This is a genomic window from Streptomyces canus, assembly GCF_030816965.1.
Classification (GTDB): domain Bacteria; phylum Actinomycetota; class Actinomycetes; order Streptomycetales; family Streptomycetaceae; genus Streptomyces; species Streptomyces canus_E.
This window is the reverse complement of the sequence record NZ_JAUSYQ010000002.1, coordinates 5777694-5877500: the sequence shown is the minus strand read 5'-3', so window position 1 is coordinate 5877500 and position 99807 is coordinate 5777694. Positions and strand designations below refer to the sequence as shown.

Annotated in this window: 100 protein-coding genes and 1 pseudogene (2 of these 101 running past the window's edge); 37 read left to right on the top strand and 64 right to left on the bottom strand. The window is 70.8% G+C overall.

Features of this window, described 5'->3' with window-relative positions; genetic code table 11:
• Positions 1-931, top strand: partial view of a tryptophan--tRNA ligase gene (gene trpS, locus QF027_RS28050; RefSeq protein ID WP_306977964.1) — the 3' portion only. It extends 131 nt beyond the left edge of the window; only the last 931 of its 1062 coding nucleotides appear in the window; the start codon falls outside the window, past its left edge; the stop codon is at positions 929-931.
• Here trpS and QF027_RS28045 read toward each other — a convergent pair.
• Positions 835-1884 carry a GlxA family transcriptional regulator gene (locus tag QF027_RS28045; protein WP_307077835.1) on the bottom strand — a complete coding sequence of 350 codons (1050 nt, stop codon included), beginning with the start codon at positions 1882-1884 and terminating at the stop codon, positions 835-837. The genes trpS and QF027_RS28045 overlap by 97 nt on opposite strands.
• A 75-nt stretch (positions 1885-1959) precedes the next feature.
• On the opposite strand from QF027_RS28045, the gene QF027_RS28040 reads away from it, so the two are divergent.
• Entirely contained in the window at positions 1960-2547 is a 588-nt protein-coding gene (locus QF027_RS28040; protein ID WP_307077833.1) for a cysteine hydrolase family protein, read from the top strand.
• Between the two features lie 16 nt (positions 2548-2563).
• Here the strand turns inward: QF027_RS28040 and proC are convergent, their stop codons facing one another.
• From proC to QF027_RS28005, 7 genes are all read right to left on the bottom strand, one after another.
• On the bottom strand, positions 2564-3376 hold the full coding sequence (proC, locus tag QF027_RS28035) for a pyrroline-5-carboxylate reductase (protein ID WP_306977970.1): 813 nt from the start codon (positions 3374-3376) through the stop codon (positions 2564-2566).
• A 106-nt stretch (positions 3377-3482) separates the two neighbouring features.
• Complete coding sequence (locus tag QF027_RS28030) at positions 3483-4268, bottom strand: ABC transporter permease (RefSeq protein WP_307077831.1); 786 nt, start codon at positions 4266-4268, stop codon at positions 3483-3485.
• Positions 4265-5080 carry an ABC transporter ATP-binding protein gene (locus tag QF027_RS28025; protein ID WP_307077829.1) on the bottom strand — a complete coding sequence of 272 codons (816 nt, stop codon included), beginning with the start codon at positions 5078-5080 and terminating at the stop codon, positions 4265-4267. Before QF027_RS28025 ends, QF027_RS28030 begins: the two co-directional genes overlap by 4 nt.
• Positions 5081-5168: 88 nt before the next feature.
• On the bottom strand, positions 5169-5948 hold the full coding sequence (locus QF027_RS28020; protein ID WP_307077827.1) for a class I SAM-dependent methyltransferase: 780 nt from the start codon (positions 5946-5948) through the stop codon (positions 5169-5171).
• 149 nt (positions 5949-6097) lie between these two features.
• Complete coding sequence (locus QF027_RS28015; protein ID WP_307077824.1) at positions 6098-6610, bottom strand: EamA/RhaT family transporter; 513 nt, start codon at positions 6608-6610, stop codon at positions 6098-6100.
• Between the two features lie 44 nt (positions 6611-6654).
• A complete protein-coding gene (locus QF027_RS28010) occupies positions 6655-6990 on the bottom strand; it encodes an SH3 domain-containing protein (protein WP_373432435.1) in 336 nt (111 codons plus the stop codon).
• Between the two features lie 19 nt (positions 6991-7009).
• The gene (locus tag QF027_RS28005) at positions 7010-7327 is read right to left on the bottom strand and encodes an SH3 domain-containing protein (RefSeq protein WP_307077822.1); all 318 of its coding nucleotides are present in this window, start codon (positions 7325-7327) and stop codon (positions 7010-7012) included.
• Between the two features lie 182 nt (positions 7328-7509).
• On the opposite strand from QF027_RS28005, the pseudogene QF027_RS28000 reads away from it, so the two are divergent.
• Positions 7510-9610 (top strand): annotated as a pseudogene (locus QF027_RS28000) (serine/threonine-protein kinase).
• A 91-nt stretch (positions 9611-9701) separates the two neighbouring features.
• On the opposite strand, the gene ilvD reads toward QF027_RS28000, so the two are convergent.
• The 4 genes from ilvD to QF027_RS27980 all read right to left on the bottom strand — a co-directional run bounded on the left by ilvD (position 9702) and on the right by QF027_RS27980 (position 14244).
• A complete protein-coding gene (gene ilvD / locus QF027_RS27995; RefSeq protein WP_307077820.1) occupies positions 9702-11555 on the bottom strand; it encodes a dihydroxy-acid dehydratase in 1854 nt (617 codons plus the stop codon).
• A 136-nt stretch (positions 11556-11691) separates the two neighbouring features.
• Complete coding sequence (locus tag QF027_RS27990) at positions 11692-12330, bottom strand: TetR/AcrR family transcriptional regulator (RefSeq protein ID WP_306986589.1); 639 nt, start codon at positions 12328-12330, stop codon at positions 11692-11694.
• Between the two features lie 31 nt (positions 12331-12361).
• Positions 12362-13186, bottom strand: a complete 825-nt coding sequence (locus QF027_RS27985; RefSeq protein ID WP_307077817.1) for a sugar phosphate isomerase/epimerase family protein — start codon at positions 13184-13186, stop codon at positions 12362-12364.
• 116 nt (positions 13187-13302) lie between these two features.
• Positions 13303-14244 carry a Ppx/GppA phosphatase family protein gene (locus tag QF027_RS27980; protein ID WP_306977987.1) on the bottom strand — a complete coding sequence of 314 codons (942 nt, stop codon included), beginning with the start codon at positions 14242-14244 and terminating at the stop codon, positions 13303-13305.
• A gap of 71 nt (positions 14245-14315) precedes the next feature.
• Here QF027_RS27980 and QF027_RS27975 point away from each other — a divergent pair, with 71 nt between their 5' ends.
• Complete coding sequence (locus tag QF027_RS27975; RefSeq protein ID WP_306977989.1) at positions 14316-15173, top strand: hypothetical protein; 858 nt, start codon at positions 14316-14318, stop codon at positions 15171-15173.
• 91 nt (positions 15174-15264) lie between these two features.
• Here QF027_RS27975 and QF027_RS27970 read toward each other — a convergent pair whose 3' ends face one another.
• On the bottom strand, positions 15265-16935 hold the full coding sequence (locus tag QF027_RS27970) for a BACON domain-containing protein (protein ID WP_306977991.1): 1671 nt from the start codon (positions 16933-16935) through the stop codon (positions 15265-15267).
• 251 nt (positions 16936-17186) lie between these two features.
• Between QF027_RS27970 and radA the strand changes: the two genes are divergently transcribed.
• Together radA and disA are read left to right on the top strand one after the other, a co-directional pair.
• Positions 17187-18596, top strand: a complete 1410-nt coding sequence (gene radA, locus QF027_RS27965; RefSeq protein WP_306977993.1) for a DNA repair protein RadA — start codon at positions 17187-17189, stop codon at positions 18594-18596.
• An 80-nt stretch (positions 18597-18676) separates the two neighbouring features.
• Entirely contained in the window at positions 18677-19801 is a 1125-nt protein-coding gene (disA, locus tag QF027_RS27960; protein ID WP_306977995.1) for a DNA integrity scanning diadenylate cyclase DisA, read from the top strand.
• Between the two features lie 45 nt (positions 19802-19846).
• On the opposite strand, the gene QF027_RS27955 is transcribed toward disA, so the two are convergent.
• Positions 19847-20698, bottom strand: coding sequence for a hypothetical protein (locus QF027_RS27955; protein WP_306977997.1), 852 nt, complete (start codon positions 20696-20698; stop codon positions 19847-19849).
• Between the two features lie 345 nt (positions 20699-21043).
• On the opposite strand from QF027_RS27955, the gene QF027_RS27950 reads away from it, so the two are divergent.
• The 5 genes from QF027_RS27950 (at position 21044) to cseC (ending at position 25547) form a co-directional block, all read left to right on the top strand.
• Complete coding sequence (locus QF027_RS27950) at positions 21044-21985, top strand: A/G-specific adenine glycosylase (RefSeq protein WP_307077815.1); 942 nt, start codon at positions 21044-21046, stop codon at positions 21983-21985.
• 235 nt (positions 21986-22220) lie between these two features.
• Positions 22221-22763, top strand: a complete 543-nt coding sequence (locus tag QF027_RS27945) for a SigE family RNA polymerase sigma factor (RefSeq protein ID WP_020122536.1) — start codon at positions 22221-22223, stop codon at positions 22761-22763.
• Positions 22748-23425: a hypothetical protein gene (locus QF027_RS27940; protein ID WP_307077814.1), complete on the top strand. Its 678-nt coding sequence runs from the start codon at positions 22748-22750 to the stop codon at positions 23423-23425. The genes QF027_RS27945 and QF027_RS27940 overlap by 16 nt, the downstream gene beginning before the upstream one ends.
• A 66-nt stretch (positions 23426-23491) precedes the next feature.
• Complete coding sequence (gene cseB, locus QF027_RS27935) at positions 23492-24196, top strand: two-component system response regulator CseB (RefSeq protein WP_307077812.1); 705 nt, start codon at positions 23492-23494, stop codon at positions 24194-24196.
• Positions 24197-24212: 16 nt separating this feature from the next.
• Positions 24213-25547, top strand: a complete 1335-nt coding sequence (gene cseC, locus QF027_RS27930) for a two-component system sensor histidine kinase CseC (protein ID WP_306978006.1) — start codon at positions 24213-24215, stop codon at positions 25545-25547.
• Between the two features lie 119 nt (positions 25548-25666).
• Here the strand turns inward: cseC and QF027_RS27925 are convergent, their stop codons facing one another.
• The 4 genes from QF027_RS27925 to QF027_RS27910 form a co-directional block, all read right to left on the bottom strand.
• Positions 25667-26557: a class I SAM-dependent methyltransferase gene (locus QF027_RS27925; RefSeq protein ID WP_307082514.1), complete on the bottom strand. Its 891-nt coding sequence runs from the start codon at positions 26555-26557 to the stop codon at positions 25667-25669.
• Positions 26548-26982: a VOC family protein gene (locus QF027_RS27920; protein ID WP_306978008.1), complete on the bottom strand. Its 435-nt coding sequence runs from the start codon at positions 26980-26982 to the stop codon at positions 26548-26550. The genes QF027_RS27925 and QF027_RS27920 overlap by 10 nt, the downstream gene beginning before the upstream one ends.
• On the bottom strand, positions 26979-27470 hold the full coding sequence (locus QF027_RS27915; RefSeq protein WP_307077810.1) for a helix-turn-helix transcriptional regulator: 492 nt from the start codon (positions 27468-27470) through the stop codon (positions 26979-26981). Before QF027_RS27915 ends, QF027_RS27920 begins: the two co-directional genes overlap by 4 nt.
• 105 nt (positions 27471-27575) lie before the next feature.
• Positions 27576-29141, bottom strand: a complete 1566-nt coding sequence (locus tag QF027_RS27910; RefSeq protein ID WP_306978011.1) for an MDR family MFS transporter — start codon at positions 29139-29141, stop codon at positions 27576-27578.
• Positions 29142-29285: 144 nt separating this feature from the next.
• Between QF027_RS27910 and QF027_RS27905 the strand changes: the two genes are divergently transcribed.
• A complete protein-coding gene (locus QF027_RS27905) occupies positions 29286-29882 on the top strand; it encodes a TetR/AcrR family transcriptional regulator (RefSeq protein WP_306978013.1) in 597 nt (198 codons plus the stop codon).
• 12 nt (positions 29883-29894) lie between these two features.
• On the opposite strand, the gene QF027_RS27900 is transcribed toward QF027_RS27905, so the two are convergent.
• Complete coding sequence (locus QF027_RS27900) at positions 29895-30443, bottom strand: M23 family metallopeptidase (protein ID WP_306978014.1); 549 nt, start codon at positions 30441-30443, stop codon at positions 29895-29897.
• A 373-nt stretch (positions 30444-30816) separates the two neighbouring features.
• Between QF027_RS27900 and QF027_RS27895 the strand changes: the two genes are divergently transcribed.
• Entirely contained in the window at positions 30817-31449 is a 633-nt protein-coding gene (locus tag QF027_RS27895) for an HAD family acid phosphatase (protein ID WP_306978016.1), read from the top strand.
• A 993-nt stretch (positions 31450-32442) separates the two neighbouring features.
• Here QF027_RS27895 and QF027_RS27890 read toward each other — a convergent pair.
• Positions 32443-34968 (bottom strand): ATP-dependent Clp protease ATP-binding subunit, encoded by a 2526-nt coding sequence (locus QF027_RS27890; protein WP_306978018.1) that lies wholly within the window; start codon positions 34966-34968, stop codon positions 32443-32445.
• 430 nt (positions 34969-35398) lie between these two features.
• Between QF027_RS27890 and QF027_RS27885 the strand changes: the two genes are divergently transcribed.
• Positions 35399-36160 carry an SCO3374 family protein gene (locus QF027_RS27885; RefSeq protein ID WP_307077808.1) on the top strand — a complete coding sequence of 254 codons (762 nt, stop codon included), beginning with the start codon at positions 35399-35401 and terminating at the stop codon, positions 36158-36160.
• A gap of 35 nt (positions 36161-36195) precedes the next feature.
• Here the strand turns inward: QF027_RS27885 and QF027_RS27880 are convergent, their stop codons facing one another.
• The 10 genes from QF027_RS27880 to QF027_RS27835 form a co-directional block, all read right to left on the bottom strand.
• Positions 36196-36531, bottom strand: coding sequence for a histone-like nucleoid-structuring protein Lsr2 (locus QF027_RS27880; RefSeq protein WP_306978022.1), 336 nt, complete (start codon positions 36529-36531; stop codon positions 36196-36198).
• 221 nt (positions 36532-36752) lie between these two features.
• A complete protein-coding gene (locus QF027_RS27875; RefSeq protein WP_057612446.1) occupies positions 36753-37301 on the bottom strand; it encodes an amino-acid N-acetyltransferase in 549 nt (182 codons plus the stop codon).
• A gap of 9 nt (positions 37302-37310) precedes the next feature.
• Entirely contained in the window at positions 37311-37703 is a 393-nt protein-coding gene (locus QF027_RS27870) for a BlaI/MecI/CopY family transcriptional regulator (RefSeq protein WP_373430967.1), read from the bottom strand.
• Positions 37704-37855: 152 nt separating this feature from the next.
• On the bottom strand, positions 37856-38038 hold the full coding sequence (locus QF027_RS27865) for a hypothetical protein (protein WP_306978028.1): 183 nt from the start codon (positions 38036-38038) through the stop codon (positions 37856-37858).
• 56 nt (positions 38039-38094) lie between these two features.
• The gene (locus QF027_RS27860; RefSeq protein ID WP_307082512.1) at positions 38095-38775 is read right to left on the bottom strand and encodes a hypothetical protein; all 681 of its coding nucleotides are present in this window, start codon (positions 38773-38775) and stop codon (positions 38095-38097) included.
• A gap of 145 nt (positions 38776-38920) precedes the next feature.
• A complete protein-coding gene (locus tag QF027_RS27855) occupies positions 38921-39718 on the bottom strand; it encodes a type III pantothenate kinase (protein WP_307077806.1) in 798 nt (265 codons plus the stop codon).
• A gap of 5 nt (positions 39719-39723) precedes the next feature.
• Positions 39724-40710: a carboxylating nicotinate-nucleotide diphosphorylase gene (gene nadC, locus QF027_RS27850; RefSeq protein WP_307077804.1), complete on the bottom strand. Its 987-nt coding sequence runs from the start codon at positions 40708-40710 to the stop codon at positions 39724-39726.
• A gap of 5 nt (positions 40711-40715) precedes the next feature.
• Positions 40716-42425, bottom strand: a complete 1710-nt coding sequence (locus tag QF027_RS27845) for an L-aspartate oxidase (RefSeq protein WP_306978034.1) — start codon at positions 42423-42425, stop codon at positions 40716-40718.
• The gene (gene panC / locus QF027_RS27840; protein WP_306978036.1) at positions 42422-43414 is read right to left on the bottom strand and encodes a pantoate--beta-alanine ligase; all 993 of its coding nucleotides are present in this window, start codon (positions 43412-43414) and stop codon (positions 42422-42424) included. The genes QF027_RS27845 and panC overlap by 4 nt, the downstream gene beginning before the upstream one ends.
• Positions 43411-44340 (bottom strand): Rossmann-like and DUF2520 domain-containing protein, encoded by a 930-nt coding sequence (locus QF027_RS27835; RefSeq protein ID WP_306978038.1) that lies wholly within the window; start codon positions 44338-44340, stop codon positions 43411-43413. Before QF027_RS27835 ends, panC begins: the two co-directional genes overlap by 4 nt.
• A 173-nt stretch (positions 44341-44513) precedes the next feature.
• Here QF027_RS27835 and QF027_RS27830 point away from each other — a divergent pair, with 173 nt between their 5' ends.
• Together QF027_RS27830 and QF027_RS27825 are read left to right on the top strand one after the other, a co-directional pair.
• Positions 44514-45752, top strand: coding sequence for a threonine aldolase family protein (locus tag QF027_RS27830; RefSeq protein ID WP_306978040.1), 1239 nt, complete (start codon positions 44514-44516; stop codon positions 45750-45752).
• 165 nt (positions 45753-45917) lie between these two features.
• Positions 45918-47024, top strand: coding sequence for a DUF5937 family protein (locus tag QF027_RS27825; protein WP_307077802.1), 1107 nt, complete (start codon positions 45918-45920; stop codon positions 47022-47024).
• Positions 47025-47042: 18 nt separating this feature from the next.
• Here QF027_RS27825 and QF027_RS27820 read toward each other — a convergent pair whose 3' ends face one another.
• Together QF027_RS27820 and QF027_RS27815 are read right to left on the bottom strand one after the other, a co-directional pair.
• Positions 47043-47714, bottom strand: a complete 672-nt coding sequence (locus tag QF027_RS27820; RefSeq protein ID WP_057612434.1) for a response regulator transcription factor — start codon at positions 47712-47714, stop codon at positions 47043-47045.
• 81 nt (positions 47715-47795) lie between these two features.
• Positions 47796-48998: a sensor histidine kinase gene (locus QF027_RS27815; RefSeq protein WP_306978045.1), complete on the bottom strand. Its 1203-nt coding sequence runs from the start codon at positions 48996-48998 to the stop codon at positions 47796-47798.
• 118 nt (positions 48999-49116) lie between these two features.
• On the opposite strand from QF027_RS27815, the gene QF027_RS27810 reads away from it, so the two are divergent.
• Complete coding sequence (locus QF027_RS27810) at positions 49117-50181, top strand: SAM-dependent methyltransferase (protein WP_307077801.1); 1065 nt, start codon at positions 49117-49119, stop codon at positions 50179-50181.
• Here QF027_RS27810 and QF027_RS27805 read toward each other — a convergent pair.
• A complete protein-coding gene (locus tag QF027_RS27805) occupies positions 50146-51297 on the bottom strand; it encodes an NADH-quinone oxidoreductase subunit D (RefSeq protein WP_307077800.1) in 1152 nt (383 codons plus the stop codon). The two genes, QF027_RS27810 and QF027_RS27805, sit on opposite strands and share 36 nt — an antisense overlap.
• Before the next feature lie 31 nt (positions 51298-51328).
• Between QF027_RS27805 and QF027_RS27800 the strand changes: the two genes are divergently transcribed.
• Both QF027_RS27800 and QF027_RS27795 read left to right on the top strand, forming a co-directional pair.
• A complete protein-coding gene (locus tag QF027_RS27800; protein ID WP_307077798.1) occupies positions 51329-51832 on the top strand; it encodes a PH domain-containing protein in 504 nt (167 codons plus the stop codon).
• Complete coding sequence (locus QF027_RS27795; RefSeq protein ID WP_307077796.1) at positions 51829-53163, top strand: PH domain-containing protein; 1335 nt, start codon at positions 51829-51831, stop codon at positions 53161-53163. Before QF027_RS27800 ends, QF027_RS27795 begins: the two co-directional genes overlap by 4 nt.
• Positions 53164-53193: 30 nt before the next feature.
• Here QF027_RS27795 and QF027_RS27790 read toward each other — a convergent pair whose 3' ends face one another.
• Entirely contained in the window at positions 53194-54483 is a 1290-nt protein-coding gene (locus tag QF027_RS27790; protein WP_307077793.1) for a hypothetical protein, read from the bottom strand.
• Between the two features lie 122 nt (positions 54484-54605).
• Entirely contained in the window at positions 54606-55754 is a 1149-nt protein-coding gene (locus QF027_RS27785; RefSeq protein WP_307077791.1) for an alpha/beta hydrolase, read from the bottom strand.
• A gap of 174 nt (positions 55755-55928) precedes the next feature.
• Here QF027_RS27785 and QF027_RS27780 point away from each other — a divergent pair, with 174 nt between their 5' ends.
• The 6 genes from QF027_RS27780 to QF027_RS27755 all read left to right on the top strand — a co-directional run bounded on the left by QF027_RS27780 (position 55929) and on the right by QF027_RS27755 (position 60909).
• Entirely contained in the window at positions 55929-57740 is a 1812-nt protein-coding gene (locus tag QF027_RS27780) for a phosphatidylglycerol lysyltransferase domain-containing protein (protein WP_306978061.1), read from the top strand.
• A gap of 50 nt (positions 57741-57790) precedes the next feature.
• Positions 57791-58651 (top strand): dihydropteroate synthase, encoded by an 861-nt coding sequence (folP, locus tag QF027_RS27775; protein WP_306978063.1) that lies wholly within the window; start codon positions 57791-57793, stop codon positions 58649-58651.
• Positions 58648-59151: a nuclear transport factor 2 family protein gene (locus QF027_RS27770; protein ID WP_280863326.1), complete on the top strand. Its 504-nt coding sequence runs from the start codon at positions 58648-58650 to the stop codon at positions 59149-59151. The genes folP and QF027_RS27770 overlap by 4 nt, the downstream gene beginning before the upstream one ends.
• 236 nt (positions 59152-59387) lie before the next feature.
• Positions 59388-59747, top strand: coding sequence for a dihydroneopterin aldolase (folB, locus tag QF027_RS27765; RefSeq protein ID WP_057612423.1), 360 nt, complete (start codon positions 59388-59390; stop codon positions 59745-59747).
• A complete protein-coding gene (gene folK, locus QF027_RS27760; RefSeq protein ID WP_266561212.1) occupies positions 59744-60355 on the top strand; it encodes a 2-amino-4-hydroxy-6-hydroxymethyldihydropteridine diphosphokinase in 612 nt (203 codons plus the stop codon). The genes folB and folK overlap by 4 nt, the downstream gene beginning before the upstream one ends.
• A gap of 68 nt (positions 60356-60423) precedes the next feature.
• Positions 60424-60909, top strand: a complete 486-nt coding sequence (locus QF027_RS27755; protein ID WP_266561214.1) for a DUF3180 domain-containing protein — start codon at positions 60424-60426, stop codon at positions 60907-60909.
• Positions 60910-60959: 50 nt separating this feature from the next.
• Here the strand turns inward: QF027_RS27755 and folE are convergent, their stop codons facing one another.
• From folE to dacB, 6 genes are all read right to left on the bottom strand, one after another.
• Complete coding sequence (gene folE, locus QF027_RS27750; protein ID WP_306978068.1) at positions 60960-61565, bottom strand: GTP cyclohydrolase I FolE; 606 nt, start codon at positions 61563-61565, stop codon at positions 60960-60962.
• A 120-nt stretch (positions 61566-61685) separates the two neighbouring features.
• The gene (ftsH, locus tag QF027_RS27745) at positions 61686-63719 is read right to left on the bottom strand and encodes an ATP-dependent zinc metalloprotease FtsH (RefSeq protein WP_306986592.1); all 2034 of its coding nucleotides are present in this window, start codon (positions 63717-63719) and stop codon (positions 61686-61688) included.
• Positions 63720-63904: 185 nt separating this feature from the next.
• Positions 63905-64444, bottom strand: coding sequence for a hypoxanthine phosphoribosyltransferase (gene hpt, locus QF027_RS27740; RefSeq protein ID WP_266518604.1), 540 nt, complete (start codon positions 64442-64444; stop codon positions 63905-63907).
• Between the two features lie 72 nt (positions 64445-64516).
• On the bottom strand, positions 64517-65560 hold the full coding sequence (tilS, locus tag QF027_RS27735; protein ID WP_306978070.1) for a tRNA lysidine(34) synthetase TilS: 1044 nt from the start codon (positions 65558-65560) through the stop codon (positions 64517-64519).
• Positions 65561-65753: 193 nt separating this feature from the next.
• Positions 65754-66881, bottom strand: a complete 1128-nt coding sequence (locus QF027_RS27730; RefSeq protein ID WP_266387166.1) for a zinc-dependent metalloprotease — start codon at positions 66879-66881, stop codon at positions 65754-65756.
• Between the two features lie 66 nt (positions 66882-66947).
• On the bottom strand, positions 66948-68585 hold the full coding sequence (gene dacB, locus QF027_RS27725) for a D-alanyl-D-alanine carboxypeptidase/D-alanyl-D-alanine endopeptidase (RefSeq protein WP_306978074.1): 1638 nt from the start codon (positions 68583-68585) through the stop codon (positions 66948-66950).
• Between the two features lie 79 nt (positions 68586-68664).
• Here dacB and QF027_RS27720 point away from each other — a divergent pair, with 79 nt between their 5' ends.
• Together QF027_RS27720 and QF027_RS27715 are read left to right on the top strand one after the other, a co-directional pair.
• Positions 68665-69156 carry an inorganic diphosphatase gene (locus tag QF027_RS27720; protein WP_007383738.1) on the top strand — a complete coding sequence of 164 codons (492 nt, stop codon included), beginning with the start codon at positions 68665-68667 and terminating at the stop codon, positions 69154-69156.
• A gap of 101 nt (positions 69157-69257) precedes the next feature.
• Positions 69258-70925: a threonine/serine exporter family protein gene (locus QF027_RS27715; RefSeq protein ID WP_306978080.1), complete on the top strand. Its 1668-nt coding sequence runs from the start codon at positions 69258-69260 to the stop codon at positions 70923-70925.
• 19 nt (positions 70926-70944) lie between these two features.
• Here QF027_RS27715 and QF027_RS27710 read toward each other — a convergent pair whose 3' ends face one another.
• Complete coding sequence (locus QF027_RS27710) at positions 70945-71823, bottom strand: DedA family protein (protein ID WP_307077789.1); 879 nt, start codon at positions 71821-71823, stop codon at positions 70945-70947.
• A gap of 131 nt (positions 71824-71954) precedes the next feature.
• On the opposite strand from QF027_RS27710, the gene QF027_RS27705 reads away from it, so the two are divergent.
• Positions 71955-72320 (top strand): YbjQ family protein, encoded by a 366-nt coding sequence (locus QF027_RS27705; RefSeq protein ID WP_069764631.1) that lies wholly within the window; start codon positions 71955-71957, stop codon positions 72318-72320.
• A 31-nt stretch (positions 72321-72351) separates the two neighbouring features.
• Here QF027_RS27705 and QF027_RS27700 read toward each other — a convergent pair whose 3' ends face one another.
• Positions 72352-73113, bottom strand: coding sequence for a MerR family transcriptional regulator (locus QF027_RS27700; protein ID WP_307077787.1), 762 nt, complete (start codon positions 73111-73113; stop codon positions 72352-72354).
• A 117-nt stretch (positions 73114-73230) separates the two neighbouring features.
• On the opposite strand from QF027_RS27700, the gene QF027_RS27695 reads away from it, so the two are divergent.
• A complete protein-coding gene (locus tag QF027_RS27695; protein ID WP_307077785.1) occupies positions 73231-74514 on the top strand; it encodes an ion channel protein in 1284 nt (427 codons plus the stop codon).
• Positions 74515-74533: 19 nt separating this feature from the next.
• On the opposite strand, the gene QF027_RS27690 is transcribed toward QF027_RS27695, so the two are convergent.
• The 6 genes from QF027_RS27690 to QF027_RS27665 form a co-directional block, all read right to left on the bottom strand.
• Positions 74534-75295, bottom strand: coding sequence for an ABC transporter permease (locus QF027_RS27690; protein ID WP_306978088.1), 762 nt, complete (start codon positions 75293-75295; stop codon positions 74534-74536).
• Complete coding sequence (locus tag QF027_RS27685; protein WP_307082510.1) at positions 75292-76245, bottom strand: ATP-binding cassette domain-containing protein; 954 nt, start codon at positions 76243-76245, stop codon at positions 75292-75294. The genes QF027_RS27690 and QF027_RS27685 overlap by 4 nt, the downstream gene beginning before the upstream one ends.
• Positions 76246-76328: 83 nt before the next feature.
• Entirely contained in the window at positions 76329-76970 is a 642-nt protein-coding gene (locus QF027_RS27680; protein ID WP_306978090.1) for a PadR family transcriptional regulator, read from the bottom strand.
• 18 nt (positions 76971-76988) lie between these two features.
• Positions 76989-77525 (bottom strand): DinB family protein, encoded by a 537-nt coding sequence (locus tag QF027_RS27675; protein ID WP_307077782.1) that lies wholly within the window; start codon positions 77523-77525, stop codon positions 76989-76991.
• Positions 77526-77642: 117 nt separating this feature from the next.
• A complete protein-coding gene (locus tag QF027_RS27670; protein WP_307077780.1) occupies positions 77643-79103 on the bottom strand; it encodes an aldehyde dehydrogenase family protein in 1461 nt (486 codons plus the stop codon).
• Between the two features lie 141 nt (positions 79104-79244).
• A complete protein-coding gene (locus tag QF027_RS27665; protein WP_306986595.1) occupies positions 79245-80069 on the bottom strand; it encodes a helix-turn-helix domain-containing protein in 825 nt (274 codons plus the stop codon).
• Positions 80070-80413: 344 nt separating this feature from the next.
• Between QF027_RS27665 and QF027_RS27660 the strand changes: the two genes are divergently transcribed.
• Positions 80414-80935, top strand: a complete 522-nt coding sequence (locus tag QF027_RS27660; RefSeq protein WP_306978097.1) for an ATP-binding protein — start codon at positions 80414-80416, stop codon at positions 80933-80935.
• Between the two features lie 91 nt (positions 80936-81026).
• Here QF027_RS27660 and QF027_RS27655 read toward each other — a convergent pair whose 3' ends face one another.
• The 8 genes from QF027_RS27655 to rpmG form a co-directional block, all read right to left on the bottom strand.
• Entirely contained in the window at positions 81027-81269 is a 243-nt protein-coding gene (locus tag QF027_RS27655) for a DUF397 domain-containing protein (protein WP_176742548.1), read from the bottom strand.
• Between the two features lie 148 nt (positions 81270-81417).
• A complete protein-coding gene (locus tag QF027_RS27650; RefSeq protein ID WP_307077778.1) occupies positions 81418-81879 on the bottom strand; it encodes an SRPBCC family protein in 462 nt (153 codons plus the stop codon).
• Positions 81876-82244 (bottom strand): ArsR/SmtB family transcription factor, encoded by a 369-nt coding sequence (locus QF027_RS27645; protein ID WP_307077775.1) that lies wholly within the window; start codon positions 82242-82244, stop codon positions 81876-81878. Before QF027_RS27645 ends, QF027_RS27650 begins: the two co-directional genes overlap by 4 nt.
• Before the next feature lie 10 nt (positions 82245-82254).
• A complete protein-coding gene (locus QF027_RS27640) occupies positions 82255-82626 on the bottom strand; it encodes a VOC family protein (protein ID WP_306978104.1) in 372 nt (123 codons plus the stop codon).
• A gap of 65 nt (positions 82627-82691) precedes the next feature.
• Positions 82692-82925, bottom strand: coding sequence for a 30S ribosomal protein S18 (gene rpsR, locus QF027_RS27635; protein WP_307077774.1), 234 nt, complete (start codon positions 82923-82925; stop codon positions 82692-82694).
• A complete protein-coding gene (locus QF027_RS27630) occupies positions 82925-84106 on the bottom strand; it encodes a CobW family GTP-binding protein (RefSeq protein ID WP_306978107.1) in 1182 nt (393 codons plus the stop codon). The genes rpsR and QF027_RS27630 overlap by 1 nt, the downstream gene beginning before the upstream one ends.
• Positions 84106-84354, bottom strand: coding sequence for a type B 50S ribosomal protein L31 (locus QF027_RS27625; protein ID WP_306978109.1), 249 nt, complete (start codon positions 84352-84354; stop codon positions 84106-84108). The genes QF027_RS27630 and QF027_RS27625 overlap by 1 nt, the downstream gene beginning before the upstream one ends.
• Positions 84355-84359: 5 nt before the next feature.
• Complete coding sequence (rpmG, locus tag QF027_RS27620) at positions 84360-84524, bottom strand: 50S ribosomal protein L33 (RefSeq protein ID WP_307077772.1); 165 nt, start codon at positions 84522-84524, stop codon at positions 84360-84362.
• Between the two features lie 62 nt (positions 84525-84586).
• On the opposite strand from rpmG, the gene rpmB reads away from it, so the two are divergent.
• From rpmB to QF027_RS27600, 4 genes are all read left to right on the top strand, one after another.
• Positions 84587-84823: a 50S ribosomal protein L28 gene (rpmB, locus tag QF027_RS27615; RefSeq protein WP_306978113.1), complete on the top strand. Its 237-nt coding sequence runs from the start codon at positions 84587-84589 to the stop codon at positions 84821-84823.
• A gap of 11 nt (positions 84824-84834) precedes the next feature.
• The gene (gene rpsN / locus QF027_RS27610) at positions 84835-85140 is read left to right on the top strand and encodes a 30S ribosomal protein S14 (RefSeq protein ID WP_306978115.1); all 306 of its coding nucleotides are present in this window, start codon (positions 84835-84837) and stop codon (positions 85138-85140) included.
• A 67-nt stretch (positions 85141-85207) separates the two neighbouring features.
• Positions 85208-85723, top strand: coding sequence for a hypothetical protein (locus tag QF027_RS27605; RefSeq protein WP_306978116.1), 516 nt, complete (start codon positions 85208-85210; stop codon positions 85721-85723).
• 88 nt (positions 85724-85811) lie between these two features.
• Positions 85812-86357 (top strand): DUF4232 domain-containing protein, encoded by a 546-nt coding sequence (locus QF027_RS27600; RefSeq protein WP_307077770.1) that lies wholly within the window; start codon positions 85812-85814, stop codon positions 86355-86357.
• On the opposite strand, the gene QF027_RS27595 is transcribed toward QF027_RS27600, so the two are convergent.
• Entirely contained in the window at positions 86329-87486 is a 1158-nt protein-coding gene (locus QF027_RS27595) for a DUF2786 domain-containing protein (protein ID WP_306978120.1), read from the bottom strand. The genes QF027_RS27600 and QF027_RS27595 overlap by 29 nt on opposite strands.
• Positions 87487-87552: 66 nt before the next feature.
• On the opposite strand from QF027_RS27595, the gene QF027_RS27590 reads away from it, so the two are divergent.
• The 3 genes from QF027_RS27590 to QF027_RS27580 all read left to right on the top strand — a co-directional run bounded on the left by QF027_RS27590 (position 87553) and on the right by QF027_RS27580 (position 90774).
• Positions 87553-88182 carry a LysE family translocator gene (locus tag QF027_RS27590; RefSeq protein ID WP_059209145.1) on the top strand — a complete coding sequence of 210 codons (630 nt, stop codon included), beginning with the start codon at positions 87553-87555 and terminating at the stop codon, positions 88180-88182.
• 81 nt (positions 88183-88263) lie between these two features.
• A complete protein-coding gene (locus tag QF027_RS27585) occupies positions 88264-88998 on the top strand; it encodes a Clp protease N-terminal domain-containing protein (protein WP_306978123.1) in 735 nt (244 codons plus the stop codon).
• 90 nt (positions 88999-89088) lie between these two features.
• The gene (locus tag QF027_RS27580) at positions 89089-90774 is read left to right on the top strand and encodes a bifunctional 3'-5' exonuclease/DNA polymerase (RefSeq protein ID WP_307077768.1); all 1686 of its coding nucleotides are present in this window, start codon (positions 89089-89091) and stop codon (positions 90772-90774) included.
• Here QF027_RS27580 and QF027_RS27575 read toward each other — a convergent pair whose 3' ends face one another.
• The 6 genes from QF027_RS27575 to QF027_RS27550 form a co-directional block, all read right to left on the bottom strand.
• Positions 90775-94068, bottom strand: coding sequence for an AfsR/SARP family transcriptional regulator (locus QF027_RS27575; protein WP_307077767.1), 3294 nt, complete (start codon positions 94066-94068; stop codon positions 90775-90777).
• A 363-nt stretch (positions 94069-94431) separates the two neighbouring features.
• On the bottom strand, positions 94432-95325 hold the full coding sequence (locus tag QF027_RS27570; RefSeq protein ID WP_307077764.1) for a glycosyltransferase family 2 protein: 894 nt from the start codon (positions 95323-95325) through the stop codon (positions 94432-94434).
• A gap of 91 nt (positions 95326-95416) precedes the next feature.
• Positions 95417-95839 (bottom strand): DUF3052 domain-containing protein, encoded by a 423-nt coding sequence (locus QF027_RS27565; RefSeq protein WP_266561270.1) that lies wholly within the window; start codon positions 95837-95839, stop codon positions 95417-95419.
• 112 nt (positions 95840-95951) lie between these two features.
• Positions 95952-96146, bottom strand: coding sequence for a hypothetical protein (locus tag QF027_RS27560; RefSeq protein WP_307077762.1), 195 nt, complete (start codon positions 96144-96146; stop codon positions 95952-95954).
• A gap of 394 nt (positions 96147-96540) precedes the next feature.
• Positions 96541-97710 (bottom strand): glycosyltransferase family 4 protein, encoded by a 1170-nt coding sequence (locus QF027_RS27555; RefSeq protein ID WP_306978133.1) that lies wholly within the window; start codon positions 97708-97710, stop codon positions 96541-96543.
• A 76-nt stretch (positions 97711-97786) separates the two neighbouring features.
• Positions 97787-99807, bottom strand: the 3' portion of a protein-coding gene (locus QF027_RS27550) for a glycogen debranching N-terminal domain-containing protein (RefSeq protein ID WP_307077759.1). Its footprint extends 157 nt past the window's final position; only the last 2021 of its 2178 coding nucleotides appear in the window; its start codon lies beyond the right edge, outside the window; its stop codon occupies positions 97787-97789.

Below are 99807 nucleotides of genomic sequence, written 5' to 3'. Positions count from 1 at the left end.
CGCCCTGACCGTCGACCATGATCCGGCGCGGGTGCGCCGGCTGAGTCGGCAGGCGGCGACGCTGCTGCTCGCGGCGGGGCTGGATCCCGAGCTGTGCACCGTGTTCGTACAGAGTCATGTGGACGAGCATGCGCGGCTGTCGTACGTGCTGGAGTGCGTGGCCACGGACGGCGAGATGCGGCGGATGATCCAGTACAAGGAGAAGGCCGCTCGGGAGCGGGCGCGGGGCGGGAGTGTGCGGCTGTCGTTGCTGACGTATCCCGTGCTGATGGCGGCGGACATCCTGGCGTACGGGGCCGGCGAGGTGCCGGTCGGGGACGACCAGGCTCAACACGTGGAGCTGACGCGGGATCTGGCGGCGCGGTTCAACCAGCGGTACGGCTACACCTTCGTGGTGCCCCGGGCCACTCTGCCCAAGGTGGGCGCGCGGGTCATGAACCTCCAGGACCCCCTGTCGAAGATGGGGAAGTCCGACGACTCCGGGCCGGGGATCGTCTATCTGCTCGACGAGCCGGATGTCGTGCGGAAGAAGGTGATGCGGGCCGTGACCGACAGCGGGCAGGAGGTCGTGTACGACCGGGAGGCACGGCCCGGGCTGGCGAATCTGCTGGAGATCCTCGCGTCCTGCACGGGTGGGAACCCATCGGAGCTGAGCGGTGTATATGAGTCGTACGGCGCCTTGAAGAGGGACACCGCCGAGGCCGTGGTCGAGGTCTTGAGGCCCGTGCAGGAGAGGCACAAGGAGTTGTGCGCGGATCCTGGCTATGTGGAGGAGGTGCTGCGGGATGGCGCGGAGAGAGCGCGGGCGATGGCGCGGCCGACCGTGGATGCCGCTTATCGCGCGATCGGGCTGCTTCCGGCCGCTTCCGATCCGGTCGCGGTGGATACCGGCGCGGTCGACAGCGGGATCGTGCTGAACGCTGCCCGGTAGGCACGTGGGCTGGTGGCGAGGCGGGATGCGAAGTGCTGGCGCATCGTGACCTCGCTGCCGAAGCCGGCGCGGCGGGCGACCTCGGGCATCGGTAGGTCGGTGCGCTCGAGGAGTTTCTGGGCTGCGGCGATGCGCTGGTCGAGGAGCCAGCGGAGCGGGGTCGTGCCGGTCTCCGCGGTGAAGTGACGGGCGAAGCTGCGGGCGGACATACCTGCGCGGGCGGCCAGGTCGGCGACGGTGAGCGGTTCGTGGAGGTGGCGCAGGGCGTGCTCGCGCACGGCGGCGAGGGAATCGGAGTCGCGGTCGGCGCGCGGGGTGGGGTGCTCGATGAACTGTGCCTGGGTTCCGGTGCGGAAGGGCGCGGTGACCATCGAGCGGGCGATGGTGGCCGCGACTTCGGCACCGTGGGTCTGGCGGACGAGGTGGAGACAGAGGTCGATGCCTGCCGCGGTGCCGGCCGCGGTCCAGATGTTGTCGTCCTCGATGAAAAGGGCGTCGGGGACCTCGGTGACCTGGGGGTGGTGTGCGCGCAGGAGGTCGATCAGGTTCCAGTGGGTGATGGCACGGCGGCCGTCGAGGAGGCCGGCCCGAGCGAGGGTGAAGGCGCCGCCACACAGGGCCGCGATGGTGGTGCCGCGGGTGTGCGCGCGGCGAAGGGCTTCGAGGACGGGGGTGGGTGCGGAGGTGAGGTGGTCGTCGAGGCCGGGGATCACGATCAGATCGGCGCGGGACAGCCAGTCGAGGGTGCGGTCGGGAAGGAGGGTGAGGCTGCCGCGCATGGGGACCGGTGTGGTGTCGGGGGCGACTCGGCGCAGGTCGAAGGCGGGGGCTCCGCGATCGGTGCGGTCCGTGCCCCAGACCTCGGTGATGACGGAGACGTCGAAGGCGCGGATCCCGGGGAAGGCGACCAGCGCGACGCGGTACGGATGCTCCGTCTCCCCGGTGTTCTCCATGGCTGGCAGTAAACCATCGACCGCTGTCTTTTCACCCCCTGGGTGGGGTGAGCTCACGGCGGCAGGATCGTCGGCATGGAGATCGCAGAGAACGCGGCGCTGGTGGTCGTGGACGTCCAGAGGGGCTTCGACGAGGCCGACTTCTGGGGAGAGCGGAACAACCCGGAGGCCGATGACAACATCGCTTCGCTCATCGACGTGTGGCAGGTGACGGGGCGGCCGGTCGTCTTCGTACGGCATGACTCGCGGAAGCCCGGGTCGCCGCTGCGGACGGGATATGAGGGGAACGGCTTCAAGGAGTACGTGGAGCGGCGGCGCGGGAAGGGGGTCGGAGGGGCCGAGTTGTTGGTCACGAAGACCGTGAACTCGGCGTTCTACGGGACGCCGGATCTGGGCGCCTGGCTGAAGGGCGAGGGGATCTCGCAGTTCGTGGTGGCCGGGATCCAGACCAACATGTGCGTGGAGACGACGGCTCGGATGGGCGGGAACCTGGGGTACGACGTAGTGGTCGCGTATGACGCGACGTACACGTTCGATCTGGAGGGCCCGTTCGGCTGGCGGCGGAGCGCGGACGAGGTGGCGCGGGCGTCGGCGGTGTCGCTGCACGGGGGCGGCTTCGCTCGTGTGGTGGGCACGAAGGACGTGGTGGCCGCGGCGGGGTGACCGCCCCCGGTGGGCCTCAGTCCTTCTGCCCGGAGGCCAGTGCGCGGCTGCGGTCGCGGGCGGCTTCGAGGGCGGCGATGAGGGCGGCGCGTACGCCGTGGTTCTCGAGTTCGCGGATGGCGTTGATGGTGGTGCCCGCGGGGGAGGTGACGTTCTCGCGGAGCTTCACCGGGTGCTCGCCGCTGTCGCGGAGCATCGTCGCGGCGCCGATCGCGGACTGGACGATCAGGTCGTGGGCCTTGTCGCGGGGTAGGCCGAGCAGGATGCCGGCGTCCGTCATGGCTTCGACCAGGTAGAAGAAGTACGCCGGTCCGGAGCCGGAGAGGGCGGTGCAGGCGTCCTGCTGGGACTCGGGGACGCGGAGCGTCTTGCCGACGGCGCCGAAGATCTCCTCGGTGTGGGCGAGGTGGTCGGCGGTGGCATGGGTGCCGGCCGAGATGACCGACATGGCCTCGTCGACCAGGGCGGGCGTGTTGGTCATGACGCGGACGACGGGAGTGCCGGTGGCGAGGCGCTCCTCGAAGAAGGAGGTGGGGATGCCGGCGGCGCCGCTGATGACCAGGCGGTCGGCCGGGACGTGTGGGGCGAGTTCGTCGAGGAGGGTGCCCATGTCCTGCGGTTTGACCGTGAGGATCAGGGTGTCGGCGGTCTTCGCGGCTTCCGGGTTGGTGACCGGGGTGACTCCGTAACGGCTGCGGAGTTCTTCGGCTCGCTCGGCGCGGCGGGCGGTGACCAGGAGGTCGGCCGGGGCCCAGCCGGCGCGGATCATTCCGCTGAGCAGGGCTTCGCCGATCTTGCCGGTGCCGAGGACTGCGACTTTCTGACTCATGCGGTTCAGTCTGGCACCGGGCCGGTGCGTGCAGGGTGGGTGTCCGGTGGGCGGAACAGGTGGGGTGGCCGGCCTTGCGCAGCGCTATGGCGTCCCTTGTACGCCGCTATGCCGTCCTGCGCCTGAGGGTTGCCGCTCCCAGTCCCAGGACCAGCAGTGCGCAGCCCGCCACGATCAACGCGTCGCGTACGAAGGTCGCTGTCATGTCCGTGTGCCTGAGGACCTCGTTCATGCCGTCGACGGCGTAGGACGTGGGGAGGACGTCGGAGATGGCCTCCAGGACGGGGTGCATGTTGTCGCGAGGGGTGAAGAGCCCGCAGAGGAGGAGTTGGGGGAAGATCACGGCCGGCATGAACTGGACGGCCTGGAACTCGGAGGCCGCGAAGGCCGAGACGAACAGGCCGAGGGCGGTGCCGAGCAGGGCGTCGAGCAGGGCGACCAGCAGCAGGAGCCAGGGGCTGCCGGTGACGTCGAGGCCGAGGAACCAGATGGCGAGGCCGGTCGCGAGGGCGGACTGGATGATCGCGAGGACGCCGAAGGCGAGGGCGTAGCCGGCGATGAGGTCGCCTTTGCCCAGCGGCATGGCGAGGAGGCGTTCGAGGGTGCCTGAGGTGCGTTCGCGCAGGGTGGCGATGGAGGTGACCAGGAACATCGTGATCAGCGGGAAGATCCCGAGGAGGGAGGCGCCGATGCTGTCGAAGGTGCGCGGGCTGCCGTCGAAGACGTAGCGCAGCAGGAAGAGCATCACGCAGGGGATCAGGATCATCATCGCGATGGTGCGCGGGTCGTGGCGGAGCTGGCGCAGGACCCTGGCCGCGGTGGCGGTGGTGCGGGGGAGGCTGAGGGCGCTGGTGGGAGCGGGTGCGAGGTTCGGCGTGGTGGTCGTGGTCATCGCGTGGGCTCCTTGGTGCGGCTTGCCTCGACGGCCTGGTCGACCAGGTGGAGGAAGGCCTCCTCGACGGTGTCGGAGTGTGTGCGGGTGCGGAGGGCCTCGGGGGTGTCGTCGGCGAGGATCTCGCCCTCGCGCATCAGGAGGAGGCGGTGGCAGCGCTCGGCCTCGTCCATGACGTGGGAGGAGATGAGGAGGGTGGCGCCGCGGCGGGCGGCGATGTCGTGGAAGAGGTTCCAGAGGTCGCGGCGCAGGACGGGGTCGAGGCCGACGGTGGGTTCGTCGAGGACGAGGAGTTCGGGGGTGCCGAGGAGGGCCACGGCGAGGGAGACGCGGCTGCGCTGGCCGCCGGAGAGGTTGCCGGCGAGGGAGTCGGCGTGGGTGGTGAGGTCGACGTCGGTGATGGTCTGGGTGACGTCGGAGTGGCGGCGGTCGGCGGCGGCGCGGCCGGGGGCGAGGATCGCGGCGAAGTAGTCGAGGTTCTGGCGGACGGTCAGGTCGTCGTAGACGGAGGGGGCCTGGGTGACGTAGCCGATGCGGGTGCGCAGAGTGGGGTGGCCCGCGGGCCGGCCGAGGACGTCGAGGGTGCCGGTGACCTTGGCCTGGGTGCCGACGATCGAACGCATCAGCGTGGACTTGCCGCAGCCCGAAGGGCCGAGGAGGCCGGTGATCTGGCCCCGCGGGACGTCGAAGGCGAGGCTGCGCAGGACGGTGCGGGGGCCTCGGACGACGGTGAGGCCGTCGGCGTGGACGGCGGGGGTGGCGGGCCCTTGGTCCGTGCTGTCGGCGGGTGGCCCGGACTCTTTATTCACCATGCGATGAATAATGCTCTCGCGGCCCCTGCCCGGTCAAGCGAGTCGCGCCCGTCGGCGGACCGGGAGGCGAGGCCGGGGCTCGACGGAGTCAGGCGTTGACGGCGACCAGCAGTTCGACGTCGTAGGTCTCCTCGACGGTTTCGTCCGGGAAGAGTTCCAGCAGGATCCGCCGCTCCTCGGTGAGGAAGGCGCCCGCGTGCTCCTCGCCCGCGACCAGGAACAACGAGTGGCTGCCGATGTTGGCGAGATGGGTGTCGACGGGGACGCGGCGGCTCCAGCGGACCACTCGGTGGGCGAAGTCCAGGCGGCCGGTGGGGTCGGCCAGGGCCGACCGGGCTCCGTTGCCGTTCACCTCGACGGCCGGCTGGGCGCCGTAGGCCTTGAAGTGCTGCCCGATGCGGTCCAGTTGACCGGTGATCCACGGCACGTCGAGGGCGTGGGTGTTCCACCACAGGGCGAGCGCGCCGCCGGGGCGCAGGACGCGGACGGCTTCGGGGACCGCGCGGGCGGGGTCGGTCCAGTGCCAGGACTGGGCATAGGTCACGAAGTCGACGGCGTCCGTGAGGAGGGGGAGGTCGTTGCCGTCGCCCCTGAGGATCGGGATACCGGGGTGCGTGCGGCGGAACTGCGCCGCCATGCCGTCCCCGGGTTCGACCGCGACGACCTCGGCGCCCCGGGCATGCAGCAGAGCGGTCGCGATACCGGTACCGGCCCCGATGTCGGCGACCCGCGCGCCCGTGAGGGGCCGGCCGGCGAGGTCTTCGACGGCGTCGAAGAGGGCGGGTGGGTAGGAGGGGCGGCTGGCGGCGTACTGGGCTGCGGCGGCGTTGAAGGAGTGGGCTCGGGTGGTGTGGAAGGAAGCGGCCATGAGGCCATGGTGGCCGGATGAGGATCAGGGCGCGGTGAACTTACGGTGAGAGAACCGGCCTGAGAACGCGCGGAGTTGTGGCGATGGGCGGCTCCGCCGCGTGGGCGTGCTGCACAGGGGGTCAAGGGCGCTGTGACTGCCGACGGCTCTCAGCGGCCGCGCTTCTTCTTCGAGGGGTTTCCCGTGCGACGAGCACCGCGCTTCTCGTGCTCCCTGCGCGCCGCCTCGTACTCCTGCCGGTGCAGCTTCTCGCCCGGCGCCTCCATGAGGGAGCGGAAGAAGTAGGCCAGGAGCGACCCGACGAACCCGATGGCCAGCAGACCGCGGAGGGAGGCCTGGCGGTCCGGGTCGGGGCGTCTGCCGAAGCCGTCCCACGTGTTGCGGAAGGCCAGCGCGCTGCAGATCGCGAACATCGCGATGACGAGGACGGTCACGAAGCTGCCGGTGTCGGCGATCTGGAGACCCTCGTAGGCGAAGCGGAGGATCAGACAGGAGGCGACGGCGACGGCGAGGGAGCCGGTGGCCGCGCCGACGCGGCGGAGGGCGTAGCCGTTGTCGTGGTGCACCCAGGCCGTGCCGAAGAAGCGGATCGGTTCGGGGCGGGGGCCGTGGCCCTCTGGGGAGCCCGCGGGGATGTCCTGGGTGCCGGATTCGTCGCTCACGGGACGATTATGGGTCCGGGGCGGGGGCGGGCTCCCTTCGGGGATCAGCCGCAGCGTGACGCCACGTAGCCGTCGCTGCCGGTCTTGACGTAGGTGTCCGAGACGAACTCGCCGTTGGCGATGTTGTCCCAGATGTTCGACGTGCCGTAGTAGCCCGACACCGTCTCGCCCGGCGTCTGGCAGTAGATCGCCACCTTCGCGCCCTCGGGCAGGACACGGACGATGCCGTACTGCGTTCCGGGACCACGGCGGACGTTCAGTCGGAGATCCGGGGCAACGTCGTAGTAGTGGATGGCCGCCTCGGCGTGCGCGGCGCCCACCATGAGGAAGGCGCCGGCGAGGGCCACGAGCATGACGGATCTGCGCTTCAGCGATGTCATGAGGATCCCCCAGGGAGATTCAGGAGCAGCGGTCGGCGACGTAGCCGTCGCTGCCGGTCTGTACGTAGGCGTCGGAGATGTACTGGCTGTTGCTGATGTTGTCCCAGATGTTGCTGGTGCCGTAGGGGCCGGTCACCGAGGTGCCGGGCGTCTGGCAGTAGATCGGCACCTTCGAACCCTCGGGCAGTACCCGCACGACGCTGTAACTCGTGCCGGGGCCGCTGCGGACGTTGACACGGAATCCGGGTGCGATCGAGTAGTAGCGGACCGACGCTGCCGTCGTCAGGGCTTCGGTCTCCTTGAGGCCCTCGGTCTCTTCCACGCGGTCAACAGACATGAAAATCCTCCCCCGTTGGTCCCCATGACTGCCATGGGGACCCGTTGATTCCCCTGAATCACGCCATGAAACACATGTACGCAACTCGCACGCGGAGACTAGCAAGCCGCCTCTGTCCCGTACGAGTCATCGACTAGGCTCCGTGCGTCGCGCGCGCGGACGATCAGCACGGGGGTGGTTCCATGGCGCCACAGGGCAACACCGGAGCGGGCGCGGAAGCGGAACTTCCCGAGTACGCCGGTCACTACCGGCTGGAGTCGTGCCTCGGCTCCGGTGGGATGGGCGTCGTGCATGTCGCGCGCAGCGCCTCGGGGATGAAGCTCGCGGTCAAGGTCGTCCATACCGAGTTCGCCAAGGACCCCGAGTTCAGGGGGCGTTTTCGGCAGGAGGTGGCCGCGGCCCGGAAGGTGAGCGGGGCGTTCACCGCGTCCGTCGTCGATGCCGACCCCGATGCCGAACGGCCCTGGATGGCCACGCTGTTCATTCCCGGCCCGACCCTCTCGGACGAGGTGAAGCGGAACGGGCCCATGCCGCCCTCTGAGTTGCGTCGGCTGATGGCCGGGCTCGCCGAGGCACTGCGCGACATCCATCGGGTCGGGGTGGTCCACCGGGATCTCAAGCCGAGCAATGTGCTGCTCGCCGAGGACGGGCCCAAGGTCATCGACTTCGGCATTTCTCGGCCAAAGGACAGCGAACTTCGCACCGAGACCGGGAAGTTGATCGGGACGCCGCCGTTCATGGCGCCGGAGCAGTTCCGGCGGCCCAGGGAGGTGGGACCCGCCGCCGACATCTTCGCCCTCGGATCGGTGATGGTGCACGCGGCCACCGGGCGCGGGCCGTTCGACTCCGACAGTCCGTATGTCGTCGCCTACCAGGTCGTGCACGACGACCCGGACCTGACGGGCGTACCGCAGAATCTCGCACCGCTCATCGTGCGGTGTCTCGCCAAGGAGCCCGAGGACCGGCCCACGCCGGACGAGTTGATGCGGGAGCTGCGATCGGTCGCGGCCTCGTACGACACCCAGGCGTTCATACCGGCGCAGCGCACGGGTGACGAACCGGAGCCGGGGCCCGGGCCCGGGAAGTCGGCGTCACGGCCCCGGAGGCGTCCGCCCAGAAAGGCCGCCATCGCCGCCGTCGCGACCGTGCTCGTCCTGGCCGGCGTCCTCGCCTGTGTCCAGGGGTTCGGCGACGGTGGCGGCACCGCGGCGAAGAGCGGCGACAAGCCCACGGCTGCGGCTTCCGGGTTCGCCGGCTGGCAGGCGGACCCGGTTCCGAAGGGTACGGGTGCGGTGCAATGTTCGTACGGAGCGCGTCAGTTGTTCTGTGCGCGGCCCGGTACGGTCTTCGCCCTGGATCCGTCGGACGGCACCCTGGTGTGGCAGCGCTCTGTCGCCGAGTCGAGCCCGAGCAAGGCACCGGCCGTCGGGGGCGGTCTCGTACAGCCCATGGTGGACGAGGGGCGACGCCTGGAGGCGCTCGATCCCGCCTCGGGCAGGGCGCGTTGGCGACGGACCCTGCCCGCACATCATTCCTTGCAGATCACGGGCGGAACGCTCCTGCTGACCCTCCTCGACGGGACGGTCACCGGGGTGGACGCCGCGACGGGTGCCACCCGGTGGAGCCGACGGATGCCGGGGCAGCCTCTGCCGACGTTCGTCTCGTTCGCCGGGGGACCCGCTGGCCTACACCATGAACCTTTCCGGCGACGCCTCGACCACCCGGGTCACCGCGGTGGACCCGGCCACCGGAGCAGTGCGCTGGGACGCGCGGCTGAGCGGAAACCTGACCGCCGTAGGCGTGCAGGACGGATCGGTCTTCTTCCTCGCCACGGACAACCTGTACGGCGACACGGACGCCGTCGTCCGTTACACGCCGGCGAGCAGGTCGTCGGACCAGGTGAAGCTCCCGGTGGCGCGCTCCGACGCCCAGGCCACTGTGCACGGGAACGTGGTCTACGTGCTGGCGACGAACGGTTCCCTTGACGCCGTGGACATGGACGCGGACAAGCGGCTCTGGACTCTTGAGACGTCTGTGAGCCGTGGCTCCGTACCGGTCGCCGACGCCCGCCATGTGTACTTCACCGCGGCCGACGGACGGCTGCTGGCCATCGACGCCGCCGGGGGGCACCTCGTCGGGCAGACCCCGGCGCGCCTCGGCTCGAACTCCGGCACCGTCGCCGGCGCGCTGCCCAAGCCCGTCCTCGCCGACGGTCACGTCTACGCCACCGCCCCCGACGGCACCGTCTTCGCCGTGGACGCCCGCGAGCCCTCGGGCTGGTAGCGCACAGAACGAAGGGGGCCGCCCCCGAAGGGACGGCCCCGGACTCTCGCGGAGCGAAGGAGAGAACCTCAGCCCAGCTTCGACACGAACCTCAGCCCAGCTTCGACACGTCCCGCACGGCGCCCTTGTCGGCGCTCGTGGCCATCGCCGCGTAGGCCCGCAGCGCCGCCGAGACCTTGCGCTCGCGGTTCTTCGGGGCGTACACCCCGCCCAGCGCGGCCTCGCGACGGGCCAGCTCCTCCTCGTCGACCAGGAGCTCGATCGACCGCCCGGGGATGTCGATCCGGATGCGGTCGCCGTCCTCGACGAGGGCGATGGTGCCGCCGGCCGCGGCCTCCGGGGAGGCGTGGCCGATGGACAGGCCGGACGTGCCGCCGGAGAAGCGGCCGTCGGTGATCAGGGCGCAGGCCTTGCCGAGACCGCGGCCCTTCAGGTACGAGGTCGGGTAGAGCATCTCCTGCATACCGGGTCCGCCCTTGGGACCCTCGTAGCGGATGACGACGACGTCGCCCTCCTTGACCTGCTGGGTGAGGATCTTCTGGACGGCGTCCTCCTGCGACTCGCAGACCACCGCCGGGCCCTCGAACCGCCAGATCGACTCGTCCACGCCGGCCGTCTTCACGACGCAGCCGTCGACCGCCAGGTTGCCCTTGAGGACCGCCAGGCCGCCGTCCTTGGAGTACGCGTGCTCGACGCTGCGGATGCAGCCCTCGGCGGCGTCCTCGTCCAGCGCCTCCCAGCGCTCCGACTGGGAGAAGGCCTCGGCGGAGCGGACACAGCCGGGGGCCGCGTGCCACAGCTCGAGCGCTTTCGCGGAAGGCGATCCTCCCCGCACGTCCCATGTCTTCAGCCAGTCCGCCAGCGACGGGCTGTGGACCGAGTGCACGTCCTCGTTGAGCAGGCCCGCGCGGTGCAGTTCGCCCAGCAGCGCCGGGATGCCGCCCGCGCGGTGCACGTCCTCCATGTAGTACGTGCGGTTCTTCGCGACGTTCGGGGCGACCTTCGCGAGGCAGGGGACGCGGCGGGAGACCGCGTCGATCTCACCCAGGCCGAAGGGGACGCCCGCCTCCTGGGCGGCCGCCAGCAGGTGCAGGATCGTGTTGGTGGAGCCGCCCATGGCGATGTCGAGGGCCATGGCGTTCTCGAAGGCCGCGAAGGTGGCGACGTTGCGCGGCAGAACCGTCTCGTCGTCCTGCTCGTAGTAGCGGCGGGTGATGTCCATGACCGTGTTGGCCGCGTCGACGTACAGCTGCTTACGGGCCGTGTGCGTCGCCAGGACCGAGCCGTTGCCGGGGAGCGAGAGGCCGATGGCCTCCGTGAGGCAGTTCATCGAGTTGGCCGTGAACATGCCGGAACAGCTGCCGCAGGTCGGGCAGGCGTTCTCCTCGATACGGAGCATGTCCTCGTCGGAGATCTTCTCGTTCACCGCGTCGGACATCGCGTCGACCAGGTCGAGGGTGCGGACAGTGCCGTCCACGAGGGTCGCGCGCCCGGACTCCATCGGGCCGCCCGAGACGAAGACCGTGGGGATGTTCAGCCGCAGCGCGGCGTTCAGCATGCCCGGGGTGATCTTGTCGCAGTTGGAGATGCAGATCAGGGCGTCGGCGCAGTGGGCCTCGACCATGTACTCCACCGAGTCCGCGATCAGGTCGCGGGAGGGAAGGCTGTAGAGCATTCCCCCGTGCCCCATCGCGATGCCGTCGTCGACGGCGATGGTGTTGAACTCGCGCGGGATGCCGCCGGCCTCGACGATCGCCTCGGAGACGATCCGGCCGACGGGCTGCAGGTGGGTGTGGCCCGGCACGAACTCCGTGAAGGAGTTGGCGACCGCGATGATCGGCTTGCGGCCGATGTCCGCACCGGGTACACCGGAGGCGCGCATAAGGGCGCGGGCGCCCGCCATGTTGCGGCCGTGGGTGACTGTGCGGGACCTCAGCTCGGGCATCGTCGCTCGCTCCTTCAGAGATGGTCGTCAGAGACTTCAGAGACGGTCGTATGAGACTTCTGACTGCTAACGAGCGTACGCCGGTCATCCAGGGGTCGGGACAAGGTGTCCGGAATGCGGGACGCCCGTCTCGGACTCAGGGTCCGGTCAGATGGCTCTGCACCACCGGGGCCACCCGCGCGATGATCTGCTCGATGTCCGTCGACGCCAGCGGCTCCACCTTGATGACATACCGCAGCATGGCCGTCCCGACGAGCTGCGCGGCCGCCAGCTCGGCCCGCAGCTCCGCGTCCGGCAGGTCCAGCTGGTCGGCGATGCGGCGCAGCAGCTGGGCGGCGACGAGGCGGCGGAAGACGGTGGCCGCGGTCTCGTTGGTCACGGCGGAGCGGACGATCGCCAGGATCGGCATGCGCGTCGCCGGGTTCTCCCAGACGCCGAAGATGAAGCGGGTGAGGCGCTCTCCGACGTCCTCCAGCGGACCCTCGGCGAGCGCGTCGGGCGCACTCAGCGCGGGCGCGGCGGCGACTTCCACGGCCGCCTCGAAGACCTGTTCCTTGGTGCCGAAGTAGTGGTGGACCAGGGCCGAGTCGACCCCGGCGGCCTTGGCGATCCCGCGCACGGACGTCTTCTCGTAGCCCCGCTCGGAGAACTCCTCGCGGGCCGCGAGGAGGATCCGGTCGCGGGTACCGGCCGCGTCCGATTCCGTACGGCGGGGCCGGCCGCGCTTGCGGGCGGTGACGTCGCCGGTCGCCGGGGCGCTTTCGAGGTCGCTCACGGGCGGGGCGTCTTCACGGTCGCTCGGTTCCTCATCGCCGGGGCACCTTCACCGCCGAGGCCAGATGGAGGCGGGTGAACGCCAGGGCCTCGGCGAGGTCGGCCTCACGTTCGGCGCCGGACATCGCGCGGCGGGTGTTGACCTCGATGACGACATGGCCGTCGAAGCCGCTCAGCGCGAGGCGCTCCAGGAGCTCGGCGCAGGGCTGGACGCCGCGGCCGGGCACGAGGTGCTCGTCCTTCGCGGAGCCCTTGCCGTCAGCGAGGTGCACATGGCCGAGACGGTCCCCCATCCGGTCGACCATCTGCATCGCGTCGGTCCTGGAGGTCGCCGCGTGGCTGAGGTCGATCGTGAAGTGCCGGTAGTCGTCCTTGGTGACGTCCCAGTCGGGGGCGTAGGCGAGCATCTCGCGGTCGCGGTAGCGCCAGGGGTACATGTTCTCGACGGCGAACCGTACGTCCGTCTCGTTCGCCATCCGCCAGATCCCGCTGACGAAGTCACGGGCGTACTGGCGCTGCCAGCGGAACGGCGGGTGTACGACGACGGTGCTCGCGCCCAGCTTCTCGGCTGCCGCCCGGGCGCGCTGGAGCTTGACCCAGGGGTCCGTCGACCACACGCGCTGCGTGATGAGCAGGCAGGGGGCGTGCACGGCGAGTATGGGGATGCCGTGGTAGTCGGAGAGGCGGCGCAGGGCCTCGATGTCCTGACTGACCGGGTCGGTCCACACCATGACCTCGACGCCGTCGTACCCGAGGCGTGCGGCGATCTCGAAGGCCGTCGCCGTCGACTCCGGGTAGACGGAGGCCGTCGACAGGGCGACCTTCGCATCCGGGATGCGTACGACTGGCTCTGCCATGGGGGACAGATTACGGGTTGCCGTGGGTGGGGTGCGGGGTGCCTATTCGCCGTTGTGGTGATTGCCACTGGGCGGGTGCGGGTGCGTCGGAGTTGCTCGCGTCGTTCCGCGCGCCCCTATACGCCCTGAACCGATCCCATATGGTCAAGTCTGCGCAGGATGACGCCCTCCCTCAGCGCCCAGGGGCAGATTTCCACCTTTTCCACACCGAACAGATCCATCGCACCCTCGGCCACCAAGGCGCCCGCCAGGAGCTGGTTCGCCCGCCCCTCCGACACGCCCGGGAGTTCCGCCCGCTGGTCCGTCGTCATGCCCGCCAGCTTCGGGACCCAGGCCTCCAGGGACTCGCGCTTCAGTTCGCGCTGGACGTAGAGGCCTTCTGTCGAGCGGGCCGCGCCTGCCAGTCGGGCCAGCTGCTTGAAGGTCTTGGAGGTGGCGACCACGTGGTCGGGGGCGCCGAAGCGGGCGAACTCGCCGACCGTGCGGGCTATCTGGGCGCGTACGTGGCGCCGCAGGGCCCTGATGGCGTCCGGATCCGGGGGGTCGCCGGGGAGCCAGCCTGCCGTGAGGCGGCCCGCACCCAGAGGCAGGGAGGCCACCGCGTCCGGTTCCTCGTCGATGCCGTAGGCGACCTCCAGGGAGCCGCCGCCGATGTCGAGGACCAGGAGCTTGCCCGCCGACCAGCCGAACCATCGGCGGGCGGCGAGGAAGGTGAGGCGGGCCTCTTCGGCGCCGGCGAGGACCTGGAGCTCGACGCCGGTCTCGGCCTGCACGCGCGCGAGGACGTCGTCGGCGTTGCTGGCCTCGCGGACGGCGGAGGTGGCGAACGGGAGCAGGTCCTCGACGCCCTTGTCCTCGGCGGCCTGGAGCGCGTCCTTGACGACCGAGACCAGCTTCTCGACGCCTTCGGCACCGATCGCCCCGGCCTCGTCGAGGAGTTGGGCAAGGCGCAGTTCCGCCTTGTGCGAGTGCGCGGGCAGGGGGCGGGCGCCGGGGTGCGCGTCCACCACCAGCAGGTGCACCGTGTTGGATCCCACGTCGAGGACACCGAGTCTCATGTAGGGAACGCTACTGCCAGCTGGGCGTTCGACTGTCTCCGGAGGGGCCTCGGGCGACTTACCCTGGACGCGTGCCAAAGACGAAAAAGGTGAAGGACGACAAAACGGCCGAATCTGCCGGCGGTCCTTCGCGGGTGAAGCCACCGAAGCAGTCGCGGAAGGCCATGAAGGCTCTGAAGGCCGACGAGAAGGGGCTCGACTTCGCACGCGCGTGGGTGGAGTTCCCGGATCCGGCGGACGACGAGCAGGTCTTCCGCTGCGATCTGACATGGCTGACCTCTCGGTGGAACTGCATCTTCGGCAGCGGCTGCCAGGGCATCCAGGCGGGCCGGGCGGACGACGGGTGCTGCACGCTGGGCGCCCACTTCTCCGACGAGGACGACGAGAAGCGGGTCGCCGAAAATGTGGCGCGACTCACTCCGGACATCTGGCAGCACCACGACGAGGGCACGGCGAACGGCTGGATCTCGCAGGACGAGGACGGCGACCGGCAGACCCGGCCCTTCCAGGGCTCCTGCATCTTCCAGAACCGGCCCGGCTTCGCGGGCGGCGCGGGCTGCTCGCTGCACATCCTGGCCCTGAAGGAGGGCCGTGAGCCGCTGGAGACCAAGCCGGACGTCTGCTGGCAGCTTCCGGTGCGGCGGACGTACGACTGGATCGACCGGCCCGACGACACCCGCGTGCTGCAGGTGTCGATCGGCGAGTACGACCGGCGCGGCTGGGGTCCGGGCGGTCACGACCTGCACTGGTGGTGCACGTCGGCGACCTCGGCACACGGCGCCGGTGACCCGGTGTACGTCTCCTACCGCCCCGAACTGATCGAGCTGATGGGCAAGGCGGGCTACGACCGCCTCGTCGAGCTCTGCGAGGAGCGACTGGCCTCCCAGCTGCCGCTGCTGGCACCGCATCCGGCGGACCCGACCGACTGAGCGCCCGGCGCCCCGACGCCACGCACTCCGGCCTCCGTCTCCCGACACGACGCCCCTGCCCCGCCGACGGGCGCCCCCTCTGCCGCATCCGCTATGACGCGGACGGGCTCGGGTCGCCGCTCTCCGTGGGTGGGGGCGTCGGGCTTGCCGGGTCGGACGAGGTGGGGTCGGGTGGGGTCGGGGAGGGGGACGGAGGGTCGCTGGGAGTGGGATCCGAGGGGGCCGAGGACGTGGGGCCGGGGCTGGGCGGGGGTGTCGTCGGCTCGCCGGGGTCGGAGGGTGCGGGCGCCGTGCCGTAGCCCTGGATGGTGACGACCGCGCCGGCCGGTGCGATCGCCACGCGCGCGCTCCAGGGACCGGAGGGCTCGCGCAGATGATCGACGTACACCTTGATCGTCAGCGACTCGCCGTGTCTCAGGGTTCCCGAGGACTGGCTGAGGTAGAGCCAGGAGGCTCCCGTCGTGGCCGACCAGCGGACCGGGGCGTCGCCGCTCGCGATGAGAGTGATCAGCGTGGTGTCGCCGTCGTTGTCGGCGCCGACCTCCAGGTGCCCGGCGCCCTTCCGGCCGGCGCCGGCGACGCTGACGACCTCCACGGAGACGTCGGGGCGGCCGTCCTTGGCGAAGCGGTTGCCGGTTTCGGTGCGGGCGTTGCCGGCGTTCTGGTAGCCGCCGCTCGCCGTCTCGCCGTCCAGGCTGCCGGGTCCGTGCGCCTCGCTGGCGCTCGCGGAGTGGCCGTCGACCCCCTCGCCGGGTCCGCCCCGGTAGGCGGCCCACAGGGCGAGCACGGGGGCGGCGACGACAGTGGCGACGACGGTCGTGGTGACGGCACGCGCACGCAGGCGGTCGCGGCGGGCGGCCCGGTCCTTGGGATCCATCGGGAAGCCGCGGCGATCGAAGCGGGGCACGGCGGCGCCACGCGCGCGTGACGGGTGCGCCGGCGCCATGGACAGCGCCGCGCGCGGCGCTTCGAGCACGGGCAGTTCGGCGGGAGTGGTCATGGTTCCGGGCCAGCGTCCGGGAATCGCGCGCTCGGCACTGCGGCGGCAGCGCGGGCAGTCGTCGACATGGCGCACGAGTTCGCGACGCAGGGCCGAGCTGAGCACGAACTGGCTGTCGCCGGTGAGCCGGGCCACGCTCGGGCAGTCGCCGGTCTCGACGACGGCGAGGGCCGCACGGGTGCGCTCGACCTCGCAGGCGGCGGAGGCGAGCAGTTCGCGGGCGCCGGCGAGCTCCATGCCGAGGACGGCGGCGACCTCGTGGGCGGCGAGGTGGTGACGTACGGCGAGTTCGAGCGCCTCGCGCTGCTCGGGGGTCGTACCGGCTGCCTCCGGCCAGGCCAGCAGGGCGAGTTCGCGGCGGCGCCCCTCCTGCAGGTCCTCGGCGAGCGGGGGTTCGGCGGACTTCTGGGACGCTCCGTGACGTCCCGCCGCATGGGTGGCCTGACGTTTCTGCTTGGCCTCGGCCAGCTTGCGCAGACAGGCCCAGCGGGCCAGCGCGTACAGCCAGGCCCTGCGGTCGCCTGCCGCCTCCGGGCCGCCGCGCCTCTCGGCGAGCGCGAGGACGTCGCCGAGGGCCGCGATCGCCGCGTCGTGGTCGCACAGCACGGACAGGCAGTAGGTGAACAGGCCGTCCAGGTACGGCTCGTAGCGCGTCGGCGGCCCCTGCGCCAGCGTGCGCGCGGCACCGCGGTCGCGCTCCTCCCGTTGCGCCCGGTGCGCGCCGGTGGTGCGGGTCGAGATCTCCGGACTGCTGCTCATCATCCGTGGACCGTAGGGGGCCGAAGATGGCCCCTACCGGCGCCTCGAGCACTTTTACTCCGTACGGGTGAAACGATCCCTCAATAGGGGACAGGAGCCCGTGATTCCGTGGCTCGTTCCCGTCGTGACGTGGCCGGTTCGCGCGCGGGCGCGAGCTGATTCGGATGCCGGGGCCGGGTCGGTCCGGATGCCGGGGCGCCCGCCGTGCGGCGGGCGGCGACCGGGTTGTCAGTGGCGGCGGTTACGGTTCGTGCATGGCTGCCCGTACGAAGTCCGCCAAGGAGCGTCCGTCCTACCGCTGCACCGAGTGCGGCTGGCAGACGGCCAAGTGGCTCGGCCGCTGCCCCGAGTGCCAGGCCTGGGGGACGATCGAGGAGTACGGCGCGCCCGCGGTGCGTACGACGACACCCGGCCGCGTCACCACCTCCGCCGTGCCCATCGGCCAGGTTGACGGCCGTCAGGCCACCGCCCGCTCCACCGGCGTGCCCGAGCTGGACCGGGTGCTCGGCGGCGGCCTCGTACCCGGCGCCGTGGTGCTCCTGGCGGGCGAACCCGGGGTCGGCAAGTCCACGCTGCTGCTGGACGTGGCGGCCAAGGCGGCGAGCGACGAGCACCGCACGCTCTATGTGACCGGTGAGGAGTCCGCGAGCCAGGTCCGGCTGCGCGCCGACCGTATCGGCGCGATCGACGACCACCTGTATCTCGCCGCCGAGACCGACCTGTCCGCGGTCCTCGGACACCTGGACGCGGTGAAGCCGTCCCTGCTGATCCTCGACTCGGTGCAGACGGTGGCCTCCCCCGAGATCGACGGCGCCCCCGGCGGCATGGCCCAGGTGCGCGAGGTGGCCGGGGCCCTGATCCGGGCGTCCAAGGAGCGCGGGATGTCCACCCTCCTGGTGGGCCATGTCACCAAGGACGGCGCGATCGCGGGCCCGCGCCTGCTCGAACACCTCGTGGACGTGGTCCTCAGCTTCGAGGGCGACCGGCACGCGCGCCTCAGGCTCGTACGAGGCGTCAAGAACCGCTACGGCGCCACCGACGAGGTCGGCTGCTTCGAACTGCACGACGAAGGCATCACGGGCCTCACCGACCCAAGCGGACTTTTCCTGACACGTCGTGCCGAACCGGTCCCCGGCACCTGTCTCACCGTCACCCTGGAGGGCCGCCGCCCTCTGGTGGCCGAGGTCCAGGCGCTCACCGTCGACTCGCAGATCCCCTCGCCCCGGCGCACCACTTCCGGTCTGGAGACCTCCCGCGTCTCGATGATGCTCGCCGTCCTGGAGCAGCGAGGCCGGATCAGCGCCCTCGGCAAGCGGGACATCTACTCCGCGACGGTCGGTGGTGTAAAGCTTTCGGAACCTGCCGCGGACCTGGCGGTCGCCCTCGCCCTGGCGTCGGCCGCCAGCGACACCCCGCTGCCCAAGAACCTCGTCGCGATCGGCGAAGTGGGCCTCGCGGGCGAGGTCAGACGGGTCACGGGCGTCCAGCGCAGGCTCTCCGAGGCACACCGTCTGGGCTTCACGCACGCCCTCGTACCGGGCGATCCCGGCAAGATCCCGTCCGGCATGAAGGTCCTGGAAGTCGCGGACATAGGGGACGCCCTGAGGGTCCTTCCGCGCTCGCGTCGTCGAGAGGCCCCACGGGACGACGAGGACCGCCGGTAGACTTTGCCCTGGTCTCGCCCGTCCGTACGAACCGAATGACGACACGGGAGCGTCCAAGACCCCGCGACCGGAGGAGAGCAGTGGCAGCCAACGACCGGGCGGCAGCTCCCGGAAAGTCCGGTGGGAGTGCCGGTTCCGATGGCCTGATGCGCGCCTCCCTGAGCGCCGTGGCCCCCGGCACCCCCCTGCGCGACGGCCTCGAGCGGGTGTTGCGCGGCAACACCGGCGGACTCATCGTGCTCGGCTTCGACAAGACGGTGGAGACGATGTGCACGGGCGGTTTCGTCCTGGACGTCGAGTTCGCGGCCACGCGTCTGCGTGAGCTGTGCAAGCTGGACGGCGGCATCGTGCTCTCGTCCGACCTGTCGAAGATCCTGCGGGCGGGCGTGCAGTTCGTGCCCGACGCGACGATCCCGACGGAGGAGACGGGCACCCGGCACCGCACCGCGGACCGCGTGAGCAAGCAGGTCGGCTTCCCGGTCGTGTCCGTGTCCCAGTCGATGCGCCTCATCGCCCTGTACGTCGACGGCCAGCGCCGTGTCCTGGAGGACTCGGCGGCGATCCTGTCCCGCGCGAACCAGGCCCTGGCGACCCTGGAGCGCTACAAGCTCCGCCTGGACGAGGTCGCGGGCACGCTCTCCGCGCTGGAGATCGAGGACCTCGTGACGGTCCGGGACGTCTCGGCCGTGGCTCAGCGCCTGGAGATGGTCCGCCGTATCGCCACGGAGATCGCCGAGTACGTCGTCGAACTCGGCACGGACGGCCGCCTCCTCGCCCTCCAGCTGGACGAGTTGATCGCGGGCGTGGAGCCGGAACGCGAACTGGTGGTCCGGGACTACGTCCCCGAACCCACCGCGAAGCGCTCCCGCACGGTCGACGAGGCGCTGTACGAACTGGACGCCCTGACCCACGCGGAGCTCCTCGAACTCCCCACGGTCGCCCGCGCCCTGGGCTACACCGGCTCCCCCGAGGCGATCGACTCGGGCGTCTCCCCCCGGGGCTTCCGCCTGCTGGCCAAGGTCCCCCGCCTGCCGGGCGCGATCATCGACCGCCTGGTGGAGCACTTCGGCAGCCTCCAGAAGCTCCTGGCGGCAAGCGTGGACGACCTGCAGACGGTGGACGGAGTGGGCGAGGCAAGGGCAAGGAGCGTCCGGGAGGGCCTGTCCCGCCTGGCGGAGAGCTCGATCCTGGAGCGGTACGTATAGGGGGCCGGCACCCTCTTGGCCGTTCTCCGGCCAGTCGTTCTCCGACTAGTCGTTCTCCAGCACGAACGAAGCCTGCGCAGTCGCATACCCCGGCGCCTTGACCTCCACCAGGTACGTCCCCGCCCCGGCCGACCCCGCCGCAGGCGTCGCACACTGCGGAGCACTCGGCTTACGGTCCCACTTCACGGTGTACGTGATGCTGCTGCCGGCCGGAGCCCGGTAGACGAGGTGGCCCCCGGTCACAGGACAGTCGGCGGACGACCAGTACGCGTCGTCCTCGCCGGCCTGAGTGATCGTCAACACCGCGTTCTTCGGCCCCAGATCGACCTTGCAGTCACTGCCGGAGGAGTTGGTCGCGGTCAGCAGCAACGTGGGCGTCTGGCCGGGGCCGTAGGCGTTGCGCAGGCTCCGCACGCTCAACTTCACCGCACCGGCGGTGCAGTTGGGCAGCGTGGAGCCGGCCGGAAGAGTGTCGTCCTGCCCCACTCCGGCACCCGTACCGGCACTCCCCGCGCCACCGGCTCCGGCTGCCCCGGCGGAGCCGCCCGTACCGGTCTCACCACCGACGCCCGAGCTGCCCCCCGTTCCGGCCCCGGAACCGGAGCCCGAGCCCGGTCCCGAACCGCCGCCGGTGCCTCCGCCGGTCGTCGACTCGTCGCGTCCGCCCGGCGCTTGACTGATCGCAGGGCCGGAACCGGACGGCCCCGGGGTGATCGTCGAGGGGGTGGGATGCTTGCCGTTGGAGCCGTCCGCGCCGTTCTTTCCGCCTCCGCCGCCGGAGCTGACGATCCATGCGATCAGCAGCGCCAGCACGGCGAGGACGGACAGCATGACGGCCCTCCGTCGCCAGTAGATGGAGGAGGGAAGCGGCCCGACCGGATTGCGCAGAGATCCCACGGCGCAAACTGTACGAGAGATCGGCGACTTCACCGCCCTCACCCGCCGCCGGGCGACACAACTTTTCAGGATCATCATTCCGGAAACGGCAGTCCCGCCCGGGACTTCCGCCAGGCCTGACACGTGCCGACAGCGGATCGTGACCGAACCGGCTCGCACCTCACGGTCCGTGACCAGGAAGGTCACCCCCTCGGGCCGGCGACCCACGGGCGGGACATGGACGTACGGCGTGTTCGCGATCGCAGCCTTGCACCTCTGGCCACGACTGTGGCGTACATCCGGTCCGAGCGACCCGTCCCTCAGAACACCCGCCCGCCACCCCCGGCATGGCAGGATCGGAAGGCCATGACTGCGCCCACGAAGCCCCAGCCCCAGCCCAGCAGCCCCGCCGACGCCATCATCGACGCTCCTCCCGGAGCGGGCCTGCACTCCCCCGTCATCGACTGGTTCGACGAGCACGCCCGGGATCTGCCGTGGCGGCGGCCCGAGGCCGGGCCGTGGGGGGTGATGGTCAGTGAGTTCATGCTCCAGCAGACGCCCGTGAACCGGGTGCTGCCGGTCTACCAGCAGTGGCTCGCGCGGTGGCCACGGCCCGCCGATCTGGCCGCGGAGGCGCCCGGCGAGGCCGTGCGCGCCTGGGGCCGGCTCGGCTATCCGCGCCGGGCGCTGCGGCTGCACGGCGCCGCGGTCGCCATAACGGGACGGCACGGCGGTGACGTACCGACGGACCATGCGCAGCTGCTCGCGCTGCCCGGGATCGGCGAGTACACGGCCGCCGCCGTCGCCTCCTTCGCGTACGGGCAGCGGCACGCGGTGCTGGACACCAATGTGCGGCGGGTGTTCGCGCGGGCGGTGACCGGCGTGCGGTACCCGCCGAACGCCACGACGGCCGCCGAGCGCAAGCTCGCCCGCGCGCTGCTGCCGGAGGACGAGAGCACCGCCGCACGCTGGGCCGCCGCCTCGATGGAGCTGGGCGCACTGGTGTGCACGGCCAAGAACGAGACCTGTGAGCGCTGCCCCATCGCCGCCCAGTGCGCCTGGCGGCTCGCGGGCAAGCCCGAGCACGACGGGCCGCCGCGGCGCGGGCAGACGTACGCCGGTACCGACCGCCAGGTCCGCGGCAAGCTGCTCGCCGTGCTGCGGGAGGCTCATGCGCCGGTGCCGCAGGCGGTTCTCGACCGGGTGTGGGACGAACCGGTACAGCGTGCGCGGGCGCTGGACGGTCTCGTCGCGGACGGGCTCGTGGAGCCCCTGTCGGGTGGTTTGTATCGACTGCCGTTGACGTAGCCCGACACGGAGCCAACCGGCAAATCCCCCTGAACCGGCGCGAATCACCGCGCCGGTTTACCCCTTTTCGGCTTCCGTTACACAACCGACGGACAGCCTATTGCCAGCCGCGCGCTGCTCCGCACAGCCCCGTGACAACAGCTCCGTAGCTTGATTGCCATGCCGCACACCAGGCGGCGCACACGCGATGAGAACCGGCAGGGACTGCCGGAACGGGGATCAGGAGGCGGTCTACATGGCGCAGGGCGAGGTGCTCGAGTTCGAGGAGTACGTCCGCACCCGGCAGGACGCGCTGCTGCGCAGCGCACGCCGTCTGGTCCCGGACCCGGTCGACGCGCAGGACCTGCTCCAGACGGCGCTCGTGCGGACGTACGGCCGCTGGGAGACCATCGAGGACAAGCGGCTCGCGGACGCCTATCTGCGCCGGGTGATGATCAACACCCGCACGGAGTGGTGGCGGGCGCGCAAGCTGGAGGAGGTGCCGACCGAGCAGCTCCCGGACGCCTCGGTCGACGACTCCACCGAGCAGCACGCGGACCGCGCCCTGCTGATGGACGTCATGAAGGTGCTCGCCCCCAAACAGCGCAGTGTCGTGGTGCTGCGACACTGGGAGCAGATGTCCACGGAGGAGACGGCCGCCGCCCTCGGCATGTCGGCCGGAACGGTCAAGAGCACGCTGCACCGGGCGCTCGCCCGGCTCCGCGAGGAGCTGGAGGCCCGCGACCTGGACGCACGCGCGCTGGAGCGTGAGGAGCGGGAGCGTTGCGCGGCGGCCTGACGGAGCCCGGGCCCACCCGGCCGGACCTCACTCCGGTCCGGGGGATCCTCCAGGCGGCGAGCACGGCGGTGGTCGTGCTGGCCGCCCTCGCCCTTTTCGTCTCCGCCTGCGCCACCGGCGGCACCGGCACCCGTGACGAGGGTCCGGCACACGCGGTCGCGGAAGGCGGCGCCTCACCCTCCGCCCTGCCGTCCGCCCTGACCTCCCCGCGTCTGGACCGGAAGGACGCGGTCGCTCTCCTCAGGTCGGACCCCAAGGTCTCCGAGGCGGTCAAGCGCGATCTGGAGCCCTGTGGCGCCCACCAGTACCCGGTCGACCTGTTCTACGGCGACCTCACCGGCGGCTCGGCCGACGACGTCGTCGTCAACGTCGTGACCTGCGCGGATCTGGTGGGTGTCGGTTCGTACGTGTATCGCGAGCAGGGCGGTTCGTACCAGAATGTCTTCCAGACCGAGGAGCCTCCGGTCTACGCCGAGATCGACCGCGGCGACCTGGTGGTGACCAAACAGGTGTACGAGAAGGGTGACGCGGTGTCGGACCCGTCCGGCGAGAATGTGATCACGTACCGCTGGGCCTCGGGGAAGTTCGCCGCTGTGTACCGGACGCACAGCGACTACAGCAATGCCGTCGACGCGGATCCGACGCCGGTGCCCGACAACTGAACCGATCGGGCCGCCCGGAACGATCCCCCAGTGACCGCATCGACACCGAAGAGTGAGAGCACCCGGATGGCAGACCAGACCCACGTGCTGTTCGTCGAGGACGACGACGTCATCCGCGAGGCCACCCAACTCGCCCTGGAGCGGGACGGCTTCGCGGTCACCGCCATGCCCGACGGCCTGTCGGGCCTGGAGGCGTTCCGGGCCGACCGCCCCGACATCGCCCTGCTGGACGTCATGGTGCCGGGCCTGGACGGGGTCAGCCTGTGCCGCCGTATCCGCGACGAGTCCACCGTGCCGGTGATCATGCTGTCGGCGCGCGCCGACTCGATCGACGTGGTACTCGGTCTGGAGGCCGGCGCCGACGACTACGTCACCAAGCCGTTCGACGGTGCCGTCCTGGTCGCCCGGATCCGTGCGGTGCTGCGCCGCTTCGGGCACGCGGGCGGGGCCGACCGGGGCGAGGAGAGCGCGGACGCGGCCGCCGGGGGCGTGCTGTCCTTCGGCGAGCTGGAGATCGACACCGAGGGCATGGAGGTGCGCAGGGCCGGGCAGCCGGTCGCGCTCACCCCGACCGAGATGCGGCTGCTCCTGGAGTTCTCCTCCGCGCCCGGCACGGTCCTGTCCCGTGACAAGCTCCTGGAGCGGGTGTGGGACTACGGCTGGGGCGGTGACACCCGGGTCGTCGACGTCCATGTGCAGCGGCTGCGGACGAAGATCGGCCAGGACCGGATCGAGACGGTCCGTGGCTTCGGCTACAAGTTGAAGGCCTGAGCGGGGGACCTGGGGTATGCGGGGGATCCTTCGGGGCCCGGTGGCGGATCGGCTGGCCGTGCGGACCGGGCTGAGATGGAAGCTGAGCGCGGCCATCGCGCTGGTCGGCGCGCTCGTGGCGGTCGCGCTCAGTCTGGTCGTGCACAACGCGGCGCGCGTCTCGATGCTGGACAACGCGCGTGACCTCGCGGACGAGCGGATCCAGATCGCCCAGCGCAACTACGAGCTGACCGGCAAGCCGAACTTCCCCAGCATCGCGGTCGACGACCGTCGTCTGCCGCCCGCCCTGCTCGAGAAGGTCGAGGAGGGCCGCCGGGCGACGTACGTCTCCGACCGGCCCGACCGGGGCCCGGACATCTGGGCGGCCGTCCCGGTCAAGGGCGGCCATGTGCTGTCCCTGCACACCGGGTTCACCGACCGCAGCACCGACATCCTCAACGACCTCGACCAGGCCCTGGTGATCGGCTCCATCGCGGTGGTCCTCGGCGGCAGCGCGCTCGGCGTGCTCATCGGCGGGCAGCTGTCACGGCGGCTGCGGAAGGCGGCGGCCGCGGCCAACCAGATGGCCAAGGGCGAGACGGACGTACGGGTGCGGGACGCGATCGGCGGGGTCGTACGGGACGAGACCGACGACCTCGCCAGCGCGGTGGACGCCATGGCGGACGCTCTCCAGCAGCGGCTGGAGGCCGAGCGCCGGGTCACCGCGGACATCGCGCACGAGCTGCGGACACCGGTGACGGGCCTGCTGACAGCGGCGGAACTGCTGCCTCCGGGCCGGCCCACGGAACTGGTCCTGGACCGGGCGAAAGCCATGCGCACCCTCGTCGAGGACGTCCTGGAGGTGGCCCGTCTCGACGGCGCCTCCGAGCGGGCGGAGCTCCAGGACATCCTGCTCGGCGAGTTCGTCGCCCGGCGGGTGGCGGCCAAGGACCCGGAGATCGAGGTGCGCGTGGTGCACGAGTCGGAGGTCACGACCGACCCGCGCCGCCTGGAGCGCGTCCTGTTCAACCTCCTGGCCAACGCCGCCCGACACGGCAAGCCGCCGGTCCAGGTCACCGTCGAGGGCCGGGTCATCCGCGTCCGCGACCACGGCCCCGGCTTCCCCGAGGACCTCCTCGCGGACGGCCCGAGCCGCTTCCGTACGGGCAGCGCGGACCGCGCGGGCCACGGCCACGGGCTCGGACTGACCATCGCGGCGGGGCAGGCACGGGTGCTGGGGGCCCGGCTGACGTTCCGCAACGTCCGCCCCGTCGGCCCGCCGGAGGGCGCACCGGCGGAGGGCGCGGTGGCCGTGCTGTGGCTGCCGGAACACGCGCCTACGGCCACGGGAAGCCACCCGATGCTGCCGTGACCTGCGCCAGCATCAGCTCCTCTCCCCTGGACGGTCGTACCCCGTCTCCATCCGCCCGCCCCCGAAGGGCGCCCCGGCGAAAGTCGCGGTGGCCGTGCTGTGACTGCCGGAACACGCGCCTACGGCCACGGGAAGCCACCCGATGCTGCCGTGACCTGCGCCAGCATCAGCTCCTCTCCCCTGGACGGTCGTACCCCGTCCGTCCGCCCCCCGAAGTAGCGCCGGTCCAGCTCCTCCGCCGGCACGTGCCGGGCCTCACGGAAGCCGGACTCGCGGGCCAGGGCCAGGATCTCGGACGGCCGGAAGAAGCTCAGGAACGGCGTCCCCGCGGCCCGCGCGCCCGCGACGGCGGCCTCGAGCTGTGGCCGCTGCTCCGGCTCGACGTCCTCCAACGGCCGCAGGAAGGTCGTGACCAGCGTGGAACCCGGAGCGAGCCCGGCGACCAGGCGGAACGTGGCCGCGACCGCCTCCCGGGTGAGGTACATGGTGACGCCCGTGGAGGCCACCACCGCGGGCCGCGCGGGGTCGAGCCCCGCCTTGAGGAGCCGCCCCCACCAGTCCCCCTCGAAGTCGACCGGCACGAGCCGCAGCCACTCGGGGACGCCGAGCCCGAGGTCCATGAGCCGCCGCCGTTTCCAGGCCTGCGGGCCGGGCCGGTCGACCTCGAAGACCCGCAGTCCGCTCGACTCGGTTACCTCGGGCCTGCGCTGGGCGAACGTGTCGAGACCGGCGCCGAGGACGACGTACTGGTCCACCCCTCGCCCGACCGCCTCGACGACCAGGTCCTCGACGAACCGGGCCCGGGCCACGATCGACGCGCGGGTGCGGCGCGTGGCGTCCACGTCCATGTCGGGGCGGTCGCGCCAGCCGTCGTCCGGGTCCGCGAGCCGCATCCCGATCTCGTCCTCCAGGACATGCGGCGGCGGATCCGCGCGGACGTGCAGGGCTCGCCAGAGGGCGACCCGTACGGCCGTGTGGTCGGCCTCGACCACGTCCTTTGTCACGCCCAGTCCTTGGAGAAGTCCAGCTCCTCGCTGCGCTGGGTCAGCGAGTACCAGTTGCCGCTGTCGTCGCGGAAGATCGCCTCGATGCCGTACGGCCGCTCCTGCGGCTCCTGGACGAACTCCACCCCGCGCGCCCGGAACGTCTCGTAGTCACCGCGGCAGTCATCCGTACGGAACGCTCCGGCGCCCATCACGCCCTTGCCGACGAGCTTCTTCAGCGCCTCGGCGGACTCGGGGTCCAGGCCCGGGCCGTCGAGGCTCATCAGCGCCAGCTCGACGCCCTGTTGCTCCTTGGCGCTGACGGTGACCCATGTCATCTCGCCCATCGAGACCTCGCTGCGCACCTCGAAGTCGAGCTTCTCGGTGAAGAAGGCTTTCGTGCGTTGCTGGTCGAAGGTCCATACGGTGGCGATGCCCAGTCCCTGGATCATGGCTCTGCCCTCCTGTCGTCCGGTTCCTCTCCGTCACCGTAGGCAGGGCCAGGGCCGGGCCGCTTCTTCAAAGTTGCGGTCCTCTTCGCGATTCTCGCGGTGGGGAACCCGCCGGCCCAGAGCATGGCGTAGCACCCGGGGATCAGGGAGGCGCCGCGGCCCACGTGCCGGGTGCGGTACTCGCTCGGGGTGAGCCCGGTCCGCGCCTTGAAGCGGGCGGAGAAGGTGCCGAGGCTGCTGAAACCGACCAGGTGGCAGATCTCGGTGACGCTCAGATCGGCCCCGCGCAGCATCTCCTCGGCCCGCTCGATCCGCCGGTGCGTGAGGTACTGCCCGGGCGTCTCGCCGTACGCCTCCTTGAAGGCCCGGAGGAAGTGATAGCGCGAGTACCCGGCATGCGCCGCGACGGCGTCCAGGTCCAGGTCCGGATCGGCCCAGTCGCGGTCCATGGCGTCCTTGGCGAGCCGGATCTGCCGCACCTTGTCCATGAGGCCGATGGTGGCACGCGGCACTGACATCGACCCCGCGAGCGCGCACGGAGAAGGCCCCCGGGGCGGACACCGTCCGGGGGCCTTCGGTTCAGCAGGGTCGGTTCAGACCTCGACCAGCGGAGCCGGCGCCGCGTCGTCCGCCGACTTCTGCGGTCCCGCGCCCTTCAGCGGCACCTCCTTGACGAACACCGCCGCCACCAGCGAGACCACGGCGACGATCGCGCCGAGCAGGAACGCCGAGTGCGTGCCGGCCGACACCGCGAACTGGTAGGCCTCGCGCACCGTGTCCGGCAACTTCTCCAGGCCCTTTGCGCTCACCGTCGCGGACTGCTCGGTCACCTTGGCGCCCTGCTCGCCGCCGCGCTCGGCCATGACGTCCTGGACCCGGTGGTTGAACAGCGCGCCCATGATGGCCACACCGAAGGAGGAGCCGAGCGTACGGAAGAGGGTGGTGGACGAGGACGCGACGCCCATGTCCTTCATGTCCACGCTGTTCTGCGCGACCAGCATGGTGATCTGCATCAGGCAGCCCATGCCGAGTCCGACGACGGCCATGAAGACACCGGAGGTGAATCGCGAGGTTCCGGTGTCCATGGTCGACAGCAGGTACAGGCCGATCACCATCAGGACACTGCCGACGACCGGGAAGACGTAGTACCGACCGCTGTCGGTGGTGATCCGGCCCGCGACCATCGAGGTCACCAGCATCGCGCCGAGCATCGGCAGGAGGAGGAGCCCGGAGTTGGTCGCGGAGGCACCCTGCACGGCCTGCTGGTACAGCGGCAGGAAGAGGGTGGCGCCGAACATCACGAAGCCCGTGATGAAGCCGATGATCGACATCAGCGTGAAGTTGCGGCTGCGGAAGATGTGCAGCGGTACGACCGGCTCGGCCGCCTTGGTCTGCCAGAACACGAATCCGACGAGCGCGGCGACACCGATGCCGATCAGCTCCATGATCCGCGCGGAGGTCCAGGCGTACTCCGTGCCGCCCCAGGTGGTCACCAGCACGATGGAGGTGATGCCGACGGTCAGCAGGGCGGCGCCCAGGTAGTCGATACGGGCCTGTGCGCGCTTCTTCGGCAGGTGCAGCACCGCGCTGATCAGGCCGAGCGACACGACACCGAGCGGCAGGTTGATGTAGAAGGACCAGCGCCAGCCCCAGTTGTCGGTGATGGTGCCGCCGACCAGCGGACCGCCGATCATCGCGAGCGCCATGACGCCGGCCATCATGCCCTGGTACTTTCCGCGCTCCCGGGGCGGGATCAGGTCACCGATGATCGCCATGACGCCGACCATCAGACCGCCGGCGCCGAGGCCCTGCACGGCCCGGAAGCCGATGAGCTGCCCCATGTCCTGGGCCATACCGCTGAGCGCGGAGCCGATCAGGAAGAGCACGATCGACGTCATGAAGACGCCCTTGCGGCCGTACATGTCGCCGAGCTTGCCCCAGAGCGGGGTGGCGGCCGCGGTGGCCAGCGTGTAGGCCGTCACGACCCACGAGAGGTGTTCGAGTCCGCCGAGCTCGCCCACGATCGTCGGCATCGCGGTGCCCACGATCATGTTGTCGAGCATGGCGAGCATCATGGTGATCATCAGCGCGAGCAGGACGACCCGCACGCTGCGCTGTTTCTTGTCCGGCTCCGTCTCGACCGTCTGTGTGTCCGCCATCGTTCCCACTCCCCTGAGGTCCTGCGGTACTGCCCCCGCCGGGGCACTTACTTGCCGCCCGGCTAGTTGTCTACACTGGGGAAGTTAGACGGGTAACTAGCCGGGCGTCAAGTAAGTTTTATGGAAAGCCGAGGAGGCACGAGGATGGGCGGCACCATGGACGTCACGAAGCAGCAGCGCCGCGGCAACACGCGCCAGCGCATCCAGGACGTGGCTCTCGGACTCTTCGCGGAGCAGGGGTACGAGAAGACGTCCCTGCGGGAGATCGCCGAGCACCTCGACGTCACCAAGGCTGCGCTCTACTACCACTTCAAGACCAAGGAAGAGATCCTCGTCAGCATCTTCGACGATCTGACGCAGCCGATCCTCGACCTGATCGAGTGGGGCAGGAAGCAGCCGCACACGCTGGAGACCAAGCAGGAGATCGTACGGCGCTACAGCGAGATCCTGGCCGGCGCGGCACCGCTGTTCCGCTTCATGCAGGAGAACCAGGCGGCGGTCCGCGAACTGCGCGTCGGCGAGACGTTCAAGGAGCGCATGCAGGGTCTGCGCGAGATCATCATCGATCCGGAAGCGGACCTGACCGACCAGGTCCGCTGCGTCAGCGCGATCTTCACGATGCACGCCGGGATGTTCTTCCTCCAGGACATCGCCGCCGACCCGGAGGCCAAGCGCAAGGCGGTCCTGGAGGTGGCGACGGACCTGGTCACCCAGGCCCACCGGGGCAGTGCGCACGCGTAGGCGGTCGGCCGCTCAGACCTTGACGCCCTTGGCCCGCAGGAAGGCGACCGGGTCTATCGCAGAGCCGTAGTTGGCGGTCGTGCGGATCTCGAAGTGCAGGTGCGGGCCGCTGGAGTTGCCGGTGTTGCCGGACAGGGCGATGCGCTGACCGGTCTTGACGACCTGGCCGACGTGAACCTTGATCCGGGAGAGGTGGGCGTACTGCGAGTACCTCCCCTTGCCGTGCTTGATCACTATGGCGTTGCCGTAGGCGGCACCGTCACCGGCACCCCCCGGACCCGCCTTGACGACGGTCCCGCCGTGCGCGGCGACGACGGTCGTACCGCTCGGCACGGCGAAGTCCTGCCCGCTGTGCTTGGAGTGCCACATGCTCCCGGACTGCGCGTAGCTCGCGCTGAGCGTGTACTTCTTCACCGGGTCGACCCAGGAGGCCGAGGAGGACGCGGCCGAAGCGACTCCGGCCCCCAGCGCGACCGTCGTCCCGACGGACGCGGCCACGACGGCCACACGGGTGCGGAGCAGGGACGTACGGGAAGAGCGGTTGAAGGCGCGCTGGAACATCAGAACCTCATCGAAGCCGGGGGCAGGAAAAACCATCCGGCGCACAGCGGCGCCCGGATGGGACAACCCTTGGTACCCCCGGGGTTCAAAAACCCCCAAACAGCACATCTACGACGAACCATAGTAATAGGTCTCGCCAGGCCGTGCGAGAAGTCCTGTTCCTCCCAGGATCTCGCCACTATTCCGCCTAGTAACGGACAAATCACCTGTGCGGCAAGTCACCGGCGGCCCGAAGGCAAAAGCCATGCCATGTGACGCACGCCTCTGGCTTCCTACCAACCAGTAACCCTACGGTTCCCCTCGCGCCACCCTCACCAACAAACATGCACGGGACAACTGCAGCGTTTCCGGACGTGAGAGGACCCCCACCACCGTGACAAGCCGACGCCCCTGGGCGCACCGCATCGCCGTAAGCACCGTCTCCGCAGCCGCACTCGTCGCCCTGGCCGTCCCCGCCGAGGCCGCGACGACGACCACCAGCGCTTCCCCGACCGCGACGGCCGCCGCCGAAGACGTCGACTACGCCACCTGGCAGACCGACTGCCAGGCCGTGATGGACCAGGCCCTCCCCTACCTGAAGACACGTATCGCCGCCACCAGGCCCGGCGAGAAGCAGGCGATCGTCTTCGACATCGACAACACCACCCTGGAGACGGACTTCGGCTTCAGCTACCCCGCACCGGCCAACAAGCCCGTCCTGGACGTCGCGAAGTACGCCCAGGAGCGCGGCGTGTCCCTGTTCTTCGTGACCGCCCGCCCCGACATCATCGCCTCGGTGACCAACTACAACCTCAGGCAGGTCGGTTACCAGGTCAGCGGCCTCTACGTGCGCAACTTCATCGACCTCTTCAAGGACGTCGCCGCCTACAAGACCGCCCAGCGCGTCGACATCGAGAACAAGGGCTACACGATCATCGCGAACATCGGCAACAGCGCCACCGACCTGTCGGGCGGCCACGCCGAGAAGACCTACAAACTCCCGGACTACGACGGCCAGTTGTCCTGACCTCCGGCTGGGCTCCATCCGTCGCGGCCCACACGGGGGTGGCGGATGGAGCCGGCGGTACTCGGCACCAAACCTGCGTCCGGCCTGGTGGACAAACCCGTTCGGTTCTCCGCCCGCGTCTCCTGCGGGGCGAGCAGCGCACTCTCGGCGGGAAGGAGGCCCGCGCCCTGGCCCGCACCAGGATCCGCGCGCCCGCCGAGTCCCCAGCAGAACCGCCCTCCCCGGCGTACGGCCCCGACCGGCACGCCCCACTGCCTGTCGCCGACCTCTTCTGCGAGGAGGCCACCACGACTCCCGCCGGAACGGCTCCCCCTGGACAGGCCGAGCCCCAACCGCACGCGCAGGCCGGAGCACTGGCCGCCGGCCCGCACCAGGATCCGCGCGCCCGCCGAGTCCCCAGCAGAAGCGCCCTTCGCGGCGTACGGCCCCGACCGGCACGCCCCGCTGCCTGTCGCCGACCTCTTCTGCGAGGAGGCCGCCACGACCCCCGCCGGAACGGCTCCCCCTGGACAGGCCGAGCCCCAACCGCACGCGCAGGCCGGAGCACTGGCCGCCGGCCCGCACCAGGATCCGCGCGCCCGCCGAGTCCCCAACAGAACCGCCCTCCCCGGCGTACGGCCCCGACCGGCACGCCCCACTGCCTGTCGCCGACCCCTTCTGCGAGGAGGCCACCACGACTCCCGCCGGAACGGCTCCCCCTGGACAGGCCGAGCCCCAACCGCACGCGCAGGCCGGAGCACTGGCCTGGTCTGCGGGAACTGGGTCTGCCGAAGGCGAGAGCGCACATCTCGGGGCTGGACGGCATCGAGGACTTCTCCGCGCCGGCGTGCCGGTTGCCGGCGCTGCGCTCGGTGACCCTGCTGGGTGTGCGGGGGTTATCCGTCTCGCTCGACCCCTTGGCGAAGCGCTCGCGATCGAGGTCCCCCTGGTCGAGCGCTGAGAAGGGGCCGGTGCTTCGAAAAGCACCGGCCCCTTCTGGCGTCGCCCTGAGGCTTACGCCTCCTTGCTCAGGTTCGGCCCGGCACCGCCGGCCGCCTGCTCGATCGGCGGGACGTCGGGCAGCGCCGCCTTCTCCTCACCGCGGAAGGTGAAGGTCTGGGTCTCGCCCTCGCCCTCCGTGTCGACGACCACGATGTGACCGGGACGCAGCTCGCCGAAGAGGATCTTCTCCGACAGCGTGTCCTCGATCTCGCGCTGGATCGTGCGACGCAGCGGCCGCGCACCCAACACCTGGTCGTAACCCTTGGTGGACAGCAGCTCCTTCGCGGACTGGGAGAGCTCGATGCCCATGTCCCGGTCCTTGAGGCGCTCGTCCACCTTGCCGATCATCAGGTCGACGATCTGGAGGATGTCGGCCTGGGTCAGCTGCGGGAAGACGACCACGTCGTCGACGCGGTTGAGGAACTCGGGCCGGAAGTGCTGCTTGAGCTCGTCCGAGACCTTGTTCTTCATGCGCTCGTAGTTGGTCTTCTTGTCACCCGAGGCCGCGAAGCCCAGGTTGAAGCCCTTGGAGATGTCCCGGGTACCGAGGTTGGTCGTCATGATGATGACCGTGTTCTTGAAGTCCACGACCCGGCCCTGGGAGTCGGTCAGGCGACCGTCCTCCAGGATCTGCAGCAGCGAGTTGAAGATGTCCGGGTGGGCCTTCTCGACCTCGTCGAAGAGGACCACCGAGAACGGCTTGCGCCGCACCTTCTCCGTCAGCTGGCCGCCCTCTTCGTAACCCACGTAGCCGGGGGGCGAACCGAAGAGCCGCGAGACCGTGTGCTTCTCGCTGAACTCCGACATGTCGAGGGAGATCAGCGCGTCCTCGTCACCGAAGAGGAACTCCGCAAGGGCCTTGGACAGCTCGGTCTTACCGACACCGGACGGGCCGGCGAAGATGAACGAACCACCGGGACGCTTCGGGTCCTTGAGGCCCGCACGCGTACGACGGATCGCCTTCGACAGCGCCTTGACGGCGTCGGTCTGGCCGATGACCCGCTTGTGGAGCTCGTCCTCCATGCGCAGCAGGCGCGAGGACTCCTCCTCGGTCAGCTTGAAGACCGGGATACCGGTGGCCGTGGCGAGGACCTCGGCGATCAGCTCGCCGTCGACCTCGGCGACGACGTCCATGTCGCCGGCCTTCCACTCCTTCTCCCGCTTGGCCTTGGCGGCCAGGAGCTGCTTCTCCTTGTCGCGGAGGGAGGCGGCCTTCTCGAAGTCCTGCGAGTCGATCGCGGACTCCTTGTCGCGGCGGACACCGGCGATCTTCTCGTCGAACTCGCGCAGGTCCGGCGGCGCGGTCATCCGGCGGATCCGCATCCGGGAACCGGCCTCGTCGATCAGGTCGATCGCCTTGTCCGGCAGGAAGCGGTCCGAGATGTACCGGTCGGCCAGCGTCGCGGCCTGGACGAGGGCCTCGTCCGTGATCGAGACACGGTGGTGGGCCTCGTACCGGTCGCGCAGACCCTTGAGGATCTCGATCGTGTGCGGCAGGGACGGCTCCGCGACCTGGATGGGCTGGAAGCGGCGCTCGAGGGCCGCGTCCTTCTCCAGGTGCTTGCGGTACTCGTCCAGGGTGGTCGCACCGATGGTCTGCAGCTCACCGCGGGCCAGCATCGGCTTCAGGATCGAAGCGGCGTCGATGGCGCCCTCGGCGGCACCCGCACCGACCAGCGTGTGGAGCTCGTCGATGAACAGGATGATGTCGCCGCGGGTGCGGATCTCCTTGAGGACCTTCTTCAGGCGCTCCTCGAAGTCACCGCGGTAGCGGGAGCCGGCGACCAGCGCGCCGAGGTCAAGCGTGTAGAGGTGCTTGTCCTTCAGCGTCTCGGGCACCTCGCCCTTGACGATGGCCTGGGCGAGTCCCTCGACGACGGCGGTCTTGCCGACGCCGGGCTCACCGATCAGGACCGGGTTGTTCTTGGTACGACGGGACAGCACCTGCATGACCCGCTCGATCTCCTTCTCGCGCCCGATGACCGGGTCGAGCTTGGACTCACGAGCGGCCTGGGTGAGGTTCCGGCCGAACTGGTCGAGGACCAGGGACGTCGAGGGGGTGCCCTCGGCAGGCCCGCCGGCGGTGGCGGTCTCCTTGCCCTGGTAACCGGAGAGCAGCTGGATGACCTGCTGCCGCACCCGGTTGAGATCAGCGCCCAGCTTGACCAGGACCTGGGCAGCGACGCCCTCGCCCTCACGGATCAGGCCGAGCAGGATGTGCTCCGTGCCGATGTAGTTGTGGCCCAGCTGAAGGGCCTCGCGGAGCGACAGCTCCAGGACCTTCTTGGCACGGGGGGTGAAGGGGATGTGCCCGGACGGGGCCTGCTGCCCCTGCCCGATGATCTCCTCCACCTGCTGGCGGACCGCCTCGAGCGAAATCCCGAGGCTCTCAAGGGCCTTGGCGGCGACACCCTCACCCTCGTGGATCAGGCCCAGGAGGATGTGCTCGGTGCCGATGTAGTTGTGGTTGAGCATCCGGGCTTCTTCCTGAGCCAGGACGACAACCCGCCGCGCGCGGTCGGTGAACCTCTCGAACATCGTTAATCGCTCCTCAGAGCGGTCAGGCAGTGGGGGGAACTTCCCCTCCCTGTCCTTCCGCAGCTTAGTCCCGCAAGCGGGGACCGCTCATTCCAACTGCCGACACCGTCCTTGGCCTCCTGACCCCGAACGCCGACATCTGCTCCAACCCGATGGTGCGAGACGATGTTCCCGCAGGCCAGGCAGTTACCCCAGTCGCCAGTACGCCGATGGCGAACGTGAGACGGCCTTTCCTGCGTGTCGCCCCCTCCCACTAGGGATGTCTTACCCGCGCGGACCGACACTCCATGCCGCACGCCCCCCGTCCCTCCGCTATGGGCGAACAACCTTGCACCACCCCGCACGCCCGCACGCCCCCTCTTCGGCCACTCTTCGCACCTGCCGGTACACCCAACGTAACTCTTGTGGTCTTTCGGCGGTTGCACTTGGCATGTCCGGCAGCCTCCCCTCTCTCGCCACGGATCTCACCACGGTCCCGCTCCCCCGCCGGCCGCTCGACCTGGCCACCTTCGGCGACGATCCGGTCCGCCGCTGGTACGAGAACGAACTGGGCTGGCCCACGGTGCCCGCGAGCACCGCGGAATCTCCCCTACGACTGCGTCTGGGGCTGCGCTTCGACGTCCTGGACGTTCCGGCCGAGGCCGGCCGCGCGGCCCTGCGCCATCTCGCCGGGTCCTCTCCGGTGGCGATGCGGGGCGACCGTATGGGGCTTCTGGTGGCCGCGGGCAGCACGGAGGAGCTGCCGGGCCTGCTGGAATGGCTGGAGTGGGGCACCCTGGCGCTCGACCTACGCGCGGTCGGCACGGGCGGCGTGATGCAGGCACCGCCTCCGCCGGAGCCCGCGGTGAGCGGAATCGGGGAGGTGCCGTCGGGGCCGTCTACCGAGCCCGTCGAAGACGAATCCCCTGCCCTGGCGGCGCGTCCGGAACCGGGCGGCCTCACGCCTCGGCGGTCGCCTACGGAGGCGAGCCGGGCCGTCGGGAGCCGGCGACCGTTCGTCCAGGGCCGACCGGGCGCCCTGCAGGGGGCCGCCGTGTGGCTGCGGCCCCCCGAGCCTGGGTGCGAGGTCGAGGCCTCGCTGCCGACGTTGTCGGCGCTGGGGGGCGATGGGGGCGCCCCCGATCTCGTACGCGTCGTGAACACGGTGGCGGCGCACTGCCACCGGCTGCGGCTGCGGCGCGCTCGGCCGTAAGCTTTCGCAGGCCCCGGCCGCCACGGACCTTTCGATCAGGCGTTGGCCTTCTCATAAGCCTCGCGAATGCTCGCCGGAACTCGGCCACGGTCATTGACCTCGTAACCGTTCTCCTTCGCCCAGGCACGGATCTGAGCGGTGTCCTGACTGCCACCGGAAGCGGCCCGCGCCTTTCCGCGCCCACCCGCGGCTCGGCCTCCGGTACGGCGACCGCCCTTCACGTAAGGGTCGAGAAGGTCACGAAGCTTGTCCGCATTGGCAGTCGTGAGATCGATCTCGTACGTCTTGCCGTCCAACGCGAACGTGACGGTCTCGTCCGCCTCGCCGCCGTCGATGTCATCGACAAGAAGGACCTGAACCTTCTGTGCCACCGGATTTCCTTTCATCCAATACTTGAGGGCCGGGGGTCTGCGGCGTCCGCCGTTTCGCCGTCCCCTGTTATATGCAGTACTGCAGTACGTCGGAAAGCAAACCGCTTTTGCTGGGAAAACACAAACCCCCGGGAGAGACCGACAGGGCTCTCCTCGTCCGGAAACATGCGCGTTTCGGACATAGGGAACCTGGGCAGGGCCGAGCGCCAGAATCCTGGCGATCACAGATGCAGAAGCATCCGGCTGTTGCCCAAGGTGTTCGGTTTCACTCGTTCGAGACCGAGGAACTCCGCCACGCCTTCGTCATAGGAACGCAGTAGCTCCGCGTAGACATCGGTGTCAACGGGCGTCTCACCGATCTCGACGAAGCCGTGCTTGCCGAAGAAGTCCACTTCGAAGGTGAGGCAGAAAACGCGACGAACACCGAGCCAGCGGGCCGTCTGCAACAACTTCTCCAGCAACTGATGGCCGACCCCGGCACCCTTCAGTCCGGGCTTCACGGCGAGAGTGCGCACTTCCGCGAGGTCTTCCCACATCACATGCAGGGCGCCGAAGCCGACCAGCTCGGCGTTGTCGTCGCGCTCGGCGACCCAGAACTCCTGGATGTCCTCGTAAAGCGTCACGGTCGCTTTGTCGAGCAGGATGCGGTCGTGGACGTAGGAGTCGAGGAGCCGACGGATGCCGGCGACATCGCTGGTGCGGGCCCGCCGGACGGTGATGGCTTTTGCGGTGACTTCGGGGTTCTCGGCGGAGGGACTCTTCGCGGACATGAGCGGACGCTATCGCCCGCCGCCCCGCGATGCCGAGTCGGGGTTCTCCGCGGTCGGCCCCTGGACCATCCGTACGGCGTCCTGGAGTGCCAGTCGCTGTTCCTCGCTCATCATGCCGAAGAAGGCGACGAGAGCGGCGGCGGGGTTGTCACTCTGGGACCAGGCGTCGTTCATCAGTGCGGCGGCGTAGGCGGCCCGTGTGGAGACCGCCTCATATCGATAGGCCCGGCCTTCCGCCTCACGGCGCACCCAGCCCTTCTGATGGAGATTGTCCAAAACGGTCATCACCGTGGTGTAGGCGATGGACCGTTCCTGCCGAAGGTCTTCCAGGACTTCCCGAACAGTGACCGGGCGGTTCCACTTCCACACCCGCGTCATGACCGCGTCTTCGAGTTCTCCCAATGGGCGAGGCACAGCTCAGCACAATAGTGTGAGATCCGGCTATCGGCGTGCCGAACGGCCCTTTCAACACCAAACAGCAACAAAAAGGGCGTACGACTCGGAAAGCACGGTGGCTCGGAGAGTCGTACGCCGACGAGGGCGCCGCGGATCGCTCAGGCGTCGCCCGCGGACCCGGAGGGCTGCTTGGCCCCCTTCGCGCGCGCGAGCGCCGCGTCGACGGCCGCGTCCTCCTTGGCCTTGTTGGCACCGCCCTGGGTCTTCACGATCACCCGGATCAGGCCGATGAAGAACACGGCCATGACGACCGGGGGTAGGAGCGCGGAGACGTAGTCCATGCGTCCAGAGTAGCCAGGCGCACGGGGACAACTCGGGTGGGGTGCGGTCTGTCGCGTCAGCCCGCGGCCAGGTGCTGTGGCGGGTTCGCCGGGGGCGGGGTCGGTTTGCGGCGGGGGAAGACCTCGCCCGGGGTGGGGATGGGCCGCCGGGAGGGCTGGGGGGCGGGGGCGGGTTTCTCCGCGGGTTTCGCCGGCGGCTGGGGCGGACGCTTCGCCGGCTCCTTGGCGTTCTGGTCCGTGGGACCGCCCCGGGCGGCCTCGGAAGGTCCCCCGGAAACACCTCCGGAAAGACCCCCGGGCAGCGCCAGGAGGCGGGTACGGGAGGCGGGGACCGCTGGGGCGGCCCAGGCGCGCCGGGTGGCCGTGGAGCCCGCCAGACGGGCCCGTACGTCCCGTTCGGCCAGCATCTGGCAGCGGCTCAGCAGCGCTGCCGCGACGGGGTTGCCGCGCAGCGCCCTCAGCGCGGCGAGATCGTCGGGCTCCGGCCGGTACCCGGCACCCAGCGCCTCCTCCAGCAGGGTGACGTAACCGGCGGCGGTGCCGGGCAGCGCGGCGCGGTACCGGGCGAGGTCGGCCACCAGGAAAGCGCGCAGCCGGGCGCCTTCACGCACCGCCTCGTCGAGGGACTCGGCGAGGCGGTGGCAGTCCTTGATGTCCTCGGCCGAGGCGGGGGCGGGGTGAAGGGCGAGGGCGAGAGCGCGGCGGAGCACACGCAGCTCCTCCACGCCGAACGCCATGCCGCCGCGAGATCCGTATGGCGTGGGCATGCGGCGACAGTACGCGCTAATCAGACAAATTCGTCATAGGGGACGGGTGTGGCGTGAGCAGGCCACCCACCCGGACGCGCGGCCGGACACCGGGGCGGGGCGGGCCGACGGCACGTCACATCCGCGACACGTTCCGCTCGTACACCAGCCGCAACCCCACCAAGGTCAACCACGGCTCATGCTCGTCGATCACGGACGACTCCCCCAGCACCATCGGCGCCAGTCCACCCGTGGCGATCACCGTCACCTCGTCCGGATCGTCCGCGAGCTCCCGGGCCATCCGGCTCACGACCCCGTCGACCTGCCCGGCGAAGCCGTACACGATCCCGGACTGCATCGCCTCGACCGTGTTCTTGCCGATCACACTCCGAGGCCGGGCCACCTCGATCTTCCGCAGCTGCGCCCCCTTCACGCCGAGCGCCTCCACGGAGATCTCGATCCCGGGTGCGATGACCCCACCGACGTACTCCCCGCGCGCGGACACCGCGTCGAACGTCGTCGCCGTACCGAAGTCCACGACGATCGCCGGTCCGCCGAACAGCTCGACGGCAGCCACCGCGTTGATGATCCGGTCCGCCCCGACCTCTTTGGGGTTGTCGGTGAGGATCGGCACCCCCGTCTTCACCCCGGGCTCGACCAGCACGGCCGGCACGTCGCCGTAGTACCGCCGCGTCACCTCACGCAGCTCGTGCAGCACGGACGGCACGGTCGCGCAGATCGCGATCCCGTCGATCCCGTCGCCCAGTTCGTCGCCGAGGAGCGGATGCATGCCCATCAGCCCCTGCAGCAGTACCGCCAGCTCGTCCGCCGTCCGGCGCGCGTCCGTGGAGATCCGCCAGTGCTCGACGATGTCCTCGCCGTCGAACAGTCCGAGGACGGTGTGCGTGTTGCCTACGTCGATCGTGAGGAGCATCGCGACTACTCCGCCTCGCGCAGATCGAGGCCGATGTCGAGGATCGGCGAGGAGTGGGTGAGCGCCCCGACGGCGAGGTAGTCGACCCCGGTGTCGGCGTACGCGCGCGCGTTGTCCAGCGTCAGCCGCCCGGAGGCCTCCAGCGCGGCCCGCCCGTGCACGACCGCGACCGCCTCCTCGCACTCCCCGGGCGTGAAGTTGTCCAGCAGGATCAGATCGGCGCCCGCGTCCACGACCTCCCGCAGCTGGTGCAGGGTGTCGACCTCGACCTCGATCGGCACGTCCGGGAAAGCCTTCCGTACGGCCTTGAAGGCCGGCGCGACGCCACCGGCGGCGACCACGTGGTTGTCCTTCACCAGCGCCGCGTCGGACAGCGACATCCGGTGGTTGACCCCGCCGCCGCACCGCACGGCGAACTTCTCCAGCGACCTGAGCCCCGGAGTCGTCTTCCGGGTGTCACGCACGCGTGCCTTGGTGCCTTCCAGTGCGTCCGCCCACGCGCGCGTGGCGGTCGCGATGCCCGAGAGCCGGCACAGCAGGTTGAGTGCGCTGCGCTCGGCGGTGAGGAGATCACGCGTGCGTGTGGTGACCGACAGGAGCTTCTGTCCGGCCTCCACCCGGTCACCGTCCTCCACGTGCCGCTCGACCTCGAACTCGTCCTCGCAGACCACCGAGACGACCGCCTCGGCGACCCGCAGGCCGGCCACGACGCCCGCCTCACGCGCGACGAAGTCGGCGGTGGCGACCGCGTCCTCGGGGATGGTCGCGACGGTCGTCACGTCCACGCCGTGGTCGAGGTCCTCCTGGATGGCGACGTTGGCGATGTCCTCGACCTCCACGGGGTCGAGACCGGCGTCGGCCAGGAGCTGCGCGAGCGCGGGGTCGAGTCCGCACTCCAGATATTCCTCGTGGAGACCGTCGGAGGCGGCGCCACAGGCGCAGCCGTCGCCGCAGCCGCCGGACGAGGCGAGGGGAAGGTCGTCGGTGCTCACTGCTGTCACTGCTCCTGAAGGGGCTGCCGGGTCGGGGGGAAGTCTGCGGTATCGGTGGTGTGCACGGCGAGGGTCCGGTCGGGATTGAGCCGTACGACGATGTGGCGGCGCCATGCCGTGTCGTCCCGGTCGGGCTCGTCCTCGCGCCAGTGGCAGCCGCGCGTCTCCTCGCGCTGCAGGGCGGCGGCGACCAGGACACGGGCCACGCACAGGAGGTTGGTGGCCTCCCAGGTGTCGACGCCGGGCTCGGCCGTCTTGCCGTTCTCGGCGAGGGCGTCGCGGGCGTCGGAATGCAGTTGCTGCAGGAGGCCGGCGGCCTTGGACAGGGACTCGCCCGAGCGCAGCACTCCCGCGCCCTGCGTCATGATCCGCTGGATCGCGAACCGCGCCTCGGGGGCGAGCAGGGGATGCGCGGGCCTCTCGGGCCGCTCGACGGGCGCGGGCACGCGCGCGTGGAGCCCGGCGCGGCTCGCCGCGATGTCGGCCACGATGCGCTCGGCGTAGACCAGTCCCTCCAACAGGGAGTTGGAGGCGAGCCGGTTCGCGCCGTGCACCCCGGTGCAGGCGACCTCGCCGCACGCGTACAGGCCCGGGACGGTCGTACGGCCACGGGAGTCGGTGCGCACGCCGCCGGAGGCGTAGTGGGCGGCCGGCGCGATCGGGATGGGCTCGGCGACCGGGTCGATGCCGTGGGCGCGGCAGGCGGCGAGGATCGTCGGGAAGCGGTGCTCCCACATGTCGGCGCCGAAGTGCCGGGCGTCGAGGAACATGTGCTCGGCGTCCTGCTCCTGCATGCGGCGCGTGATGGCCTTGGCGACGATGTCGCGGGGCGCCAGCTCGGCCAGTTCGTGCTGCCCGGCCATGAAGCGCACGCCGTCGGCGTCGACCAGGTGGGCGCCCTCGCCGCGCACGGCCTCGGAGACGAGCGGCTGCTGGCCCTCGGCGTCCGGGCCGAGGAAGAGCACGGTGGGGTGGAACTGCACGAATTCCAGGTCGCTGACCTCAGCGCCCGCGCGCAGGGCGAGCGCCACGCCGTCGCCCGTGGACACGGACGGATTGGTGGTCGCGGAGAACACCTGGCCCATGCCGCCGGTCGCGAGGACGACCGCGGGGGCGTGCACGGCACCCACGCCGTCGTGCTGGCCCTCGCCCATGACGTGGAGGGTGACGCCCGCCGTCCGGCCGTCGGCGTCGGTCAGCAGGTCGAGCACGAGCGCGTTCTCGATCGTGCGCAGGCCACGCGCGCGTACGGCCTCCACGAGCGCCCGGGAGATCTCCGCGCCGGTCGCGTCGCCGCCCGCGTGCGCGATCCGGCGCCGGTGGTGGCCGCCCTCGCGGGTGAGCTCCAGGTCGCCCGCCTCGGACTCGTCGAAGTGCGCGCCGGTCGCGATCAGGCGGCGTACGGCGTCGGGTCCCTCGGTGACGAGGATCCGTACGGCCTCCTCGTCGCACAGGCCCGCGCCCGCCACCAGCGTGTCGTCCAGGTGCTGTTCGGGGGTGTCGCCCTCGCCGAGGGCCGCGGCGATGCCGCCCTGCGCCCAGCGGGTGGAGCCGTCGTCGAGGCGGGCCTTGGTGACGACGACGGTCCTGAGGCCCTCGGCCTCGCAGCGCAGGGCCGCGGTCAGGCCCGCGACGCCGGAGCCGACGACTATGACGTCCGCGGCGATGGACCACCCGGGCGCGGGCGCGTGCAGTCGTATGCCTGTGCTGGTCACGAGGCGGCTCCGAAGGTCAGGGGGATGTTGTCGATCAGCCGGGTCGTCCCCACCCGGGCGGCGACCGCGAGGATGGCCTCGCCGGTGAAGTCGTCCTCGATCTCGCTGAAGTCGGACGGGTCGACGAGCGCGAGGTAGTCCAGGACGAGTGGCGGGTCCTGGCGCGCGGCGTCGTCCAGGATCAGGCGGGCCGCCGCGCGGACGGTCGAGGGCGTACCGGGAAGGGCTTTGGCGACGGCGTGCGCGTCGGCGGCCGCGCGGGACTCGCCGAGGGCGCTCAGTGCCTCGGCACGCGCGTGCGTGGCGGGCACTTCGCGGGCCCGCGCGCGCAGCGCCTCCTGTGCCGCGTGCCGGTCGCGGCCTGCGAACAGCGCGCGGGACAGGGCGAGCGCCGTGCGCCGCTCCTGCGGCTTGAGGTAGCGGTTGCGGCTGGACAGGGCCAGGCCGTCGTCCTCGCGCACCGTGGGCACGGCGACGATCTCGACGCCGAAGTTCAGGTCGCGCACCATCCGGCGGATCAGGGCGAGCTGCTGGGCGTCCTTCTGGCCGTAGAGGGCGATGTCGGGGCGGGTGAGGTGCAGCAGCTTGGCGACGACGGTGAGCATGCCGTCGAAGTGGCCGGGACGCGAGGCTCCCTCCAGGCGCTCTCCCATCGGGCCCGCGCTGATGCGCACCTGGGGCTCGCCGCCGGGGTAGACCTCGTCGACGGAGGGTGCGAAGACGGCGTCCGCGCCGGAATCCTCGGCGATCTTGAGGTCGGCGTCCAGGGTGCGCGGGTAGCGGTCGAGGTCCTCGCCCGCGCCGAACTGGAGGGGGTTCACGAAAACGGTGACGACGACCTCGCCGTCGGGTCCGGCGATCTCGCGCGCGGTGCGGATGAGGGTGGCGTGCCCCTCGTGCAGGGCGCCCATGGTCATCACGACGGCGCGGCGGCCCACGCGCGCGCGTGCGTGCAGTTCACCGGCGGTGCGCAGCAGGGTCGTGGTCATCGGGCGTCTCCCTCGGCGCTGTTGGTACCCGTGGCGAGTACCCCGAGGAGGTCCTCGGCGAGCTCCGGCTTCAGCAGTCCGTGTGCGAGCGCCCGGTCGGCGGTCGCGCGGGCCATCGCGAGATAGCCCGCGACGGTCTGCGGGGCGTGCCTGCGCAGCTCCGTGACGTGCGCGGCGACCGTGCCGGCGTCCCCGCGCGCGACGGGTCCGGTGAGGGCCGCGTCGCCGGAGCGCAGGGCGTTGTCGAGGGCGGCGCCGAGCAGCGGGCCGAGCATCCGGTCGGGGGCCGCGACACCGGCCGAGCGCAGCAGCTCCATGGCTTGGGCGACCAGCGTGACCAGGTGGTTGGCGCCGAGGGCGAGGGCCGCGTGGTACAGCGGCCGCTTCTCCTCGTCGATCCACTCGGGCTCGCCGCCCATCTCGATGACGAGGGCCTCCGCGGCCAGCCGCAGCTCCTCGGGGGCGGTGACGCCGAAGGAGCAGCCGGCCAGGCGCTGGACGTCCACGGGGGTGCCGGTGAAGGTCATCGCCGGGTGCAGGGCCAGTGGCAGCGCACCCGCGCGCAGGGCGGGGTCCAGGACCTTCGCGCCGTACCGCCCGGAGGTGTGCACGAGCAGCTGCCCCGGCCGCACGGCACCGGTCTCGGCGAGTCCCTCGACGAGACCGGGCAGCGTGTCGTCGGGGACGGTCAGCAGCACCAGGTCGGCGCGCCGCAAGACGTCCTCGGGGGTGACGACCGGCACGTCCGGGAGCATCAGCGCGGCCCGCCTCCTGGAGGCGTCGGAGACCCCGGAGACGGCCACCGGCCGGTGCCCGGCGAGTTGGAGGGACGCGGCGAGCGTCGGTCCCACCCGGCCGGCGCCGACGACGCCGACGGTGAGCCGCGCGGGGCGGTCCTTGTTGTCTGGCTGTTGGACTGTACTCACGCGACGGCGGCCTTCCCGTTCCAGTCCGCATCTGGGTACCGGACGATTTCTCGTCATGTTAACGCGATCGGTTCGAGGGGCGTCCGGTTGTCCACAGGCTGTGGGTTCTCGCGTGCGCCGGGGAGCGCGGAAATCCGTGGGCCCGCGGCCCGGGGGCAGGAGATGATCCGGGCATGAGTGACACAGCGGAGCAGAGCGCGGGGCAGGCGGCGGACGAGGCACGACCGGAGCAGGGCGCCGACGGGGTGCAACCGGAGCAGCTCACGGAGGCGGAACGGCTTCTGCGCCGCCGTGCACGGCGCATCAGCGCGTACCGGAGCGCGAAGCGCACGCTGGCACGCCTGGGGTTGCTCGCACCCCTCCGCGAGCGCCTGTCGCTGCTCGACGGGGCGGACACGCTCTACGACCTGGACGAGCCGTCCGACCTCTACGGGAACGGCATCGTCGAGGCCCTGGAGGAGAAGGTCGCAGGACTCCTCGGCAAGGAGGCCGCCGCTTTCTTCCCGACCGGCACGATGGCCCAGCAGGTGGCGCTGCGCTGCTGGGCGGGCCGCACCGGCAATCCCACCGTCGCCCTGCACGCCCTGGCCCATCCGGAGGTGTACGAGCGCGATGCCTTCCGGGAGGTCTCCGGTCTGCGCCCGGTCCATGTGACGAGCGAGCCGCGGCAGCCCACGGCCGACGAGATACGCGGCTTCGAGGAGCCCTTCGGGGCGCTGATGCTGGAACTGCCTCTCAGGGACGCCGGTTTCGTGCTGCCCACCTGGGAGGAGCTCACCGAGGTCGTGGAGGCGGCTCGCGAGCGCGACGCCGTGGTGCACTTCGACGGGGCGCGCCTGTGGGAGACCACCGTCCACTTCGGCCGCCCCCTGGCTGAGATCGCGGATCTCGCGGACAGCGTGTACGTGTCGTTCTACAAGTCCCTCCAGGCCTTCGGCGGGGCCGCACTCGCCGGCCCGAAGACCCTGATCGACGAGGCGAAGACCTGGCGGCACCGGTACGGCGGCGCGGTCTTCCAGCAGTTCCCGACCGTCCTGTCGGCCCTGGCCGGACTGGAGCGGGAACTGCCCGGGCTGCCCGAGTACGTCACCCACGCGCGCGTGGTGGCCGCCGCGCTGCGCGAGGGGTTCGCGGAGGCCGGGGTGCCGTGGGCGCGGGTCCACCCCGAGGTGCCGCACACCTTCGATTTCCAGGTCTGGCTGCCGTACGGCGTCGACGAGCTCTCCGAGGCGGCGATCCGGCAGTCGGAGGAGACGGGGACGGCCCTGTTCATCCATCCCTGGGACGAGAAGGGCCCCGGCCTGTCCATGACCGAGGTCAACGTCCGTGGTGCGGCCCTGGAGTGGACGGCGGCGGACGTGAAGACGGCGGCCGCGGACTTCGTCGCCCGGCTGGGGCAGGTCAGCGGCTAGCGGGTCGGCGTTCGCGCGCGACCCGCGCGCCCTGGGTGCCGGGAGCCGGCGGGACGGGGCTGCCGAGACCCCAGGCTGCGCCGCAAACGACAGCCGCGTCGCGTCGATTGACGACCGCCGTCAATCGAGGACGGCGTTGTCAGTGGCGAGGTGCACCATGAGGTCATGAGCGTGCGCATCGACATCGCGGGGCTGCGGCCGGAGAGGGTCGCCGTCGTGCCCTCGCCCCTGGCCGAGCTCGGCATGGCGCTGCACGCGCTGGCCGAGCCGGGCCACCATCCGGGGCTGCAGGCCTGGGTGACCGGCGTGACCGCCCGGCTCGACCCGCATCTGGCCGACCGGATGTGCGAGGCGGACTTCCTGTGGCGGACGACGTTCTCGGACCTGTTCATGCCCTTCGCCGGCATCGCGGGCCGGACCACGCTCCCCGGGGCCTGCATCGCCGAGGATCTGGACCTGCTCGACAAGCTGACGGACGAACAGTTCGTGGACGCGGCGCTGGAGTTCACCTGCGCGCTGCCGTATTCCTCGCACGGCCCCAGTGTGCTCTCCGACGGCGCGTTGCACCGGCGTGCCCTGGAGCTGGCCGCGGCCCGCGGACCGCAGCAGGTGGGGTTCGCCGAGCGGCTGCTGGCCGGCCCGCCGCGGATCCGGGCCTGGTTCCGGCAGTTCGTGGAGGACTGCGACGAGGCGTTCTTCGCGGACACCTGGGCGCGCCTGCGCCCCCAACTCGCGGCGGACGCCCGCCACAAGACGGACCTGCTGCGCCGCAAGGGCCTCGCGGAGGCCCTCACCGCGGTGTCGCCGGCGGTCACGCTCGACGAGGCGGAGGGCCGCATCACGGTCGACAAGCTGGGCATCGGACACAGCGCCACGGCGGAGGGCGGTCTGCTGCTGATCCCCACGAGCCTGGGTCGGCCGCACCTGAGCGTCCTGCACCGGTACGGCTGGCAACCCGCCCTGCACTACCCCGTCGGCTCCCCCGAGCTCGCCTCCCCGCCTTCGGTCGAGCAGCTGACCCTGCGGCTGACCGCACTCTCCCACCCCGTCCGGATGCGACTGTGCCGCCATCTGGCCCGCAGCGCCTGCACCACGAGCGAACTCGCCCAGGTGCACGGCATGACGGCCCCGGAGATATCCCGGCACCTGAGCGTCCTGAAGAAGGCGGCCCTGATCAACACCCGCCGCCGCGGCCGGTACGTCCTGCACCAGCTGGACGTCACCGTGGTGGCGCGGCTCGGCAGCGACTTCCTCGAAGGAATATTGAGGTAGCCCGACCGGGGCCGTGCCTCAGCCGTGCCCGCCCGCGCGTACCAATCCCGTCTCGTAGGCGAGGACCACCACCTGCACCCGGTCCCTGAGGCCCAGCTTGGTCAGGATGCGGCCGACATGGGTCTTCACCGTCGCCTCGGACAGCACCAGCCGGGCCGCGATCTCGCCGTTGGAGAGCCCCTGTGCGACCAGCACCATGACCTCGCGCTCGCGGCCGGTGAGCCGCTCCAGCTCCTTGTGCTGGGGCTCCTTGCCGGTGGCGGGCAGCATGGGCGCGAACCGGTCGAGCAGGCGCCGGGTCGTCGAGGGGGCGACCACGGCGTCGCCGCTGTGCACGGAGCGGATCGCGGTGAGCAGTTCGCCGGGCGGCACGTCCTTGAGCATGAAGCCGGAGGCCCCCGCCTTCAGCCCGGAGAAGGCGTACTCGTCCAGGTCGAAGGTGGTCAGGATCAGCACCTTCGGCGGTTCGGGCTCCGAGCAGATGCGGCGGGTGGCCTCCACACCGTCGAGCTTCGGCATGCGGACGTCCATCAGGACGACGTCCACGGCGGTCGAGCGCAGCACCTGGAGTGCCTCCACGCCGTCCCCCGCCTCCGCGACGACCTCCATGTCCGGCTGGGCTGCGAGCACCATCCGGAACCCGGTGCGCAGCAGCACCTGGTCATCGACGAGCATCACGCGGATCGTCATCGGGCCTCTTCCGTTTCCTCGGGGTCGTACGGCAGGTCGCCAGGGGGCGTGACAGGTGTCAACAGGGGGCGTGCGTCGGCGTCAATGCGCTGGTTTGAGCGGCAGCAGCGCACTGATGCGGAATCCTCCGCCGGGGCGGGGACCCGCGTCCAGGGTGCCGCCGACCATGCCGACGCGCTCGCGCATGCCGATCAGTCCGTGGCCCGCGCCGTCGGCGCCGCCCTCCTCGTACAGCTCATGCGGAGCGCCCTTGCCGTCGTCCTCGACGAGCAGGCCGAGGCCGTCGTCGAAGTAGACCAGGCGCACGCTCGCGCCCGCGTTCGGGCCGCCGTGCTTGCGCGTGTTGGTGAGCGCCTCCTGCACGATGCGGTACGCCGTGAGCTCGACGCCGCTGGGCAGCGGGCGCGGGGTGCCCTCGATCTTGAAGTCGACGGGGAGGCCGGAACCGCGGCACTGCTCGACGAGGTCCTCGATCTGTTCGACGTCGGGCTGCGGAACGTACTCGCCGCCCTCCTGGTGCTCGCCGGTGCGCAGCACGCCCAGCAGGCGGCGCATCTCGGCGAGGGCCTGGCGGCCGGTGGAGGAGATGGTCTCCAGTGCCTTCTTGGCCTGGTCGGGCGCGGCGTCGAGGACATAGGCGGCGCCGTCGGCCTGGACGACCATGACGGACACGTTGTGGGCGACGACGTCGTGCAGCTCGCGGGCGATGCGGGCGCGCTCGGCTGCGACGGCGACCTTCGCCTGCGCCTCACGCTCCTTCTCCAGGCGGGCGTTGCGCTCCTCCAGCTGCGCGAAGTAGGCGCGCCGGGTGCGGATCGAGTCGCCGAGCACCCAGGCCAGGGCGAACGGGACGGTCTGGAAGATCATGAGGGCGACGTTGCCGAGGCCGCTGGTGTTCTCGTTCCACCAGCGCATCTGTGCCAAGGGAGCCGCGCACAGGCCGACCGTCAACGCCAGCCGGGAGGCCCATCGGGCGCCCGTGGCGGCCACCGTGTAGACGATCACCAGGAAGGCGAAGTCGGCGCTCGTGGTCTCCACGTCCAGCGCGAGCTGCACCACGCCGAGCCCGATGGCCAACAGCAGCATGCGCTCCGGCATGCGCCTGCGCAGCGCTATCGCCAGGCACAACAGCAGGACGATCGGAACGATCGCCAACGGGGGCTCAGCCCCTCGGGACTCCCCACGGGCGGTTTCGCTCGCGAGCGATATCCCGAACAGGAGGACGGCCCAGAAGACGTCGACCCCTGTCGGGTGCCTGCGGAGGAAGTCATAGAGGCGTTGCACGTAACCCAGCGTAGGGAAGCGTGATGTGTGCAGGGGTCAACCGGAGGACCGATCCGTACCGCCCGCGCGTACTCCCCAAGGTGGAGGCCCCCTTCCCCCGTGCGCCTAGCCTGACGGCGTGACCGATGACACGACGGCCTGGCCGACGGGCGACTGGAGCGGCTGGCGGGCCGCCACCGAGGCCGCCCTCTACGGCCCTGACGGCTTCTACCGCAGGTCGGAGGGCCCGGCCGGGCACTTCCGTACGTCCGTGCACGCCTCGCCGTTGTTCGCCGAGGCCGTGGCCCTGCTCCTGTGCCGCGTCGACGAGGCGCTCGGGCGGCCCGCACGGCTCGACTTCGTCGACATGGCCGCGGGGCGGGGCGAGCTGGCCACCGGCGTCCTCGCCGCCCTGCCCGCCGACGTGGCCGCCCGCACGCGCGCGTACGCGGTCGAGCTCGCCGACCGCCCCGAGGCCCTCGATCACCGGGTCGAGTGGCTGACCGGGCCCCCGAAGAACATCACCGGGCTGCTGTTCGCCAACGAATGGCTGGACAACGTACCCGTGGAGATCGCCGAGACGGACTCCACGGGCGTCCCACGACATGTGCTCGTACGGCGGGACGGTCGCGAGCGTCTCGGGGAGCCGGTCGCCGGTGCGGAGGCCGAGTGGCTGGACCGGTGGTGGCCACTGCCGCCCGAGGAGGGGCTGCGGGCCGAGATCGGCCTGCCCCGGGACGAGGCGTGGGCGTCGGCGGTCGCCGCGGTGGAGCGGGGGCTCGCGGTCGCCGTCGACTACACGCACACGGCATCCTCACGCCCCCTGTTCGGGACACTCACCGGTTTCCGTGCAGGGCGCGAGACGGCACCCGTACCGGACGGGTCATGCGACCTCACGGCCCATGTGGCGCTGGACGCGTGCGCGCTCCCCGGAGGGCGCGTGCTGACCCAACGCGACGCGTTGCGCGCCCTGGGCATCGAGGGCGCACGCCCCTCGCTCACGCTCGCGTCCACGCGGCCCGCGGAATACGTACGCGCCCTCGCGCGTGCCGGAGAGGCCGCCGAGCTCACCGCGGCGGGTGGCCTCGGTGACTTCGGCTGGCTGCTCCAGCCCGTGGGCCTGTCCGCCGGAGTTCCGGACGCACCCCTCGACGGGCCGCTCGCCGACCTACTTGTCGATGTCCCCGACCACGAAGAACAGTGATCCCAGGATCGCCACCATGTCCGCGACCAGCGTGCCCGGCAGCAGTTCGACCAGGGCCTGGATGTTGTTGTACGAGGCCGAGCGCAGCTTCAGCCGGTACGGGGTCTTCTCGCCCTTGCTGACGAGGTAGTAGCCGTTGATGCCGAGCGGGTTCTCGGTCCAGGCGTACGTGTGCCCCTCGGGCGCCTTGAGGACCTTGGGGAGCCGCTGGTTGATCGGTCCGGGCGGCAGCTCGGCGAGCCGGTCCAGGCAGGCGTCGGCGAGGTCGAGGGCGTTGTGGGTCTGCTCCAGGAGGACCTCGAAGCGGGCGAGGCAGTCGCCCTCCTCGCGCGTGACCACCTTCAGCGTGTCCTGGAGCTCTCCGTAGCCGAGGTACGGCTCGTCGCGGCGCAGGTCGAAGTCGACGCCCGACGCACGCGCGATGGGCCCGCTGACGCCGTACGCGTGGACGGCCTGGGGCGCGAGGACGCCCACGTCCCGGGTGCGACCCCGGAAGATCTCGTTGCCGAGCACCAGGTCGTCGAAGCGGTCCATGCGCGAGCGCACGGCGGAGACGGCGGCACGCGCGCGCGTGGACCAGCCGGCCGGCAGGTCCTCCTTGAGGCCGCCGACGCGGTTGAACATGTAGTGCATCCGGCCGCCGGAGACCTCCTCCATGACGTTCTGGAGAACCTCCCGCTCCCGGAACGCGTAGAAGACAGGGGTGATGCCGCCGAGTTCCAGCGGATACGAGCCCAGGAACATCAGGTGGTTCAGCACCCGGTTGAGCTCGGCGAGCAGCGTGCGCGTCCACACCGCGCGCGTGGGGACCTCCATGCCGAGCATCCGCTCCACGGCGAGGACCACGCCCAGCTCGTTGGAGAAGGCCGACAGCCAGTCGTGGCGGTTGGCGAGCATGATGATCTGGCGGTAGTCGCGCGCCTCGAAGAGCTTCTCCGCACCGCGGTGCATGTAGCCGATCACCGGCTCCGCGCTCATGATGCGCTCGCCGTCCAGGACGAGCCTCAGGCGCAGCACACCATGGGTGGACGGGTGCTGCGGTCCGATGTTGAGCACCATGTCGGTGCTCTCCGTGGCGCCGCCGATGCCGACCGTGGTCTCCGTCGTAGGAGTCATGGACACAGTCTCTCCTACGTACGCTGGCCCCATGGAGACGGGGAGCGGGCAGAACACTGAGGTCGCCGACGACGAACCGGTGTGGACCGGGCTGCCGCCGGGGCTGCTGCGGATGCGACTGCTGTTGCTGGTGGTGTGGCTGGGACTGCTCGCCGTGGTCCTGGGGCTGCTGCTCGGGCTGCTGTGCGGGCCCGCGTGGGCGGCCTTCGCGCTGCTGCCGCTCGCCCTCATCGGCTGGGGCTGGGTGATGCTCGGCCGCAACTGGCGCTCCTGGCGCTACGCCGAGCGCGCCGACGACCTGCTGATCAGCCGGGGTGTGATGTGGCGCGAGGAGACCGTCGTGCCGTACGGCCGCATGCAGCTGGTCGAGGTCACCTCCGGGCCCGTGGAACGGCACTTCGGGCTGGCCAGCGTCCAGCTGCACACGGCGGCCGCGGCGACCGACGCGACCATCCCCGGCCTCGACCCGGCCGAGGCGGAGCGGCTGCGCGACCGGCTCACCGAACTCGGCGAGGCCCGATCGGCGGGCCTGTGACCGCGCCGGGCGTCGACGACGCCGTACAGGAGAAGCCGGAGAAGGAACCCGTCACCGAGCGGCGGCTGCATCCCATAACGCCCCTCAGGCGGGCGTGGGCGCCGGTCGCGGTCGTCATCGGATGGGCCGTGCACGACCCCGACCAGACGCAGCGCCAGCTGACCCGGCTGACGACCACCACGCTGCTGATCGCGCTCGCCGTCGTCGTCCCGGCCGCCGCCCTGTACGGCTTTCTCACCTGGTGGTTCACCCACTTCGCGGTGACCGACACGGAACTGCGCATCCGGACCGGGCTGTTGTTCCGGCGCACCGCGCACATCCGGCTCGAGCGGATCCAGGCGATCGACGTCACCCAGCCGCTCCTCGCGCGCGTGGCGGGCGTCGCGAAGCTCAGGCTCGATGTCGTGGGCACCGACAAGAAGGACGAACTGGCCTTCCTCGGGGAGCGCGAGGCGCGGGCCCTGCGCGCGGAACTCCTCGCGCGCGCCGCCGGGTTCGCTCCCGAGACCGCGCACGAGGTGGGTGAGGCTCCGGCGCGCGAGCTGCTGCACACGCCCCCTCGCGATCTCGCGCTCTCCCTCGTGCTGACGGGCGCCACCTGGGGCAGCCTGGTCGCCGCCCTCGTCGTACCACCGCTGCTGTGGATGGCCACCCACAGCGTCTGGACGGTCCTCGCGACCGCCCTGCCGCTGCTCGGCGCCGCGGGCGCGAGCAGCGTGGGACGCTTCGTCACGGAGTACGACTGGACGGTCGGCGAGTCCCCGGACGGGCTGCGCATCGACCACGGTCTCCTGGACCGCACCCACGAGACGGTGCCGCCGGGGCGGGTGCAGACCGTACGGATCGTGGAGCCGCTGCTGTGGCGGCGGCGCGGCTGGGTCCGGGTCGAACTGGACGTGGCCGGTTCGTCCAACTCCGTGCTGGTGCCGGTCGCTCCCCGCGAGGTCGCCGAGGCGGTCGTCGCGCGCGTGCTGCCCGGCGTGACCGTGCCGCCGCTGTCGCGGCCCCCGCGGCGGGCCGGCCGGTGCGTGCCCGTGTGGTGGCGCGGCTACGGACTCGCCGTCACCGACTCGGTGTTCGCGGCACGCCAGGGGCTGCTGCGGCGGAGCCTGGCGCTCGTCCCGCACGCCAAGGTCCAGAGCGTGCGGCTCACGCAAGGGCCCTGGGAGCGGCTGTGGCGGGTCGCCGATGTCCATGTGGACACAGGGGCGAACAAGACCGTCACGGCCCGCCTGAGGGACGCCCAGGAGGCCGCGGAGCTGCTCAAGTCGCAGGCGGAGAGGTCGCGGACGGGACGGAAAGGGGCACGGCCCGACCGCTGGATGGTCTGACCGTGCCCCTGGTGAGCAGCTGTGCGTCCATCAGGAGACCGCGCTGCGCAGTCCCTTCAGGTCGATCTGTTCCGTCTCGTCGTGGGCGGTCAGGTCGATGACCTGGCCGACGCCCCGCGAGCCCTCGTCGGCCGGCTTGAACTCCGCCTCCGACTCGGCCTTGTGCAGGGCGAGGGCCTCCTGGCCGACGACGTCGGCGAGGTCCTCGTTCTGCACGGCCTCCAGGGCGTCCCGCGAGGTACCCGCCTTCGTACCGAAGAAGTCGAACCCGCCCTCGATCCGCGGGCGCCGCACGGGAGCCGCGGGCACGACCGCGACCGCGGTCGGCGCGATGAAGTGCCCGGCGGGCCGCTGCTGCGGCTGGGCGGCTCTGCCCGTGGTGGTGGCGGCCGCGTGCTCATGCCCGTCGACCGCCTCGGGCTTCCCCTGCGCTTCGTCCTCCTGCGCGGCCTCCGCCTGGGTGCCGACGGCGTCCGCCGCGCCGGAAGCCGCGTTCACCGGCTGGCCTTTGGAGCCGGCCTTGACCTTGGGATCGGGCTTGGGCCCGCTCTTCGCGGCACCCTTGGGCTCCGGCTCGTCCTCCGGCTCGTCCTCTTGCTCGGCCTTCGTCTTGGTGGCCCCGTCGCCGTCCGCGTCGAGCCGCTTCAGCGCCGCGCTCGCCCGCAGGAACAGCCGGGACCCCTCCGGAGAGAAGATCGCGGGCCGCTCCGGAGTCACCTCCGAGGCCTCCGAAGCCTCGGAGACGTCGGTCTCCACCTCGGTCTCCACCTCGGTCTCCACCTCGACCGCGGCCTCGGACTCGTCCTCGGCAACCACCGCCACGGCCTCCGCGTCGGCCTGCGCCGCCGGCAGCGCACGCGCCGGGGCGGCCTCTATCTCCAGCAGCCGGCGCCCCTCCAGGGCGCTCGCCCGCTCGGTCTCCGCCGTGGCGTACCGCCGCAGCAGTGCCGCGTGTTCGTTGCGCAGCCCCGCCAGCTCCGTCCGCTTCGCCCGCAGCCGCTGCTCCAGCTTGACGCGCAGCTCGCGCGACTCCTCGAGATCGGTCTCGAGTTCGGCGACCCGCTCCTCGTGCCGCCACTCGTCGCCGGCACGCGCGCGCGTGAGGTCCGCGACCTGCTTGCCCGCCTGCGCGTCCCACCGGCGCATGACGGCCGCCCCCACGACGGCGACCGCCGCGGCGAACGCGGCTATCACGCGCAGCACGGCCTCTTGCGAGAACACCCAGGGGCCGAAGGCACAGACGAGGGAGACGCCAGCGATCGCCGACGGAGGCAGCAGCCTGTGCAAGGGCGGGGAATGGCGGTGACGTCCACGTGGCATGGCCAGAAACTTACCGCGCGTAGGCGAATCGTGGTGCCACGCCCCGTAAAAACACAGCCACCTCGTTGCCTTCACACGACATCAGGAATCGGAGCGGCCGCCGAATTCGGCGTATTGATCACTCACCGATCACTCATCGATCGCTGATCACCGGACAGCAGCCCGCTCATCCACTCCAAGGTCGCCGGGATCTCCCGCCGCCAGGTGGTGAAGTTGTGCCCGCCGCTTTCGAGGATGATCGACGAGATCCGAGTCGTTTCCGTCGCCTTCACCCGCTCTATGAACTTCAGGGTGTCCTTGTAGTTCTTCTCGCCCACCTTGCTGCTGCTGACGAGCAGTGAGGTGTCCGGCGCGCTCAGGTGCTTGAGGCACCACCACAGGTTCGCGCGGTTGCGCAGCGCCTTGTCGCCCTGGAAGAGGTCGCCCGTGGTGGGGTCGACGGGCGCGTTGTAGTACGGGGACAGGCCCGCCCCGGCGACGTACACCTTGGGGTGGTGCATGGCGAGCTTCAGCGCGCAGTAGCCGCCCGTGGAGTCCCCGATGATTCCCCAGTTCCCCAGCTCCTTGCCCACCCTGTAGTGCTCGTTGATCGCTTTCGGAAGGTCCTTCGCGAAGAACGTCTCGGTCTGCGGACCGCCCGGAACGTCCGCGCACTCGGTGTCCCGCGGCGGTGCCACGGTCGGCCGCAGCATCACGAGGATCATCGGCTGCATACGGCCGCTCTTGGTGAGTTCCAGAGCTGTGCGCGGATAGTGGAGTTTGTCCACCAGCGCCCGCGCGGTGCCCGGATAACCGGTGAGTACGACGGCGGCGGGGAAGGTACGCGTTCGATAGCGCTCCTGGAAATACTCCGGCGGGAGATAGACGTACGCGGGGCTGGCGATGTGGGACTTGGGGCCGACGATGTCGACCGTCTGGACCTGACCGGCCAACGACGGCCGAGAGCCGCCCTTGCCGGGCACGTCCCCTATCTCCGTCACCGTCAGGGGCCCGCTCGACCGTTGGCCCGGGTTGTGGTCGACCACCACGCCCTGGTCGGTCTCCTGCCCGAACAGGTCGGCCCAGGAGGCGTAGAACCCGAAGGCCTGGTTCGCGGCGAGTCCTACCGCTACGAAGATCAGGACCTGCGTCGTGAGCAGCAGTCCGATACGGCCGCTGACGGGCCGCCAACCCGGGCGCGCCAACCGTGGCCAGAGCCACACCGTGCCGGCGAACAGCGCCACTGCGGACAGGACCGCCGGCACCAGCGTGTTGTTGCTCAAGAGACCCATTGCTTGCTTTCGCTTTCCTCGGCCTTTGAAACGGCTTTGAGGAGATGAGTGAACCTCTCCTCACGAGACACCGTCCTAGAGGGCGCAATGTCGCCGGATGCCCGAATCGGGGCTCCGGATCCAGAGTCACTCGCAGAACCATGGGATGCGATGTCTGTCAGGACAGATGAGGAAATGTCGGGCGGGGTTCCGATCCGATCAACACGGCTGCGGCGTGCACTGCACGGACCGCGCCCCGAGGCCGTCCCCGTCCTCGTCGCCAGAGCCTGCGCCCTCGTAGGTCTTCTGGACATCGCCGCCGGCGTCTTTCCGCGCTTCCGGCACAGTCGTATGCACACCATGGCCGAGGTACTGCCCGGCGCGCTCGGCCCGTTCGCGGCCGCGCTCTCGCTCAGCACCGGCGTGCTGTTGCTGCTGCTCGCCCACGGCCTCAGGCGCCGCAAGCGCCGGGCCTGGCGGGCGGCCGTGGCACTGCTGCCGGCGGGTGCGCTGGCGCAGTTCACGTACCGCCACTCACTCGTCGGGGCGGCCATCTCACTCGCCCTGCTCGCGCCGCTGCTGCGCCACCGCGACCAGTTCAGGGCGCTGCCCGACCCGCGCAGCCGCTGGCGCGCGCTCGCCAACTTCGTCCTCATGGGCGCCGGTTCCCTCGTCCTCGGGCTGATCATCGTCAGCGTCCACCCGAACCGCATGGTCGGGAACCCGAGCCTGGCCGATCGCATCACGCACGTCCTGTACGGCCTCTTCGGCTTCGAGGGCCCCGTCGACTACCAGGGCGACACCTCGTGGACCGTCGGCGCCTCCCTGGGCGCCCTGGGTCTGCTCACGGCGATCACCACGATCTACCTCGCCTTCCGCCCCGAGCACCCGGCCGCCCACCTCACGGAAGAGGACGAGAGCCGTCTGCGGGCCCTGCTGGCCAAGCACGGCGGCCGTGACTCCCTCGGTCACTTCGCGCTGCGCCGCGACAAGGCCGTCGTCTTCTCCCCCAGCGGCAAGGCGGCCGTGACCTACCGCGTCGTCTCCGGCGTGATGCTCGCCAGCGGCGACCCGATCGGTGACGTCGAGGCCTGGCCGGGCGCGATCGAGCGCTTCATGGACGAGGCCCAGGCGCACTCCTGGACGCCCGCCGTCATGGGCTGTTCCGAGACCGGCGGCGAGGTGTGGACCCGCGAGACCGGCCTGGACGCCCTCGAACTGGGCGACGAGGCGGTGGTGGACGTCGCGGATTTCTCGCTCGCCGGCCGCGCGATGCGCAATGTGCGCCAGATGGTCAAGCGCATCGAGCGGGCCGGTTACGAGACCCGGGTGCGGCGCGTCCGTGACCTCGGGGAGACCGAGCTGGAGCGCGTGCGGCAGGCCGCCGACGACTGGCGCGGCACGGACACCGAGCGCGGCTTCTCGATGGCCCTGGGCCGCATCGGCGACCTCGCCGACGGCGACTGCCTCATCGCCACCGCCCACAAGGCGGACGGGCAGCCCGGTCCCTACGGCGATCTGAAGGCGATCCTGCACTTCGTTCCGTGGGGCACGGACGGCGTCTCCCTGGACCTGATGCGGCGAGACCGCTCGGCGGACCCCGGCATGAACGAACTGCTGATCGTGGCCGCCCTCCAGGCGGCCCCGAAACTCGACATCACGCGCGTGTCACTCAACTTCGCCATGTTCCGCGCGGCGCTGGCACGCGGCGAGAAGATCGGCGCGGGTCCGGTGCTGCGCGCCTGGCGGGGTCTGCTGGTCTTCCTGTCCCGCTGGTTCCAGATCGAGTCCCTGTACAAGTTCAACGCCAAGTTCCAGCCCCGCTGGGAACCCCGTTTCGTCGTCTACCGGGCCTCCGGCGACCTCCCGCGCATCGGCTTCGCCGCCATGCAGGCGGAGGGCTTCGTCAATCTCGCCCTCCCGTTGCCGCGCTTCCTGCGCCGCCGCTCGCACACCGCACGCGTGTGTGCCCACGCGGTCGCGGAGCGGGACGTCAGAGCGGCCTGAGCCACAGGCCGCGCGGTCCCGCCGCTGCACGCTGGGCCTAGGCTGAACGCATGAGCAAGCAGAGCGGACGCGGGTACGTCGCCGGGCTTCCGGAATGGGACCGCTGCGCGGTCATGGGAGTCGTGAACGTCACCCCCGACTCCTTCTCCGACGGCGGCCGCTGGTTCGACACCACGGCCGCCGTCAAGCACGGCCTCGCCCTCGTCGAGGAGGGTGCCGACCTCGTCGACGTCGGCGGCGAGTCCACCCGCCCCGGAGCCACCCGGGTGGATGAGGACGAGGAGCTCCGGCGCGTCATCCCTGTCGTCCGCGGCCTCGCCTCCGAAGGCGTCACCGTCTCGGTCGACACCATGCGCGCCTCCGTCGCCGAACAGGCCCTCGCCGCCGGCGCGGCCCTCGTCAACGACGTCAGCGGCGGCCTCGCCGACCCCGCGATGATCCCGGTCGTCGCCGACGCGAGCGCCCCCTTCGTCGTCATGCACTGGCGCGGCTTCCTGGAGGGCGGCAACGTCAAGGGCGTCTACGCCGACGTCGTCGCCGAGGTCGTCGACGAGCTCCACGCGCGTGTGGACGCCGTCCTCGCGGGCGGCGTCTCTCCCGACCGTGTCGTCGTCGACCCGGGCCTCGGCTTCTCCAAGGACGCCGAGCACGACCTGGTCCTCCTCTCCCACCTCGACCGCCTTCTCCGCCTCGGCCACCCCCTCCTCGTCGCCGCCTCCCGCAAGCGGTTCCTCGGCCGTGTCCTCGCCGGTCCGAAAGGCGCCCCGCCGCCCGCCCGCGAGCGCGATGCCGCCACGGCCGCCGTCTCCGCCCTCGCGGCGCACGCCGGCGCGTGGGCGGTGCGCGTGCACGAGGTGCGCGCGACGGCGGACGCGGTACGGGTCGCCCGCGCCGTGGAAGGAGCCCGGTGAGCGCCCCCCACACCGACGTGGAACAGGTGGAAGCCGCCAACACCGCCTTCTACGAGGCGCTGGAGCGCGGTGACTTCGAGGAGCTGTCCTCGTTCTGGCTCACCCCTGCCGACCTGGGCGTCGACGAGGAGTACCACGACCCGGCCGACGTCGGCGTGGTCTCCTGCGTGCATCCCGGCTGGCCCGTGCTGACCGGCCGCGGCGAGGTCCTCAGGTCGTACGCGCTGATCATGGCGAACACGGACTACATCCAGTTCTTCCTCACGGACGTGCACGTCTCCGTGACCGGCGACACCGCCCTGGTGACGTGCACCGAGAACATCCTCAGCGGCGGCCCGGCGCCCGAGGGCGGCGAGGAGCTCGGACCGCTCGTCGGCCAGCTGGTGGTCGCCACGAACGTGTTCCGCCGCACCCCCGAGGGCTGGAAGATGTGGTCCCACCACGCCTCTCCGGTGCTGGCCGAGAACGACGAGGACGAGGACGGGGAAACCCCTTCCTGAACCCGTCGAACCAATAAGTGGTTGGAATCACGAACCCCTGGGTATGGGCGGCTACCAACCCGTGAGCCGCCGGGTTCCCCAGGGGAAACACACGGTGAAACCTGCGGACCCCGGCCCCGGCCCGCGCCCCCGTGGCCCGGCCCCGTCCGTGCTCGCAGGTAGATTCGTTCGAGACCGGTGTACCGCCCGCACACGGTACGGACCGGCCGTCACCGACGATTGCAGGAGTGATTCGCGTGGATCGTGTCGCGCTGCGCGGCCTGAAGGCCCGCGGGCACCACGGTGTGTTCCCCAAGGAGCGCGAGGAGGGCCAGACCTTCATCGTGGACATCGTCCTGGGACTGGACACCCGGCCGGCTGCCGCCGACGACGACCTGACGAAGACCGTGCACTACGGCATCGTGGCGGAGGAGGTCGTGGCCGTCGTCGAGGGCGAACCCGTCAACCTCATCGAGACGCTCGCCGAGCGCATCGCCCAGGCCTGTCTGAAGCACGAAGGGGTAGAGGAGGTCGAGGTCAGGGTCCACAAACCCGACGCACCGATCACCGTGCCCTTCGACGACGTGACCGTCACCATCACCCGGAGCCGAGTATGACCGCGTCCTTCGCCGCGGGTCACAGCGACCCGACCGTACAGCCGGTGCCCGCCTCCGTCGTGCAGCAGGTGGACGCCGCCGACACCACCCTCCACAACCCGAAGCGGGCCGTGCTCTCCCTCGGTTCCAACCTCGGCAACCGCCTGGAGACCCTCCAGGGGGCCATCGACGCCCTGGAGGACACGCCCGGCGTCCGCATCAAGGCCGTCTCCCCCGTCTACGAGACGCAGCCGTGGGGCGTGGCGGCCGACAGCCAGCCGTCGTACTTCAACGCGGTCGTCGTGCTGAAGACCACGCTCCCCCCGTCCTCCCTGCTGGAGCGGGCGCACGCGGTCGAGGAGGCCTTCAACCGGGTGCGGGACGAGCGCTGGGGCCCGCGCACCCTCGACGTCGACATCGTCGCGTACGCCGAGGTGGTCTCCGACGATCCGGTCCTCACCCTGCCCCACCCCCGCGCCCATGAGCGCGCTTTCGTGCTCGTCCCCTGGCACGACGTGGAACCCGAGGCCCAGTTGCCCGGCCGCGGCCCGGTCGCCGAACTCCTCGACACCGTCACGCGAAACGGCGTGGAACCCCGCAAGGACCTGGAACTCCAGCTGCCCGAATAGCCGTTAAGGTCAAGACGACCACAGTCCGTGGGACCGCCCAAGGACCTCGGGGGAGCTGAAGGGGCACCGTGAGAGAGCTGCGCATCAGGTTGCTGGCCGGCGTGTTCGCCGTGGCCGGCATCCTGTCCTGGGCGGGCGCCCGCCTGTGGAATTCGGTCGGGACCCTGCCCAGCGTCCCGCTGGCCGCCCCCATCGTTCTCGCCCTGATCGCCGTGGTCCTCATGGCCACGGCGCTCTCCATCCGCGCCCGCCTGAAGGCCCAGCGCGAGCGCGTCCCCGAGGCGAAGGGCGTCGACCCGCTGATGGCCGCCCGCGCGGTCGTCTTCGGCCAGGCCAGCGCCCTGGTCGCCGCCCTCGTCTCCGGCATGTACGGCGGCACCGGCGTCTTCCTCCTGGAATCCCTCGACATCCCCGCCCGCCGCGATCAGGCCATCTACGCCGGCTTCTCGGTCCTGGCCGGGATCGCGGTGATAGCGGCGGCCATCTTCCTGGAGCGCGTGTGCAAGCTTCCGGAGGACGACGACCGGAACACGGGCGCCGCGTCGACTGCGTGAGGCCCGAAACAGAGGCCCGTTAAACAAAGGCCCGAGAACAGCCGGACCGGTCAGCGCGCCATGATGAGGCTCATCGCCTCGTTGCGCGTCGCCGCGTCCCGCAGCTGACCGCGCACGGCCGACGTGAGCGTCTTCGCACCGGGTTTGCGGATGCCCCGCATGGACATGCACATGTGCTCGCACTCCACGACGACGATCACGCCACGCGGCTCCAGGATCTCCATCAGGGAATCCGCTATCTGCGTGGTGAGCCGTTCCTGCACCTGCGGCCGGCGAGCATAGACGTCCACGAGCCGGGCCAGTTTCGACAACCCCGTGATCTTGCCCGTGGTGGCCGGGATGTACCCGACATGGGCGACGCCCCGGAACGGCACCAGGTGGTGCTCACAGGTCGAGTACACCTCGATGTCCTTCACGAGCACCATCTCGTCGTGCCCCAGGTCGAACGTCGTGGTCAGCACGTCCTCGGGCCTCTGCCACAGCCCCGCGAATATCTCCCTGTACGACCGGGCCACCCGCGCCGGAGTCTCCCGCAGGCCCTCTCGGTCCGGGTCCTCCCCGACCGCGATCAGCAGCTCGCGGATGGCGTTCTCGGCGCGCTTCTCGTCGAATTCGCCGATGGAGCCCTCGCCGTCCAGCGTCACGGGGTCGGTCATCTGGTGCCTCGTTCCTAGAGTCCCTCACGGCCGAAAACGCCGCGCCCCCCAGGCTAAAACCTGGGGGGCGCGGCATCCATTCCGGGTCCGGTGAGGTCACCGGGGCGGGACGGGTGAGCGTCAGCTCTCGGGGCGCTCCTCGGGAACCGGGTCCGTGACCGGCTCTGACGAGGTGGCCTTGGCGGTGGTGATCGCCGGGCCCGCGCCGTTGGCGCCGTTCGTCAGTGCGAGCTCCTTGGGGGAGAGCACCGGCGGACGGGTGGAGGGCGTGCGGCGGGAGGAGCCGGTCCAGGCCGGCCGCGGGGGACGCTTGACGATGGGAGCGAAGATCTCGGCGATCTGCTCCTTGTTCAGCGTCTCCTTCTCCAGCAGCTGGAGCACCAGCTGATCGAGGACGTCGCGGTTCTCGACCAGGATCTCCCAGGCCTCGTTGTGCGCGGTCTCGATGAGCTTCTTGACCTCTTCGTCGACCAGCGCGGCGACCTCTTCCGAGTAGTCACGCGGGTGCGACATCTCACGTCCGAGGAACGGCTCGGTGTTGTCGCCGCCGAACTTGATGGCGCCCAGACGCTCGGTCATGCCGTACTGCGTGACCATCGCGCGGGCGGTCGCCGTGGCCTTCTCGATGTCGTTCGCGGCGCCGGTGGTCGGGTCGTGGAAGACCAGTTCCTCGGCAGCGCGGCCGCCCAGCATGTAGGCGAGCTGGTCGAGCATCTCGTTGCGCGTGGTCGAGTACTTGTCCTCGTCCGGCAGGACCATCGTGTAGCCCAGAGCACGGCCTCTCGAGAGGATCGTGATCTTGTGGACCGGATCGGAGTTCGGGGAGGCCGCCGCGACCAGGGCGTGTCCGCCCTCGTGGTACGCGGTGATCTTCTTTTCCTTGTCCGACATGATCCGGGTCCGCTTCTGCGGGCCCGCCACGACGCGGTCGATCGCCTCGTCCAGCATGTGGTTGTCGATGAGCTTCTTGTTGCTGCGCGCCGTGAGGAGCGCCGCTTCGTTCAGCACGTTCGACAGGTCCGCGCCGGTGAAGCCCGGGGTGCGGCGGGCGACGGCCGAGAGGTCGACGTCCGGAGCGACCGGCTTGCCCTTCTGGTGGACCTTGAGGATCTCCAGACGGCCCTGCATGTCCGGTCGGTCGACCGCGATCTGGCGGTCGAAGCGGCCGGGGCGCAGGAGGGCCGGGTCGAGGATGTCGGGCCGGTTCGTCGCGGCGATGAGAATCACACCGCCCTTGACGTCGAAGCCGTCCATCTCGACGAGCAACTGGTTCAGCGTCTGCTCGCGCTCGTCGTGACCGCCGCCGAGGCCGGCGCCGCGATGGCGGCCGACCGCGTCGATCTCGTCGACGAAGACGATCGCCGGGGCGTTCGCCTTGGCCTGCTCGAAGAGGTCACGGACTCGGGAGGCACCGACACCGACGAACATCTCGACGAAGTCGGAACCCGAGATCGAGTAGAAGGGGACACCGGCCTCGCCCGCGACGGCGCGCGCGAGCAGGGTCTTGCCGGTGCCGGGAGGGCCGTACAGCAGTACGCCCTTGGGGATCTTGGCCCCGACCGCCTGGAACTTCGCCGGTTCCTGGAGGAACTCCTTGATCTCCTGGAGCTCCTCGACCGCCTCGTCCGAGCCTGCGACGTCCGAGAACGTCGTCTTCGGGGTGTCCTTGGTGATGAGCTTCGCCTTGGACTTCCCGAAGTTCATGACCCGGGAGCCGCCGCCCTGCATCTGATTCATCAGGAACAGGAAGACGACCACGATGAGGACGAAGGGGAGCAGGGAGAGCAGGATCCCGACGAAGGCGTTCTGCTTCGTCGGCGAGACGGTGTACCCGTCGGGGATCTGCTTGTCCTGGTACTTGGTCTGCAGCGTGTTGGCGATGGTCACGCCCTGGTCGCCGATGTAGCTCGCTTGGATCTTCGAGCTGCCCTCGACCTTTTCGCCGTCCTTGAGCTGCACCTTGATGGTGTTCTCGTCGCCGGTGGTCAGCTTGGCTTGTTCGACCTTGTTGTCATTGATCGCCTGGACGACCTGGCCGGTGTCCACCGTCTTGTAGCCACCGGACGAGCCGACGACCTGCATCAACACGACCACGGCAAGGACGGCCAGCACGATCCACATGACCGGCCCACGGAAGTATCGCTTCACGTCCATCCATACGGAGCGGTGCCGCCCCGTCCCTCCTGCCATAGTGAGTTTGATAAGACAGTTCTTCTGACGGTACCCCAGCATTGTGGGCCGAAGCCGCACGGGAGGGCTTCACGAACCCGTCTGCATGCTCCAACGGCGCGAAACCCGCTGGGGTTCCCGATCGTCTTACAGGGCTTGAGCCGTCTGGCTCAGCCGCCGTAGACGTGGGGCGCGAGCGTACCGACGAACGGGAGGTTGCGGTACTTCTCGGCGTAGTCGAGACCGTAGCCGACGACGAACTCGTTGGGGATGTCGAAGCCGACCCACTCGACGTCGATGGCGACCTTGGCGGCGTCCGGCTTGCGCAGCAGGGTGCACACCTTGAGCGACTCCGGCTCGCGGGAGCCCAGGTTGGACAGCAGCCAGGACAGCGTCAGGCCGGAGTCGATGATGTCCTCGACGATCAGGACGTGCTTGCCCTTGATGTCGGTGTCGAGGTCCTTGAGGATCCGCACCACGCCGGAGGACTGGGTGCCCGCGCCGTAGGAGGACACGGCCATCCAGTCCATCGTGACAGGGGTGGACAACGCCCGGGCGAGGTCGGCCATGACCATCACCGCGCCCTTGAGGACGCCGACGATCAGCAGGTCCTTGCCCGCGTACTCCGCGTCGATCTTCGCGGCGAGCTCCACGAGCTTCGCGTCGATCTCTTCCTTGGTGATGAGTACCTCTTTGAGGTCGGCACCCATGTCTTTCGCGTCCACCGCATCACTTTCGGTCGTCCCACCAGCCGTCCGTCGCTCCCCGAGGGGAGCAAGCGTTCAGCCTTGCCGAATTACCAGTCTGCCACCCTGCCGCTGGACGACGACCTTGCCCGGGAGATTGATGGCTCCCTGGCCGCGCCAGCCGGTGATCAGACGGTCGACTTCCTCGATGTGACGGGCGAAGAGCGAACCGGCCGGGACGCCTGCCTCGATGGCCGCCTGGCGCAGGATGCGGCGCCGCACGGCGGGCGGCAGGGCGTAGAGCTTGGCGCACTCCAGGAGGCCCGCGGCGTCGCGTACGGAGGCCTCGGCCTGGCGGGCCCAGGCGTCGAGGGCGTCGGCGTCGTCGCGGGAGAGCTGGGCCGTACGGGCGAGGGCCTCGACGACTCCTTTGCCGAGCGCCTTCTCCAGGGCGGGCAGGCCTTCGTGGCGCAGCCGGGAGCGCGTGTAGGCGGGGTCGGTGTTGTGCGGGTCGTCCCAGACGGGCAGGGACTGGACCATGCAGGCCTTGCGCGCGATCTGCCGGTCGAGTTCGAGGAAGGGCCGGCGATAACGGCCGTCGGCCCCCGAGACCGCGGCCATGCCGGACAGCGAGCGGGTGCCGGAGCCGCGGGCGAGGCCGAGCAGGACGGTTTCGGCCTGGTCGTCGCGGGTGTGGCCGAGCAGGACGGCGGCGGCGCCGTGGCGTTCGGCCGCGGCGTCGAGGGCGGCGTAGCGGGCGTCGCGCGCGGCGGCCTCGGGACCGCCTTCGCGGCCGACGGTCACGGCGGTGGACTCGACGGGGTCCAGGCCGAGTTCCCGCAGCCTGAGGGCGACTTCCTCGGCGCGCAGGTCGGAGCCGGGCTGGAGGCCGTGGTCGACGGTGACGCCGCCGGCGCGGATGCCGAGCTTGGGAGCCTCGAAGGCGAGGGCGGAGGCGAGAGCCATGGAGTCGGCACCGCCGGAGCAGGCCACGAGTACGAGCGGCGACGGCGGGCGCTCGTGAGAGCTCTGCTCGCCAGGAGCGGCACGGTCAGCAGAAGCGTGATGGTCGTCGAGGACGTCGTGGAGGACGCGGCGGACCGCCAGGCGTATCGCCGCGACCGCAGGATGGGGACCCATGTCCGGTTCCCTTCATGAAGTTTTCGGGGGGTGAGCCCGAGATTCGGTCACTCAGAGTGTGTAGATGGTGACAGAACCGGGGCGTTCCCCGAGCATTGCACGCCTACCCCTCGCTCACGGTCCCTCGGACGGGTGATTGAAGGGGCGTTTGCCTGCCGTCGGCCGGATTCCTCTCACGACGTCCGTACACGGTTCACGACTCGGCCTTGCGGTGCACCCGCGCGACCCAGTCCGCCGGTTTGGCGATCTCCGTCTTGGTCGGGAGCGTGTTGGGGGAGGTCCACACGCGGTTGAAGCCGTCCATGCCGACCTGGTCGACGACGGCCCGCACGAAGCGTTCACCGTCGCGGTACTGCCGGAGTTTGGCGTCCAGGCCGAGCAGCTTGCGCAGAGCCATGTCCAGGCGAGAGGCGCCCTTGGCCCGCCGCTGCTGGAACTTCTCGCGGATCTCGGCGACGCTCGGTACGACGGCCGGACCCACTCCGTCCATGACGAAGTCGGCGTGGCCCTCCAGGAGGGACATCACGGCCGTGAGGCGGCTCAGGATCTCCCGCTGGGCCGGCGTTTGCACGATCTCCACGAGGGAGCGTCCGCCGTCGTCCTCCTCCTCGCCCTCGGGACGCCCGCCGGCCAGCGACTGGGCGGCCTCCCGGATGCGCTCCAGGACGGTCATGGGATCGACCTCGGTCTCCCCGAGGAACGACTGGATTTCGCCCTCCAGATGGTCACGCAGCCAGGGCACGGCCGTGAACTGCGTGCGGTGCGTCTCCTCGTGCAGACACACCCAGAGGCGGAAGTCGTGGGGCTGGACGTCGAGTTCGCGCTCCACGTGCACGATGTTCGGGGCGACCAGGAGGAGTCGGCCGCCGCCGTTCTCCCCCGCCGGGAGTTCGCGGGTGGCCGGGGCGAAGGTCTCGTACTGGCCGAGGACGCGGGAGGACAGGAACGACAGGAGCATCCCGAGCTCGACGCCCGTCACCTTGCCGCCGACGGCCCCGAGGACCGCGCCGCCGGGGGTGTTGCCGCGTCGCTCCTGCATCTTCTCCAGGAGCGGTTTGAGGATCTCCCTGAACCCGGCGACGTTCGCCCGGACCCAGCCGGGGCGGTCGACGACGAGTACGGGAGTGTCGTGGACGCCTTCCGTCCCCATCCGGGTGAAGCCGCGGACGTGTTCCTCCGAGGCCTTGGCGTGCCGGCGCAGTTCCGCGACGACGGCCCGGGCCTCGTCGCGGCTCACGTCGGGGCCCGGCCGCACGAGCCGGGTCGCGGTCGCCACCGCGAGATTCCAGTCGACCATCTCGGCACCACCGATGCTCGTCATGCGTCAACCGTACGTGAGCGTTCCCACTTGGGGCAGGCCGCGCGGGAGGGCAAGGCGGGCGCCGGGTCAGCCGCAGCCGCAGGCCGCCAGCGCCGAGGCGGTGCGATCCAGCGCGCTCTGCGCCGCTCCCGGATCCGTCGTGTCCGAGGTCAGGAACGCGAAGGCCAGCAGCCGGCCGTCCTGGTCCACGACCGTCCCGGCCAGGGTGTTCACCCCGGTCAGGGTGCCGGTCTTCGCCCGTACGACGCCTGCCGCGCCGTCCGTGTAACGGCTGGTCAGGGTGCCGGTGAAGCCGGCCACCGGGAGGCCGGTGAGGGCGGGTCTCAGGTCCGGGTGGGCCGGGTCGCCCGCCTTCACCAGCAGGGACGTCAGCAGGTTCGCGGTGAGCCGGTCGGCGCGGTCGAGTCCGCTGCCGTCGTGGAAGTCGGCGCCGGCGAGCGGGAGTCCGAGCTTCTTCAGCTGGGCACGGATCGCCTTGCCGCCGCCCGCGAAGTCGGCGCGCTGCCTGTCCGCCACGGCGGTCTGGCGGGCGAGGGCCTCGGCGATGTCGTTGTCGCTGTTGGTCAGCATGCGTTCGACCAGGGCGGACAGGGGTGGCGAGAGGACCTCGGCGAGGTTCTCGGCGCGGCCGGTCGCCTTGGAGGGTCCGGGTGAGGTCGTCCTGATGCCGTTGTCCGACAGGAACCGGGCGAACGTGCGGGTCGCGGCCGCCGCCGGGTCCGTCGTACGCGGCGCCGGTCCACTGGCCGTGTCGTCGGTGCGGGCCTCGTCCACCATCAGGGCGCTGACGGGGGCGAGGTTGTCGTTGACCCCGATCGGGTGGATCTCGGAGCCCGCGTAGAGGGTCTTGTCGTAGGACAGCGTGACGGTCGTGATGTCCCGCTTCTTCAGGGCCGTGGCGGTCTCCTCGGCCAGTTCGCGCAGGCTCGCCCAGCCCTCGGCGTCCGCGCGGGCGGTGAGCGTGGGGTCGCCGCCGCCGACAAGGACGAGCTCCTTGGTGTCCGCTTCCAGGGCCGTGCGCGTGATGAGGCGGTGGTCGGCGCCGAGGGCGGACAGGGCGGCGACGGCGGTGGCGATCTTCGTGGTGGAGGCGGGGGTCAGTGCCGTGCCGGCACCCGCGCCGTAGAGCCGCTTGCCGGTGGCGACGTCCACGACGGCCGCCGTGTGGCGGGTGCCGAGTGCGGTGTTGCCGAGGAGCGGGTCGAGGACGGCGGCGAGCGCCGTGCCGGTCGGGGCGGACTTCACCGTGTTGGCCGCGCCGCCCAGTGCGGTGAGCACGGACGGGGCGCTCGGAGCGGGGCGCGGCCCGGCGGCCGTCGTACCGGAATCGCCTCCGTGATCTGTGCCACCCGTCCGCTCGAGGGCGACCGCCCGGTCCCGCTCGGCCGTACGCTGACCCGAGGAGTCCCACGGACCGGCGGCGGTCGCCACGGTGGCGGCCAGCGCCAGACCGGCGGTGGCGGCGCCGGCGGTGTACTGCCAGGTCTTGACGGTCTTCGGGCGAGGAATCCGTGCAAGCCGTGTGACCTGCGGTTTCACGGCGGCGACGGTCCGTGCGAGATACGGCTGTACGGCGTCCGTGGCCCGGGTCAGTCCTGGACGTACGGCGCCCGCGGCGCGTGCCAGACGCGGTCGTACGGCGTTTGCGACCCGCGTCGCATGCGGTCTCGCGGCCCGCCAAGGCCTCAGTTCAGGCACGACCAACAGCCCCTTTCGCGATCACACACCAGCGTGAGGGACACTTAACCACCAGAACTATGTGTTGATCATGGAGGAGCCACCGGTGGAGTTCGACGTCACGATCGAGATCCCGAAGGGTTCGCGGAACAAGTACGAGGTGGACCACGAGACCGGTCGGATCCGCCTGGACCGTCGACTCTTCACCTCGACCGCCTACCCGACCGACTACGGCTTCGTCGAGAACACCCTCGGCGAGGACGGCGACCCGCTGGACGCGCTGGTCATTCTTGACGAGCCGACGTTCCCGGGCTGCCTCATCAAGTGCCGTGCGATCGGCATGTTCCGCATGACGGACGAGGCCGGCGGTGACGACAAGCTGCTGTGCGTCCCGGCGACGGACCCGCGGGTGGAGCACCTGCGCGACATCCACCACGTCTCCGAGTTCGACCGCCTGGAGATCCAGCACTTCTTCGAGGTCTACAAGGACCTGGAGCCCGGCAAGTCCGTCGAGGGCGCCGACTGGGTCGGCCGCGTCGATGCCGAGGCCGAGATCGAGCGGTCCTACAAGCGCTTCAAGGACCAGGGCGGCCACTGAGCCCTGTGCCTCTGACGGGCCGCACGCGCACGCGTGCGGCCCGTCAGCATGCCCGCGCATACTGAGGCCTACGGAATGTGTCGTTCAGGGAGCGTTACGGAGTGACGGAGGCGGAGCACCGCAAGCCGCAGTCGGACGAGGCCAGGAGTTTCTACGACTCCGAGATCACGTCCGAGTTCGCCGTTCCCGACGGGCTCGCCATGCCCAGAACCATCGGCGGCGAGCCGGAGACCACGTCCGAGTTCGCGCTCCCGAAGGGGCTGGACGTCCCGCAGCCGCCGACCGCGGAGCCCGAGGGGTCGGCGTTCAGTACGCCCCGCACCTACAGCGCGAAGGACGCGCCGCCCGCGTTCACCCCGCCGACCGGCATACCGGTGGTCAGCCTCACCAAGGACGTGCCCTGGCAGGACCGGATGCGCACGATGCTGCGGATGCCGGTGGCCGAGCGGCCCGCGCCGGAGCTGGTGCACAAGCCCGAGGACGAGGCCGGTCCGGCCGTCCCGCGCGTGCTCGACCTGACCCTGCGTATCGGCGAGTTGCTGCTCGCGGGCGGTGAGGGCGCGGAGGACGTGGAGGCGGCGATGTTCGCCGTCTGCCGGTCCTACGGCCTGGACCGCTGCGAGCCGAACGTCACCTTCACCCTGCTGTCGATCACGTACCAGCCGTCGCTCGTGGACGATCCCGTGACGGCCTCCAGGACCGTACGGCGGCGCGGCACCGACTACACGCGCCTTGCGGCCGTGTTCCAGCTCGTGGACGACCTCAGCGACCCCGAGACGGCCATCTCCCTGGAGGACGCCTACCGGCGGCTCGCGGAGATCCGCCGCAACCGGCACCCGTATCCGACCTGGGTGCTCACGTCGGCGAGCGGGCTGCTCGCGGGGGCGGCCTCCGTGCTGGTCGGCGGTGACCTGCTCGTGTTCGTCGCGGCCATGCTGGGGGCGATGCTCGGCGACCGGCTGGCGTGGCTGTGCGCGGGGCGCGGGCTGCCGGAGTTCTACCAGTTCACGGTCGCCGCGATGCCGCCCGCCGCGATCGGGATCGCGCTGACGCTGGCCCACGCGGACGTGAAGGCGTCCGCGGTCATCACCGGTGGGCTGTTCGCGCTGCTGCCCGGGCGGGCGCTGGTGGCGGGCGTCCAGGACGGGCTGACCGGCTTCTACATCACCGCGTCGGCCCGGCTCCTCGAGGTCATGTACTTCTTCGTGGGCATCGTGGTCGGCGTGCTGGTGATGCTCTACGTCGGCGTGCAGCTGGGGGCGCATCTCAACCCCGACGAGGCGCTGTCGACGGATTCGCGGCCGCTGTGGCAGATCGCGGCGTCGATGCTGCTGTCGCTGACCTTTGCCGTGCTGCTTCAGCAGGAACGATCCACCGTGCTGGCCGTCACGTTGAACGGCGGTGTGGCCTGGTGTGTGTACGGCGCGATGCACTACACCGGCGAGTTCTCCCCGGTTGCCTCCACGGCTGTCGCGGCGGGACTGGTCGGTTTGTTCGGGCAGTTGCTGTCCCGGTACCGGTTCGCGTCCGCCCTGCCGTACACGACCGCGGCGATCGGGCCCCTGCTGCCGGGGTCCGCCACGTACTTCGGGTTGCTGTCGATCGCTCAGAGCCAGGTCGACGAAGGGCTGGTGTCGCTGTCGAAGGCGGCGGCGCTTGCCATGGCCATCGCCATCGGGGTGAACCTGGGATCTGAGATCTCCCGGTTGTTCCTGAGGGTCGGTTCCGCGGGGAAGCGGCGGGCCGCCAAGAGGACGCGGGGGTTCTGACCCGCGCCCCCGGCAGTGCTCAGTACCCCTGGTTGTAGGGGTTCTGCTGGCTCTGCTGGCCGTACTGCTGGTTGCCGTAGTTCTGCGGGTACTGCTGGGCGTACGGCTGCTGTTGCTGCGGCTGCTGCGGCTGCGGCTGCGGCTGCTGGCCGTAGTACTGGTCGTAGCCGTTCTGCTGCTGAGGGGGCTGCTGGTCGTCCGACGGGATGCGGCGGAGCTGGGTCGTCGCGTCGTCCATGGGCTGGTACGGCTGCTGGGGCGGGGCCTGGGCCGCCGCCCGCTTCTTCTTTCCGCGCTCCCGGAGGTACTCGATGATGATCGGGACCACCGAGACCAGGACGATCAGGACGAGGATCGCCTCGACGTTCTTCTTGATGGCGTCGATCTGGCCGAGCCAGTAGCCGGCGAGGGTGACGCCCGTGCCCCAGGCCACGCCGCCGATCACGTTGTACGTCAGGAAGGTGCGGTACTTCATCCGGCCGGCGCCGGCCACGATGGGGGCGAAGGTGCGCACGATCGGGACGAAGCGGGCCAGGACGATGGCCTTGGGGCCGAACTTCTCCATGAACTCGTGGGCCTTCTCCAGGTTCTCCTGCTTGAAGAGCTTGGAGTTGGGGCGGCTGAAGAGCCTCGGCCCGAAGAACTTGCCGATCATGTAGCCGACCTGGTCGCCGAGGACGGCGGCCAGCACGATGAGTGTGCAGACCAGCCACAGGGGCTGGCTGATGAAGTTCCCCTCGGCCACGAACAGGCCCGCCGTGAACAGCAGGGAGTCGCCCGGCAGGAACGCGAAGAGGCCCGACTCGGCGAAGACGATCAGCAGGATGCCTGGCAGGCTGAAGGTCTCGATCAGATAGTCGGGGCTGAGCCACTCGGGGCCGAGCGCGAGCGTGGTCACGGGATTGTGGCTCCTGCGTGTGGGTGCGGGCTGGGACTGGCTGCCCAAAGTATCAACGCAGCCGTGATGGCCCAGGTTCCATGCGGCTCCCCAGGATGCACTGTGCCCGGTCTGGGACAAAGCTGTGAGCCATGGGTATTGACGAATACGGCGGTGGCCAGGGGCCCCAGCCAGACGTGCTCGTGGTGACGACGAACGACGTACCCGGCCACCGGGTCCAGGAGGTGCTGGGCGAGGTCTTCGGGTTGACCGTGCGCTCCCGGCACATCGGCAGCCAGATCGGTGCCGGGCTGAAGTCGATGGTCGGCGGTGAGCTCAAGGGGCTCACGAAGACGCTGGTGCAGACCCGCAACCAGGCCATGGAGCGGCTCGTCGAGCAGGCACGCGCGCGTGGGGCGAACGCCGTGCTGATGTTCCGCTTCGACGTGACGGAGGCGGCGGACGTCGGCACGGAGGTGTGCGCCTACGGCACGGCGGTGGTCCTGACCCGGGAGTAGACCCCGGGTCAGGGGCTGGGCGTGGCGTGGCCTAAGCAGTGTGGCGGGCCGCGTTCGCCCCGATCGCGTCCCTGAGGTGCTCGGCGAGACCGGGGCGCATGGAGTCGTAGAACGCCTTGAAGCGCTCGTCCGACACGTACATCTCGGCCAGGCCCTGGTGCATCTCGTACGGGCAGTCGTAGAACCAGGCGCAGATGTGCCGCCGGTGTTCCTCGGCCATGTCCATGGCCGCCGGGGAGGTCGGTGCGTCACCGGCGGCCATCAGGGCGTCGTAGCGCTCGCCCCAGTCGGCGACCTCGGCCTGCATGCGTTTCCAGTCGTCCTTGGTGTAGCGGGCTGCGCGGCGCTGCGACTCGGCGTACGCCTCCGTGCCGACCCAGCGCTGTTCCGCCTCCTGCGCGTACTGCTCCGGGTCCTTGTCCCCGAACACCTCGAACTTCTCCTCCGGCGTGAGATTGATCCCCATCGTGCGTGCCTCCATGGCGTGCTCCACGGCCGCCGCCATCTTCTGCAGCTTCTCGATCCGGGCGGTCAGCAGCTCGTGCTGGCGGCGCAGATGCGCGCGCGGGTCCGCGGCCGGGTCGTCGAGCAGGGCGGCGACCTCGTCGAGCGGGAAGCCGAGCTCGCGGTAGAACAGGATCTGCTGCAGCCGGTCAAGGTCGGCGTCGCTGTAGCGCCGGTGGCCCGCGTGGCTGCGCTCGCTGGGCACGAGCAGGCCGATGTCGTCGTAGTGGTGCAGCGTGCGCACCGTGACGCCGGCGAAGCCCGCGACCTGTCCCACGGAGTAGCTCACTTCGTCCGCTCCCTTCTCGGTACGCGCTCCACGGTGGCTCCTCACGCCGCGTGAGGTGCAAGCCCGGCATGAACATCTCCGGATGTCCCGACCGTTTTGTCCGCTTATCGTGTGCCCGTGGCCCAGGACACCGCGCAGCAGGCATCCGCCGCCCCGGCGACCCCGGCCCGCGCGCTGCTGCCGCTGATCCTCCCTGCTTTCGTCGTCGGGGTGGGCGCGAGTCTGCTGCTCCTCGGGGTGAGCGCGGCGGCCGAGGAGCTCCAGCACGTGCTGTGGCGGACCCTGCCGGACGCGCTGGGGGTGGGCCGCTACTCCGTGCTGTGGATGCTGGTCATGCTCACCGCGACCGGGGTGGCCGTGGGTCTGGTGGTGTGGAAGGTGCCCGGGCACGCCGGTCCCGATCCGGCCACCACCGGTCTGGACGCTCCCGTGCTGCCGCCCGCCGTGCTGCCGGGGCTGGTCCTCGCGACCGCGCTGACGCTCGCGGGCGGCCCGAGCCTGGGCCCCGAGAACCCGATCATCGCGGTGAACGTGGGGCTCGCGTTCTGGCTGGGGCGTCGGCTGGCCCCACGACTGCCGCGCGGGCTGTGGCCGGCGCTGGCGGAGGCGGCGACGATCGGCGCGCTGTTCGGAACGCCGGTGGCGGCGGCGCTGGTGATCTCCGAGGCACTGGCCGGGCGGCAGCTCAGGGGCGCGCTGTGGGACAACGTCTTCGGGCCGCTGGCGGCGGCCGCGGCGGGCGCGCTGACGACCACCCTGGTGGCCGATCCGACCTTCGACCTGGGGCTGCCCGCGTTCGGGCAGCCCGACTGGGGCGATCTGCTGGCGGTGCTGGTGGTCGCGTCGGCCGCCGCGCTGCTCGGCATGGTGGCCGTGCTGTCCTTCCCGTACGTCCACGGCGCGTTCGCGCGCCTGCGGCACCCGATGGTGGCGCTTCCGGTCGGCGGGCTCGTCCTGGGGCTGCTCGCGGCCGTCGGGGGTCATCTGACGCTTTTCAAGGGGCTCGACGAGATTGGCGAACTGGCGGCCGATCCGGCGGGCTGGTCGGCCGGGGAGTACGCCACGATGACGGTGGTGAAGCTGGCCGCACTGCTCGTCGCGGCCTCCTGCGGCTTCCGGGGCGGGCGGATCTTCCCGGCTGTGTTCGTCGGCGTCGCCTTCGGGCTGTGCGCCCACGCGCTCGTGGACGCCGTGCACCCGGCCCTCGGCGTGGGGGCCGGGGTACTGGGCATGCTGCTGGCCGTCACCCGGCAGGCCTGGGTGAGTCTGTTCGTCGCCGCCGTGCTGGTGACTTCGCCCGCGATCCTCGCGCTGCTGTGCATCGCCTCCCTGCCGGCCTGGCTGCTGGTGACCGGGCGTCCGCAGATGCAGGTGCACGAGGACGGAACCCCGGTCCGCTGACCGACGACCCGGTGAGGCTCTAGCGGCTCAGGCGCGCGAACCGCCGTAGGGCCAGCGGGAAGAACACCGCCAGAAGGGCCAGCGGCCAGAGGACCGCGGCCCACAGGTGACCCGGTTCGCCGCCGGGGCCGCCCAGCTGGTCGCGGACGGCCGTCGCCGTCTGGGACATCGGGTTCCAGTCGACGACCGTGCCCAGCCAGCCGGGCATGGAGTCCGGGGTCGCGAAGGCGTTGGACAGGAAGCCGACCGGCCAGACCAGGATCTGCACGGCCTGCACCATCTCCGGCTTCCCGGCGACCATCGCCAGATGGATGCCGATCCAGAGCATCGCGAACCGGAAGAGCAGCAACAGGCCCACCGCGGCCAGGAGTCCGCCGACGCCTCCGTGGACCCGCCAGCCGATCGCGTGGCCGACGCCGATCATCGCGGCCAGGCTCAGCACGGACTGGAGCATGTCGGCGGCCGAACGGCCCACCAGAACGGCCCCGTTGGCCATCGGCATGGACCGGAAGCGGTCGATCACGCCCTTGTTGAGATCCTGGGTGACGGCGATCATGGTCGCCTCCAGCCCGAACGCCATGGTCAGCGCGAGCATCCCCGGCACCAGATAGTCGACGTACTCCCCCTCGACGCCCCGGCCGCCGCCGACGAGATAGCCGAACATCAGCAGCAGCATCACGGGGAAGACCAGCCCGACGAGGACCCGCACCGGCTGCCGTGCCCAGTGGGCGAGTTCGCGCCGGGTCATGGTCCAGGAATCGGTCAGCGCGTACGTGCTCACACGGCCTCCTTCACTCGGTGGTCGTCACCGGTGAGGTGCAGGAACACCTCGTCCAGCGTGGGCCGGCGCAGGACCACGTCCTCCGCCTCGATTCCGGCCGCCTCCAAAGCCCGTACGACACCGGAGAGCGCCGCCATCCGGTCGGTGACCGGGGCACTGAGCAGTCGGCGGTCGGGGTCGACCGAGACCCCGGACGCGTCGAGAGGCAACAGGGCGACGGCCGCGCCCAGTTGGACCCCGTCCCGCAGGACCACGTCGATGCGGTCGCCGCCGGTTCGCGCCTTCAGCTCGTCCGCCGTGCCGTCGGCGACGACCCGGCCCCGGTCGACGAGGGAGATGCGGTCGGCGAGCTGGTCGGCCTCCTCCAGGTACTGCGTGGTCAGCAGGACCGTCGTACCGCCGCCGACCAGGGAGCGGACCGCGGCCCACACCTCGGAGCGGCCGCGCGGGTCGAGGCCGGTGGTGGGTTCGTCCAGGAACAGCACCTCCGGGTCGCGGATGAGGGAAGCGGCCAGGTCGAGGCGGCGCCGCATGCCGCCGCTGTAGGCGCGGACCGGCTTGCGCCCGGTGTCGGCCAGGCCGAAGTGCTCCAGGAGTTCGTCGGCGCGCACACGCGCGTGGCGGGCGCCCAGGTGGTAGAGACGGCCGAACATCTCCAGGTTCTGGCGGCCGCCGAGCTCCTCGTCGAGGGCCGCGTGCTGGCCGAGCAGGCCGATCCGCAGCCGTACGTCATAGGCCTCGCTCTCCACGTCGTGGCCCGCCACCTCGGCGCGGCCCTCGTCCGGGCGCAACAGGGTGGACAGGACGCGGACCAGGGTGGTCTTTCCCGCGCCATTGGGGCCGAGCACGCCATGGACGCTTCCGCGCGCGACCCTCAGGTCGAGCCCGTCCAGGGCGGCCTTGTCGCCGTACCGCTTCCGCAGGCCTTCCGCGACGATCACGTCGGTCATCGAGGCACCCTCCAGGATCAGCATGTAGTCAAACTTGACTACATGCCCAAAGTAACGCTGCGGAGCGCATTCGTCAAACTTGATTAGCGAGCGTCCCCGGGGTGCCGCTCCCCCGTCGCGTACGGGTTCTCCTCGCCCTCGGCGAGGACACCGACGAACGGGGCGCCCTCCCCGGCGAAGGTGTACGCCCCGCCCTCGATACGGGCGATGAGCCCCTGGGTCCACTCCGCCTCGGCGTCGGCCGTGTGGATCCAGAGGTTCATGATCTCGCCGATGTGGCCGAGCTGTTCCGGGCCGTCCTCGGGCACGTAGTGCTCGGTGACGGAGGAACGCCACGCCTCGATCCCGCGGATCCGCTCCTTCAGCAGCGCCACGGCCTCGGCGCGCGGCAGTTCGACGATGAAGCCGATCGCCGCCGACTTGACGTCCATCTTCTGGTCGTACGAGGTCAGCGCCTCGCGCACCAGCCTGAAGCACTCCTCGGTGCCGGCCTCGGTGATCTCGTACTCCGTGCGCGGCGGGCCGCCCGCGGTGGACGGCGCCGTCTCGTGCTCGATCAGCAGCCCTTGCTTCGCCATCTGCTTCAGGGCGTGGTAGATCGAACCGGGCTTGGCGTTGGACCACTCGTGCGCGCCCCAGTACTCCAGGTCGTTGCGCACCTGGTAGCCGTGGGCCCGCCCGTGCTGGCGCACCGCGCCGAGCACGAGAAGACGGATCGCTGACATGCGGTCCAGGTTAGGACGTCACTTTCCGGCGAGCGCAACCAGCTCGAACGCCGTCTTCCCGTCGAGGGACTCGCGGATGATGTCCGCGTGCCCGGCATGCCGGGCCGTCTCCCGGATCAGGTGCAGAAGCACCCAGCGCACGGAGACCCGGCCCCCGGGCGGGAACCAGGGCTGGTCAGGGAGCGGGAAGGTGTCGTCGAGGCTCGGCACCGAGCGGGCGAACGCCTCCGTCTCGGCGGCCACCTTCTCCCAGTACGCCAGCTGCGACTCGACGGTCTCGTCGTCGACCAGGGCGAAACACTCGTGCCAGTTCGACGGGTCCCGGTGCACGGCCGGCTCCTCGGCCCTGGCGCGGGCGATCCAGCCCTGCTCGGTCTCGGCGACATGCTTGACCAGCCCGGCCAGGGAGAGCTCGCTCACGCTCGGCCGGCTCACGGCCTGCTCGTGCGTCAGCCCGAGCACCGCGCGCCGGACCCCGCCGCGCTGCTCCTCCAGGAAGGACAGGAGCGCTCCGCGCTCGTCGCCGTACTCCTCCGCGGGAACGTGAGTGACCATGACCGCCGCCTTTCGTCGGGCTCGGGGGGCCTTCCCCCCGACACCCACGAAGCTACGGGCCCTTGAGGACAGTTCCGGTCCTCAAAGGCCCGCGCGGCAGCGGTCGTACGCCAGAAATCAGAACGGGAAGCCGCTCCGGCCGTGCTGGACCGAGATCCACTTGGTGGTGGTGAAGGAGTCCAGCATGGTGTCGCCGTTCAGGCGGCCGATGCCGGACTGCTTCTCGCCGCCGAAGGGGACGATCGGCTCGTCGTGGACGGTGCCGTCGTTGACGTGGAACATGCCGGTGTCGATCTGCTTGGCGAAGGCGACACCGCGCTCGATGTTCGCGGTGTGGACGGCGCCGCTGAGGCCGTACGGGGTGTCGTTGACCAGACGGACGGCCTCCTCCTCGCCGTCGAAGGTGACGAGGAGGGCGACCGGACCGAAGAGCTCCTGCTTGAGGAGGGGCGAGTTCGCGGGCAGGTCCGTCAGGACGGAGGGCTCGACCAGGTTGTCCGTCCTGGTGCCGCGCACCAGGGCCGTCGCGCCGTCGGCGAGCGCCTGCTCGACGGCACCCGAGATGGCGTCCGCCTGCGAGGAGTTGATGACCGGGCCGATGACCGTCTCGGGGTCGCGCGGGTCGCCGGCCTTCAGCGTCCGCACCTTGGCGACGAACTTCTCGGTGAACTCCTCGGCGACCGACCGGTCCACGAGGACGCGGTTGGCGGCCATGCAGACCTGGCCCTGGTGGACGTAGCGGCTGAAGACGGCGGCGTCGACCGCGTAGTCGAGGTCGGCGTCGTCGAGGACCACGAGGGCGCTGTTGCCGCCCAGTTCGAGGACCGAGCGCTTGAAGTGCTGGGCGCAGACGGTGGCCACGTGGCGGCCGACCTTGTCGGAGCCGGTGAAGGAGATGACCTTCGGGATCGGGTGCTCGAGGAAGGCGTCGCCGATCTCGGCGATGTCGGTGATGACGACGTTGAGCAGACCGGCGGGCAGCCCCGCATCCTCGAAGATCTTCGCGACCAGGGAGCCGCCGACGATCGGCGTGTTCTGGTGCGGCTTGAGGACGACGGCGTTGCCGAGCGCGAGCGCGGGGGCGACCGACTTGATCGACAGCAGGAAGGGGAAGTTGAAGGGGCTGATCACACCCACCACGCCGACCGGCACGCGGTAGACGCGGTTCTCCTTGCCGTCCACCGGCGAGGGGATGATCCTGCCCTCGGGACGCAGCGAGAGATTGATCGCCTCGCGCAGGAACTCCTTGGCGAGGTGGAGTTCGAAGCCGGCCTTCAGGCGGGTGCCGCCGAGCTCCGCGATGATCGCCTCGGCGATCTCCCCCTCACGCTCCTCGATCAGCCGGAGCGCCCTCTCGAACACCGCACGGCGGGCGTAGGGGTTGGTCTCGGCCCACTTCTTCTGTGCGCGGGCGGCGGCCTGGTACGCCTCGTCGACCTCGTCGACCGTGGCTATCGTGATCGATGCCAGCTTCTCGTCGTCGTACGGGTTGAAGTCGATGATGTCCCAGGAGCCCGTACCCGGGCGCCACTCACCGTCGATGTACTGCTGGGCCAGGTCGGTGAAGTACGACGACATGTGATCCCCAAATCACTAGCAGACACACGATCAACGTCACGGTCTGATCACACGTCATCGTACTGGCGCAGCACGCCAGTTGGGCACGCTGAGCAATCTTCTGGGGAGAACCCTAGGAGTGTTGGCGGAGATCCTGCGCGCTCAGGAGAGTTGGAGGAGACCGCGCAGCAGATCCCGGCTCTCGTCCGGGCCCGGGCTGTCCTGCTGGAGTTCCTTCAGCGCCTTCTCGTACTGCGCGACGTCCTCGCGCTTGTCCAGGTAAAGCGCGCTGGTGAGCTGCTCCAGGTAGACGACGTCCGTCAGATCGGACTCCGTGAAGCTGAGGATCGTGAAGGCGCCGCTCTCACCGGAGTGGCCGCCGAAGCCGAACGGCATGATCTGCAGCCGTATGTTGGGGCGTTCGGAGAGCTCGATGAGGTGCTGGAGCTGTCCGCGCATCACCTCGCGGTCGCCGTACGGCCGGCGCAGCGACGCCTCGTCGAGTACCACATGGAACTCGGGACCGCCGTCGTCGGCCAGGTACTTCTGCCGCTCCAGGCGCAGCGCCACACGCTTCTCGACGTCCGCCTCGCTCGCGCCCTTCATACCGCGCCGCACCACTGCACGTGCATACGCCTCGGTCTGCAACAGGCCGTGGATGAACTGGACCTCGTAGGCGCGGATGAGGGAGGCGGCGCCCTCCAGACCCACATAGGTGGGGAACCAGCTCGGCAGGACGTCGGAGTAACTGTGCCACCAGCCCGCGACGTTGGCCTCGCGGGCGAGAGACAGGAGCGATTTCCGCTCCTGCTCGTCCGTGATGCCGTAGAGCGTCAGCAGGTCCTCCACGTCACGCGTCTTGAAGCTCACCCGGCCCAACTCCATCCGGCTGATCTTCGACTCGGACGCGCGGATCGAGTAGCCCGCCGCCTCGCGCGTGATGCCCCGCGCTTCCCGCAGTCGCCTGAGTTGCGAGCCGAGCAGCATCCGCCGCACCACCGATCCGGGCTCTCCCGCGCTCACGTTCGCCAGCCTCCCCAACGTCTTCAGGGGCCGAAGTCTGCCACTAAAACACTCCGAGCAGTACTCGTCCGATTACAGATATGGAAAGAAGCCAAAGATTCTGCACAGGGCCGAGACAGGTAGAGAGGAGGAAGAGACAAGAAGTAGTGGAGAAGATGGCGGAAAAAATGGCCAACAAGCGGTACGGGTGGGTCCAATTCGGTCAGCTGCACGTGCATCTGCACCTTGCATCTGCATCGCTCATCCGAAACCATGGTCCCGCGCAACCGCTGCATCGCAACGACCGCGAGTTCCCGGGAGTGCCTCGCATGGGGATGAATGGATCGACCATGCTCGAGCCGTTAAGGCAGGGCCTTCCGCCGCTGGATCCTGCGGCCGTGTCCGACGCCGCCTCCTGTTCGCTGCCCGCCCGCTACGAAGCGGTGGGCGACGCACGGCGGTTCACCCGCAGAACGCTCGAGCACTGGGAGCTGAGCGACCACTTCGACGACATCTGTCTCGTGGTCTCCGAGCTGGTCACCAACGCGCTGCGGCACGCGGTGCCGGTGACCGGTGTGCACACCGAGGAGCAGAATCCGCCTGTGCGGCTGCACCTGATGCGGTGGACCGAGCGACTGGTGTGCGCGGTGCGCGACCCCAGCCAGGACAGTCCGGTCGCGGGTGATTCCGACGACTTCTCGGCGGAGTCCGGGCGCGGGCTGTTCCTCGTCGACTCCTTCAGCGACAGCTGGGGCTGGCATCCGATGGCGGGGACGCTGGGCGGCAAGCTGGTCTGGGCGCTGTTCCGGCTCCAGCCGCACGCCGGTCCGGCCGCGGCCTCCACCGAGTGATACATCGCGGCCTTTTACGACGCCACGGTTCTACGCGCGTTACACCGTGCGCTGGAGTGGTTACCCCCGGTCACCCGCAGGTGACCGGGGCTCAACCCGCTATCAGGTGGTCGAACTCGCCGTCCTTGATACCGAGGAGCATCGCCTCGATCTCCGCGCGCGTGTAGACGAGCGCGGGGCCGTCCGGGAAACGGGAGTTGCGAACCGCAACTCCCCCGTCGGGCAGGCGCGCGAACTCCACGCAGGAACCCTGCGAGTTGCTGTGCCGGCTCTTCTGCCAGGCCACCCCACGCAGAGCCGTGGCCGTCATGCCGTTGTACACGTCGAGGTCCACAGGTCGCTCCCCGGTGGTGCGGTGGCCTTGTGGCCAGTGATGCAGCGGTCAACTGGTCCGGATCATAGCTCTGTTCACGTGCAGATGCATGAGCAGATGCACGTGCACGAGGGGTGTTCCTGCGGTTACAGATGTGACGCGTGGGGCGCTAGATACGTTCCATCGTGTGCCCCAGAGCCCGCATCACATGCGTCCGCCAGCCCCCGTCCATGATCGTCCGGGCCATCAGCTGAGCGGGGTCGTCGGGATCGAAACCCTCGTGCACTAGAAAGAGACGCGTTCCGCGCCCTTCCTGTTCCACCTTCCATGTGACGGTCCAGTCCGCGGAGTTGGCCGGATCGGCGTCGGTCCACCGGAGGCTCAGCATCCGCTGCGGCTCGAACGCGAGAACCTCCACGTCGACGGTGCCGGAGAAGTTCGAGTTGGGCCTCGGGACGGAGGTCAGGGTGTACCGGTGTCCCACCTCGAGCCGGAACGCCTCCGCCCCCTGCATCTGCCACTGCACGAGCAGGTCGGGCTCGGTGAGGGCGCGCCAGACCTTGGCCGGCGGGTGCGGGAAGAAGTGGTCGACGCGGATGACCGTGAGGTCGTCGTCGGGTGCGTTGCTCATGTCACGTCATCGTCGGGCATACGGTCCAGCAGCGCGCCCAGGTCCTTCAGCCGTCCGCGCCAGAACTGCTCGTACGGATGGAGCCAGTCCTGCACCTCGGCGAGCGGGGCCGCCTCCAGCCGGTAGATGCGCTGCCGGCCGGAGCGCTGCTCGGAGACGAGGCCCGCCTCCCGCAGCACCCGCAGATGCTCGGACAGGCTCGGGCGCCGCATGTCGAAGTGGTCGGCCAGGGCCTGGACGGGCTGCGGTCCCCCGTCCCGCAGCAGCCGCAGCACCTCGCGGCGCACGGCGCTCGCGAGCGCGGCGAAGACGCGGTCGGCGTCGGCCTCGGTGGTCCCGGCCTCGACGGCCCCGGATGCGGTCATGCCGGCCTTCCTACTGGTGTGCCTCCGTCAGCAGCGTCAGACCGTTGCCGTCGGGGTCCGTGAAGGAGGCCATGCGGCCCCACGGGAACTCGTCGGGTCCCTGCACAGGGGTCCCGGCCTCCGTGAGCCGCGCACAGTCCGCGTCGACGTCGGTCGTGACCAACATGATCCCCCGCGCCGAGCCGGGCTCGAAGCCGCCCATGCCCGGACCGGAGAGCGTGAAGACGGTCTGCGCACCCTCGGGGGCGACCTGGAGCCAGCGCCCCTGGGGCAGGTCCCGGTCGGCGGTGACGGTCAGACCGAGGACATCGGTGTAGAAGCGCAGGGCGCGGTCCTGGTCGGTGACGGGGAGAGTGACGAAGGAGGCGTGGGTGATGGTCATACCGAGGAGAATAGGTAGGCCTTTCCCTACGAGTCAACCGTAGGGAAAGGCCTACCTATAGGGCCTCAGCTGCTGGAGTAGGGCAGCAGTGCCATCTCGCGGGCGTTCTTGATCGCACGGACGAGCAGTCGCTGCTGCTGGGCCGACACGCGGGTGACGCGGCGGCTGCGGATCTTGCCCCGGTCGGAGATGAACTTCCGCAGCAGGTCGGTGTCCTTGTAGTCGATGGAGGTGACCTTGGCCGCGTCCAGCGGGTTGGGCCGGTTCTTGACGGGCCTGCGGTCGGGGTTGCGAGGCATCAGACCTCCAGGAGGGTGTCGAAGGCGGGCGGGAGTCGTTTCCAGGCGTCGCGCCCCGCGGAATACTCGGCGTCGGTCAGCAGGCAGGACTCCAGGAGCCGTTCGAGGCCGTCGCGGTCAAGGCCGGGCGAGGTGAAGACGAGGTGCTGGCAGCAGTCGCCGTGCTCGGGGTGCCAGTCCATCGCCGCTGCCGCCCGGCGTACCGGCGGGACCATGTCCCACGCCGCGTCCGGGAGCGAGGCCAGCCAGGGACCGGCGCTCTCCACGCACAGGGCACCGCCGGCCGCGTCCCAGTGCAGCAGCACGTCCGGCTTGTCGGCGAGCCAGAACCGGCCCCGGCTGCGGGCCGCCGCGCAGGTGATGTCCTCCAGCGCCTCGTACAGCCGCTCCGGGTGGAAGGGCCGACGACGGTGCCAGACGAGCGTGGACACACCGTGCGCGTCGGCCTCGGCGGGCAGCAGGGCGCAGGCCGGGTGCTGGGCCGCAGCGGCGGACTCCACGTCGAATCCGGCGAGGGCGGCCCGGACCAGCGGAGAGTGCGCGGAGTGCCGTACGGGAGGGCGGGTGCCGACCGCCGGGTCCGTCCGGCGGCCGCTTCCGATCGGGACCTGGCGGGCCGTCGGATGGAGCTGGGCGAGCAGCTCACGGTCCTCCTCGTCGGCCTCCGGGGAGTCGAGGACGGCGAGGACGGGGGCGTACTCCAGCTGGCGGGCGAAGGTGTCGGCGACCGTGCGCTGATCGGTGGCCGCGGCGGCGAGACCGCGCTCGGCGAGGTCGTCGCCGTTGCCGAGGCAGGGCAGGACGAGTGCCGGGTCGACCGCGGTGATCACACCGGTGACCGTGAGACCACCGGCCGCGACCACCTCGGCCATCGCCTTGGGCTCGACGGAGTCCCACAGCTCGACAACCGCGAGGCGGAGCGTCCCGGCCGCGTCCAGGCGGCGCAGCTCCGGAACCAGGTCCTCCCGGAGCGCGCAGCACGCACAGTCGTTGACCAGCGGTGTCTCGCCGGCGGACAGGATGCCGGTGGCGTCGCGGATCGTCCGTACGACGGTGCCGGCCGCGGCCGTCGCCAGGTCGTGGTGGAGGACGACACTGCCCGGCACGTCGGCGAGCAGCTGTCCGACGGCCGCCTTGCGGGCGTCGGCGTGCAGCCCGCCGACGATCACGACGGAGAGCATCAGCCCTTCTTTCCGTACCGGCGCTCGAAGCGCTCCACGCGGCCGGCGGTGTCCAGGACGCGGGCCGTGCCGGTGTAGAAGGGGTGGCTGACGTTCGAGATCTCGACGTCGACGACCGGGTAGGTGGTGCCGTCCTCCCACTCGACCGTCTTCTCGCTCGTCATCGTCGAGCGGGTCAGGAAGGCGTAGTTCGCGGCACGGTCGCGGAAGACGACGGGGCCGTAGGCGGGGTGGATTCCCTGGCGCACGAGGATCAGCGCTCCTCTCGGAAGTCGACGTGACGGCCGGCGACCGGGTCGTACTTCCGCAGGGTCATACGGTCCGGGTCGTTGCGGCGGTTCTTGCGGGTCACATAGGTGAAGCCGGTCCCGGCGGTGGACCGGAGCCTGATGACCGGGCGGAGTTCGGTGCGTGCCATGCTGCTATCTTACTGAAAATGAATTCCATTTACACGCCCGCTCCGAGAGAGGTGCATCACCCGTGTCCGCCCACTGCATGCTGACCGGGGCCCAGCCGGGCTTCGGCAACCGCATCTCCCACTCCCACCGACGCACTTCGCGCCGCTTCGACCCCAACATCCAGTCCAAGCGCTACTGGCTGCCCAGCGAGGGGCGGCATGTGCGGCTGCGGCTGAGCACGAAGGGCATCAAGACCGTCGACTCGATCGGCGTCGAGGCGGCCGTGGCGCGGATCCGCGCGCGCGGCGTGCGGATCTGAGGGGAACCGGTATGGCGAAGAAGAGCAAGATCGCGAAGAACGAGAAGCGCCAGGAGATCGTCGCGCGGTACGCCGAACGGCGGGCCGAGCTGAAGGAGATCATCCGCCGCCCCTCCACCACGGACGCCGAACGGCTGGCCGCACAGGAGGAGTTGCGACGGCAGCCGCGGAACGCGAGCGCCACGCGCGTGCGCAACCGCGACCAGGTCGACGGACGGCCGCGCGGCTACTTCCGGGCCTTCGGGCTGTCCCGGGTAGGACTGCGGGAGCAGGCGCACGCGGGATATCTGCCAGGTGTCCGCACATCGTCCTGGTAACTCTCACGGGTGGTGCTGGTAGCTTGCTGCGATCCGTCCGGCAGACCGCTACAGCTTGGAGTCTCCAGTGACTACGGCGATCCTCTCGCGCCCTGTGCCGCGTCGGCGGGCCGGGCTCGCGGCCGCGGGACTGGTGGGCGCGCTCGTCCTGACCGCGTGCAGCGGCGGGGGCTCGGACGACGAGCCGTCGCCGAGCTCCAGTACGGCGGGCTCGTCGTCGGCGTCCGCCTCGGCCTCCACTTCCGGGGGGACCGGCGGTACGTCCTCCTCGTCCGCGTCCGGCGAGGTGGCGGGCAGCTGGCTGGCGACCACGGGCGGCAAGGCCGTGGCGCTGCTGGTCAACGGCGACCGGGCCGGGCTCTTCGTCACCGGCGGCACGGTGTGCAGCGGCTCCGCGAGTGCCGACACGATCCGCCTGAAGTGCACGGACGGCAGCAAGGACCGGGCGGACGGGACGATCGAGTCGGTCGGCAAGGACACTCTCAAGGTGAACTGGGAGGGCGGCATCGGCGCCGAGACCTATACCCGGGCCGAGGGCGGCAAGCTGCCGAGCGGGTTCCCGTCGGTGAGTGCGGGGTCGTAGCGGAAGGCGACGGTGGGGGCGGGCAACCGCAGCGTCCCGTCATGCGTGATGATCCATGCACCGGATCGCTCACATCAGAGGACTTCACATGCGCGCCGCCCCCCTCGCCGTCACCGCTCTCGCCGCGGCCCTGCTCCTGACCGGCTGCTCCAGTGACAGCTCCGGCTCCTCCGGTGGTGACGACAGCGCCGCCGCGAGCCCGGGCAACGGCACCACGTGCCGGATCGGCGCCATGGACGTGGAGGTCGGACCCGCCAACGTGGCCCCCGCCGCCGGGGACACCGGCAACATCCCCGTCACGCTCACCAACCAGAGCGCCGAGTGCACGCTGGACGGCTTTCCCGGCATCGACCTGAACGCCACGGACTCGTCGGCGAGCGTGTCGCCCGGCGAAGGCACGAAGTCCACGAAGCTCACCCTGGCCAAGGGCACGGCCGCGACCTTCACCCTCACGTACACGCGCGGCGAGGCCGGCGCCAAGGCGAGCCTCGACGTGAAGACCCTGAACATCGCCCTGCCGGGAGCCGGGACCGCGAAGAGCTACAAGTGGTCGTACGGCCCGGTCCAGGGCCGGAGCGACAACGCCGGTGACCCGAACGCCTCGGTCAGCGCCTTCTCCCCGGTCGGGGACTGAGCCGGGGCCGGTGTCCGACCTGCGCCCGGTCGGCCGCGCGGGCGCCCTCGGTCCAGCCGGCCTCGTCGCTGACACCGCGCAGGCGGGTCGTGGTGGTCTGCGGGAACAGCCGGTCCATGCGGTCGGTGACGGCGACCTCGCGGGAGGCGAGGACCGGCAGCAGGTCGTCGGTCACCGGGGCCTCGGCGGCGGTGCGCAGGCGGTCGCCGACGCGGTGGGCGTAGGCCGCGAGGAAGGACTGCCGGAAGGTCTTGGTGCGCCCGCGGCCGCCCGCCCGCTGGGCCGCCTCCGCCTTCGCCATCGCGGACTGCGCCTGCACGAGCAGCGAGGTGTACAGGAGCTCGACCGCCGCGAGATCACCCTCGAAGCCGACGACCGTGGAGAAGGCGAACGGTTCGTTCCACACGGCCCGGCAGTGGTTGGCGGTGGCGACCGCGTCGAGCAGCACCGCCTTCGCCTGCTCGTACGGCGGCTCGACCCCGATCCGGCAGGCGCCGGGGGCGTCCTTGGTGGGCGCATGTGCGTCGAGCAGCGCCTCGTCGACGCTGTGCCGGGCCATCAGCTCCTGCGCCTTGGCGGTGAGGGCCTCCGCCTCCTCGGGGTAGCCGGTCGCCTCCGCCTTGGCGAGCAGGGCCCGGATACGGCCGAGCATGCGGTCGTCGCCCGCGTGCTCCCGCCGGGGCTCCTCCAGCGGTTCCAGCGCGGGCAGGCGCAGCAGCAGGCGGTACAGCTCGAGTACGGCGGTGGCGTGCGTGAAGCGGTCGGGGCGGGGGGTGTTCGCGCCGGGCTCCTCCAACTGGGCCAGCTGAGCGGCCCAGCGGTGGCCGCGCGGGCGGTCCTCCGGGGCCTGCGCCCTGATCAGGGCCGTGGCGAGGCGTACGTGCGGGTCGTCCAGTTCGCGTCGCACGATCCGTACGACATCGGCGGGCTGCCAGCCGCGCCGCCAGGCCTGCGCCACGAACTCGGTGCCGCGCCGGGTCAGTTCGGCGTCCGCCTCGGGGTCGGCGGCGAGGAGGGAAGCGCCGGTGTCCAGGGCGGTGTCGTCGTCGGCGTAGAGGGCGGCCCGGAAGGCGCGGTCGACGGTGCCGCTCGGGCTGTCGCTCGCGCTGTTGTTCTTACTGCTGCTCACGGGGCGATCGTCTCACTCCCCGAAAATCGGTCGCCCACGCGCGTGTGCCGCTTCGAGCATGGCGGCATGGTGGACATGTCTCTCTACGCGGCCTTTCTCGTCGCCGCCTTCGCGCTCTGTGTCACTCCCGGCCCCGACATGATGTTCATCGTCGCGATGGGCGGCCGGGGCGGGCCCGCCGCGGGGGTGATGGCGGCGCTCGGGGTGGCCTCGGCGATGTTCGTGCACACGGTCGCGGCGGCGCTCGGTCTTTCGGCACTGTTCCAGGCCCTGCCGACGCTGTACCACGTGCTGCGCTGGGCGGGTGCGGCCTATCTGCTGTACCTCGCGGTGAAGGCGTTCCGGGACCGTTCGGTGCCGGGTGAGGACGGGGCGCCGGCCGGTCCCGGGATGCGGCGGGCCTTCTGGCAGGGGGCCGTCACCAATCTGCTCAACCCGAAGGTGATCCTGTTCAACGTGGCGTTCCTGCCCCAGTTCGTGGCGCCGGAGATGGGCCACGTGTGGGGGCAGTTCCTGGTGCTCGGGCTCACGATCACCGTGATGGGCGTCGTGGTGGACGGCCTGACCGGGCTGCTCTCCGGGAAGCTCTCGGCGCTGCTGCGACGCAGTCGGCGGGTGGCGCGCGGGCTCAACATCTTCAGCGGGTCGGTGTTCACGGGGCTGGCGGTGCGGCTGGTGGTGTCGTCGCCGAAGTAGCGGCGACGGCACGCGCGCGTGGACACCCTTCGGTGTCAACCAAGGGTTGACACCCCATGCGCGTCAACCTACGGTTGACACATGACGACCAACCCCAACATCACGTCATCCGTACGGCTCGACGACCTCATCACGGCCATCAAGAAGGTCCATGTCGAGCCCCTCGACCAGCTCCAGGACGCGGTGATCGCCGCCGATCACCTCGGGGAGGTGGCCGACCATCTGATCGGCCACTTCGTGGACCAGGCCCGGCGTTCGGGTGCCTCCTGGACGGACATCGGACGGAGCATGGGGGTCACCCGGCAGGCGGCGCAGAAGCGGTTCGTGCCGAAGGAGTCGACGGACCTGGCGGCCGACCAGGGCTTCAGCCGGTACACCCTGCGGGCCCGCAACGTGGTGATGTCGGCCCACAACGCGGCCATCACCGCCCGCAACCCCGAGGGCCGTCCCGAGCACCTCGTCCTCGGACTGCTGGCCGAACCGGAGGGCCTCGCCGCCAAGGCGCTCGTCGCGCAGGGCGTCACCCTCGACGCCGTCCGCCAGGCCGCGACCGAGGCGCTCCCGCCGGCCGCCGACGAGGTCCCCGAGCTCATCCCGTACGGCTCCGACGCCAAGAAGGTCCTGGAACTCACCTTCCGCGAGGCCCTCCGGCTGGGCCACAACTACATCGGCACCGAACACATCCTGCTGGCCCTGCTGGAGTTCGAACACGGCACGGGGGTCCTGTCCGGCCTCGGCATCGAGAAAGGGCCGGTGGAGGCCGCCATCGCCAAGGAGCTGGAGGGCTACCTGAAGCTGCAGGGAGAGCAGGGCTGAGGGGACCAGGTTCGGCGAGCCCGGGGCGGCGAGGCGCCGTCCTGATGTCCGGAAGGTCTGTTGTCAGACCCTGGTGTCACACTCGCAACCATGAACGACCGCTGGGCTCTCGCTCCGGCCGAGGACGGTGGTGTGGAGGTCGCCGCCCTCGGTCCTGACGGGATGCCTGCCGGGCCGGTGCGGTGGGAGGCGGATCTGGGTGCGGCCGTGCGGGGGCGGCCGGAGGTGGCGCGGTGGGTGTGGCGGTCCACCGCCGAGGTCTATCCGCGTCTGCTCGCCGCGGGGGTGCGGGTGGAGCGGTGCTACGACATCGAGGACGCCGAGACCCTCCTGCTCGGCCACGCGGGGCGATACGGCGAGCCCCGCTCGGCCGCAGCCGCCCTGGCCCGGCTGCGCGGCGGTCCCGTACCGCCCGACCCGCCCCAGCGCGCGGCCGAACCGGGCTCGCAGTCGCCCCTGTTCGAGCCGCAGAGCGCCCATGTGCCGCTGACCGACCTCGTCGAGGTCTACGCCGACCAGCAGCGGCGGCACGACACCACCGCGCACCCCGACCGGATGCGCCTGCTGACCGCCGCCGAGTCGGCGGGGATGCTGGTGGCCACCGAGATGAACCGCGCCGGGCTGCCGTGGAGCGCCGAGACCCACCGCCGGGTGCTGCACGAACTGCTCGGCGAGCGGTATGCCGGCGGCGGCGAGCCCCGGCGTCTCGCCGAGCTGGCCGACCAGGTGTCCGAGGCCTTCGGGCGCCGGGTGCGGCCCGATCTGCCCGCCGACGTCATCAAGGCGTTCGCGCAGGCCGGCATCAAGGTGAAGTCCACCCGGCGGTGGGAGATCGAGTCCGTCGACCATCCGGCCGTGAAGCCGCTGGTCGAGTACAAGAAGCTGTACCGCATCTGGGTCGCCCACGGCTGGTCCTGGCTCCAGGACTGGGTACGGGACGGGCGGTTCCGGCCCGAGTTCCTGGCGGGCGGGACCGTCACGGGCCGATGGGTCACCCATGGCGGCGGTGCCCTTCAGATCCCCAAGGTCATTCGGCGTGCGGTGGTCGCCGACCCCGGCTGGCGGCTCGTCGTCGCCGACGCCGACCAGATGGAGCCGCGGGTGCTGGCGGCCATCTCCCGCGACCCCGGGCTCATGGAGGTGGCAGGACGCGAGACCGACCTCTACCAGGCCGTCTCCGACCGCGCGTTCTCCGGCGACCGCGGCCAGGCCAAACTCGCCGTACTCGGCGCGGTCTACGGCCAGACCTCCGGCGACGGCCTCAAGAACCTCGCCGCGCTCAGACGCCGCTTCCCGAAGGCGGTGGCGTACGTCGACGACGCGGCCCGCGCGGGCGAGGAGGGCCGGCTGGTGCGGACCTGGCTGGGGCGGACATGTCCGCCTGCGGCCGGTGCGGGCGACGCGGAGGAGGCGGGCATCCCGCAGGACGACCCGGTCGAGCGACCTGTGGAAGACGGCTGGGGGCCCGGGTACGCCTCCACCAACACCCGCGCCCGCGGCCGGTTCGCCCGGAACTTCGTGGTGCAGGGCAGCGCCGCCGACTGGACCCTGCTGCTGCTCGCCGCGCTGCGCCAGGCCTTGACGGGGATGGCGGCCGAGCTGGTCTTCTTCCAGCACGACGAGGTGATCGTGCACTGTCCCGAGGAGGAGACCGAGGCGGTCGTGGCGGCGATCAGGGACGCGTCGGACCTGGCCGGGCGGCTGACGTTCGGCGAGACACCGGTGCGGTTCCCGTTCACGACGGCGGTGGTGGAGTGCTATGCGGACGCGAAGTGATCACCGTAGGCCGGAGTCGTCGAGCAGTGCGATGAGCTCCTGGAGCACCGTCTTCTCGTCCGTCCCGTCCAGCGCGTCGAGAGCGGCCCGCCACTGCTCGTGGGCCTCCTCCGCTCTGCCCCGTTCACGCAGCAGGAGTCCGTGCTGGTGGCGCGCGAGGGCGCCGGTGTAGCGGTCGGCGCGGGCGTCCGCGCGGCGCAGCAGTTCCGCGCACTCTGCGGCGGCGCGTTCGCCGTGGCCGATCAGACGCAGGGCGCGGACCAGGCCGAGGCGGCTCTGCGACTCGCCGTGCCAGTCGCCGGGGCTGCCGAGGATGCGCAGGCTCTCCTCGAAGTGCGCCATCGCGGCGGCCGGTTCGCCGAGGGTGAGGTGGGCGTAGCCGATGTTGCAGTGTGCCGAGTGCCGGACGACCACGCTGCCGGTCTCCTCGCCGATGGCGAGCGAACGCCGGTGCTGCTCGATGGCGGCGCGCGGGTCGGTGTGCTCGTACAGGTTGCCCAGGTTGCTGTGGGCCACTGCCTCGCCGAAGGGGTCGTTCAACTGCCGTGAGTAGGCGAGGCTCTGGCGCAGTGCCTCGCCCGAGTCGGCGTACCGGCCCAGGCTTTCGAGCAGGAGACCCCGGTTGTTGAGGCAGCGGCGGGTCCAGGAGTCCTCTCCGAGCCGCCGCCAGATCGCGAGGGCGTGGTCGTTGAGGGCGAGGGCCTCGCTGTGCCGGCCGGTCAGGAAGTGCAGTCCGGCGAGGTCGCCCAGGGCGCACGCCTCGGCCGCCTCGTCACCGAGCCGCCGCGCCACCGTGAGCGCGGCCCGGCCGAGGACCTCCGTCTCGGCCACCCGGCCGCTGCGCTGGAGGAAGGGCGAGAGCAGGCGCAGCAGGGTCGAGACATGGGCGGCGGTGCGCTCGTCGGGGCTGTCCGTGTGCCGTTCGGCCAGGACGACGATGTTCTCCAGCTCCGACTCGCCCCAGGCGAAGGCCTTCTGGGAGGACGGGAACGGCGGGATGGCCAGCACATGTGCCGCGTGCTCCGGCGGCTGCGCGGCGGTCGGGCGGCGGCGGTCCTCCAGGTCGAGGCCGGGTTCGACGATCGCGGTGAGGGCGCGTTCGGCGACGGCCGCGTACCAGCGCAGGGCGGTGCGGGCGATGTCGGGGGCGTGCCCGGTGCCCGCGAGTTCCCGCGCGAAGTCGCGGACCAGGCCGTGCGGGGCGTAGCGGCCGTACGCCGTCTCCTCCAGGAGGGCCACGTCGACGAGGCGGTCGAGCGCGTCCTCGGCACGGGTCTCGTCGGTGCCGTCGGCGCCGAGGAGGCGGGCGACGAGGGGGACGCCGTAGGTGGGGAGGTCGAGGGCGCCGATGCGGCACAGGGTGAGGGCGGCGTCGCGGTCGGACCGGCGGCCGGAGGCGGCGAGGGCGTCGTGGGCGACGGCCAGGGAGCGGCGCACGGAGAGGTCGTCGTACTCCAGGTGCCGCAACCGGTCTTCCGTCGCGGCCAGTTGGTCGGCCAGGACGTCGGGGGTGAGGGCCTGACGGGCGGCCAGGCGCGCGGCCACGACGCGGAGGGCCAGGGGGAGGCGGCCGGTGAGTTCTATGAGGGGGTGGGTGGCGTCTATGGCGGTGGCGGAAGTGACGGCATCGACATCGGCATCGGGGGTGACCGGGGTGATGTGATCAGTGGGACCGTCCCGGCTGTCCCGGCCCGACACCGCGCGCAGCAACTCCGCGCTCTCCTCGGCCGAGAGCGGGGTGAGCGGGAAGCGGTGGGCGTCGTCGAGGGCGGTCAGGGGGGAACGGCTGGTGACGATCACCGCGCAGCCGGATCCGGCCGGCAGCAGCGGCCGTACCTGCGCGGCGCTCGCGGCGTCGTCCAGCACCATGAGCGTGCGGGTGGGCGCGAGCAGTGAGCGCAGCAACGCGGCTGCCGCGTCCGGGTGTTCGGGAATGCTGCGCGGGTCGGCGCCGAGGTCGCGGAGCAGGGCGGTGAGGGCCTGGGCCGGGGTGAGGGGGGTCATTCCCGGGGTGGCGCCCTGCAGATTGACGTAGAGCTGGCCGTCAGGGAAACGTTCCCGCAACCCATGGGCGACGTGCAACGCGAGCGCGCTCTTGCCGACGCCTGCCATGCCGCTGATGACACCGACCGCCGGGCCGCCGCCGAGGGTGAGGGCATCGCGGAGGTCGTCGCGGACGGTTTCGCGGCCGGTGAAGTGACCGGGCGGTGGGGGGAGTTGGGCCGGACGGGGCAGGGGGAGGGGGGTCTCGTCCTCGGGGGCGGGGGCGTGGGACGGCGGTTCGGCGGCAGGGCGCGACGGATGCGGGGCGGGACGCGACGGATGGGAGCCGGGCGGGGCATCTTCGCGCGTAGCGCCTGCGGGGAGCGCACCGGGAGGGGTCGACCGGCCCTCCTCGCGGGGTTCGCCGAAGTCAACGGCCCTTCCCGAACGGCCTGCTGCGCCCTCCCCTCCGGTCTGGTGATCCCCGTCATCCCGAACAGCACCCTCAGCCCGAGTCCCGGCCTCGGTCCTCCCTCCGCCGTCTCCCCCGCGCAGCACCTCCACATGTGCCTCGCGGACCGCCGGGCCCGGCTCCACGCCGAGTTCCTCGACCAGGCGGGTGCGCAGATCGCGGTGGACGGCGAGGGCCTCGGCCTGGCGGCCGGTGCGGTGGAGGGCGAGCATCAGCTGACGGTGGTAGGACTCGCGCAGGGGGTGCTCGGCGGCGAGCGCGGAGAGTTCGGGGACGAGGGCGCCCGGCCGGGTGTCGGCGAGGGCGAGCTCGGCGTCGTAGTGCCACTCCAGGAGGAGCAGTCGGGCCTCCTCCAGTCGCTGGACCAGGGCGTATCCGACGAGTTCGGACGGGACCCCGCTGAGCGGCGCGCCCCGCCACAGCGCGAGCGCCGCCGCGCACGCCCGGACGGTCTCGGTCCAGTTCCCGTCGGCGTGCGCGCCGCGGGCCCGGGCGGCGTGGCTCTCGAAGACCTGGACGTCGAGTTCGCCCGGCGCGACGCGCAGCAGATAGCCGGGGGCCATGGCCTGCAGGCGTTCGGGGTCGTCGAGCAGCCGCCGCAACCGGGAGACGTGGTTGTGCAGGGAGGCCTTCGCCGAGGCCGGCGGGGTGCTGCCCCACAGGGCGTCCTTGAGGGCCTCGGCGGAGACGACCCGGCCCGCTTCGAGGAGCAGCGCGGCCAGCAGGATCCGCTGCTTGCGGCTGCCGACGACACGCACCCCCGCCCCGCCATGACCGTCGTACAGAATCGGCGGCCCGAGCAGTCCGAACCGCAGCCCCGACTGCGATCCGCGCCCCATCACGCCGCCCACTTCTGGCGGATTTCCGCCCTCTCCACGGCGGTTTCCCGCCAGCCGTCCGACGCAGGCCGCTGCCGGAATCCGCTACCGCTCCCGGCCCTGCACACAGTCAGTTCCCCATTGCTGCCGTCGACTTCGCGCCAACCGGCGAACCACAAAACATAGATGCGTTGGCCAATGTTAGCGATTTGTTGGCGCAACCTGATGTGATCACTACATCGGATCTGGCCCGAGGGCGCGCGCGTACGACGCGCAACTCGGGGGAGTGTCGCCGTCGCGGCCGGATCCGTGGGACGCGAGAGGGTCCCGGTCGGCGGAGGTGAACGACCGGGGCCCTCGTCCTGTCCTCGGGACCATGAGCCCTCAGATCACGGGCGGGCGTCCCAGCCGGGTGAGGTGCCACACCGTTCGCCACCGCATCGGCCGCCGTTCGCCGGCCGGTTCCCGCAGGCCCTCGACGAACCCGCCGAACCAGGCGCGCAGTCCACTCGCCGACCAGGTCCGCAGCAGGGTGAGCGCCGTCCACACGCCGAGGTGCACCGGGATGAGCGGCAGGGGCAGCCGGCGGCGCACCAGCCAGACGCGGTTGCGGGCGTTGACCCGGTAGTAGATGGCGTGCCGGGCCGGTGAGGTCCTCGGGTGCTGGAGCAGCAGTTCGGGCGCGTACAGGATGTGCCAGCCGCGGTCGGCGGCCCGCCAGGCCAGGTCGGTCTCCTCGTGGGCGAAGAAGAACTCGGCGGGCCAGTCCCCGGTCTCGGCGAGCATGGCCATGCGGAAGGCGTGCCCGCCGCCCAGGAACCCGGTGACATAGCCGCCGCGCATCGGATCGGAGGCGCCGACGCGGGGCACGTGCCGCTGCTGGGTCTCGCCGCTCTCGTCGGCGATACGGAAGCCGACGATGCCGAGACGCTCGTCGGCCGCGAACAACTCCTGTACGCGGCGCAGCACATCGGCGTCCACGAGCAGGCCGTCGTCGTCGAGTTCCACCACGACGTCCACGTCGCCGAACTCCCGCAGCCGGGCGAGCGCCACGTTCCGGCCGCCGGGGCAGCCGAGGTTCTCCTCGACGTCGAGGGCGGTGACCTCGCCGGGCAGGGAGAGCCGCTCGGCGAACTCGGGCAGCCGGCAGCCGTTGCCCACGATCACGATCCGGGCCGGGGCGATGTCCTGCTTGGCCACGGACCGCAGCAGGGCGTCGACCTCGTCGGGCCGGTTCCCCATGGTCACCACGGCGACGGCGACCCTCGGCGCGCCCATCTCCCACCTCGTCCCCTCGTCCGACAGGCATCAACCGGCGCGATGCTAGCCGTTCACGGGTGCAGGAATCCCTCGAACGGCCCACCGTGTCTCACCCCCGCCGGTTCTCCCTCCGCCGCACGAACTTCAGCCCCGACCAGTCCTCCCCCAGCGCCGCGACCTTCACGTCGACGACACCGAGCGGAAGGAAGACCTCCCGCAGGGCGTTCTCGGTGATGTCACTGACATGTCCGGCGGCTCTGCGCGGCCAGGCGATCCACAGTGCGGCGTCGTCCGCGAGGCCGGCGACCAGTCCGTCCGCCTCGGCCGCGAGCCGCGCGTACTCGCGATGGAAGGTGAGGACGACGTCCGCGCCGTGCGAACCGCCGGCGGCGACATCGCAGTCGTCGGGCAGCCCGGGGATGTCCCACCCGTCGGGCGCGCCGTCGAGCCGTACCCGGTGCCCCGCCTTGATGCCGAGCTTCTTGGCGAGGGGCGTGGCGGAGTAGCCGCCCGCCGGCCCGGTTCCTGACATACGGCTCCTCCGCGCACTGGTCCAGCCCCGTCCATCCCATGGTGACGGTCAGGGCGGCGGATGTCCGTGCGGACACGGCGTCAGGGACCAGGCGTCCCAGTCCCCGGACCGGCTACCGGACCAGCCGCGCGAGCAGCGTGGCGAGATCCGCGAGGAACTGGAGCCAGGGCCGGGCCTGCTCGGCCCGGCGCCCGAACCGTCTGGTCCAGCCGCCGGGCCGGATGTCCTCCCGGCGTTGGATCGACCTGTCCCGCACGCGTCGTAAGGACACGGCACGGCTCGTTCCGATGCGCTTGCGTCGCCTCATGCCGGGACGCTAGCCGGGTCCCGGTCGGTGGCGCAGGGCAGCGGACCGCCAAAGCGGGCCGGCGGTTATTGGCGGTAACACGTAAACAACGGCCCGGGACGGTCCTGCGGGGGCTCCCGCGCCGTCTCATCGCGGACGCTCCGATCCCGGGGATCCACAGCAGGATGCCCATCGCCGGCCCGGTGCCGTGAGGCCGGCGGGTCACATCAGAGGTGACGGCACTCTCCGCGGACCACGACTTTGCCTCGGTCGGGCCGAGCTTCGAACCGGTGGGCCGGACCAGGACCCCGAGGCCGCGGGCGGAGTCGTCGCCGACGCCCGCGGTGCAGGTGAGCGAGCCGTCCCCGCCCGCTGCGGTGTCGAGCCGTGCCCGCCGGTGACGACGCCGGGTGGCCTAACCGCTCCGGGGCAGGCCTTCGACGCGGTCCTCCACCAAGGCCGAGTACTGCGTGGACATCTTGTCGACGTAGGTGTGGAGGTTGAACTGACGCTCCACATGCCTGCGTCCCTGCTGTCCCAGCCGGCTGGAGAGCTCCGGGTCGAGGATCAGACTCCGCACCCGCTCACCCAGCTGATCGAGGTCTCCGGGCGTCACGACGTACCCCGTCCCGCCGTGGATGACGGCTTCCGGCAGACCACCCGTCGCCGTGACGACGACGGGCCGTCCGGCGGACATCGCCTCCAGCGGTGCCAGCCCGAGCGGCTCGGGATAGTCGGACGGGTACACGACCACGTGGGACTGTGCGTACAGCCGTGGCATGAGCTCCTTGGGGGTAGGTACCAGATCCACATGGGAGCGCAGGTTCAGATCGTCGATCAGCCGGTTGAGCCGCAGCAGGAACCCCTGCTGTTCCTCGTGCCAGTCCACGACCTCGTGCGGGCTGGTCAGCACGAGGCGGACGGACAGACCCGTCTGCCGGAGTCGGCCCACCATGCGGACCGCCAGCTCCGCGCCCTTGTCCGGAATGAGACGAGCGGGCAGCAGCACGGTGCTGGAGCCGTTGTCGCGGGCCGGTGGCAGATCGCGGAAGCGGCTGGTGGCGATCCCGAGATAGGTGCGCCGGGCGCGGATGCCCAGATGCGTACGGCAGGCGAACGCGAGGTAGTCCGACACCACGTAGTGGCCGTCCCATGACCGGCAGAACTGAGCCGTCCAGGGATCCTCCGGCCAGATGCTGTGGTACGTGTGCAGCAAGGGCATGCCGGTACGCTCCCGCAGCCGGCTCAGCGCCAGAGCGGGTACGGGCGAGAAGTGGTGCAGGTTGTGTCCGTGCACGATCTGTATGCCACGGCTGTCCACGGTCCGCGCAAGCCAGTCCAGCAGTTCCGCGGCCTGACGCTGTTCGAGCGGCGTCAACCTCTTTGTCCCCCGGTCCCGGGCGGTGCGGTGGTACTCGGCCAGCCGCAGCAGGGGGTGGGTGAGGATGTCGACCTGGTCGACCGCCTGTGGCCGGGGCTCGCCGGTGAGCAGGGTCACTCGGTAGCCCCTGCGCGCCAACAGGGCGGCGTAGTCGGCCAGATGTGACTCGACGCCTCCGACCGTAGGCGGAAAGGCCCAGTGCACGAGGGCTATGGAGCACCGCGTTTCTGTTGGCCCACCGCCTATCACGTATCTCCCTCTCGTCGGGGACCGTTCTGCGTCAGGTCGTGCGGGACCCGGACACGTCGATACGCCACTCCTCGTCGTCGACACCCAGCACTTCCGTGCCGCCGTGGATGTCCACGCGCACGTCGACCGAGCGTTCGCCGAGCCTCAATCCCCGAACAGAGTAGGGGGAATTCAGTGCCATGAGTGAGGGCGCGATCGGCCGTAGCGTCAGCCGCCGGCCGGGAACGTCGGCGTCCACCCGAAGCATCGCGGAGCAGAGCAGTGCCGCGGACGCCGCCGCCCACGCCTGCGGCCGGCAGGAGGGGGGATACGGCGCCGGCTGCCCGAACCGGGACGACGGGTAGGCCGCGTAGAGCTCGGGCAGCCGGTAGTCGAAGTGTGCGGCCGCGTCGAGCATGCCACCCAGCAGAGTCGCGGCCTCCTCGACGAAACCCGTGGTGGCGAGCCCGTGCACGGCGATGGCGGAGTCGTGCGCCCAGACCGATCCGCCGTGGTAGCTGAACGGATTGAATCCGGCCAGCTGCGCGGATCGGGTGCGGATTCCCCAGGGAGTCCGCAGTTCGTCCGACATGAGCGCCTCAGCCACCCACCGGTGTTCCTTGTCGTCCTGGAGGATGCCGGAGTTCAGCAGGTGCCCCATGTTGGAGGCCGGGCCGGTGACGGGCTGCCCGCTCCCGTCGACGGCGATGGCCGGATAACGTCGGCCGTCCGGACCGTCGATCCAGAAGAACCGGTGAAAGGCGGCGCGCAACCGCTCCGCCCGTTCCCGCCACCGTTCGGCCTCCTTCTCCTCTCCCGCCAAAGCGGTGAGGAGTTCGGCGTATCCCATGGCGGCCTGATAGGCGTATCCCTGCACCTCGCACAGGGCGATGGGGGGGTCGACACGCCGTCCCTCCGCGTCACGGATCGCGTCGGGCGAGTCCTTCCACCCCTGGTGGAGCAGCCCGTCCGCCCGGCCTTTGCCGTAGCTGATCAGGTCATTGCCGCCCATCGCCTGCTCGACCCAGCCCATGGCGGCCCGGGCATACGGCAGCAACGACCTGACGTCCTCCTCGGCGAGGCCCCATTTCCATGCCTCGTGCAGGAGCACGACGAACAGAGGAGTCGCGTCCACCGACGCGTAGTAGCGGGCAGGCAACACCATGCCGTCTCCGTGGCGCGTCTCCGCGGGCCGCAACTCGTGCAGGATCCTGCCCGGCGCCTCGTCCGTGAACGAGTCGTGGCGCGTGCCCTGGCGCCTGGCCAGGGCCCAGAGCGTGCCGCGGGCCAGCCCGGTCCCGAACGGGAGCATCATGCGGGCCGCCCAGATGCTGTCCCGGCCGAACAGGCCCAGGAACCAGGGGCAGCCCGCGGCCACGAACTGATCCTCACGCTCTTCGGCGGAGCTGTTCCGATCGGCGAGCCGCAACGCCTCCAGATCGGCCAGAGCCCGCTCCAGCAGCGCGGCCATGCGCTCGTGCCCGTCCACCTCGGCCCGCTGCCAGGGGGTGCCCTGCCGCGGCGGCACCGGATAGCCCGCCACGGTCGTGGTCTTGCCCTGCACCAGCAGGTGTACGGACCACTCCTCGTCCGGCCGCAGCAGCAGCTCCCAGCGGAACTCCACCTGCCCGGGCCGGCCTTCGACCGGCGTGATCCGCGGCAGCGGCCCGCCCGCGTCCGGCCGTACGGGCTCGATCCGCAGCACGACCTCGCTGTTGTCGTGCGGGCTGTGCCACCGCACCGCGGGGACCACGCCCTCCACCTGCTCGCAGGGAACGTCGTCGACCGACAGGCCCGCCTTGATCGTGGCGACGTCGGCGAGATCGGTGGCGGCCACCACCGAGACGGTGCACCGGGCCGTCCGGCCGCTGACGTTCTGCAACAGAACGGCATCGCCCGACTCGCCCCGGTCCGGACGCCGTACGGCGCGCTCCCGCGCGACCAGCAGCCAGGGAGCCGACGTCGGGTCCTCCGAGGACCGGCACACCGCCCTGAACAGCGCTTCCCGGGAACCCTCGGGGCGATGGGCGACGTGTTCCGGCTCCTGGCCGTCGACGAGCAGCCTGAGCGTGT

What these genes read in the sequence shown, in the direction of transcription:
- QF027_RS27585 (WP_306978123.1), top strand. Translation starts at nt 88,264, where the DNA reads ATGACGACCAACCCCAACATCACGTCATCCGTACGGCTCGACGACCTC.
- QF027_RS28040 (WP_307077833.1), top strand. Translation starts at nt 1,960, where the DNA reads ATGGAGATCGCAGAGAACGCGGCGCTGGTGGTCGTGGACGTCCAGAGG.
- QF027_RS28030 (WP_307077831.1), bottom strand. Translation starts at nt 4,268, where the DNA reads ATGACCACGACCACCACGCCGAACCTCGCACCCGCTCCCACCAGCGCC.
- QF027_RS27780 (WP_306978061.1), top strand. Translation starts at nt 55,929, where the DNA reads ATGTCGGGCGGGGTTCCGATCCGATCAACACGGCTGCGGCGTGCACTG.
- QF027_RS27785 (WP_307077791.1), bottom strand. Translation starts at nt 55,754, where the DNA reads ATGGGTCTCTTGAGCAACAACACGCTGGTGCCGGCGGTCCTGTCCGCA.
- QF027_RS27630 (WP_306978107.1), bottom strand. Translation starts at nt 84,106, where the DNA reads ATGCTCTCCGTCGTGATCGTCGGCGGGCTGCACGCCGACGCCCGCAAG.
- QF027_RS27860 (WP_307082512.1), bottom strand. Translation starts at nt 38,775, where the DNA reads ATGGCGTTCGGCGTGGAGGAGCTGCGTGTGCTCCGCCGCGCTCTCGCC.
- QF027_RS27985 (WP_307077817.1), bottom strand. Translation starts at nt 13,186, where the DNA reads ATGGCAGAGCCAGTCGTACGCATCCCGGATGCGAAGGTCGCCCTGTCG.
- cseB (WP_307077812.1), top strand. Translation starts at nt 23,492, where the DNA reads ATGGCAGACCAGACCCACGTGCTGTTCGTCGAGGACGACGACGTCATC.
- QF027_RS27675 (WP_307077782.1), bottom strand. Translation starts at nt 77,525, where the DNA reads ATGGTCACTCACGTTCCCGCGGAGGAGTACGGCGACGAGCGCGGAGCG.
- QF027_RS27920 (WP_306978008.1), bottom strand. Translation starts at nt 26,982, where the DNA reads ATGATCCAGGGACTGGGCATCGCCACCGTATGGACCTTCGACCAGCAA.
- QF027_RS27885 (WP_307077808.1), top strand. Translation starts at nt 35,399, where the DNA reads ATGTCCGGCAGCCTCCCCTCTCTCGCCACGGATCTCACCACGGTCCCG.
- QF027_RS27825 (WP_307077802.1), top strand. Translation starts at nt 45,918, where the DNA reads ATGAGCGTGCGCATCGACATCGCGGGGCTGCGGCCGGAGAGGGTCGCC.
- cseC (WP_306978006.1), top strand. Translation starts at nt 24,213, where the DNA reads ATGCGGGGGATCCTTCGGGGCCCGGTGGCGGATCGGCTGGCCGTGCGG.
- QF027_RS27565 (WP_266561270.1), bottom strand. Translation starts at nt 95,839, where the DNA reads ATGTCAGGAACCGGGCCGGCGGGCGGCTACTCCGCCACGCCCCTCGCC.
- folE (WP_306978068.1), bottom strand. Translation starts at nt 61,565, where the DNA reads ATGACCGACCCCGTGACGCTGGACGGCGAGGGCTCCATCGGCGAATTC.
- QF027_RS27805 (WP_307077800.1), bottom strand. Translation starts at nt 51,297, where the DNA reads ATGACTCCTACGACGGAGACCACGGTCGGCATCGGCGGCGCCACGGAG.
- QF027_RS27890 (WP_306978018.1), bottom strand. Translation starts at nt 34,968, where the DNA reads ATGTTCGAGAGGTTCACCGACCGCGCGCGGCGGGTTGTCGTCCTGGCT.
- QF027_RS27600 (WP_307077770.1), top strand. Translation starts at nt 85,812, where the DNA reads ATGCGCGCCGCCCCCCTCGCCGTCACCGCTCTCGCCGCGGCCCTGCTC.
- QF027_RS27970 (WP_306977991.1), bottom strand. Translation starts at nt 16,935, where the DNA reads ATGATGAGCAGCAGTCCGGAGATCTCGACCCGCACCACCGGCGCGCAC.
- QF027_RS27560 (WP_307077762.1), bottom strand. Translation starts at nt 96,146, where the DNA reads ATGAGGCGACGCAAGCGCATCGGAACGAGCCGTGCCGTGTCCTTACGA.
- ilvD (WP_307077820.1), bottom strand. Translation starts at nt 11,555, where the DNA reads ATGCCCGAGCTGAGGTCCCGCACAGTCACCCACGGCCGCAACATGGCG.
- rpsR (WP_307077774.1), bottom strand. Translation starts at nt 82,925, where the DNA reads ATGCCTCGCAACCCCGACCGCAGGCCCGTCAAGAACCGGCCCAACCCG.
- QF027_RS27830 (WP_306978040.1), top strand. Translation starts at nt 44,514, where the DNA reads ATGAGTGACACAGCGGAGCAGAGCGCGGGGCAGGCGGCGGACGAGGCA.
- QF027_RS27575 (WP_307077767.1), bottom strand. Translation starts at nt 94,068, where the DNA reads ATGGGGCGCGGATCGCAGTCGGGGCTGCGGTTCGGACTGCTCGGGCCG.
- QF027_RS28010 (WP_373432435.1), bottom strand. Translation starts at nt 6,990, where the DNA reads ATGACATCGCTGAAGCGCAGATCCGTCATGCTCGTGGCCCTCGCCGGC.
- tilS (WP_306978070.1), bottom strand. Translation starts at nt 65,560, where the DNA reads ATGGGTCCCCATCCTGCGGTCGCGGCGATACGCCTGGCGGTCCGCCGC.
- QF027_RS27665 (WP_306986595.1), bottom strand. Translation starts at nt 80,069, where the DNA reads ATGCTGCTCGGCTCGCAACTCAGGCGACTGCGGGAAGCGCGGGGCATC.
- QF027_RS27945 (WP_020122536.1), top strand. Translation starts at nt 22,221, where the DNA reads ATGGCGCAGGGCGAGGTGCTCGAGTTCGAGGAGTACGTCCGCACCCGG.
- QF027_RS27910 (WP_306978011.1), bottom strand. Translation starts at nt 29,141, where the DNA reads ATGGCGGACACACAGACGGTCGAGACGGAGCCGGACAAGAAACAGCGC.
- QF027_RS28005 (WP_307077822.1), bottom strand. Translation starts at nt 7,327, where the DNA reads ATGTCTGTTGACCGCGTGGAAGAGACCGAGGGCCTCAAGGAGACCGAA.
- QF027_RS27915 (WP_307077810.1), bottom strand. Translation starts at nt 27,470, where the DNA reads ATGGACAAGGTGCGGCAGATCCGGCTCGCCAAGGACGCCATGGACCGC.
- QF027_RS27980 (WP_306977987.1), bottom strand. Translation starts at nt 14,244, where the DNA reads ATGAGACTCGGTGTCCTCGACGTGGGATCCAACACGGTGCACCTGCTG.
- QF027_RS27705 (WP_069764631.1), top strand. Translation starts at nt 71,955, where the DNA reads ATGGGTATTGACGAATACGGCGGTGGCCAGGGGCCCCAGCCAGACGTG.
- QF027_RS27650 (WP_307077778.1), bottom strand. Translation starts at nt 81,879, where the DNA reads ATGAGCAACGCACCCGACGACGACCTCACGGTCATCCGCGTCGACCAC.
- QF027_RS27680 (WP_306978090.1), bottom strand. Translation starts at nt 76,970, where the DNA reads ATGTCAGCGATCCGTCTTCTCGTGCTCGGCGCGGTGCGCCAGCACGGG.
- QF027_RS27645 (WP_307077775.1), bottom strand. Translation starts at nt 82,244, where the DNA reads ATGACCGCATCCGGGGCCGTCGAGGCCGGGACCACCGAGGCCGACGCC.
- QF027_RS28045 (WP_307077835.1), bottom strand. Translation starts at nt 1,884, where the DNA reads ATGGAGAACACCGGGGAGACGGAGCATCCGTACCGCGTCGCGCTGGTC.
- QF027_RS27590 (WP_059209145.1), top strand. Translation starts at nt 87,553, where the DNA reads ATGGTGGACATGTCTCTCTACGCGGCCTTTCTCGTCGCCGCCTTCGCG.
- panC (WP_306978036.1), bottom strand. Translation starts at nt 43,414, where the DNA reads ATGACCACGACCCTGCTGCGCACCGCCGGTGAACTGCACGCACGCGCG.
- ftsH (WP_306986592.1), bottom strand. Translation starts at nt 63,719, where the DNA reads ATGGACGTGAAGCGATACTTCCGTGGGCCGGTCATGTGGATCGTGCTG.
- QF027_RS27580 (WP_307077768.1), top strand. Translation starts at nt 89,089, where the DNA reads ATGAACGACCGCTGGGCTCTCGCTCCGGCCGAGGACGGTGGTGTGGAG.
- QF027_RS27950 (WP_307077815.1), top strand. Translation starts at nt 21,044, where the DNA reads ATGACTGCGCCCACGAAGCCCCAGCCCCAGCCCAGCAGCCCCGCCGAC.
- QF027_RS27820 (WP_057612434.1), bottom strand. Translation starts at nt 47,714, where the DNA reads ATGACGATCCGCGTGATGCTCGTCGATGACCAGGTGCTGCTGCGCACC.
- QF027_RS27865 (WP_306978028.1), bottom strand. Translation starts at nt 38,038, where the DNA reads ATGGACTACGTCTCCGCGCTCCTACCCCCGGTCGTCATGGCCGTGTTC.
- QF027_RS27905 (WP_306978013.1), top strand. Translation starts at nt 29,286, where the DNA reads ATGGGCGGCACCATGGACGTCACGAAGCAGCAGCGCCGCGGCAACACG.
- QF027_RS27570 (WP_307077764.1), bottom strand. Translation starts at nt 95,325, where the DNA reads ATGGGCGCGCCGAGGGTCGCCGTCGCCGTGGTGACCATGGGGAACCGG.
- proC (WP_306977970.1), bottom strand. Translation starts at nt 3,376, where the DNA reads ATGAGTCAGAAAGTCGCAGTCCTCGGCACCGGCAAGATCGGCGAAGCC.
- QF027_RS27670 (WP_307077780.1), bottom strand. Translation starts at nt 79,103, where the DNA reads ATGTCGTCGTACTTCACCGACCTGGCCCAGCAGTACATCGACGGTGAG.
- QF027_RS27800 (WP_307077798.1), top strand. Translation starts at nt 51,329, where the DNA reads ATGGAGACGGGGAGCGGGCAGAACACTGAGGTCGCCGACGACGAACCG.
- QF027_RS28020 (WP_307077827.1), bottom strand. Translation starts at nt 5,948, where the DNA reads ATGGCCGCTTCCTTCCACACCACCCGAGCCCACTCCTTCAACGCCGCC.
- QF027_RS27660 (WP_306978097.1), top strand. Translation starts at nt 80,414, where the DNA reads ATGGGGATGAATGGATCGACCATGCTCGAGCCGTTAAGGCAGGGCCTT.
- QF027_RS28025 (WP_307077829.1), bottom strand. Translation starts at nt 5,080, where the DNA reads ATGGTGAATAAAGAGTCCGGGCCACCCGCCGACAGCACGGACCAAGGG.
- QF027_RS27900 (WP_306978014.1), bottom strand. Translation starts at nt 30,443, where the DNA reads ATGTTCCAGCGCGCCTTCAACCGCTCTTCCCGTACGTCCCTGCTCCGC.
- radA (WP_306977993.1), top strand. Translation starts at nt 17,187, where the DNA reads ATGGCTGCCCGTACGAAGTCCGCCAAGGAGCGTCCGTCCTACCGCTGC.
- folP (WP_306978063.1), top strand. Translation starts at nt 57,791, where the DNA reads ATGAGCAAGCAGAGCGGACGCGGGTACGTCGCCGGGCTTCCGGAATGG.
- QF027_RS27875 (WP_057612446.1), bottom strand. Translation starts at nt 37,301, where the DNA reads ATGTCCGCGAAGAGTCCCTCCGCCGAGAACCCCGAAGTCACCGCAAAA.
- folK (WP_266561212.1), top strand. Translation starts at nt 59,744, where the DNA reads ATGACCGCGTCCTTCGCCGCGGGTCACAGCGACCCGACCGTACAGCCG.
- QF027_RS27855 (WP_307077806.1), bottom strand. Translation starts at nt 39,718, where the DNA reads ATGCTCCTCACGATCGACGTAGGCAACACGCACACCGTCCTCGGACTG.
- rpmG (WP_307077772.1), bottom strand. Translation starts at nt 84,524, where the DNA reads ATGGCACGCACCGAACTCCGCCCGGTCATCAGGCTCCGGTCCACCGCC.
- hpt (WP_266518604.1), bottom strand. Translation starts at nt 64,444, where the DNA reads ATGGGTGCCGACCTCAAAGAGGTACTCATCACCAAGGAAGAGATCGAC.
- QF027_RS27685 (WP_307082510.1), bottom strand. Translation starts at nt 76,245, where the DNA reads ATGACCGACGTGATCGTCGCGGAAGGCCTGCGGAAGCGGTACGGCGAC.
- rpsN (WP_306978115.1), top strand. Translation starts at nt 84,835, where the DNA reads ATGGCGAAGAAGAGCAAGATCGCGAAGAACGAGAAGCGCCAGGAGATC.
- QF027_RS27730 (WP_266387166.1), bottom strand. Translation starts at nt 66,881, where the DNA reads ATGACGAGCATCGGTGGTGCCGAGATGGTCGACTGGAATCTCGCGGTG.
- QF027_RS27640 (WP_306978104.1), bottom strand. Translation starts at nt 82,626, where the DNA reads ATGACCATCACCCACGCCTCCTTCGTCACTCTCCCCGTCACCGACCAG.
- QF027_RS27790 (WP_307077793.1), bottom strand. Translation starts at nt 54,483, where the DNA reads ATGCCACGTGGACGTCACCGCCATTCCCCGCCCTTGCACAGGCTGCTG.